Annotated in this window: 105 protein-coding genes, 5 tRNA genes, 1 pseudogene and 1 riboswitch (1 of these 112 running past the window's edge); of the genes and pseudogenes, 52 read left to right on the forward strand and 59 right to left on the reverse strand. The window is 70.9% G+C overall.

Translation table 11 applies throughout. The annotated features are described in order from the left end of the window. The first annotated feature begins 242 nt into the window (after window positions 1-242). Window positions 243-316, forward strand: a tRNA-Lys gene (locus AB0N31_RS15705). A gap of 121 nt (window positions 317-437) precedes the next feature. Here the strand turns inward: AB0N31_RS15705 and AB0N31_RS15710 are convergent. The 4 genes from AB0N31_RS15710 to AB0N31_RS15725 all read right to left on the reverse strand — a co-directional run bounded on the left by AB0N31_RS15710 (window position 438) and on the right by AB0N31_RS15725 (window position 4,315). After that, window positions 438-872, reverse strand: coding sequence for a DUF3592 domain-containing protein (locus AB0N31_RS15710; protein ID WP_366058920.1), 435 nt, complete (start codon window positions 870-872; stop codon window positions 438-440). Between the two features lie 194 nt (window positions 873-1,066). Continuing rightward, on the reverse strand, window positions 1,067-1,672 hold the full coding sequence (locus tag AB0N31_RS15715) for a lytic polysaccharide monooxygenase (protein WP_366058921.1): 606 nt from the start codon (window positions 1,670-1,672) through the stop codon (window positions 1,067-1,069). A 120-nt stretch (window positions 1,673-1,792) separates the two neighbouring features. Then, entirely contained in the window at window positions 1,793-2,902 is a 1,110-nt protein-coding gene (locus AB0N31_RS15720) for an SPFH domain-containing protein (protein ID WP_366058922.1), read from the reverse strand. Window positions 2,903-2,974: 72 nt separating this feature from the next. Continuing rightward, on the reverse strand, window positions 2,975-4,315 hold the full coding sequence (locus AB0N31_RS15725; RefSeq protein ID WP_366058924.1) for a peptidoglycan-binding protein: 1,341 nt from the start codon (window positions 4,313-4,315) through the stop codon (window positions 2,975-2,977). Window positions 4,316-4,516: 201 nt separating this feature from the next. Between AB0N31_RS15725 and AB0N31_RS15730 the strand changes: the two genes are divergently transcribed. After that, window positions 4,517-4,590 (forward strand) — tRNA-Lys (locus AB0N31_RS15730). A 57-nt stretch (window positions 4,591-4,647) separates the two neighbouring features. Here the strand turns inward: AB0N31_RS15730 and AB0N31_RS15735 are convergent. The 5 genes from AB0N31_RS15735 to AB0N31_RS15755 form a co-directional block, all read right to left on the reverse strand. Then, on the reverse strand, window positions 4,648-5,307 hold the full coding sequence (locus AB0N31_RS15735; RefSeq protein ID WP_366058925.1) for a class F sortase: 660 nt from the start codon (window positions 5,305-5,307) through the stop codon (window positions 4,648-4,650). Window positions 5,308-5,309: 2 nt separating this feature from the next. Further along, a complete protein-coding gene (locus AB0N31_RS15740; protein WP_366058926.1) occupies window positions 5,310-5,852 on the reverse strand; it encodes a hypothetical protein in 543 nt (180 codons plus the stop codon). 103 nt (window positions 5,853-5,955) lie between these two features. Continuing rightward, the gene (locus AB0N31_RS15745) at window positions 5,956-6,735 is read right to left on the reverse strand and encodes an HAD-IIA family hydrolase (RefSeq protein WP_366058927.1); all 780 of its coding nucleotides are present in this window, start codon (window positions 6,733-6,735) and stop codon (window positions 5,956-5,958) included. Between the two features lie 171 nt (window positions 6,736-6,906). Further along, entirely contained in the window at window positions 6,907-7,818 is a 912-nt protein-coding gene (locus AB0N31_RS15750) for a hypothetical protein (RefSeq protein ID WP_366058928.1), read from the reverse strand. Window positions 7,819-7,929: 111 nt separating this feature from the next. Beyond that, window positions 7,930-9,129: an ROK family transcriptional regulator gene (locus tag AB0N31_RS15755; RefSeq protein ID WP_366058929.1), complete on the reverse strand. Its 1,200-nt coding sequence runs from the start codon at window positions 9,127-9,129 to the stop codon at window positions 7,930-7,932. Window positions 9,130-9,299: 170 nt separating this feature from the next. On the opposite strand from AB0N31_RS15755, the gene AB0N31_RS15760 reads away from it, so the two are divergent. Further along, window positions 9,300-10,367, forward strand: coding sequence for a Gfo/Idh/MocA family oxidoreductase (locus tag AB0N31_RS15760; RefSeq protein ID WP_366058930.1), 1,068 nt, complete (start codon window positions 9,300-9,302; stop codon window positions 10,365-10,367). Then, complete coding sequence (locus AB0N31_RS15765; RefSeq protein ID WP_366058931.1) at window positions 10,364-10,876, forward strand: heme-degrading domain-containing protein; 513 nt, start codon at window positions 10,364-10,366, stop codon at window positions 10,874-10,876. Before AB0N31_RS15760 ends, AB0N31_RS15765 begins: the two co-directional genes overlap by 4 nt. Before the next feature lie 115 nt (window positions 10,877-10,991). On the opposite strand, the gene AB0N31_RS15770 is transcribed toward AB0N31_RS15765, so the two are convergent. From AB0N31_RS15770 to AB0N31_RS15780, 3 genes are all read right to left on the reverse strand, one after another. After that, the gene (locus AB0N31_RS15770; protein ID WP_366058932.1) at window positions 10,992-11,849 is read right to left on the reverse strand and encodes a fumarylacetoacetate hydrolase family protein; all 858 of its coding nucleotides are present in this window, start codon (window positions 11,847-11,849) and stop codon (window positions 10,992-10,994) included. A 141-nt stretch (window positions 11,850-11,990) separates the two neighbouring features. Continuing rightward, on the reverse strand, window positions 11,991-12,740 hold the full coding sequence (gene yidC / locus AB0N31_RS15775; protein WP_366058933.1) for a membrane protein insertase YidC: 750 nt from the start codon (window positions 12,738-12,740) through the stop codon (window positions 11,991-11,993). 127 nt (window positions 12,741-12,867) lie between these two features. Next, entirely contained in the window at window positions 12,868-13,182 is a 315-nt protein-coding gene (locus AB0N31_RS15780) for a DUF6412 domain-containing protein (RefSeq protein WP_366059027.1), read from the reverse strand. 353 nt (window positions 13,183-13,535) lie between these two features. Between AB0N31_RS15780 and AB0N31_RS15785 the strand changes: the two genes are divergently transcribed. From AB0N31_RS15785 to AB0N31_RS15805, 5 genes are all read left to right on the forward strand, one after another. Then, the gene (locus AB0N31_RS15785; protein WP_366058934.1) at window positions 13,536-15,011 is read left to right on the forward strand and encodes a glycoside hydrolase; all 1,476 of its coding nucleotides are present in this window, start codon (window positions 13,536-13,538) and stop codon (window positions 15,009-15,011) included. Window positions 15,012-15,136: 125 nt separating this feature from the next. Continuing rightward, window positions 15,137-16,153 carry an SEC-C domain-containing protein gene (locus AB0N31_RS15790; protein ID WP_366058935.1) on the forward strand — a complete coding sequence of 339 codons (1,017 nt, stop codon included), beginning with the start codon at window positions 15,137-15,139 and terminating at the stop codon, window positions 16,151-16,153. 150 nt (window positions 16,154-16,303) lie between these two features. Then, the gene (locus tag AB0N31_RS15795) at window positions 16,304-16,750 is read left to right on the forward strand and encodes a very short patch repair endonuclease (protein ID WP_366059028.1); all 447 of its coding nucleotides are present in this window, start codon (window positions 16,304-16,306) and stop codon (window positions 16,748-16,750) included. After that, window positions 16,743-17,765, forward strand: a complete 1,023-nt coding sequence (locus tag AB0N31_RS15800; RefSeq protein ID WP_366058936.1) for a DNA cytosine methyltransferase — start codon at window positions 16,743-16,745, stop codon at window positions 17,763-17,765. Before AB0N31_RS15795 ends, AB0N31_RS15800 begins: the two co-directional genes overlap by 8 nt. Before the next feature lie 11 nt (window positions 17,766-17,776). Next, the gene (locus AB0N31_RS15805) at window positions 17,777-19,312 is read left to right on the forward strand and encodes a DNA cytosine methyltransferase (RefSeq protein WP_366058937.1); all 1,536 of its coding nucleotides are present in this window, start codon (window positions 17,777-17,779) and stop codon (window positions 19,310-19,312) included. A 15-nt stretch (window positions 19,313-19,327) separates the two neighbouring features. Here the strand turns inward: AB0N31_RS15805 and AB0N31_RS15810 are convergent, their stop codons facing one another. From AB0N31_RS15810 to AB0N31_RS15820, 3 genes are read right to left on the reverse strand one after another with little or no spacing between them, the layout of a single operon-like run. Next, window positions 19,328-20,206, reverse strand: coding sequence for a DUF6339 family protein (locus AB0N31_RS15810; RefSeq protein ID WP_366058938.1), 879 nt, complete (start codon window positions 20,204-20,206; stop codon window positions 19,328-19,330). Beyond that, window positions 20,203-21,201, reverse strand: coding sequence for a hypothetical protein (locus AB0N31_RS15815; RefSeq protein ID WP_366058939.1), 999 nt, complete (start codon window positions 21,199-21,201; stop codon window positions 20,203-20,205). The genes AB0N31_RS15810 and AB0N31_RS15815 overlap by 4 nt, the downstream gene beginning before the upstream one ends. 3 nt (window positions 21,202-21,204) lie before the next feature. After that, window positions 21,205-23,385 (reverse strand): helix-turn-helix transcriptional regulator, encoded by a 2,181-nt coding sequence (locus tag AB0N31_RS15820; RefSeq protein WP_366058940.1) that lies wholly within the window; start codon window positions 23,383-23,385, stop codon window positions 21,205-21,207. Between the two features lie 919 nt (window positions 23,386-24,304). Here AB0N31_RS15820 and AB0N31_RS15825 point away from each other — a divergent pair. Genes AB0N31_RS15825 through AB0N31_RS15840 form a run of 4 tightly spaced genes read left to right on the forward strand, consistent with a single transcriptional unit; the run spans window position 24,305 to window position 36,073 of the window. Then, window positions 24,305-29,056, forward strand: a complete 4,752-nt coding sequence (locus AB0N31_RS15825; protein WP_366058941.1) for a DEAD/DEAH box helicase — start codon at window positions 24,305-24,307, stop codon at window positions 29,054-29,056. Beyond that, a complete protein-coding gene (locus tag AB0N31_RS15830) occupies window positions 29,053-30,957 on the forward strand; it encodes an ATP-dependent helicase (RefSeq protein ID WP_366058942.1) in 1,905 nt (634 codons plus the stop codon). The genes AB0N31_RS15825 and AB0N31_RS15830 overlap by 4 nt, the downstream gene beginning before the upstream one ends. Beyond that, window positions 30,954-34,214, forward strand: coding sequence for a helicase-related protein (locus AB0N31_RS15835; protein ID WP_366058943.1), 3,261 nt, complete (start codon window positions 30,954-30,956; stop codon window positions 34,212-34,214). The genes AB0N31_RS15830 and AB0N31_RS15835 overlap by 4 nt, the downstream gene beginning before the upstream one ends. Next, a complete protein-coding gene (locus tag AB0N31_RS15840) occupies window positions 34,211-36,073 on the forward strand; it encodes a DUF1998 domain-containing protein (RefSeq protein ID WP_366058944.1) in 1,863 nt (620 codons plus the stop codon). The genes AB0N31_RS15835 and AB0N31_RS15840 overlap by 4 nt, the downstream gene beginning before the upstream one ends. A 266-nt stretch (window positions 36,074-36,339) precedes the next feature. Here AB0N31_RS15840 and AB0N31_RS15845 read toward each other — a convergent pair whose 3' ends face one another. Continuing rightward, entirely contained in the window at window positions 36,340-37,002 is a 663-nt protein-coding gene (locus AB0N31_RS15845) for an ATP-binding protein (protein WP_366058945.1), read from the reverse strand. Between the two features lie 217 nt (window positions 37,003-37,219). On the opposite strand from AB0N31_RS15845, the gene AB0N31_RS15850 reads away from it, so the two are divergent. From AB0N31_RS15850 to AB0N31_RS15880, 7 genes are all read left to right on the forward strand, one after another. Continuing rightward, complete coding sequence (locus AB0N31_RS15850) at window positions 37,220-38,068, forward strand: helix-turn-helix transcriptional regulator (RefSeq protein WP_366058946.1); 849 nt, start codon at window positions 37,220-37,222, stop codon at window positions 38,066-38,068. Next, window positions 38,065-38,280: a DUF397 domain-containing protein gene (locus AB0N31_RS15855; protein ID WP_366058947.1), complete on the forward strand. Its 216-nt coding sequence runs from the start codon at window positions 38,065-38,067 to the stop codon at window positions 38,278-38,280. Before AB0N31_RS15850 ends, AB0N31_RS15855 begins: the two co-directional genes overlap by 4 nt. 179 nt (window positions 38,281-38,459) lie before the next feature. Then, a complete protein-coding gene (locus AB0N31_RS15860) occupies window positions 38,460-39,200 on the forward strand; it encodes a DUF6879 family protein (RefSeq protein WP_366058948.1) in 741 nt (246 codons plus the stop codon). Beyond that, entirely contained in the window at window positions 39,197-40,045 is an 849-nt protein-coding gene (locus AB0N31_RS15865) for a helix-turn-helix transcriptional regulator (protein ID WP_366058949.1), read from the forward strand. Before AB0N31_RS15860 ends, AB0N31_RS15865 begins: the two co-directional genes overlap by 4 nt. 87 nt (window positions 40,046-40,132) lie before the next feature. Next, window positions 40,133-40,579: a hypothetical protein gene (locus AB0N31_RS15870; protein ID WP_366058950.1), complete on the forward strand. Its 447-nt coding sequence runs from the start codon at window positions 40,133-40,135 to the stop codon at window positions 40,577-40,579. 245 nt (window positions 40,580-40,824) lie between these two features. Beyond that, window positions 40,825-41,265, forward strand: coding sequence for a hypothetical protein (locus AB0N31_RS15875; RefSeq protein ID WP_366058951.1), 441 nt, complete (start codon window positions 40,825-40,827; stop codon window positions 41,263-41,265). Window positions 41,266-41,345: 80 nt separating this feature from the next. After that, window positions 41,346-41,720: a hypothetical protein gene (locus AB0N31_RS15880; RefSeq protein WP_366058952.1), complete on the forward strand. Its 375-nt coding sequence runs from the start codon at window positions 41,346-41,348 to the stop codon at window positions 41,718-41,720. A 95-nt stretch (window positions 41,721-41,815) separates the two neighbouring features. On the opposite strand, the gene AB0N31_RS15885 is transcribed toward AB0N31_RS15880, so the two are convergent. Continuing rightward, on the reverse strand, window positions 41,816-42,316 hold the full coding sequence (locus AB0N31_RS15885) for a DUF2267 domain-containing protein (RefSeq protein ID WP_366058953.1): 501 nt from the start codon (window positions 42,314-42,316) through the stop codon (window positions 41,816-41,818). A 103-nt stretch (window positions 42,317-42,419) separates the two neighbouring features. Then, on the reverse strand, window positions 42,420-42,863 hold the full coding sequence (locus AB0N31_RS15890; protein WP_366058954.1) for an Hsp20/alpha crystallin family protein: 444 nt from the start codon (window positions 42,861-42,863) through the stop codon (window positions 42,420-42,422). A gap of 163 nt (window positions 42,864-43,026) precedes the next feature. Here AB0N31_RS15890 and AB0N31_RS15895 point away from each other — a divergent pair, with 163 nt between their 5' ends. Next, a complete protein-coding gene (locus AB0N31_RS15895; protein WP_366058955.1) occupies window positions 43,027-43,329 on the forward strand; it encodes a hypothetical protein in 303 nt (100 codons plus the stop codon). Between the two features lie 51 nt (window positions 43,330-43,380). On the opposite strand, the gene AB0N31_RS15900 is transcribed toward AB0N31_RS15895, so the two are convergent. Then, window positions 43,381-44,349: a helix-turn-helix domain-containing protein gene (locus AB0N31_RS15900; protein ID WP_366058956.1), complete on the reverse strand. Its 969-nt coding sequence runs from the start codon at window positions 44,347-44,349 to the stop codon at window positions 43,381-43,383. Window positions 44,350-44,522: 173 nt separating this feature from the next. Between AB0N31_RS15900 and AB0N31_RS15905 the strand changes: the two genes are divergently transcribed. Continuing rightward, on the forward strand, window positions 44,523-45,032 hold the full coding sequence (locus tag AB0N31_RS15905; RefSeq protein ID WP_366058957.1) for a hypothetical protein: 510 nt from the start codon (window positions 44,523-44,525) through the stop codon (window positions 45,030-45,032). A gap of 75 nt (window positions 45,033-45,107) precedes the next feature. Here AB0N31_RS15905 and AB0N31_RS15910 read toward each other — a convergent pair whose 3' ends face one another. After that, window positions 45,108-46,667: an MFS transporter gene (locus tag AB0N31_RS15910; RefSeq protein WP_366058958.1), complete on the reverse strand. Its 1,560-nt coding sequence runs from the start codon at window positions 46,665-46,667 to the stop codon at window positions 45,108-45,110. A gap of 53 nt (window positions 46,668-46,720) precedes the next feature. Next, window positions 46,721-48,034, reverse strand: a complete 1,314-nt coding sequence (locus AB0N31_RS15915) for a DUF445 domain-containing protein (RefSeq protein ID WP_366059029.1) — start codon at window positions 48,032-48,034, stop codon at window positions 46,721-46,723. A gap of 177 nt (window positions 48,035-48,211) precedes the next feature. Between AB0N31_RS15915 and AB0N31_RS15920 the strand changes: the two genes are divergently transcribed. Further along, window positions 48,212-49,591 (forward strand): SGNH/GDSL hydrolase family protein, encoded by a 1,380-nt coding sequence (locus AB0N31_RS15920; RefSeq protein ID WP_366058959.1) that lies wholly within the window; start codon window positions 48,212-48,214, stop codon window positions 49,589-49,591. Window positions 49,592-49,624: 33 nt separating this feature from the next. Here the strand turns inward: AB0N31_RS15920 and AB0N31_RS15925 are convergent, their stop codons facing one another. The 4 genes from AB0N31_RS15925 to AB0N31_RS15940 form a co-directional block, all read right to left on the reverse strand. Beyond that, window positions 49,625-50,317: a DUF1707 domain-containing protein gene (locus AB0N31_RS15925; RefSeq protein WP_366058960.1), complete on the reverse strand. Its 693-nt coding sequence runs from the start codon at window positions 50,315-50,317 to the stop codon at window positions 49,625-49,627. 10 nt (window positions 50,318-50,327) lie between these two features. Beyond that, a complete protein-coding gene (locus AB0N31_RS15930) occupies window positions 50,328-51,314 on the reverse strand; it encodes an ATP-binding cassette domain-containing protein (protein WP_366058961.1) in 987 nt (328 codons plus the stop codon). Window positions 51,315-51,325: 11 nt separating this feature from the next. Beyond that, window positions 51,326-52,090, reverse strand: a complete 765-nt coding sequence (locus AB0N31_RS15935) for an ABC transporter permease (protein WP_366059030.1) — start codon at window positions 52,088-52,090, stop codon at window positions 51,326-51,328. Between the two features lie 121 nt (window positions 52,091-52,211). Continuing rightward, complete coding sequence (locus AB0N31_RS15940; protein WP_366058962.1) at window positions 52,212-53,012, reverse strand: ABC-2 family transporter protein; 801 nt, start codon at window positions 53,010-53,012, stop codon at window positions 52,212-52,214. Between the two features lie 537 nt (window positions 53,013-53,549). Between AB0N31_RS15940 and AB0N31_RS15945 the strand changes: the two genes are divergently transcribed. After that, complete coding sequence (locus AB0N31_RS15945; RefSeq protein WP_366058963.1) at window positions 53,550-56,240, forward strand: transglycosylase domain-containing protein; 2,691 nt, start codon at window positions 53,550-53,552, stop codon at window positions 56,238-56,240. 493 nt (window positions 56,241-56,733) lie between these two features. On the opposite strand, the gene AB0N31_RS15950 is transcribed toward AB0N31_RS15945, so the two are convergent. The 4 genes from AB0N31_RS15950 to AB0N31_RS15965 form a co-directional block, all read right to left on the reverse strand. Continuing rightward, the gene (locus AB0N31_RS15950; RefSeq protein WP_366058964.1) at window positions 56,734-57,615 is read right to left on the reverse strand and encodes a prohibitin family protein; all 882 of its coding nucleotides are present in this window, start codon (window positions 57,613-57,615) and stop codon (window positions 56,734-56,736) included. A 328-nt stretch (window positions 57,616-57,943) separates the two neighbouring features. Then, window positions 57,944-58,264, reverse strand: coding sequence for a quaternary ammonium compound efflux SMR transporter SugE (gene sugE / locus AB0N31_RS15955; protein WP_030042545.1), 321 nt, complete (start codon window positions 58,262-58,264; stop codon window positions 57,944-57,946). Window positions 58,265-58,299: 35 nt separating this feature from the next. Next, window positions 58,300-58,374: riboswitch (guanidine-III (ykkC-III) riboswitch) on the reverse strand. A gap of 84 nt (window positions 58,375-58,458) precedes the next feature. Beyond that, the gene (locus AB0N31_RS15960) at window positions 58,459-58,815 is read right to left on the reverse strand and encodes a co-chaperone GroES (RefSeq protein WP_366058965.1); all 357 of its coding nucleotides are present in this window, start codon (window positions 58,813-58,815) and stop codon (window positions 58,459-58,461) included. A 44-nt stretch (window positions 58,816-58,859) separates the two neighbouring features. Next, the gene (locus AB0N31_RS15965; RefSeq protein ID WP_366058966.1) at window positions 58,860-59,189 is read right to left on the reverse strand and encodes a DUF3618 domain-containing protein; all 330 of its coding nucleotides are present in this window, start codon (window positions 59,187-59,189) and stop codon (window positions 58,860-58,862) included. A gap of 101 nt (window positions 59,190-59,290) precedes the next feature. Between AB0N31_RS15965 and bcp the strand changes: the two genes are divergently transcribed. The 4 genes from bcp (at window position 59,291) to AB0N31_RS15985 (ending at window position 61,470) form a co-directional block, all read left to right on the forward strand. Further along, window positions 59,291-59,758, forward strand: coding sequence for a thioredoxin-dependent thiol peroxidase (gene bcp / locus AB0N31_RS15970; RefSeq protein ID WP_366058967.1), 468 nt, complete (start codon window positions 59,291-59,293; stop codon window positions 59,756-59,758). A 141-nt stretch (window positions 59,759-59,899) separates the two neighbouring features. Next, window positions 59,900-60,523 carry an HNH endonuclease gene (locus AB0N31_RS15975; RefSeq protein ID WP_366058968.1) on the forward strand — a complete coding sequence of 208 codons (624 nt, stop codon included), beginning with the start codon at window positions 59,900-59,902 and terminating at the stop codon, window positions 60,521-60,523. After that, complete coding sequence (locus AB0N31_RS15980; protein WP_366058969.1) at window positions 60,520-61,383, forward strand: HNH endonuclease; 864 nt, start codon at window positions 60,520-60,522, stop codon at window positions 61,381-61,383. The genes AB0N31_RS15975 and AB0N31_RS15980 overlap by 4 nt, the downstream gene beginning before the upstream one ends. Window positions 61,384-61,395: 12 nt before the next feature. Next, window positions 61,396-61,470 (forward strand) — tRNA-Leu (locus AB0N31_RS15985). A gap of 55 nt (window positions 61,471-61,525) precedes the next feature. Here AB0N31_RS15985 and rdgB read toward each other — a convergent pair. The 4 genes from rdgB to AB0N31_RS16005 form a co-directional block, all read right to left on the reverse strand. Further along, window positions 61,526-62,128 (reverse strand): RdgB/HAM1 family non-canonical purine NTP pyrophosphatase, encoded by a 603-nt coding sequence (gene rdgB, locus AB0N31_RS15990; RefSeq protein WP_366058970.1) that lies wholly within the window; start codon window positions 62,126-62,128, stop codon window positions 61,526-61,528. 79 nt (window positions 62,129-62,207) lie between these two features. Next, the gene (locus AB0N31_RS15995; protein WP_366058971.1) at window positions 62,208-62,618 is read right to left on the reverse strand and encodes a hypothetical protein; all 411 of its coding nucleotides are present in this window, start codon (window positions 62,616-62,618) and stop codon (window positions 62,208-62,210) included. Window positions 62,619-62,802: 184 nt separating this feature from the next. Further along, entirely contained in the window at window positions 62,803-63,540 is a 738-nt protein-coding gene (rph, locus tag AB0N31_RS16000) for a ribonuclease PH (protein WP_366058972.1), read from the reverse strand. Between the two features lie 90 nt (window positions 63,541-63,630). Beyond that, entirely contained in the window at window positions 63,631-63,864 is a 234-nt protein-coding gene (locus AB0N31_RS16005; protein ID WP_366058973.1) for a PTS glucose/sucrose transporter subunit IIB, read from the reverse strand. Between the two features lie 215 nt (window positions 63,865-64,079). On the opposite strand from AB0N31_RS16005, the gene AB0N31_RS16010 reads away from it, so the two are divergent. From AB0N31_RS16010 to AB0N31_RS16030, 5 genes are all read left to right on the forward strand, one after another. After that, window positions 64,080-65,381 carry a PTS transporter subunit EIIC gene (locus AB0N31_RS16010; protein WP_366058974.1) on the forward strand — a complete coding sequence of 434 codons (1,302 nt, stop codon included), beginning with the start codon at window positions 64,080-64,082 and terminating at the stop codon, window positions 65,379-65,381. Window positions 65,382-65,643: 262 nt separating this feature from the next. Continuing rightward, on the forward strand, window positions 65,644-66,909 hold the full coding sequence (locus tag AB0N31_RS16015; protein WP_366058975.1) for a PTS transporter subunit EIIC: 1,266 nt from the start codon (window positions 65,644-65,646) through the stop codon (window positions 66,907-66,909). A 251-nt stretch (window positions 66,910-67,160) separates the two neighbouring features. Next, window positions 67,161-67,355, forward strand: a complete 195-nt coding sequence (locus AB0N31_RS16020) for a hypothetical protein (protein WP_366058976.1) — start codon at window positions 67,161-67,163, stop codon at window positions 67,353-67,355. A gap of 65 nt (window positions 67,356-67,420) precedes the next feature. After that, complete coding sequence (locus AB0N31_RS16025) at window positions 67,421-69,505, forward strand: ABC transporter transmembrane domain-containing protein (protein ID WP_366058977.1); 2,085 nt, start codon at window positions 67,421-67,423, stop codon at window positions 69,503-69,505. Beyond that, window positions 69,502-70,806 carry a glycosyltransferase gene (locus tag AB0N31_RS16030; RefSeq protein WP_366058978.1) on the forward strand — a complete coding sequence of 435 codons (1,305 nt, stop codon included), beginning with the start codon at window positions 69,502-69,504 and terminating at the stop codon, window positions 70,804-70,806. The genes AB0N31_RS16025 and AB0N31_RS16030 overlap by 4 nt, the downstream gene beginning before the upstream one ends. Before the next feature lie 28 nt (window positions 70,807-70,834). On the opposite strand, the gene AB0N31_RS16035 is transcribed toward AB0N31_RS16030, so the two are convergent. Next, window positions 70,835-71,587: an MBL fold metallo-hydrolase gene (locus AB0N31_RS16035; protein WP_366058979.1), complete on the reverse strand. Its 753-nt coding sequence runs from the start codon at window positions 71,585-71,587 to the stop codon at window positions 70,835-70,837. Between the two features lie 248 nt (window positions 71,588-71,835). Between AB0N31_RS16035 and AB0N31_RS16040 the strand changes: the two genes are divergently transcribed. Further along, complete coding sequence (locus AB0N31_RS16040; protein WP_366058980.1) at window positions 71,836-72,303, forward strand: type II toxin-antitoxin system PemK/MazF family toxin; 468 nt, start codon at window positions 71,836-71,838, stop codon at window positions 72,301-72,303. 19 nt (window positions 72,304-72,322) lie between these two features. Here AB0N31_RS16040 and AB0N31_RS16045 read toward each other — a convergent pair whose 3' ends face one another. The 7 genes from AB0N31_RS16045 to clpS form a co-directional block, all read right to left on the reverse strand. After that, a complete protein-coding gene (locus AB0N31_RS16045; protein ID WP_366058981.1) occupies window positions 72,323-73,273 on the reverse strand; it encodes a cysteine synthase in 951 nt (316 codons plus the stop codon). 10 nt (window positions 73,274-73,283) lie between these two features. Continuing rightward, complete coding sequence (locus AB0N31_RS16050) at window positions 73,284-73,562, reverse strand: MoaD/ThiS family protein (protein ID WP_363088522.1); 279 nt, start codon at window positions 73,560-73,562, stop codon at window positions 73,284-73,286. A gap of 90 nt (window positions 73,563-73,652) precedes the next feature. Next, on the reverse strand, window positions 73,653-73,748 hold the full coding sequence (locus tag AB0N31_RS16055; protein ID WP_319180349.1) for a putative leader peptide: 96 nt from the start codon (window positions 73,746-73,748) through the stop codon (window positions 73,653-73,655). A 79-nt stretch (window positions 73,749-73,827) separates the two neighbouring features. Next, window positions 73,828-74,250: a M67 family metallopeptidase gene (locus AB0N31_RS16060; RefSeq protein ID WP_366058982.1), complete on the reverse strand. Its 423-nt coding sequence runs from the start codon at window positions 74,248-74,250 to the stop codon at window positions 73,828-73,830. Between the two features lie 130 nt (window positions 74,251-74,380). Beyond that, on the reverse strand, window positions 74,381-75,823 hold the full coding sequence (locus AB0N31_RS16065; protein ID WP_366058983.1) for an amino acid permease: 1,443 nt from the start codon (window positions 75,821-75,823) through the stop codon (window positions 74,381-74,383). A 441-nt stretch (window positions 75,824-76,264) separates the two neighbouring features. Continuing rightward, on the reverse strand, window positions 76,265-76,876 hold the full coding sequence (locus tag AB0N31_RS16070; RefSeq protein WP_366058984.1) for a DUF2017 domain-containing protein: 612 nt from the start codon (window positions 76,874-76,876) through the stop codon (window positions 76,265-76,267). Window positions 76,877-76,887: 11 nt separating this feature from the next. Then, on the reverse strand, window positions 76,888-77,205 hold the full coding sequence (clpS, locus tag AB0N31_RS16075; protein WP_055623360.1) for an ATP-dependent Clp protease adapter ClpS: 318 nt from the start codon (window positions 77,203-77,205) through the stop codon (window positions 76,888-76,890). A 136-nt stretch (window positions 77,206-77,341) separates the two neighbouring features. On the opposite strand from clpS, the gene AB0N31_RS16080 reads away from it, so the two are divergent. Next, window positions 77,342-78,688 (forward strand): nicotinate phosphoribosyltransferase, encoded by a 1,347-nt coding sequence (locus AB0N31_RS16080; protein WP_366058985.1) that lies wholly within the window; start codon window positions 77,342-77,344, stop codon window positions 78,686-78,688. Between the two features lie 127 nt (window positions 78,689-78,815). Next, window positions 78,816-79,403, forward strand: coding sequence for a nicotinamidase (locus AB0N31_RS16085; RefSeq protein WP_366058986.1), 588 nt, complete (start codon window positions 78,816-78,818; stop codon window positions 79,401-79,403). Window positions 79,404-79,496: 93 nt separating this feature from the next. Here AB0N31_RS16085 and AB0N31_RS16090 read toward each other — a convergent pair whose 3' ends face one another. Further along, on the reverse strand, window positions 79,497-79,841 hold the full coding sequence (locus tag AB0N31_RS16090) for a hypothetical protein (protein ID WP_366058987.1): 345 nt from the start codon (window positions 79,839-79,841) through the stop codon (window positions 79,497-79,499). Between the two features lie 145 nt (window positions 79,842-79,986). After that, window positions 79,987-82,332, reverse strand: coding sequence for an immune inhibitor A domain-containing protein (locus AB0N31_RS16095; protein WP_366058988.1), 2,346 nt, complete (start codon window positions 82,330-82,332; stop codon window positions 79,987-79,989). 352 nt (window positions 82,333-82,684) lie between these two features. Between AB0N31_RS16095 and AB0N31_RS16100 the strand changes: the two genes are divergently transcribed. Beyond that, a complete protein-coding gene (locus AB0N31_RS16100) occupies window positions 82,685-82,957 on the forward strand; it encodes a hypothetical protein (protein ID WP_366058989.1) in 273 nt (90 codons plus the stop codon). A 65-nt stretch (window positions 82,958-83,022) separates the two neighbouring features. Here AB0N31_RS16100 and AB0N31_RS16105 read toward each other — a convergent pair whose 3' ends face one another. Next, entirely contained in the window at window positions 83,023-83,700 is a 678-nt protein-coding gene (locus tag AB0N31_RS16105; protein ID WP_366058990.1) for an RDD family protein, read from the reverse strand. A gap of 90 nt (window positions 83,701-83,790) precedes the next feature. Continuing rightward, window positions 83,791-85,431 (reverse strand): RDD family protein, encoded by a 1,641-nt coding sequence (locus AB0N31_RS16110; protein ID WP_366058991.1) that lies wholly within the window; start codon window positions 85,429-85,431, stop codon window positions 83,791-83,793. Window positions 85,432-85,657: 226 nt separating this feature from the next. Here AB0N31_RS16110 and AB0N31_RS16115 point away from each other — a divergent pair, with 226 nt between their 5' ends. After that, window positions 85,658-86,134: an SsgA family sporulation/cell division regulator gene (locus tag AB0N31_RS16115; RefSeq protein WP_366058992.1), complete on the forward strand. Its 477-nt coding sequence runs from the start codon at window positions 85,658-85,660 to the stop codon at window positions 86,132-86,134. 11 nt (window positions 86,135-86,145) lie between these two features. Here the strand turns inward: AB0N31_RS16115 and AB0N31_RS16120 are convergent, their stop codons facing one another. Beyond that, window positions 86,146-87,552, reverse strand: a complete 1,407-nt coding sequence (locus AB0N31_RS16120) for an FAD-linked oxidase C-terminal domain-containing protein (protein ID WP_366058993.1) — start codon at window positions 87,550-87,552, stop codon at window positions 86,146-86,148. Window positions 87,553-87,644: 92 nt separating this feature from the next. On the opposite strand from AB0N31_RS16120, the gene AB0N31_RS16125 reads away from it, so the two are divergent. Continuing rightward, window positions 87,645-89,123, forward strand: coding sequence for a tetratricopeptide repeat protein (locus AB0N31_RS16125; protein WP_366058994.1), 1,479 nt, complete (start codon window positions 87,645-87,647; stop codon window positions 89,121-89,123). Window positions 89,124-89,171: 48 nt separating this feature from the next. Here the strand turns inward: AB0N31_RS16125 and hppD are convergent, their stop codons facing one another. Continuing rightward, window positions 89,172-90,317 carry a 4-hydroxyphenylpyruvate dioxygenase gene (gene hppD / locus AB0N31_RS16130; protein WP_366058995.1) on the reverse strand — a complete coding sequence of 382 codons (1,146 nt, stop codon included), beginning with the start codon at window positions 90,315-90,317 and terminating at the stop codon, window positions 89,172-89,174. 122 nt (window positions 90,318-90,439) lie between these two features. Between hppD and AB0N31_RS16135 the strand changes: the two genes are divergently transcribed. From AB0N31_RS16135 to AB0N31_RS16180, 10 genes are all read left to right on the forward strand, one after another. Beyond that, the gene (locus AB0N31_RS16135; RefSeq protein WP_363088623.1) at window positions 90,440-90,934 is read left to right on the forward strand and encodes an Lrp/AsnC family transcriptional regulator; all 495 of its coding nucleotides are present in this window, start codon (window positions 90,440-90,442) and stop codon (window positions 90,932-90,934) included. Window positions 90,935-90,940: 6 nt separating this feature from the next. Continuing rightward, complete coding sequence (locus AB0N31_RS16140) at window positions 90,941-91,588, forward strand: ABC transporter permease (protein WP_366058996.1); 648 nt, start codon at window positions 90,941-90,943, stop codon at window positions 91,586-91,588. Continuing rightward, complete coding sequence (locus AB0N31_RS16145; protein WP_366058997.1) at window positions 91,581-92,813, forward strand: betaine/proline/choline family ABC transporter ATP-binding protein; 1,233 nt, start codon at window positions 91,581-91,583, stop codon at window positions 92,811-92,813. The genes AB0N31_RS16140 and AB0N31_RS16145 overlap by 8 nt, the downstream gene beginning before the upstream one ends. Continuing rightward, window positions 92,810-93,619: an ABC transporter permease gene (locus AB0N31_RS16150; protein WP_366058998.1), complete on the forward strand. Its 810-nt coding sequence runs from the start codon at window positions 92,810-92,812 to the stop codon at window positions 93,617-93,619. The genes AB0N31_RS16145 and AB0N31_RS16150 overlap by 4 nt, the downstream gene beginning before the upstream one ends. Before the next feature lie 71 nt (window positions 93,620-93,690). After that, window positions 93,691-94,572 (forward strand): glycine betaine ABC transporter substrate-binding protein, encoded by an 882-nt coding sequence (locus AB0N31_RS16155; RefSeq protein WP_366059031.1) that lies wholly within the window; start codon window positions 93,691-93,693, stop codon window positions 94,570-94,572. Window positions 94,573-94,995: 423 nt separating this feature from the next. Further along, window positions 94,996-96,936 (forward strand): ATP-binding protein, encoded by a 1,941-nt coding sequence (locus tag AB0N31_RS16160; protein ID WP_366058999.1) that lies wholly within the window; start codon window positions 94,996-94,998, stop codon window positions 96,934-96,936. 120 nt (window positions 96,937-97,056) lie between these two features. After that, window positions 97,057-97,476 carry a roadblock/LC7 domain-containing protein gene (locus tag AB0N31_RS16165; RefSeq protein WP_366059000.1) on the forward strand — a complete coding sequence of 140 codons (420 nt, stop codon included), beginning with the start codon at window positions 97,057-97,059 and terminating at the stop codon, window positions 97,474-97,476. Further along, a complete protein-coding gene (locus AB0N31_RS16170; protein WP_363088542.1) occupies window positions 97,473-97,829 on the forward strand; it encodes a DUF742 domain-containing protein in 357 nt (118 codons plus the stop codon). Before AB0N31_RS16165 ends, AB0N31_RS16170 begins: the two co-directional genes overlap by 4 nt. Continuing rightward, window positions 97,810-98,427 carry an ATP/GTP-binding protein gene (locus tag AB0N31_RS16175; RefSeq protein WP_366059001.1) on the forward strand — a complete coding sequence of 206 codons (618 nt, stop codon included), beginning with the start codon at window positions 97,810-97,812 and terminating at the stop codon, window positions 98,425-98,427. Before AB0N31_RS16170 ends, AB0N31_RS16175 begins: the two co-directional genes overlap by 20 nt. Continuing rightward, a complete protein-coding gene (locus tag AB0N31_RS16180; RefSeq protein WP_366059002.1) occupies window positions 98,424-99,686 on the forward strand; it encodes a cytochrome P450 in 1,263 nt (420 codons plus the stop codon). The genes AB0N31_RS16175 and AB0N31_RS16180 overlap by 4 nt, the downstream gene beginning before the upstream one ends. Before the next feature lie 60 nt (window positions 99,687-99,746). Here the strand turns inward: AB0N31_RS16180 and AB0N31_RS16185 are convergent, their stop codons facing one another. Together AB0N31_RS16185 and AB0N31_RS16190 are read right to left on the reverse strand one after the other, a co-directional pair. Further along, window positions 99,747-100,973, reverse strand: coding sequence for a cytochrome P450 (locus tag AB0N31_RS16185; RefSeq protein ID WP_366059003.1), 1,227 nt, complete (start codon window positions 100,971-100,973; stop codon window positions 99,747-99,749). A 168-nt stretch (window positions 100,974-101,141) separates the two neighbouring features. Further along, window positions 101,142-102,056, reverse strand: coding sequence for an alpha/beta hydrolase (locus tag AB0N31_RS16190; protein ID WP_366059004.1), 915 nt, complete (start codon window positions 102,054-102,056; stop codon window positions 101,142-101,144). A gap of 108 nt (window positions 102,057-102,164) precedes the next feature. On the opposite strand from AB0N31_RS16190, the gene AB0N31_RS16195 reads away from it, so the two are divergent. Next, complete coding sequence (locus AB0N31_RS16195) at window positions 102,165-102,578, forward strand: MarR family transcriptional regulator (RefSeq protein ID WP_017567935.1); 414 nt, start codon at window positions 102,165-102,167, stop codon at window positions 102,576-102,578. A 79-nt stretch (window positions 102,579-102,657) separates the two neighbouring features. Here AB0N31_RS16195 and AB0N31_RS16200 read toward each other — a convergent pair. From AB0N31_RS16200 to AB0N31_RS16230, 7 genes and pseudogenes are all read right to left on the reverse strand, one after another. After that, window positions 102,658-103,778: pseudogene (locus tag AB0N31_RS16200) on the reverse strand (IS630 family transposase). A gap of 83 nt (window positions 103,779-103,861) precedes the next feature. After that, window positions 103,862-104,653, reverse strand: coding sequence for a S16 family serine protease (locus tag AB0N31_RS16205; protein WP_366059005.1), 792 nt, complete (start codon window positions 104,651-104,653; stop codon window positions 103,862-103,864). A 132-nt stretch (window positions 104,654-104,785) separates the two neighbouring features. After that, complete coding sequence (locus tag AB0N31_RS16210; RefSeq protein WP_366059006.1) at window positions 104,786-105,430, reverse strand: helix-turn-helix domain-containing protein; 645 nt, start codon at window positions 105,428-105,430, stop codon at window positions 104,786-104,788. 341 nt (window positions 105,431-105,771) lie between these two features. Next, a complete protein-coding gene (locus AB0N31_RS16215; RefSeq protein ID WP_366059007.1) occupies window positions 105,772-107,580 on the reverse strand; it encodes a DEAD/DEAH box helicase in 1,809 nt (602 codons plus the stop codon). A gap of 117 nt (window positions 107,581-107,697) precedes the next feature. Continuing rightward, window positions 107,698-108,087, reverse strand: coding sequence for a type II toxin-antitoxin system death-on-curing family toxin (locus tag AB0N31_RS16220; protein ID WP_366059008.1), 390 nt, complete (start codon window positions 108,085-108,087; stop codon window positions 107,698-107,700). Then, window positions 108,084-108,284 carry a ribbon-helix-helix protein, CopG family gene (locus AB0N31_RS16225; RefSeq protein ID WP_135793626.1) on the reverse strand — a complete coding sequence of 67 codons (201 nt, stop codon included), beginning with the start codon at window positions 108,282-108,284 and terminating at the stop codon, window positions 108,084-108,086. Before AB0N31_RS16225 ends, AB0N31_RS16220 begins: the two co-directional genes overlap by 4 nt. 40 nt (window positions 108,285-108,324) lie before the next feature. Beyond that, window positions 108,325-109,785, reverse strand: a complete 1,461-nt coding sequence (locus tag AB0N31_RS16230; RefSeq protein ID WP_366059009.1) for an MFS transporter — start codon at window positions 109,783-109,785, stop codon at window positions 108,325-108,327. Between the two features lie 255 nt (window positions 109,786-110,040). Here AB0N31_RS16230 and AB0N31_RS16235 point away from each other — a divergent pair. Then, window positions 110,041-110,138 (forward strand) — tRNA-OTHER (locus AB0N31_RS16235). Window positions 110,139-110,158: 20 nt separating this feature from the next. Then, window positions 110,159-110,233: transfer RNA gene (locus AB0N31_RS16240), tRNA-Cys, on the forward strand. A gap of 30 nt (window positions 110,234-110,263) precedes the next feature. Here AB0N31_RS16240 and AB0N31_RS16245 read toward each other — a convergent pair. The 3 genes from AB0N31_RS16245 to AB0N31_RS16255 all read right to left on the reverse strand — a co-directional run. Continuing rightward, entirely contained in the window at window positions 110,264-110,755 is a 492-nt protein-coding gene (locus AB0N31_RS16245; protein WP_366059010.1) for a hypothetical protein, read from the reverse strand. 28 nt (window positions 110,756-110,783) lie between these two features. Beyond that, window positions 110,784-111,965 carry an SUKH-4 family immunity protein gene (locus AB0N31_RS16250; protein ID WP_366059012.1) on the reverse strand — a complete coding sequence of 394 codons (1,182 nt, stop codon included), beginning with the start codon at window positions 111,963-111,965 and terminating at the stop codon, window positions 110,784-110,786. A gap of 415 nt (window positions 111,966-112,380) precedes the next feature. Next, window positions 112,381-112,709 carry the end of a molybdopterin cofactor-binding domain-containing protein gene (locus AB0N31_RS16255; protein ID WP_366059013.1) on the reverse strand. 1,981 nt of this gene lie beyond the right edge of the window, so the window shows 329 of its 2,310 coding nt (coding positions 1,982-2,310); the start codon falls outside the window, past its right edge; it ends in the stop codon at window positions 112,381-112,383.

Genomic DNA, 112,709 nt, shown 5'->3' on the forward strand with positions numbered 1-112,709 from the left:
CGGGCCCCCCCCTCCTGTTGTTGGGCGCGCCCCCACCCCGACAACGCGGCGAGCGTGCGTGCCAGGCGTCGCCGGGCAGACGGGACTTTCGAAACACGCCCTAGACGGCCCGGCCGCCGCCGGTCGTCGGGGGTGGTCCGGGACGGCCCCCGGCGACCGGCGGCACCTGGTCCGGAGCACCCCCGCGGACCGGGTAGTATTTTCTTCGTCGCCGGCCGCCACAAGCGGAAGGCGGGAGTCATGCGCCGCTAGCTCAGTTGGTTAGAGCAGCTGACTCTTAATCAGCGGGTCCGGGGTTCGAGTCCCTGGCGGCGCACCGAAGAAGGGCCCCTCGTGGAGATGCGAGGGGCCCTTCGGCGTCCCACCGGACGCGTTCCCGGTACGTCGCCGCCCCCGGCGGCCGCCGCCCCACCCGCGATCCCCGGGGATCGCGGTGTTCAGACGTGCGAGCCGAGTTGCACCATGACGGCGACGGCGACGGCGACGAAGACGCCGAGGAACAGCAGACCGCACCCCGTGCGCGCGACGAGTGCGCCGCGGGCCGGAGGCTCGGCCGTGGCCCCCTCGGGGTCGTCGGGCGCGTACCACACCGTGGCCAGGTCGCCTTCGAGGATCGTCGCCGGAGCACCGTCCGCCTTGAAACGGATCGTCCAGCCGTCGTGCGCGGTGAACTCGAAGACGTGATGCAGGGTCGTGGACACCGCCCTGCCACCGCCCCCGCTGGTGGTCGTGTACGTCCGCAGGCAGCGCGCCTCGGCCGTGAGGCCGCTCCACGCCCGGTGGGTCCGGCGAGCCTGGGCGATCACCTTGGCCATGCCGAACAGCACCAGCGCGATGACGAGCGACGGGACGAGATACACCAAGACCGCCATGAGACCCCCCGTGGTCCTGACGCGGACGGAGCGGCCCGCGTGCAGGGAAGGTATCCCGGGGTCCGGCGCGGCCGACTCAAGGAAAGCTCAGACTTCCGGCGCGCGCGGCCGGACGCCCCGCGTGTGCCGGTCCCGGTGGCCGGGGTTCCGGCACGCGCGGTCCCGCCCGACGTGGCGGTCTACGTCCCCGGGGGTCAGAACGTGACGTCGGAGCAGGCGTAGAACGCGTTGGCCGTGTCGGCGATCGTCCAGACGGCGACGACGACGTGGTGCCCGCTCAGCCCGGACGGCAGGGTGCCGCTGTGGGAGAGGGTCTGCGGCGGGCGCTGACCGCCGTAGGGCACCGTGAGGAACGGCGTCAGGTTGAGGTCGGAGCGGGCCAGCTCGTGGTTCTGGTTCCAGCCCGGTTTGGTGACGTAGTACCGGAAGTCGGTCGTGGCGTGCATGGCGGTGAACTGCCAGCGGAAGGTGTACGACTGGCCGCCGGTCACCCGGGTGGTCGGCCAGGCCGCGCCCGACGGGGTCTTCGGGCTGTCGAGCTGGGCGAACGGGGCGTTGTTCGCCGAGCAGATCCGGCCGTCGGCCGGTCCGGCGGCCGGGAAGCCCTTGGGGCCCTCGACGCTCTGCGGCTCCCACTGGATGTTGCCGCAGTTGGCGACGGTGCCGTTCTGGCAGAGCTTCTGCCTGCTGACGGGGAGGTCGGTGTAGCCGTGGCCGCTCGCGCCCCCGGCGGTGAGCACGAAGGCTCCCGCCGTGGTGAGGCCGAGCGCGGCGGCGTACCACTTGGTCTTTTTGCGCATGCTGCCGCTCCTGGAGAACGTGGGGAGGTTCCGTGAGGCGTGCAGGTCTAGACCAAGTTCGAGATTATTGCCGATCGTTGAACATGTCCATACCAATGGGGGGACTTGTTCGACGGGTCGTCAGGGCGACTGCTCCCCCCGCCCCGAGCAGAACGCCACCGTCAGGTCCTTCACCAGCGCCTTGCGCTCGTAGTCGTCGAGTTCCACCAGCCCGCGCATGGTCAGCCGGGTCACCGTGTCCTCCACCGAGTCCACCACCGAGCCCAGCACCGACGCCCGCTGCTGGGCGTCCAGCGCGGCGATCCGGCGCCGGTTCATCGCGGCGGCCACCTCGGGGGCGTACTCGACGCGCAGCGGCTGCACCGAGTACACCTCCAGGCCGATCGCGCCCGCGTCCCGCGCGACCCGCCGGGTCAGCGCCTCCCCGGAGGCCTCGACCACCCCCCGCCCGGCAGCCGGCGTCTCCACCGGGACGCGGGCGAGCGCCGCCTCGACGCACTCGCGCAGATACGTCTCGTGGTCCTCCACGCCGAGCGTGGCCCGCGCGGTGTCCCGCACCCGCCACACCACGAGCGCCACCACCCGCAGCGCGACCCCGTTGCCGTCGGCCGCGGGCATCGCCTCGCTGCGCCAGTGCCGCAGCCGTACGTCGACCCGGCGGCGCAGCAGCAGCGGGTTCACCCACAGCAGGCCGGTGCGCCGGACCGTCCCCCGGTAGCGGCCGAACAGGCCGAGCACCCAGGCCCGCCCGGTCCTGCCTCGCGCCAGCCCGCCGAAGCCGAACAGGCCGAGGGCGCCCGCCCCCGCGTACGCCGCCCACTGCGCGGGGCCGAGGCCGGCGCCGGCCGACGCGGGCAGCGCGAGTGCCTCCACCACCACCGGCGGCAGCACACCCGCCCACCACGAGGTGGCCGCGCAGCCCGCCGCCCCGCACGCCCCGGCGGCCACCCCGACCGCGCCGGGCAGCACGCGGCCGGGCCGCTCGACGAGCGCGGGGTCGACCTGCGCGACCGGCCGCGCCTTCACCGGAACCGGCCGGCGGAACCTCGGTTGCTCCCCGGTGCCCGCCCGGCTGCCCACGACGGTGGGCCCGAGCGGCACCGGCCTCGGCTCGGGTTCGTCGCGGAACAGCAGATGGACGGGGATCTCGGTGGTCGCCTCGTTCTGGATCAGCCGGGCGGGCCGTGCCGGCCCCTCCGATTCGGGCGTCTGAGAAGTGGTCGTACTCATGCGTGCCTTCAGCCTCCGCGCCAGATACGCCATGACAGTGGATGGGACGACCGGAGCCGTCGGGCGGCCGGCCTACGAGAACAGCCGCCGCCAGGTCTCCGGTCCCGGGTAGCCGTCGGCCGCCCCGCCGCGCCAGCCCTGGGCGCGCTGGAAGGCCTCGACGCCCCGCCGGTCCGCCTCGCCCCAGCGCGGTCCGGGCCCCTGGGTGTAGTACCTGCCGAACCCTTTCTTCACCAGCTGCCTCCCCAGCTGGGTGACGTGCGCGTTGTCGGCGCCGGGCCGGAACATGCCCCGGCCGGGATAGGCGGGGACCCGCGGGGCCGGGGCGGGCGCACCCACCGCTCCGGACCCCGCGGGAGCGATGTCCCGGCCCTTGCCGGTGGTCAGCAGCGACCAGGTCAGCGGGCCGGGCAGCCCGTCGGCGGCGGCGCCGCTCCAGCCCTGGGCCTGCTGGAACGCCTGGGTGGCCCGCAGGTCGGCGTCCGACCAGCGCGGGCCGGGCCCCGAGGCGTAGAACCGCTTCGCGCCGCGCTCGACGAGGAGCCGGCCGAGCCGGGTGACGTGCTTGTTGTCGGCGCCGGGCCCGAAGGCCGCCCGCCCCGGGTACGCGGGCGGGACGGCGCCGGAGCCGGGGTTGGCCCCGTCCCCGCCGCCCTCCTTGCCCGGGACCTGCGGCACCACCGGGTCGGCGGTCAGGCCCTTGTAGCGGTAGGGGACGTACTTGCTGGAATTGGTCCAGTACGCGTAGGGGGTGGCGAGCCTGCGGGTGGTGGGGCGGGTCTGCTCGTAGACGGTGTAGTAGCCGTGCGTGTAGTCCGTCCAGCCGCCGAAGAGGACGACGTGGGAGCCGTTCGTCGGGTCGGCCGGGTTGTGGAACAGCAGCATGTCGCCCGGCTGGAGCTCTTCCTTGGTGATCCTGGTCGCGTAGGTGTGGAGGCTGCCCGTCCACTCGTTCCCCGGCAGGTTCCAGGCCATGGACACATAGCCGGAGCAGTCCTGCCGGTAGCCGTCCGACCAGTACGCGCTCATGCTGTACGGCACCTTCGCCGCGACCCATTTCTCGGCGCGGTCGATGATCTCCGTTCGGGTGGTGGCCGGCAGCCGGGCCGCACCGGCGGGCTTGCCGCCGGGCCCGTGCAGGGGCGCCTTCACCCCCTGCGGGGTCTCGGGCCCGTCGTCCGCGGGGGCCCCCGGCCGGTCGGGGGCCTGCTGCGGGGCGGCCAGGGCGGGGGCCGCTTGACCGGTTCCGAGGACCGCGGAGGCCGCGGCCGCGACGACGACGGCGCGATGGGCGGCCGGGCGGCCGCCGGTTCCGGCGGCCCGGGACGCCGCTGCGGCCCGCCTCCGGTCGACGCATCCGGGGCATTCGCAGTCGCTCGCGGGATCGAATTCCTCGAACACCGGAGCGACCATGCGATTCCCCTCACATTGCAGATGGAAATGTCCGCGACTGTGCACGTTCGCCAGTCTTCACCAACTGCCTTGCCGATGCGCATGCTGACGGTCCGAATGATGTACGCAGGGCCCCTCCCGGGGGGTGCGGGGCAGGTCCGGGGGGTCGCCCGGGCGTCCGGAGCACCCCCGGAGGTCATGTAGAGTTAACGTCGTCAGCAGGCGCCGCTAGCTCAGTTGGTTAGAGCAGCTGACTCTTAATCAGCGGGTCCGGGGTTCGAGTCCCTGGCGGCGCACAGACAGCAGAAAGCCCCTCGCGCGAGCGAGGGGCTTTCTGCTGTTCAGGACGCTGGTCAGGGCGCCGTGCCGGTCAGGTACGCCGACACGATCACGTTGGCCGTGTAGCTGCGGCTCGCCCGGTCGAAGGTGCCGCCGCAGGTGATCAGCCGCAGCTCGGCGCGGCCCGACTCACGGGTGCCGTAGGCCTGGCGGGCGTCGAAGCCGTCGCGCCGGACCACGGCGACGTCGTCGACGGTGAACTCGGCGACCTTGCCGTCGTCGCGGACCACCCGGATCGTCTCGCCGGCCGCGAGCGTGCTCAGCTTGTGGAAGACCGCGGGGCGGGTCTCGGTGTCGACGTGGCCGACCATCAGCGCGGTACCGGCGGCGCCGGGCTTCACCCCGGCCGCGTACCAGCCGACGACGCCCGCCTGGTCGTAGGGCGGTGCGGTGATCGCGCCCTGCGCGTCCAGGCCGCGGGCCACGACCGGGGCCTGCACGCCCAGCTGCGGAATGTCCACGCGCTGCGGCAGCGCGGCGGCCAGCGGCCGGGCGGCGGGCGGCAGCCCGGCGGCGGCGGGCCGGCCGACCGCGGCCACGTCACCCGTGGCGGTGGCGACGGCTCCGGGCCGCACGTCGGTCACCTCGCGGCCCCACAGCCACAGGCCGAGCAGCAGCAGCGCCCAGGCCAGGCCGATGAGGAGTCGCCCGGAGCCGTGTTCCCGTTCGGACATGGTCATTCCGTCCCACGGCGGCGGGTGCCGCGCAGCAGCACGGCGACGGCGGCGGCTCCGGCCAGGAGCAGACCGGTGACGGCGTGGGCGAGGCCGGGGCCCTCCACGCGGGAGTCGTCGGCGGCGGCCAGGGGCGCCGCGCCTCCGCCGCCCGCCTGGACCGGGGCGACCGGGGACGCGGGGGCGGCCGGCCGGGCGGTGGCCGCCACGACCTTGATCGCGCCCTTGACCTCGAAGTCGGCGCAGACGATCGTCACGCGGTAGGAACCGAGGGCGAGCGAGGTGCGGATCCGGGTCTCGCCGGACAGCGAGCCGCCCGGGCCGCCCGTGCCGACCAGGTGCGCGTCGGAGACGAACGCCTCGGACTCCGCGGTGGCCTTCTTCCCCGAGCAGCCGGTGACCTCGAGGGCGACCTCGGCGCCGGGGGCCGGGGTCGACGGGGTCACGGAGACTCCGCCTGCCGGGTTCGTGGCGTACGCCGTCGGGGTGAGGGTCGCGGCGACGACCGCGACGCCCGCACAGAGTGTGACTTTCAGTGAACCCATCGTGAACCTCCCAGTACCTGGAGGCTCCCCCTCGCGCCGGTGCCCCGCATCTCCAGCGGGGCACCGCTGCTCCGTCCGGGTCGTTTCCGCCCGGTGGCAGGTTTCAGATCCGGTCGACGAGGTCCGCGATCGAGTCGACCACCTGTGACGGGCGGTACGGGAAGCCGTCCACGTCCTCGGGCCGGGTCAGGCCGGTGAGCACCAGGAACGTCTGCATCCCGGCCTCCATGCCGGCCAGCACGTCGGTGTCCATGCGGTCGCCGATCATCGCGCTGGTCTCGGAGTGGGCGCCGATCGCGTTCAGTCCCGTGCGCATCATCAGCGGGTTGGGCTTGCCCGCGAAGTAGGGCTGCTTGCCGGTCGCCTTGGTGATCAGCGCGGCCACCGCGCCGGTCGCGGGCAGCGGACCCTCGGTGGAGGGACCGGTCTCGTCCGGGTTGGTGCAGATGAAGCGGGCGCCGTCGTTGATCAGCCGTACCGCCTTCGTCATGGCTTCGAAGGAGTAGGTGCGGGTCTCGCCGAGGACGACGTAGTCCGGCTCGTGGTCGGTGAGGATGTAGCCGATGTCGTGCAGCGCCGTGGTCAGACCGGCCTCGCCGATGACGTACGCCGAACCGTCGGGCCGCTGGTCGTCCAGGAACTGGGCGGTGGCCAGGGCCGAGGTCCAGATGTTCTCTATCGGCACCTCCAGGCCCATGCGGCGCAGCCGGGCGTGCAGGTCGCGCGGGGTGTAGATCGAGTTGTTCGTCAGCACGAGGAAGGGCCGGCCCGACTCGCGCAGCTTCTTCAGGAAGGAGTCTGCGCCGGGGATCGGGACGCCCTCGTGGATGAGCACCCCGTCCATGTCGGTGAGCCACGACTCGATGGGCTTGCGGTCTGCCATGTGGTGCGTCTCCTGGCGTGCGTACGGGCGGTGCGGGGCGCCGGAACCACGGCGTACCGACGCACCCAGCCTAGTCAGGACCGCGCGATCCGGACCCGGCCGATCACCAGGTGAACCGGGCGACGCCCCGGCGAGGCCGCAGCAGCGCCCCGGCGCCCCCTCGGCGACCCCTCAGCGGCGCTTGCGGAGCACGACGAGGGCGGCGCCCGTGGCGAGGAGGGCGGCGGTGACGGCGAGGGCACCGGCCGGGGAGGAGAGACCGGTGAGGGCCAGTTCCTGGGCCTCGTCGGCGAGGGAGGGCGGGGCGGAGGGGGAGGTGCCGGAGGTCGGGGCGGAGGTGGGGGCGGAGGTGGAGGTGGAGGTGGAGGTGGGGGTGGGGGTGGGGGCGGAAGCGGTGGAGGTCGAGCGGGGAGGGCGGTCGGGCTCGGACTCGCCCTCCTTCTCCTTCTCCGTCTCCTTCTCCGGCTCCGGCTCCGGCTCGGTCGCGGTCCCGGTCTCGATGGCGAATCGGTAGTCGTTCGACTGTCCGACCCACTCGCCGTCGTCGCCCTGGCGCTGGACGACCGCCGCGTTGGCGGTGACCTGGTTGGGCACGGCGTCCGAGGTGAGCGAGAGGCGCAGCTTCACGGTGAGGGTCCGGCCCGGGGGGACGGTGAAGCCGGGGAAGGGGGCCGGGCGCTCCGCGGGCCCGGCGGGTTCCTCCGTCGCGCCGGGGACGTCCGCGAGTGCTCCGACGAGTTCGTCCTCGTCGGTCGTCTCGAAGCGGACGGGGTGCGGGTGACCGTCGGCGTAGAACTCCAGGTGGGCCTGGGCCGGCTTCAGGGCGTGCGCGGAGTCGACGAGGACGACGACCGGGTGCACGCCGGCGCAGGTGCGGCGGGTGGTGTTGGTGAGGTCGATGAACCAGGTGCCGTAGCCGCCCCCGGCACGGTAGGAGTCGGGCCCGCCGTGGAGCCGGGTGGTGAGCGGAAAGTCCCCCGCGTCCGCCCCGGCACAACTCGGCACGGCTTCCGCGGAGGCGGGCCCGGGCAGCAGAACGGCGGCTGCGGCGAGGCAGAGGGAGACGGGCGTGCACAGTCGCATGAACACGTGAGCCTGCCGCAGGGAGGTGCCGGACGGGGGCCGCCGCACCGTACGGCCGTGCGAATGCATTCGTTCGGCGGAGGGGGCGGACAGCGGAGGGGCGGGCTCCCCTCATACGTCCGTCCGCCCGAACACCGGCCCCAGGAGCAGGTGGGCGGCGCCCTCCGCCACCCCGGCCGGGCCGCCGGAGCCGTCGGACCCGCCGGGCGCGAGTCGTACGGGTACGGCGAGGTCCGGGGAGCCCTCCCGGACGGCGCGCGCGGCGAGGACCGCCGCGACTCCGGCCACGAAGGGGTCCGGAGACGCGGTGATCGTGCGACCGCCGAGGAGGACCTGGTCGATGTCGAGCAGACCGGCGAGGTTCGCGGCGGCGGCGCCCAGCACCCGGGCCGCCTCCGCCACGTCACCCCGGCCGATGGCCGCCAGGCACAGCGCCTCGACGCAGCCGCGGTCGCCGCAGGGGCAAGGCGGTCCGTCCAGCTGGATGACCTGGTGGCCGAACTCCCCGGCGCCGGTGCGCGCCCCGCGGTGCACCCTGCCGTCGATGACCAGGCCGGCGCCGAGCCCCGTACCGAGGTGGAGGTAGGCGAAGGAACCGCGTTCGCCGGCGACGGCGAGGCCGAGGGCGGCGGCGTTGGTGTCCTTGTCGACGACCACCGGCACGCCGAGCCGCCGCGCCAGCGCGTCCCGCAGGGGGAAGCCGTCCCATTCCGGAAAGCCGGTGACGCGGTGCAGGACGCCGTGGGTGTGGTCGAGCGGACCCGGCAGGGCGACGCCGACACCGAGCAGCCTCGAGACCTGCCCCTGCTCTTGTTCCCGCTCCTGCTCCCGCTCCTGCTCTTGCTGCTGCTCTTGTTCCTGCTCCCGCCCGTGCCTCCGCCCCTGCCCCACCGTCTCGGCGACGCCCCGTTCCACCGCCCCCAGCACCGCCTCCGCCCCGGCCCCCAGGTCGAGCGGGCCCCGGCGCTCCCTGACCACGCTCCCGTCGAGGTCCGTGAGGACGATCCGCAGTTCGTCGCGGTCGAGGTGGACGCCGACCGCGTGGGCGGCCGCCGGCACCAGCCGCAGCACGGTGCGCGGCTTGCCGCCCGTGGAGGCGCGGCGGCCGGCCTCCGCCGCGAGGCCCTCCTCCCGCAGCCGGGCGGTGATCTTGCTGACGGCCTGCGGGGTGAGGCCGGTGCGCTCGGCGAGTTCGAGCCGGCTGATGCCGTCCGGTCCGGCCGTGCGCAGCAGGTCGAGCACGAGCGCGGCGTTGTGACTGCGCACGGCGAGGAGATTCGCGCCGACGGCGCCGCCCGTCGCGCCGCTCACGCCGCGGGTGCCGCTTGAGCCGCCAGTGCCACTTGGGCCGCCGGGGCCACTTGGGCCGTCGAGGCCGCCCGCCCCGCTCCTGCCGCCTGCCGTGCCGCCGTTCGTCCTGTCCACGCGCCCATTCTCCCCCGCGCTTGCACTTTGGCAACAGCGTTGCGAAAGTAGGTCGCATGACTGGTACCCCCCTCCGCGTGGGCCTGATCGGCTACGGCCTGGCCGGCTCCGTCTTCCACGCCCCGCTGATCGCCGCCACCGAGGGCCTCGTCCTCGACACGGTGGTCACCTCGAACCCCGAGCGGCGGGGGCAGGCCCGCGCCGAGTTCCCGGACGTACGCGTCGCCGGCACCCCCGACGAGCTGTTCGCCCGCTCCGGGGACCTGGACCTGATCGTCGTCGCGTCCCCGAACAGGACGCACGTGCCGCTCGCCAGGACCGCCCTCGAAGCGGACCTCGCGGTCGTCGTCGACAAGCCGGTCGCCGGTACCGCCGCCGGGGCGCGGGAGCTGGCCGGCCTGGCCGAGCGGCGCGGACTGTTCCTCTCCGTCTTCCAGAACCGCCGCTGGGACAACGACTTCCTCACCCTGCGCTCCCTCCTCGCCGAGGGCGCGCTGGGCGACGTGTGGCGCTTCGAGTCCCGGTTCGAGCGGTGGCGGCCGCAGCCGAAGGGCGGCTGGCGGGAGTCCGGCGATCCGGCGGAGATCGGAGGTCTGCTGTACGACCTCGGCAGCCATGTCGTCGACCAGGCGCTGGTCCTCTTCGGCCCGGTCACGCAGGTCTACGCCGAGGCGGTCGTCCGCCGCGCCGGCGCGGAGACCGACGACGACACGTTCCTCGCGCTCACCCACGCGAACGGCGTCCGCTCCCACCTCTACGCCTCCGCGACGACCGCCCAGCTCGGCCCGCGGTTCCGGGTGCTGGGCTCGAAGGCCGGCTACGTGAAGTACGGCCTGGACCCGCAGGAGGCGGCCCTGCGGGACGGCAGGCGGCCCGGCGCCGGCTGGGGCGAGGAGCCCGAGGAACTGTGGGGGCGCGTCGGCTCCGGCGAGTCCCCGCCGACCGGCGGCGGACGGGCCGTGCGGACCCTGCCCGGCGACTACCCGGCCTACTACGCTGCGGTGGCGAAGGCACTGACCGACGGCGGTCCCAACCCGGTGACCGCCGCGGAGGCGGCCGCCGCGCTCGACGTCCTGGAGGCGGCCCGCCGTTCGGCACGAGACGGAGTGGCGGTGTCGCTGTGACCCACGAGATCACCCCCAGGTTCACCCCGGAGATCGCTCCCACCCTGGAGGAGTTGCAGGCGCAGGAACGCCGTCTGGTGTTCCGGCGGTTCACCTTCGACGACGCCTGGGCGCTCGGCTCGCTGCTGGTGGAGCTGGCCCGCGAACGGCAGGCCCCGGTCGCCGTCGACATCCACCGCGCCGGCCAGCAGCTCTTCCACGCGGCCCTGCCCGGCTCGGCCCCCGACAACGACGCCTGGATCGCGCGCAAGCGCCGGGTGGTGGAGCGCTACGGCGCCTCGTCCTACCTGGTGGGCTCGCGCCACCGCGCGAAGGGCACGACGTTCGAGGAGTCCTCGCGCCTGGACCCCGACACGTACGCGGCCCACGGCGGCTCCTTCCCGATCACCGTCGAGGGCGTCGGGGTGGTCGGCGCGGTGACGGTCTCGGGCCTGCCGCAGCTGGAGGACCACCGGTTCGTGGTGGAAGCCCTGGAACAGTTCCTGGAGAAGGACCTGGACCTGCGCTGAGGCACGTCACGGGGCGCGGGGCGGAGCCGGGGTACGGCTCCGCCCCGCGGACGCGACCGGCCGGGGACGACCCGCACCGACCGATCACCCCGTCTCCCCCGCCCCCGGCGGAGCGTCACGCGTCCTTGAGTTCCTGCCGCTGCCGCCCCAGGCCCTCGATCTCCAGCTCGACCACGTCCCCCGCCCGCAGGTACGGCTTCGGCTCGGGCTGCCCGAAGGCGACCCCGGCCGGCGTCCCCGTGTTGATGACGTCACCGGGGTACAGCACCATGAACTGGCTGACGTAGCGGACGACTTCACCCACGGGGAAGATCTGGTCGGCGGTCGTGCCGTCCTGCTTCAGCTCGCCGTTGACCCACAGCCGCAGCCCCAGCGCCTGGGGGTCGGGCACCTCGTCGGCCGTCACGAGCCACGGGCCGAGCGGGTTGAACGTCTCGCAGTTCTTCCCCTTGTCCCACGTGCCGCCCCGGTCCATCTGGAACTCCCGCTCGGAGACGTCGTGCGCGACGGCGTACCCGGCGACGTGCGCGAGCCCCTCCGCCGCCGACTCCAGGTAGCGGGCGGTACGGCCGATGACGACCGCCAGCTCCACCTCCCAGTCGGTCCTCGTGGACCCGCGCGGCACGAGCACGGTGTCGTACGGCCCGACGACCGTGTCCGCCGCCTTGAAGAAGACGACGGGCTCGGCGGGCGCCGCGGACCCCGTCTCGCGGGCGTGGTCGTGGTAGTTCAGCCCGATGCACACGACCTTGCCGATCCGGCCGACCGGCGGGCCGACCCGCAGCCCGGCCGCGTCCAGTGCGGGCAGTTCGCCGGACTCGCCGGCGGCGCGGATCCGGCCGAGCGCGTCGGCGTCGGCGAGCAGGGCGCCGTCGATGTCGTCCACGAGGCCCGACAGGTCCCGCAGGGTCCCGTGGGCGTCGAGCAGCGCGGGACGCTCCGCGCCCGCCGTACCGACTCGCAGCAGCTTCATGATCACAGTCTCCCTCGCTCGCGGGCGCCCGCCGACGGGTGCGGCCGCCGGAGGACTGATCGATCGTCCAAGCTGCGCGTCCACTCCGCAAGACCCGGTTCACGTACTGGACCGCCACGACGGGTCCGCCCCACGGGCCCGTCACCGGTGGAGCAGCGCCCGCTCGGCCACGCTCCAGGCCGTGCTGGTGACGACGTACAGCGCGGCGGCCAGCGGTACGACGGCGACGGTGACGAGGGTGAAGAAGGACAGGAACGGCATCGCCCTGGTGACCGCGCCCAGGCCGGGCACCTGCTCCCCGCCCGCCGCCGGGTTCACGGCCGTCGCGTTCACGGCCGTCGCGCGCCGGGCGAGGCGGTAGCCGGCGGTGGCGACGGCCGCGACGACGGCGAACAGCGCCAGGTAGACCAGTCCGGCCCCGCCGAACACCCCGCCGGCGGCGAGGGCGTCGGTCCAGCGGTCGCCGAGGGGCGCGTCGAGGAGCCGGTGGGTGAGCAGGCCGTTGGTCTCGCCGCCGATCGTGGAGTGCGAGAAGACGTAGTAGAGGAGGAGGAAGGCGGGCGCCTGGAGGAGGCTGGGCAGGCAGCCGGACAGCGGGGACACCTGCTCCCGGGCGTGCAGTTCCAGCACGGCCCGCTGGAGCTTCTCCGGGTCGCGGGTGTGCTTGCCGCGCAGTTCGGCGATGCGCGGCTGGAGCGCGGCCCGCGCCTTCTGACCGCGGGCGGCGGCCCGTGACAGGGGGTGGACGAGCAGCCGTACGAACGCGGTGAACAGGACGATCGCGGCGGCGGCCGCGGAGGCGTGGAAGAGGGGTTCGAGCAGGTCGGCGAACCGCTCGACGAGGTGGACGAAGACGGAGAAGGAGACAGAGGGGACAGGGAAGACGGACATGGGTGCGGAGCCCTCCAGGGGTCTCGTCGTGCCGGGACGTGGATACGGCGGCATGACGGCCCGCGCGGGGGCACGCTGTGGTCAGCGATGTGACCCGGGTGGTGGCCCGGGTGGTGACGTGGGTGCCCTACGCGACGGCCGTCGGGAGGGCGTGTCCGGGTGCCCTGGGCCGGGGCCGTCCGGAGGCGTCGGGATCGCGCTGCGGCAGGAAGGCGGTACGGCGGTCGCGGTCGCGGACGGCCGTCCGCACCCGGGTGCGCGGCACGGCGGGAGCGCAGCGCGCGGCGACGAGCGAGCAGAGCGCGAGGGCGGCCCCCGCGGCGGCGGTCGCGGCGAGGGCGACGGTCGAGGAGAGGCTGCCCGCGTCGATCAGGGCGAGCCCGAGAACGGTGAGGAGGAGGGCGACCGCGGGCGGGCGCCGCAGGAGGGGGGTGTCGAGCATGGCGCGGATCACCGTGGCCCCTTCTGTTCACGTCGTTGTTCACGTCGCCGTCCTTGTTCGGTTATACCCGAACGGGCCGGGCCGTGGGGCGGCGCCCGGTCGGTCAACCGCCCATGAGTGCGGACCTGTTCGCCCCGTCGAACCTTCCTCCGCGGGTTTGAGAAAGGGCTGTCGGAACTCTCGACAACACCACGCGCCGCCCCCGATGCTTCGTGACGCGCGCACGCACTCACGTCCCCGCACGAGCCACGAGTGACGGACCCCGGCCGGGACGGCCGGCCCCCTGTCCTCGGTTCACGGACGCCGCCGGCGGGACGACCGGCACGTCCTCAGTCGAGTGAAGCGGAGAAGTCATGATCCGACGCAGAACCCTGCTGGCCGCCACCGGCGGCGCCCTCCTCGGCACCGGCCTGGCGGCCGGCACGGCCCGCGCCGACGCGACGATCGGCGTCAACCCGTCGACGAGCTACGGCACGTGGGAGGGCTGGGGCACCTCCCTCGCCTGGTGGGCGAACGTCTTCGGCGCCCGCGACGACTTCGCCGACATCTTCTTCACGACCAGGTCGGTGGCCTACGGCGGCCGGACGCTCCCCGGCCTCGGCATGAACATCGCCCGCTACAACCTGGGCGCGTGCAGCTGGAACAGCGTGGGCGGCGAGTCGATGGCGGTCTCCCCCAACATCCCCGCGTTCAAGCAGATCGAGGGCTTCTGGCAGGACTGGAACAACGAGGACCCCGCCTCCTCGGCGTGGAACTGGTCGGCGGACGCCAAGCAGCGGGCCATGCTGACGAAGGCGACCGCGCGGGGCGCGACCACCGAACTGTTCGCCAACTCACCCATGTGGTGGATGTGCCTGAACCACAACCCCTCGGGCGCGGCGGGCGGCGGCAACAACCTCCAGTCCTGGAACTACCGCCGGCACGCCTCCCACCTGGCCGCCGTCGCCCTGCACGCGAAGAACAACTGGGGGGTGGACTTCGCGACGGTCGACCCCTTCAACGAGCCCTCCTCGTCATGGTGGACGGCGACCGGCACCCAGGAGGGCTGTCACATGGACGCCGGCGTCCAGGCGGCCGTACTGCCCCACCTGCGCAGCGAGTTGGACAAGCGCGGCCTGACCGGCACCCGTATCTCCGCCTCGGACGAGACGAGTTACGACCTGGCCCGCGCGACGTGGAACTCCTTCGGCGCGTCCACGAAGGCCCTGGTGGACCGGGTCAACGTGCACGGCTACCAGGGCTCGGGCGGCCGCCGGGACCTCCTCCACACGGACGTGGTCACGACGTCCGGCAAGTCCCTGTGGAACTCCGAGACCGGCGACAACGACGGCACCGGCCTGTCCATGGCGAGCAACCTGCTCTACGACTTCCGCTGGCTGCACCCGACGGCCTGGGTGTACTGGCAGGTCATGGACCCGTCGACGAACTGGGCGATGATCGCGTACGACGCGGCCACCCTCCAGCCCGGCGCGGTCACCACGAAGTACTACGTGATGGCCCAGTTCAGCCGCCACATCCGCCCCGGTATGACGATCCTCGACACGGGCGTCGGCTACGCGGTGGCCGCGCTGGACAAGGCCGCACGGCGCCTGGTGATCGTCGCCGCCAACACCTCCGCGTCGGCCCAGACCCTGACCTTCGACCTCTCCCGCTTCACCACCGTGACCGGCGGCTCCGGCGGCCTGGTCCCCCGCTGGAACACGGTGACCTCGGGCGGCGGCGACCTGTACACGGCCCGCTCGGACACGTACCTGTCCGGCAAGGCGGTCAGCGTGCCGTTCGCGGCGGGCGCGGTGCAGACCCTCCAGGTGGACGGGGTGACGGTGTAGGGGGGCCGGGGAATCCCGGGGCGCCCCCTCCCCGGCGCCCCGGGCCGCAGGCAGGCCTCCCCGCCCCGGCCCCCTGGCCTGCGGCTCTCTCCTCTTCGTCACCGGTCGGCAGTACGGTGTCACCCATGCGCCCCGACACGCCTGCCGAGAACGTCGACCACACCGCCGAAGCGGCACGCCTGGAGCGGACCGCCGGCCTGTATCCCGAGGACACCGAGGCCCTGCTCGTCCAGGCCGCGGCCCACCTGGAACTGTCCGGCGACCGCCCCGCCGCGACCACCCTCTACGACCGCCTGCTGTCGTCCCCGGCCGGCCTGGACGCCCCGCACCTGGTCCGCGCCCTCAAGGCCTCGAACCTGTGGGAGTACGGCCACGAGGCCGAGGCCCGCGCGATCATCGACGGCATCCGCGCGGCCGCCCCGCGGGACCCGGCCCCCTGGGTGATCGTCGCGGAGTCCCTGGAGGCCCACGACGAGCTGGAGGCGGCGGAGGCGACGTTCACCGAGGCGGCACGGCTGCTGCTGACGGACGTACCGGAGCCGCCGTACGCCACGCACCCCCTGCTCTTCGGCCGCCACCGCGTCCGCCGGATGCTGGGCGCGGCCCACGACGACTGGGACAGCCTCGCCGACGCCGTGAACTCGTCCCCCGTCTCCCTGGACGAACTTCACGACCCGAAGCGGGTCTGGTCCCTCGGGTCCGACAACCCGCTGGAGCTGGAGGCCGAGATCTCCCGCCTCCGCGCCGAACTGGGCACCTTCCGGGAGGCCCTGTCCCGCCCCTTCCCGGTGGCGGTCCTGCACTGGCCGGCGGGCGAACTGGCGGAACTGCTGTCGGCCTACCCCACCCTCGCGACCGAGTACCCGTCCCACGAGACCCACCTCGCGGTGATAGAGGCATCCCTGCGCGAGCTGGCCGCCTCCGGCACGGCCAACCTGGGCATCGTGACGGGCACGGTCCCGTCGTACGAGGCCTTCGCGGCCTCGGAGGGCACCTCTCCGGGGGACGCCGACCTGCTGCCGCAGTACGCGACGACGCTGGCGGCGCGGGGGCGGGCGGCGGCTTGGCCGCCTCAGCGGGGGGCTTCTTGCTGGTGCGGGTCGCAGAAGGCTTATGGGGAGTGTCACGGGGCGGGAGCATAGGACTGCCGACCTGGTACTCCGGTCATGTTGGATGCGCGATTGCCGCGACCAGGGCGGAAGAAGAAGATCATCGACCGTGACGACGTGCATTCGTGAGGCATGACGACAGTGAACAGCGTGACGCCCTCCTCACCCGGCGTCTCGGCCCGCATGCGCAGACAGGCGAGCAAGGACACCAGTGCCGAGTTGGCCGTACGCCGACTGCTCCACGCGGCTGGCATGCGCTACCGCGTGGAGTATCCGGTCCCCGGTATGCCGCGAAGACGGATCGACGTGGCTTTCCCCCGGGCGAAGGTCGCGGTCCTCATCGACGGCTGCTTCTGGCACGGCTGTCCTCAGCACGCCACGCGTCCGAAGGCCAATGCGGACTGGTGGCGTACGAAGCTGGACCGGAACATGGCCCGCGACCAGGAGACCACCGAACACCTCGCCGCCCAGGGCTGGACGGTGCTGCGGTTCTGGGAACACATACCGCCCGACGAGGTGGCGGCGACGGTACGTGCTGCGGTCGACCTGGAGAAGCAGCGTCGAGGGCACCGCAAGGGGAGCACGCGACTGTCGGGCCGCGCACAGGACGCAGAGGGAGTGGATGACTGACCGGCTGGGTTTCGTGGATGTCTGCGCGGGGGCCGGCGGCCTGGCGTCGGGGCTGGAGAGCGCAGGCTTCTCGCCGGTGCTCCTGCTCGACAGCAAGCACCAGGCGTGCGAGACGCTCCTGGCCAACCGTCCGCACTGGAACGTGGTCCGCGAAGACCTGCTCGACTTCCTTCCGGACGAGCACCCGGAGGTCTTCGACGTCGACCTGCTGTCGGCCGGTCTGCCTAGGGTCAAGTCCTCGGCCGCGGTGGGACGTACGGACAGCGACCAGGAACTGAAACTTCTCACGGCCACGATCTACCTGGTCCACTCGATTCAGCCGCGGGCTCTATTGCTGGAGAACCTGCCCGCTCTCGTCGAGTCACCGGCGTACGCCGACATTCGTGACTTCATCCAGAAGGAACTCGTCCATCTCGGTTATCGGTTCTGCTGGTTCGTGCTGAACGCGGCCGACTTCGGCGTGCCACAGGAACGCAGGCAGGGCATTCTCGTGGCTCTCAAAGAGGAGTGGTTCCACGGCTTCGCCCCGCCCGAGCCGACCGTGAGGGAGCACGTGCCGGTCGGTCAGGCACTGCTCCGATCCATGGAGGCCCGCGGTTGGCGTGACGCCGAGGACTGGGCGGCCCAGGCCTCGACCGTCGCCCCCACTCTGGTCGGCGGCTCGGACAATCGCGGCGGTGCGGACCTCGGCCCGTCCGGCACCAAGCGGGCCTGGGCGCGGATGGGGGTGAACGCGGGGGCGATGGCGGACGAGGTACCTGGAGCGGACTACGAGTGGCCGCGGTCGGACGATCCGTCGCAGATGATCAAAATCACGGTGGACCAGGCGGCCCTCCTGCAGTCGTTCCCTACGGAGTGGCACATCACGGGACGGAAGACGGCTCGGTACAGGCAGATCGGTCATGCCACTCCTCCGCCGGTGGGAAAGGCGCTCGGAACCGCCATCGCGACCGCTCTGCGTTCCTCCCCGGTACGTGGGGCAGACAGTCCGTACGCACCTCGCAGCGCCGGCTAAACTTCACGCCCATGAGCCACATCGAGAAGAAAGACGCCCGACCTGTGAGTTTCCGCATCGTGGATCTGTTTGCGGGGCCCGGTGGGCTGGATGTGGCTGCGGACGTCCTGGGCCACCAGGTCACCGGCATCGAGTGGGACAAGGACGCGTGCGCCACTCGCAGCGCAGCAGGGATGGACACCTTCCACGGCGACGTGAGGGAATACTCCGCTGCGCATTTCCCCCATGCCCAGGTGCTGACCGGGGGGCCTCCCTGCCAGACCTTCACCGTGGCCGGGCACGGCGCCGGGCGCAGGGCGCTGGACGACGTGCTGGGGTACATCGAGCGCCTGCACGCCGTCGCGAAAACGGACGAAGCGGAGTGGGACAGCATCTCCGGTGTCTGGCGGGAGATCTCCGAGGAGCTGAAGGAAAAGGCCGCCGAGGCGGAGAAGATCAAGGACGAGAAGCGTGAGGTCGAGGCCCTCCGTTCCGTGGAGCGCAAGGCGATCAAGAAGAGTCTCCAGGAGCGCGGCAGTTCCCCGGAAGAGATCAAGAGCGTTCTGAAGGCGCTCAGGGCCTCGAGAGAACTCGAGCTCGAGAATGCGGACCTCGAGCATCTGATCGAGGAGTACAGCGCCCTGGGGGTGAGGCTGAACGACCTCAAGGCCAGGCTCGAAGAGTTGGGCGACGAACGGACAGGACTGGTCCTTCAACCGCTGTGGTGGGTGATCGAGCGGAGCCGACGTCCGGGGCTGAAGCCCTATGAGGCAGTCGTCCTGGAGCAGGTTCCCGCCGTGATGCCGGTGTGGGAGAAGTACGCCGAGGTGCTCACCACCCTCGGCTACCGGACGAGGACGCAGCTGATGTTCACCGAGGCGTTCGGGGTTCCGCAGACGCGCAAGCGCGCGGTGCTCATGGCCCGACTCGGCGAGACCGACATCCCTGAGGTGGCCGAGACCCACGAGCGCTACCGCCCTCTGGCCGTTGCCGCGGGATCGTCGACGACGGAGCTGGCGGACACACTCCTCTGGGACACTGCGGAGGAGAGCCCCGAGGGAACGCCGAAAGCGGCTTGGGTGTCCATGGAGGCGGCTCTCAAGAAGGCGCGGAGCCTAGCGCCCCATCTGCCGGACCGGCCGGCCTTCACCGTCGTCTCGAACTACGGGACCGGCGGCGACCCCGGTGCGCGCGGCAAGCGCGACCACGACGTCCCGTCCGCGACGATCACGGGGAAAGTGTCGCGCAACCGTCTGGTCCACAAGGGCACGGACACCGACCTCCCCGAGTTCGACCGTTTCACCTTCGCCGAGGCGGGCGTGCTCCAGACGTTCCCCGTCGCGTATCCCTGGAGCGGCAAGGACCAGCCGCAGCAGATCGGCAACGCCGTACCTCCGCGGCTCGCCCTGCACGTACTGCTGCATGTCCTCGCACCGGAGCTGAGCGGCGAGGAGGCCCGTGCCAGGTTGGAACAGGCCGTCGCGGATCTGGAGGCATGGCAACCCGGCGAGCCGGTGAAGGTGCGCGAGCACGGGCAGTGGGAGGGCCACCCGCTCACCGGCAGGTGACCCTTCCCGTCCCGATCAGGTCTGAGGCACGCGTCCCCTGACCGGGGCCGTCTCGAAGAGGTCCGTGAAGTACTCGGTGAGCGCGGCCACCGACTCCTCCGGGACGGTCTCCTCGTCAGGTCCGGCGGGCAGGTCGTGCCGGGGCACCGGGGGCGCGGACTCGGCCTCCGCGATCCACTGGCGGAGCGCCTCGGGGTCGCGCGGCTCGTCCGGGGCGAGCGCGTCGTAGACCAGGGTGGCGCCGGCAGCTTTGATGGCCATGATGAGCCCGTTGATCTCACGACCGGTGCCGGCGACGCCTCGCTCCATGACTCGGACCAGAGCCTGCGCGGTGGGGCGATGGTCGACGAGCTCCACGCGCAGCGCGTAGTGGATCAGGTCCTGGTTAGTGCAAGCCGTGACCACCGACGTGTAGTCGGCTCCGTTGCGGAACATCTCCGCTGCCCACCACAGACGTGAAAAGCACTGCCGGTCCGGGGACCCCTTGAACCGGGCGGGATTGATGCGGACATCGGACCGCCCCGGTGCGGCCGTGGGAGCATGCCGCCACGCCACGTAGTCCGGGGCGACGGCGAGCGCGAGATGGTTCCAGATCCTCCTGTCGGCGGCTTCCCGCCGGGTGAGTCGGAGAGCGGCGTGCAGCCGGGGGGCCAACCAGCCGTCAGCGTCCGTTCGATTGTCCCTGAACTGGTGCAGGGCATCGTCGATGAGCTCGCGGAGAGGTTCCACGAGCCAGCGGGCGTCGTCCTCCGGTAGGGGTTCGACGACCTTGGCAAGGTCTACGCCTCCGTGCCCCTGTACCCCTTTGAGGAGGTCTTCGGTGAGGAAGGGGTCAGCAGCCGTCGCGGAGAGCAGGCCGAGCCGCTCGGGAAGGTGATAAGGCTGCTCGATCACTGAGTGTTCTCCCGATTGTTCTGCTGGAGTGCGCGCAGGACACCGGCGAGCGCCTGGCGCGCACCGGCGCGGCGCACTGCGGCGTAGTGGACACGGGTCTGGAGCTCCACCCATCCCGTGTCACCGGTCCGGCGACGATGGACCCGGCGGAGCGCCTCCTCGGCGCTCAGCCCCGGCTCCACATCGGGGAGCATCTCCCGCAGCACCTCCCCCCTCCAGTCGACGGGGAAGACGGGCGAGCCGTCGGGCTCGATCTCCAGGTCACCGACCGCGCTGTGGAACACCGCCGTCCACACGTCGGTGGCCATCTGGGACACCAACAGTTCGTGGACCTTGTTCTCCATCCCCCCGGCCTCGCCGCCGAGAAGATCGGCGAATCCCTCCACATCGGTGTTGACCATCACCAGGGGGAGGCGGCCCGAGGTGTCGACGACCCAGGGGGCATCCGCGTAGGGACGCAGCCATTCCCGCGCGCTCTTGGAGAAGCTCGCCTGTTTGACGTCGAGGCGTAGGCCGCCGAGCGGCTCCTCGGCGGTGACATCGACTGTCCAGTTGGCATCGGTCTCGGCAATCGTCCTGCCCCGCACACCATCGACCGTGGCCACGGCGAGGACAGTCAGCTCGGCACGTCCCACGTGGTCGTCGCGGAGAACCTCGATCTCGCCGGACCACTCTTTGCTGTCCGGCGTCTCCTGACGTAGGTCGACAGTTGTGCGCACGTTGGTGTCGCCGTCGGTGAGCACCGCCAGAACCCGCAGGTCGCTCCACGGTGCGTCGGAAGCCACGGCACCGGGAGGAAGGGTGGCGGACAGACCGATTCTTCCCGACAACCAGTCCTCGTGCTGCGCCACCCCCAGGGCGACGGTCCGCTGCGGGATGGAGAACGCCGAGGTGTCCAGATGGTCACGAGTACCGTCGAGCAGCTTCAGGGAGGCCGAAGTCACCCTCAGGGCGACGGGGCGGTTGAGTCGCTTGTACGGATAGAAGAACTTCATGCCTCACTCCCCTGAACCGGCACGGAGTTCCAGTGCAAGTCGCGTGAGTTCGGTACGGACCGGGTGACTGGTGGGATCGGTCGAACCCCGGAAAACGGCTCGGCGGGCGTGCGGAGTGAAGCGCAGCACGCCGTCCTCGACCTCACAGCCCTCCACCGCGACGAGTTCGGCCCAGTCGAGCCTGGGGCCACTGCCCGTCCGGACGTCGACCAGCACCACCGGTGTCATGGCGGGCAACTCGTCGGCGCCGCGTGGAAGTTTCACCTCGGCGGTGATCCGCCACTCCCGATTCTCGCCGATCTCGGCGTTCAGTTCGTCCAGAACCGGCAGGGCCGGCCCGGAGGCACGCTTGGGCGTCGCGCTCTTGCGCGGGACGGTGAGTTTCTTGCGCAGCTTGGCACTCTCCTGCGCCCCGGGACGCTTAGTCCTGACGACCAGTTCCTTCACCGCGGCATTGACCTCGGTGGTCAACCTGGCGATGCGGTGGTGCGCGCTGTGCGACCAACGGAGGGTCAGTTCCTCGGTCTGCCCCCAACGGTCGTGCTCGGGCGGTTCGGCGGCACGCAGGAACTCCTCGGCCTCCTCGGCGAAGGGTGCCGACTCCCCTGCCGCGTGCCCCACCAGGAGAACCGCCTGGAAGGAGTTGACGCCCAGCGGCAACCCGGAGACGCCGGACTTCTTGATGGTCATCCGGTTGCCGCGCAGGGAGTGGACCTGGTTCGGCACGCCGTCCTTGTCCTCCGCCTCGGTGACCAGAAGCACTCCCGGGTGGGTGCCGAGCGTGCCACGGCGACCTCCCGACAGGGGCAGTCGGAGCGGAACCGTGCGGAGCGCCACCTGACCGGCCGCGGTGAGCCGGTCCACGGTCGCCCCCTCGTAGAAGGCACGCAGCGCCCGGGTGCGCGAGGGCTGCTTGTCGGTGGGGTCGACCTTTTCCTCCTCTATGACAATGTCGTCGTTGCGCATCGTGCAGACCGAGGTCTCCAACAGCGGGAGTCTGCTGCCGCCTCCGGTCATGGCCGCCCAGAAGTCCCGGCTCAACGCGTCGACCAGGCGTCGGTGCATGGCACGGATGTCGCGGGTCCCGTCGTCGTCGCTACCGTTCTCGTCCTCGTCGTCGGTCGAGTCCGGCTTGCCCTGTTCGAGGCTCGCCACGTCATGGGCGCCGACGATCAGGAAGGAAGTGCCCGGCTCGTCGCTCTCGCGGGTGAGGCGGAGACGCTTGACCGTCTCCTCGTCCGCCCACCAGGAACGGACCACTTCCGCACCGGGCGTCTCGGGATCGGGACGGCCCAACCACGCCGGACCCGCGTACTGGTTGCCGTCGACGGAACGCCACGGAAGCTCCAGTCGTCCGATGACACGGCGCTCGGTGCGGCCCTCGTGCGGAACGGAGAGCGTCGAGTTGATCAGCACCATGCCGAGTGCGCTGGTCGCCCAGAGCGTCGCCTTGCCGAGACCGTAGGAACCGCCCGCACCGCGGCCCGACTTGAGGCTCTCCAACTGCCGGCGGACGACGGCCGCGAACTTGCCGTCGCCGTAGTCGTCACCGGTGAGGCCGGAAGCGTTGTAGTCGTCGATACGGAGGAGGACGAGGCGACCTTTTTCGAACATGTCGCGCACACCGGCGTCGACGACTCGCCCGACCTTCTGATCGGCGGCGGATTCGGAGACCGCCGAGTAGTGGGGTTGGAGTTCGTCCCAGAGGATGGCGGAACGGAAAGCCTCCAGCTTCTCGCCGGTGAGTTCGTGGATGGTGTACCGCACGCGGACCGGACGGCCGTTCTCCACGATTCGCTCGTCGAGGCTGTTCTGGCAGGTCTCGCGCGCGAGCACCTGGACGTCCGCGTCGAAGGCGAAGGCCGCGGCGTTCCCACCGTCACGTCCACCGTCCTGGTAGCCGGGCCGGTGGTACCAGGTGACGGGGAGGCCGGCCTGGGTGTCGGCGGTCCGGGTGTGCACTGTGCCCAGGTCCGTGCCGAGCGCCTTGGCGATCTCTCCCATGACGGTCGGGCGCGGGACCGAGCGCTTGGTGATCCACGCGGAGACCGCGGCCCGGGTCAGCCCCAGTTCCTCCGCCAGTTCCGCCTGCGTCTTGCCCGTGAGCGCGAGCTGGCGGGACAACCAGGGCCCGAACTCCTCACCGGTCTCCACACGACCACCCACCCCTCTGTTGCTTCGCATGAACGCGAGCAGGCTAATTTGACACGCCCGCAAACGTCAACTGGCAATTGACGATGCCGAGGTGGCACCTTTCGGAATTCAAGAGTGACCAATAAGTAAATAAATGTCCCAGTTGCGCACCTCGCGAGCGTCTCGAACCTTTCGCGACGCGACCGGAAGCGGCGCGCGCCCGCGTCGCGCCTCACGCATTTACGGAAGTCGATATTCCGCTTGTGCAGCTTCCCGAATCGGGGTGGCGAGGTCGGACAAGATCGCCCTACAGTCATATTGTCGGAACAGCCGTCCCGCCTGGAACAGCCTCACCAAGGCCAACCACGCGGCCACGGGTGAGCCATACCCTCGTCCAATTCCCTTCGATGAAATCCGTCGAGGAGGGGATCCAATTGGATCCGGGAATGGGGTGGCGCGATCAGGCGGAATCCCCCTACAGTTCTGAACCCAGAACACCAGAAAAGTCGTCCCGCCTGAAACAGCCATATCGGAGAATGTCGATACGGCCACGGGACCCACCCCGAGAATCTCCCTCACCGAGACATCCTGGTGCGGGGCCAACCAAGAACGGCGGAGGCGTCGTACTCATGCAAGAACCCACGGGGGACGTGGAGTCCTGTCACCACAATCATTATTCCGCCCCCTTTTCACAGAGGGAGTTACACTCTGTCCATCTTGAGTGGGCGATGGCACCCAGCGGCACGGAAGAGAAGCACATCCTCGACGAAGCCGGAATGACGGTCGAAGAGCTCGGCGAACACTTCGAGATCGATCGTTCCGGAATCGTCGACGCCGGTTGACGTCCGACCAGTCGCGCTCCCCCGTGACCTGAAAGACCCCGCAAGGGGCCCTCGCATGCCCGATCCCCTGTGCGGGCCCGCCCCCAGACGTGTTCCTCTCCCACCTCGTCCTCAGGAGTTCAGCAGCAGTGTCGTCCACCGCTTCCCCGGTCATCCACACCGTCCTCGAACAGTCCGCTCGTGTATTGCAGACCTACGAGGTCGATCCCGGCCTCATTCCGGAACACGCCAACAGCGAGCGGCGGATCACCAAAGGTGGATACGGAGACCGCCAGCTCTTCGAACTCGTGCAGAACGCCGCGGACGAGATCGCCGCCGAGCCGGGGGGATCCGTCCAAGTGGTCCTCACCGACACACACCTCTACTGTGCCAACGAGGGCACCCCGGTGACCCCCGAAGGCGCGGAGACCATTCTCCGCATGAGCATGTCGCGCAAGCGCGGTGGGCAGATCGGCCGTTTCGGTGTGGGCGTGAAATCCGTTCTGGTGGTCACCGACGCTCCGCAGTTCTTCAGCAGCTCCGGTTCCTTCGGTTTCGACCGTGAGTGGGCGTACGAGAAGATCCGCTCGGTGCCGGGCGTACGGGAACACCTGGGCGCACAGTTCGAGGCACCGGTGCTGCGCATGGCACGTGCCCTCGACGTGAACGCCGAGCGCGCTCAGGACCCGGTCCTCGACGAGCTGCTGGGTTGGGCCACGACCGTCGTCCGCCTGCCGCTGCTCCCCGGCGCCGCCGGCAAGCTGGCGTTGGACATGCACGGTGGACGGACGATCGCCGGTGCGGCCCGTGAGGAGTTCCCGCTCGGCTTCCAGCTGCTCTCCCCGCACGTGGCCAAGGTCGTCCTCGAAGATCGCCGGCCTCGCCCGGCCGTCCGACGCGAGCTGACGACCCGGCGTTCCGGGAACCTGCACACCGTGGTGGAGGAGCGGACGGGGAAGCCGACGGTCAGCGCACACTGGCGGGTCTTCTCCACCACCCACGAGCCGGGCCCTGCGGCCCGGTCCGACGCCGGCGAACTGCACGACCGGCTCACGCTGGATCTCGCCTGGGCGGTGCCCGCGCTGGAGAAGGACGAGAAGACCGGGCTGCACATCAGTCCGCAGTCGCGGGGGCGGGGGCGCTTCTGGTCCTTCTTCCCCACCAAGTACGAGATGTCCCTGAGCGGCATCCTCAACGGTGCCTGGAAGACCAACGAGGACCGTCAGAACCTGCTCGACTCCTCTGCGTTCAACGAGGAGATGGTCAGGGTCTCGGCGGCCCTGGTCGTCGACTCCCTGCCCGGCCTGGCCCCCGCCGAGGACCCCGCCGCGTACCTACCGCTGCTGCCCGGCCGTGTGAAGGAGGCGATCAGTTGGGCCGACGAGTTCCTGACCCGGGAGATCTGGGAACGGGCGGCGGTCCGTCCGTCGCTGCCCGACCAGGAGGGCGTGCTGCGCGTCCCCACCGAACTGCGCGTCCCTCCACGTCTCGACAAGGATCGGAACGCCCGCTGGTTGCGGATGTGGCACGAGTCGCCCGGCCGGCCCTCGAACTGGTTGCACCCGAACGCCGAGGCGGACGTCCTGCGTTCGGGCAAGGTCGAGCACATTCTCGGTGCGGCCGGACACAAGCGGGCCGATGTCCGCGCGTGGCTGGAGGCGCTGGTCGAGCGCGGTACCGCCGAGTCGTCCGCGACGGCGATCCGCATCCTCGCCGAGATGGTCAAGTCCGGTTCGCCGTACGCCGAGGAGGCCCGCAGGGCGAAGATCGTGCTCACCGAGGAGCATGGCCTCGTCCCTCCTGTCGCCGGACAGGTGTATCGCCGCGCCGACCAGGACGGACTACGCGAGTCCCTGGTGTATGTGGTCGGCGAGATCGCGCGGGACCCTGAACTCGCCACCGCGCTCAACCTCCTCGGCATCCGTGAGGCCGACGTCGAGGGTCGGTTCATCAGCGTGCTCGACCAGGGCTTCGAGAACTACGGAAGCGCCGAATGGGAGCGCTTCTGGGACCTGTTCCGCCAGGCCGGTGAACGACGACTGACCCACACCGTGCTCAAGCACGTGCCGAACGCCCGCGATACCCTCCGCGTGCGGACGGCGGACGGGAAGTTCCGCCCGGCGCGCGACTGCATGCTGCCCGGTGCGGTGGTCGACGCGAAACGCGACCCGAGCATCGCCGTCGACACGGGATTCCACTCCGACGATCTCGCCTTCTTCCGTGAGATCGGCTTGCGTGAGCGTCCGTCGAGTTCGGTACGTCCAGAGGGCGAGGACTGGTTCGAGGAGTACCGGGAAGCCGTCCACGCTTCCTATCTGCGGAGCCTGGACCAGCGGGCTCCCCGCCCGGCCCTCAACCGGATGAAGGTGGAGGGTTCCGCGATCGGTGGTCCCCTGCACCTCTTCCGGTCACTCTCGAAGGAGTCCCGCGCTGCCTTCCTGAAGGCGCTGCCGGACGACTCGGTGGTGGACAACTGGACGCGTCAGATCGGTGCGCAGTCGAGCACCCGGCAGGCCGTGATGTCACCGATCCGCTGGATGCTCAGGAAGTACGGAGCCGTCTCCACCTCCCAGGGGATCAAGTCGCTGGGCGAAGCGGTCGGGCCCCAGCTCGCCGCCTACCGCGACGTGCTGCCAGTCGCCGACATCTCTCCCGAGAAGGCCCGCAAGCTGCGCCTTCCCACCACGGTCGACGACGTTCCCGCCGAACGCTGGGAGAACCTCCTCTCGGAGGTGACGCGGAGCGAGGACGACCTCTTCGTCGGCAACACCTACGTGATGCTCACCCGATTCGGCGCGGAGTTCCCCGAGGGCTCGCTGACCCGCTGCCGGATCGGCGAAGTCTGGGACACCCGTCCCGACGAGGAAATCACCGTCGCCGTCGGCCCGGCCGAGTACCGAACATTGCGCGCGGAACAGCTTCCCGCCCTGCTCGTGACGTCCCCCGAGGACGCCGAGTTGATGATCGAGAAGTGGGGCATGAAGCGCTATGCCGATGCCATCACCCGGGAGACCCGCGAGGTTCCGGACGGTGACCCGGTCCCGCTCGTGGAGCTGTACCCCGGCCTGCGCCAGCGTCTGAACAGCGGCAATCGCAACAGCCTGGTGCAGCGGTGCAAGGAGCTCGAAGAGGTGACCCGGACGCCGAACGCCGCCAGGGCCCGCCCGTTGGACGCGGTGCGCCAAGGCGCCACGGTCAAGGTCCGCGTCCCCTTGGAACCCGAGCCGATGCTCCGCCTGATCGACCGCGAGCTGAGGCTCGGACTGGGTACGTCGGGCTGCCGACTGGTGCTGGAGAACCAGGAGCGGATGGCGCGGGACAGCAAGACCAAGGCGGCGTTGAAGGCCATACGCGACGCGGACGACGTCGTCACCAAGATCGAGCTGCTGATCGGTGCGGAGGCACTGCGTTCCGGTCTCCCCGAAGGGTTGATGGAGGCCGAGCTGGAGGCGACCGGTGGTGCGGAACCGTCAGGGCACCGGGTGGCGCAGATGGCTTTCAACGCGCGCGGCGACAGGGTGCTCCACCATCACGCCCGGGACATCCAGGCCAGGTTCCCCAACGCACCTCTGGGTTATGGAGGTTCCTCGGCCGCTGTCACCTTCGTGTCGAGCCTCGGGCTGCCGATGGCCTTCGCCGGATCCCGGACGCCGTCGCCTCCCGCCTCCGAGACGGTCGACGGCCCGCGGGACTTCCCTCGGCTCCATGACTATCAGGAAGACCTGGTCCGCAACATCACCACGCTGCTCGACCGGCTGGCTCCGCAGCGGGCCATGCTGTCCCTGCCCACCGGCGCCGGTAAGACGCGCGTCACCGCGGAGGCCGCGATCCGCTGGGTGAAGCGGGTGGGCGATCTGCAAGGGCCGTTGCTGTGGATCGCGCAGACCGAGGAACTGTGCGAACAGGCCGTGCAGAGCTGGAAGTTCGTATGGAGCAAGGTGGGAGCCGAGCGCCCCCTCGCCATCAGTCGACTGTGGGGCGGCAACGAGGTCGGGAACGTCGAGGGGCACCCGCATCTGGTCGTCGCCACAGACGCCAAACTGGAACGGTGCCTGGACGCCGACCAGTACGAATGGCTCCGGGAGGCAGCACTGGTGATCGTGGACGAGGCCCACACCGCGATCTCTCCTCGGTACACCGCCATCCTGGGGAAGCTGGGTCTCACCCAGTACGAAACCCGACGTCATCTGCTCGGCCTGACGGCCACTCCGTTCCGCAACACCAACGAGGAGGAGACCCGTCGTCTGGTCAACCGTTTCGGCGGCAGGCGCCTCGACGAGGGGGTCTTCCCCTCCGGCGACCCGTACGGCGACCTTCAGAAGTGGGAGATGCTCGCGCAGGTGGAGCACCGCGTTCTGGAAGGCGGAAGCATCGAGCTGACCCGGGACGAGAAGGAGCAGGCCGAGCGTATGGCCACGCTCTCGCGTTCCGCCGAACAGCGGCTCGCGGAGGACCACGCACGGAGTCGCCGCATCGTCGACGAGGTCGCCGGCCTTCCGAAGGACTGGCCGACCCTGCTCTTCGCGACCTCCGTGGATCACGCCAATTACCTGGCCGCCCTGTTCAACGACCGGGGAGTCACCGCCGCCGCCGTGGACTCGACCACCAGCGCCCAGGACCGACGCCGGCGCATCGAAGACTTCCGCGACGGCCGCATCCGCGTCCTCACCAACTACGGCGTCCTGACCCAGGGTTTCGACGCGCCCGCCACCCGTGTCGTGGTCGTGGCCCGTCCGGTCTACAGCACCAACGTCTACCAGCAGATGATCGGTCGAGGCCTGCGCGGACCGAAGAACGGTGGCAAGCCCACCTGCCTGATCCTCAACGTCAGCGACAACATCGAGAACTTCGACACCCGGCTCGCCTTCACCCAGTTCGAGCACCTCTGGAGCCACAAGTGACCGACGTCTACCTGGACAGCCCTCCGCTCACCGACGAGCAGCGGGCCGTGGTGAAGCAGCCCTGGGACGCGCGGGTCCTGGTCACCGCCGGAGCCGGGGCGGGGAAGACGCACACCCTGGTGCGGAGACTCGACGCGTTGTGCGATCACGAGAACCAGGAGGAGGCGTTGGAGGCCTCGGAGATCCTGGTGCTCACCTTCTCCCGGGCAGCCGCCCGCGAACTGCGCGAGCGCATCGCCCGACACGGGGAACGGGCCCGCCGGGTGCGCGCCCAGACCTTCGACGCCTGGGCCTACGGCGTGCTCAGCCGGGCTCACCCGGACGGTGGCTGGAGGGGGGCCGGCTTCGACGAGCGGATCACCGCCGCCGCCCACGCGGTCGAGAAGGGCGCGCTGGAGATCGGTGACGCCGCCCCACCCGCCCATGTCGTGATCGACGAGGTGCAGGACCTGCTGGGCGCGCGCCGCGAGCTGGTGGAGACACTGCTCGACCGGTACCAGGACAGCTGCGGCTTCACCGTCGTCGGGGACGCCGCGCAGTCCGTCTACGGCTTCCAGATCGCGGACCCCCGCGAACGCGCTGACGAGATCAACCGGTTCTTCGACTGGCTGCGCTGCTCGTACCCCGACGATCTGGTGGAGCTGCGGCTGACCGGGAACTTCCGCGCCACCACGCCGGAGGCCCGGGTGGCCCTGGCCCACGGACCGCGCCTCCAGCAGCTCACCGACCCGGAAGAAGCGGGCACGCTCTACGAGGAGCTTCGCGAACTGCTCCTGGACCCGGTGAACGCCATGGGCGACCTCGACGACGAGTTCACCCTGGTCGGTCTGCGGGATTCCACCGACACCTGCGCGATCCTCACCCGCGACAACCGGGAGGCCCTCGTGGTCTCCGAGTTGCTGCACGCCCACGATGTGGAGCACCGGTTGCGGCGTCCGCTCGAAGAGCGTCCGGTGCCTCACTGGGTCGCCGAGTTGCTGCGCCGCACGGAGGCGACCGGCCTCACCGAGGACCGGTTCCGCTCGCTGCTCATGGAGATCCCCCTGCCGTTCCAGCCGGATGTGTCCGTCCTGTGGACCACGCTGCGTCGGGTCGCTCGTGGACCCGGACGGAACGTGATCGATCTGGACCGGCTGCGTCGTGCGATCGCCGACGGTCGGTTCCCCGACGAGGCGGCCGACCCGGAGACCGCCCGGATCGTCGTCTCGACCGTGCACCGGGCCAAGGGCCTGGAGTTCGACCGGGTGATCGTGCTCACTCCGCCGACCGTCGCGGAACTGCGCAAGCGGCACGGGGACGAGCTGGATCTCCCCGCCGAGGCGCGCGCCCTCTACGTGGCCATGACGCGCGCCCGCCACGACCTGTACTACATGGCACCCCCTGAACTGCCGCAGTTCAGGCGGGCGGGAAAGCGGAGCGACGGCCGGCGCTACATCGGTGGCTGGCGGTCCTACGACCGGTTCGGCATCGTCGCCGAGGCGGGCGACGTGTGCCGGAACGACCCGCCCTGCCACGACGGCGACGCCGTGGCCACGCAGACCCACCTCCTGGAATGGGTCGGCCCAGGGCAGCCGGTGGTACTGCGCAAGCGCCACGACCTGCCGATGGGCGAGTCGCAGAGCCCGCCGTACGCCCTGACGCACGACGGGCGGGAGATCGGCGAGGCGTCGCAGTGGTTCCGTGAGGGGCTGTACCAGGTGCAGAAGGTGAACAGGACGTGGGACCCCTGGTGGCCCGACGAGATCCACGGCCTGCGGATCGACACTCTGGAGACCGTGACGGGCAGCACCGCTGCCGGGAGCAACGCCGGACTGGGTGATCGGGGCGTGTGGATCGTCCCCAGGATCACCGGTATCGGGAAGTTCCGGCGGGCCGACAACGACGAGGAGCAGGGCGCATGACGCACGTGGCAGGAAGTCACTCCGAGCACTACCGGGTCCGGGACGAGGAACTCCTGGTGGGTCTCCGCCGCGAACTCCTCGGTCCCGCCGAGAACGCCGAGCCGGAGGACCGGGACGAGGTGCTCACCCAGGACGCGCCGATCGATCGTTATCTGACCGGCGTGCTGTACCCGCGGGCGGCGGACGAGGGGGCAGAGGAACGGAAGAAGGAGGAGGCCAACGAGCAGGACGGCCTGGACACCGCGCCACTGCTGACCCGTGACAACGTCGAGGAGTCCGGCACCGAGCAGGAACTCGGTCGGGCGGGGGATCGCCGTCCGTCCTCGATGGGACTGACCTTCGCCGTGGACCCGGCCATAAGCGACACGATCGTGGTCTCGGCACGCGCCGCCGTGTACAAGCCCACCGACGCGGACGGCAACCCGGTCGAGCCTCGCCGCGCCGAGGCTCGCACCGTCTCCGACCAGCAGGAACACTGGCGGCGCGTGGAACTCGACCTGCCGGACCGCCCGATCGATGTCACGACGCCCGACGGTGACAAGCGAGAGAGCCTGTACGACGGGGTCGGACTGCGTGCCACCGTCCGACGGCCCGACCCGACCACCGGCACGGTCACGATCACGGTGACGCTGGTCAACGAGCACAGGGTCGGCAAGTGGGACCTCCAGGACGCCTTTTCCCTGTTCCAGTGCGGTTTGACAGTACGGGCCGCCGACAGCTCCACCGCGTTCGTCGAGCGCCCCGCCCCGTCGTCCGCCCACGACCCGGAGATCGCCACCAGCCGGCTGTTGCACCGCCACGCACCGACCTTCGCCGTCGGGCACGGCTGCTCCGCGGAATGGGACTGGACCCCGCCGCCGATCGGCGTGACCGACACCGTCCCGGCAGCCGTCGCCGAGGTCCGCAGCCAGTTCGTGCCGTCCGTGGAGGTACTGCTCACCGATTCGAACCCGGAGATGGACAGCCCGGCGCTTTCCATGCTCGCACTGGCGGAGAATCCCGACACCGAAGTCCTGGCCGCTCTGGAGGAACTCGCCACGGGTTACGAGGAGTGGATCGACCGCAAGGCCGCCGAGGCCGAGGCGCTCAAAGGCGGCAACCACGAGAAGGCCGCTCGCGAGCAGGTGAGGGCCTGCCGTGAGGCGCTCGGCCGGATCCGTGAGGGCACAGAACTGCTGCGGACCAAGCCCGATCTGATGAAGGCGTTCCGACTGGCGAACCGTGCCATGGCCGACCAGCGTGCCCGCAGTGCCTGGGTGAGGAGCGGACGTGTCGGCGCTCCCGACGCGGCCGCCGGCCGCTGGCGCCCCTTCCAGATCGCGTTCGTGCTGCTCTGCCTGGCCGGCATCGACGACCCCGAGCACGACGACCGCGAGATCTCCGACCTGCTGTGGTTCCCGACCGGTGGTGGCAAGACGGAGGCCTATCTCGGTCTGATCGCCCTCACGTCGTTCCTGCGTCGCCTCCGTAAGGGTGCGGACGGTGGCGGTGTGACCGTCCTCATGCGCTACACGCTCCGACTGCTCACCCTTCAGCAGTTCGAGCGAGCGGCGATCCTGCTCTGCGCCATGGAGCACATGCGACGCCACACGCCCGAGCTGGGCCACGAGGAGTTCTCCGTCGGCATGTGGGTGGGTCGCTCGGCGACTCCCAACACGCTGGCCAAGGCCGACGAGAAGCTGGACGAGCTGCGCAAGAACCTCGACAAGCGTCTCGCCAAGGAGAACCCCGTCCAGTTGCACGCCTGCCCCTGGTGCGGGACCCGCCTCGACGCGCGCAACTACGACGCGGACGAGGAGGTCAAGCGGATGTACGTCCGCTGCCCCGGCCCGGGATGCGACTTCGCCGACGGCCTGCCCGTCCACCTGATCGACGAGGCGGTGTACGACACCCGACCGACGCTGGTGATCGCCACCGTCGACAAGTTCGCCTCGATGCCGTGGCGCCCGGCGACCTCGGCCCTCTTCAACCTCGACGACCCGAACGACCGCACCCCGCCCCCGGAGCTGATCGTCCAGGACGAACTCCACCTGATCTCCGGTCCGCTGGGAACCCTCACCGGCCTCTACGAGACCGCCGTGGACGCTCTCGCCGGCCGGCCCAAGGTGATCGCCTCCACGGCGACCATCCGTCGCGCCGCCGATCAGGGCCTCCACCTCTTCGCCCGTGAGGTACGTCAGTTCCCTCCCGCTGGCCTGGACGCCCGCGACTCGTGTTTCGCCGTGCAGACACCCCGCGAGGAGAAGGCGAGCCGCCGCTACGTCGGTCTCCTGGCTCCCGGCACCAGCCAGTCCACCCTGCTGATCCGCACGTACGCCACCCTGCTGCACCGGGCCAAGCACGCGGACACCAAAGAAGAGGTGCGCGACGCGTACTGGAGTCTCGTCGGCTACTTCAACAGCCTTCGTCTGCTTTCCGCGGCCGAACTCCAAGTGCACGACGACGTGGTGGCCTACCTGGAGCTGCTCGCCGAGCGCGAGGGGGTGGCGGTCCGTTCGGTCGCCAACTACTCGGAGCTGACGAGCCGTGTCGATGCCAGCGAGATCCCGACCCGTCTCAAGGGCATCGAGAAGAGGCTGCCCGACGCGGGCGAGGACACGGTGGACGTGCTCCTGGCCACCAACATGATCGCGGTGGGCGTGGACGTGGACCGCCTCGGCCTCATGGCCGTGATGGGCCAACCGCAGACGACGGCCGAGTACATCCAGGCCACCAGCCGAGTCGGCCGCATGCACCCCGGCCTGGTCGCGGTCATGCTCAATTCGGCTCGCTCCCGCGACCGTTCCCACTACGAGAGCTTCCAGCACTTTCACTCGGCCCTCTACCGCGAGGTCGAGTCCACGTCCGTCACACCGTTCTCCGCCCGCGCCCGTGAAAGGGGCCTGCACGCGGTGGTCGTGGCCCTCGCCCGCATCCTGATCCCGGACGCCCGCCCGAACGAGAGCGCTGGCCGGGTCGAGTCGTACGAGGACATCCTCAGGACCAAGGTCAAGGACATCCTCCTGCGTCGTGTCCGCGCGGTCAGCCCGGCGGAGGAGAGCGCTGTGGCCGACGCCTTCGACGAGTTCGTCGGCTGGTGGTGCGACGAGGCCGACATCCATCCCGGTCTGCTCTTCGAACCACGCCGAGGCAATCGTGCTCCTTCGCTCCTGAAGTCGTACGACGACGAGTCGGAGGACGCCGAGGCGTGGTCCACGCTGTGGAGCCTGCGCGACGTCGACGCCGAGTCCGCCCTGTTCATGGAGGGAAACCGATGACCCCGCACCCCGCCCGTCAACGTCGCACGGCCAAGGGCGGAGCCCCCGCCCACAACCTGCCCCGCCGAGGTGCGGTCCGCCGTGCCCAGGCCATCACCACCTACGGTGTCGGGTCGCTCATCGCCGTCGACAACGAGTCCTTCATCGTCTCGGGCCTGGACCACGCCGAGGAGAGCTGGAGGACCGACGAGGCACCACGCATTCATGAACGGCGTCTGGCCCGCCTGCTCGGTGTCAGCTACTTCCGCCTGCCGCCCGCGTCCGACGACGACAGCAAGGACGGCATGCGGGTACGACGCTTCCCTCTGGTGCACTCCTGCCCGGAGTGCACCGAACTCCAGCGTCACCGTGACTTCACTCCGCCGGAGGGGCAGAGCGTCTGCGGCACGTGCGAGGTCGACCTCGTCCCCTCCCGCTTCGTCGTCGCGTGCGCAGCCGGACACCTCGACGAGTTCCCTTACTGGCACTGGGTCCACCGCTCGACCGAGCGTGGAGCCACGGCTGCAGGTCGCTGCGGCGGGAAGCTCCGGCTGCGATCGTCCGGGCGTACGTCCTCGCTCCGCTCGATCCTCGTCTCCTGCACCTGTGAGCAGGCTCCCGAGGTATCGATGGAGGGCTCCTTCCGGAGGAACGCACTGAAGGATCTCGGGCTCAAGTGTCAGGGCACCCGGCCGTGGCTCGGCACGTCCGCTCCCGCCGTGGAATGCGGACGCCCGCTGCGCACGCTTCAGCGTGGTTCCTCCGCCGTCTGGCAGCCGGTGCTGAAGTCTGCGCTCTCCATCCCCCCGTGGAGCGACGGCCACGCGGATCCGCTCGCCGAGCACTGGGACGCGCTGCGCGAGTACGACAACCGCGAGCACGTCGGGATCTACCTCAAGGGCGTCTTCAAGGGGCAGTGTCCCCTGTCTCTCGACGAGGTGATGGCACTGCTCGACGCGGAGCGCGAGGAGGATCCCGATGGTGAGGCACTCCCCACCTTCGACCACCGCTACCGCGCCCTTCGCAACAAGGAGTACGAACGCCTGCGTTCGGGCAACGACGAGAGCGAACACTCTCGGGATGAGCAGTTCATCTGTGAGACCCCGCTGGGTGACCAGAGCGTGCTCGCTCCACTCGGCATCACCGGCCCGATGCTGGTCAAAAAGCTCCGGGAGGTGCGCGCCCTGAAGGCGTTCACCCGGCTGGCCGATCCCGATTCGGCGATCGAATCGAAAGAGATGCCTCTCTCCGACTCGACTCTGAGCTGGCTCCCGGCCATGGAAGTACGCGGTGAAGGGGTCTTCGTCCGCCTGGACGAGGAGCGACTCGAAACCTGGGAGAAGGCCACGGCGGTGGCGGCCCGGACGGAGCGGATGCGCACCGCGCACCAGCGGGTGCTCGACCAGCGGGCAGGTGACGGAAGCCAAGCCGTCCCCTCCCCCGTCACCCCCCGCATGGTGCTGCTGCACACTCTGGCGCACATCCTCATCAACGAGTGGAGCCTGGAGGCGGGCTATCCGGCCGCGTCCCTGCGGGAGCGCCTCTATGCCGCCGACGACATGGCCGGGGTACTGATCTACACGGCGACGAGCGATTCCGCGGGCAGCCTCGGCGGTCTCGTCGCACAGGGTGAACCGAAGATCCTGGACCGCACGGTGCGTTCGGCCGTTCGTCGTGCCGAGTGGTGTTCCTCCGATCCGCTCTGCATGGAGACCGGGGTGTCCGGCGCCGGCGGGGCGAATCTCGCCGCCTGCCACGCCTGCGTGATGCTCCCCGAGACGAGCTGCGAGCACAACAACATCCTGCTCGACCGCGCCTTGCTCGTCGGCACCCCGGAGGAGCCTCACCTGGGGTTCTTCGCGGACATGGTCACCGGTTGACGTTCGGGCCGGTCTGCGGCCCTGCGACACCCTGGCGGGGGGCGGGACCGGCACTGAGCTGATGCTCCGTGTCGGTCCCGACCTCCTGTGGTCCTTCAAGCAACTCTCCTCGATCCATGATGGCCCGCCGCGCGGATGCAGTGTGCGAGCAGTGGCCTGTCGCCCTGATGCCTGGCCACCCCTCCCAGGGCAGGGGTGTCGGGTGGCCTGCACGATGCACTTCTGCTCGCCGCGGATGCTGACGGAGGTCCGTCAGGGTCGCCGCGTCAGACGGTCGCCTCTCGGAACGTCTCGTCGCCGGCTGCGCCCATTTCGGTGTCGTAGCGGGTCCGGGCCCGGTCCAGGGCGCTCTCCACGTCGCAGCCGTGGGCGCGGAGCCAGTGGAGGAGGTCCGTGACGAGCGAGATCACCGACTCCTCGGCCACGGTCCTGCCCAGTCTCCCCGTCCCGGGCAGGCAGGGTGGTCCTTCGTCCGCGCACAGCTCCAACAGTGCCTCGGCCCGCCGCACGCCGGGGTCCTCCACGTGACCGTCCGGTGAGGTGAGTCCCGTCGCCAGTTCGCACCACGTGACCTTGCGGTCGGGGCCGAGTTCGACGCCCCACCGTGCGGCCACCGCGTCGACGAGCGCCATGCCTCGGCCTCCCTCGGAATCGGCTCTCGCGTCGAGCAGGGTGGGCAGAGCGCGGGTGTCGGGGTCCTGTACCTCGATGCGCAGATGCGCGCCGTTCATCGAGACCGCGAGGACGGCCGGGGTTCCGGGGCCCACGTGCGTGATGACGTTGGACACCAGCTCACTGACGCAGAGTTGAGCCTCGTCGACGACTCCGTGCAGACCCCAGATGCCGAGGTGGGCCCGCATGGCCCGGCGCAGGCCGGCCACCTCCGCCGGTTCGGCCGTGAAGGCAAGGTCCCACGGCTTGCGCCTCATGCACGCTTCCTGGCCCACGAAAACCCCTCTCGTCCTGACGACGCCCCACGAGCCACGCAGGGTCACGAGGCATCACTTTGAGTTGTCGCCTCGCGACCAGAGTGAGGGTTGCGAATCCCTTCGTGCAATGTGCACGGCGGGATTCCCACTTCCGAGTGATTGGCAAGCACACCTCTGGGCGCGAGACTGAACACCCGCTACACGGAACGGGGTTCACATGGCCGGATCACCCACGGCACGTCGGCGCCGCCTGTCGATCGAGCTGAAGAAGCTCCGCGAACAGAGCGCGCTGACCTGTGCCCAAGTCGGCCAGGCCCTGGACTGGAGCGGTTCCAAGGTCAACCGCATGGAGACGGGCAGCGGGCGGGTCCAGCCCTCGGACATCGACGCCCTGTGCCGCTTCTACGGCACCGGGGACGAAATGCGGGAGTTCCTCAAGTCGCTCGCCCGGCAGGCCAAGGTGCGGGGCTGGTGGCAGGTGCACGGTTCCGGCGTTCCGGAGTGGTTCAACATCTACATCGGCCTGGAGCAGGAGGCTTCCACCTTCCGGCAGTACCAGTGCGAGCTGGTGCCCGGTCTCATGCAGACCCACGCCTACGCCTCCGAACTCCACCGGACCGGCGCGCACATGTCCGACGAGGACATCGACCGGGCCGTACGCGTGCGCATGGAACGGCAGGCCATGCTCAGGGGGTTGGAGGCGCCCGAAGCGTGGTTCGTCGTGAACGAGGGCGCACTGCGCAACGTCATCGGTGACCGCGCGCTCATGCGGGAGCAGATGGAACGCCTCCTGGACGCCGTCCGCCTGCCGACCGTGACCTTGCAGGTCCTCCCCTTCGACTCGGGCACGTATCCCGCCACGGGGTCGTTCACCATGCTGGGCTTTCCGGCCCCTGAAGACCCGGACATCGTCTACCGGGACGGCATCACCGACGCGGTCTACCTGGAGGGCGAGCATCATGTCCGTGAGTACACCCGGGCGTTCGACGGCCTGCGGGCCGCGGCCCTGAGCCCGCAGCGTTCGACCCGGTTGATCGAGTCGATTTCGAAGGAGTTCGCAAGGTGAGCACTGCCCTTCCCGGCGGCGACGACGACCGTCCGACGTGGTTCACGTCCTCCTACAGCAACGGGGCGGGGGGCGAGTGCGTCGAGTGCGCGCTGAGCGGAGGCGGAGCGCTCGTGCGGGACTCGAAGGGGGCGGGGGAACTCGTCGTCACCGTCGGGAGCACGGCCTGGCGCTCGTTCGTACGTGCCGTGCGGGAGGGCACGCAGGGCTGAGGGCGCGGAGGGCCGGGGATTCCGGCGCGCTGCGAGCGAGGTCCGCGCGGCGATCTCCGCTCCCACTTGCGCGCAATCCCCCTCGCCCACACCACGTGCGCAATCCGCCGCAATCGCCGAGCGCCGCAGGGCCCGGGGAGAACATCCTGGGCCTCCGACAAGCACACGTGGAGGACGGCATGACGCTCAGGCTCATCGGTACGACCAGCGACGACGGTGACTGCCCCACCCTGTACGGCATCGAGGGCACCGACGAGATCCTCGTACAGGGTGAGCGTGAGACCGACCCCGGGCACCTGGCGCAGTTGCGTGACGTGAAGGAGACCGAGACCTTCGTCCGCGTCCCGCGCAGCCTGCTGACGCGGTTCTCGCCACGGAGCGATGCTCCCGAACTCCAGCCATTCTCGTCGATCGCGGACCTGTTCCACAGCTTCAGGCACACCGCTTGGCGCCTGGAGACCCGTCGGGGGTACGCCTCCGACCGCAACAGCCCCAAGTGGGCCCGGTTCCTCGCGGGCGAGGACATCGCCCGCGACCCGGACAACGCCTGGCGTGAGAACGTCCGGGCTCAGACGGCTCTCGGAAAGCGGTTCGAACGCGTGCGACTCGTCGACGAACCGCTCACCCAAGGGCAGGAGTTCCTCCTCGCGAGTGCCCCCAGCAACGTCGGCGCGGGCGAGGACATTCGTATCCTGAGCCGTAACCGCGCTCAGGAACTGCGTCTGCCGAACCACGATTTCTGGCTCTTCGACTCCAGGATTCTCGTCCGCTTCGCGTTCGACGGCGAGGACACGACGCTGGGTGTGTACGTCACCGAGGACCCTGCCGAGGTCCTCGCCGCATGCCAAGCGCGGGATGCTGCCTGGCACCATGCGGTGCGTGCCGAGGAGTTCGCCGGGCGGGTACGTTCCACCGTGTGAGCACGGACTACCAGACCGCCAGAGAAGCCCTCGGCGCGCGGTTGCGTGAACTACGCGCCGAGGCCGGTCTGGACGGCAAAACCATCGCTTCCCGGCTCGGCTGTCAGCCTTCGAAGGTCTCCCGTCTCCAGAACGGCAGACAAACCCCGTCCGCAGCCGACTTGACCGCATGGGCGCACGCTTGCGGGCAACCAGACGTAGAGGCTGAGCTTCAAGGGCTGCGTGCCGGACTGGAGTCGAGGCAGCGGCATCGCTCGTGGCGTCGTCAGTTGGCCGGCGGGCATCGTGGCCGCCAGGAGATCGCGGTCCGGCAGACCGAGGCCACGAGGGCGATCCGCGGCCTGGAGGTGTCACGCGTTCCAGGGTTGTTCCAGACTCCGGAGTACGCCCGCGCCATTTTCGACGCCAACGCCGAGTTCCGGGGCATCACCCCGACCACCGAGGCCGCCGTCGAGGCCCGGATGCGCCGCCAAGAGGCCTTGTACGACCCCGCGAAGACGTTCCGGTTTCTCGTGTGCGAGGCCGCCTTGTATCACCGTTCCTGCCCCGCCGATGTCATGGCCGAGCAATTGGATCGGCTGTACAACCTGGTGGGCCGACACCGGATCGAACTCGGCATTCTTCCCTTCGGCGCACAACTCCGCCGGACGGCACCACACGCTTTCTGGATCTACGACCGCAGATTGGTCATCGTCGAGACGATCAGTGAGGAGTTGTGGCTCACCGGCGAGGACGACCTCCAACTGTACGAACGGGCGTGGGACTGGCTTGCGGAGTCGGCCGAGTTCGGGGCACCGGCACGCCGCCTGATCGGCCGGGCACGAGCGTCTTTGGATCTCTCGTAGGCAATCTCCGGTAAGCGCCGGACACGGATCCGCAATCGCGCGCAATCGGCGGGCAGACGTGCAAACGCGCTGGCTAACGTCCAGGTCATGGCCACGAAGCCCACTGCCACGGCAGTCACTCGGAGCGCCGAGGTCGGAGCACCTCAGCAGACTCACAGCGCCGACGCGCTCGACATGCCATCACTCGGCGAGTGTCTCGTGCGGTCGGCGGTCGGTCTGCGCAACCGCACCGCCGTGAAAGCTCTCGTCGAAGAGGAGCAGCTCCTCGCACGGGACAACGTTCGTACGGCGCTCGTGGCGAAGCAGAACGGTGTCATGATCTGCCGGTGGGAGGGGATGGCCGGACGTCTCTACACCCTCGGGCTGAGCGAAAGCGAACGTGCTTTCCTCGGGCTCGTGTTGTCCATTGTCGGCCTGAGGCACAGTTACCTCTCCACCGTGGAGTGCCTCGACGAGCGCCGCTTGCAGATCGTGCTCCGGGCGATCACGCGTCTGGCCGGTGAGGGCCGGAGCAAAATCTCCATGACCTCTTGAGCTGTCTTGGGCAGCGTTCGCCAAACGTACGCACAGTCGTACGAGATTTCGCGCTGAACGCGGTGCCGCCTTTCGGCACGGCTCGCAGTGCGGCGTAAGCCCCTCTCCTCGCCAAGTCACATGCACAGAAGTCCAGGAGAGGACTCCCGAACGATTCTTCAACTGTGAGGTGAATCAGTGCTGCCCGAAAACCAGCCACACATCGATGAGCCCTGCGGCACCGCCCACATCAAGGAGGCCACCCCATGACCGTCACCGCCGTAGCCGCCGAGACGCGCACCGGCCGCTCCCTCGTCAGCGACGCCGAGTTCGAGACGCTCGCCGCCTTCTGTGCCGACGAGTACGGCATGGAGCGCTGTGTCGCCGATCGGGTCGTCGACCAGGCGCTCGCCCTGGTCTTCGTCATGGGCACCAGCGGTGAGGGCGCAAGCATGGCTCCCTCGCAACAGGTGGATCCCGGGTGGCACACGCTCATCCTGCACACCGACTGGTACGCCGAGTGGTGCCGACGCAGCTTCGGGTACTTCCTGCACCACCAGCCGAACTCCAAGGTCCGCACCCGCGGCCTGATGGTCGACGTGGTGGGCAGGTTGCGCGCCGCGGGCTTCGAGGTCGACGAACGGCTGTGGGGTACGGCCGCCGAGTGCAACGCGCCCGCGTGCTGCGGTGACGGTCCCTGCTGCTGACGTTTCGCCGCCCACCGCATGACGGGCCGGCCTCCATCAGGTCGGCCCGTACACCCGCCTTCCCAGAACGGACTGACCACGTGTCCCTGACCGAGCTGGCCGCAACCAGCCGCGTGACGGTCTTCCCCCTCGACGCCCTCACCGTCGCCTACACGACCCGGTCCGGCGACAAGCGTGGTCTCGGCGACATCGGGCTGGTCACGATCGTCGACGAACACAGCGACGGCGACGAACTGTGGCGGCTCGCCCGGGATCTGGGCGGTCGCACCCAGGAAAAAGACCAGGCTCGGTGGATTCTGACCCAGGCGAGCCGCGCCAGAACGGTCCGGGCGTACGTGGACCTGCCCGGCGTGCGGTGGACGGCCCACATCCGTCGGCGCTTCGTCCTGGACGCGCTCTTCGCGAACCACGAGGTCCTGATGACCGGCCGGATGGTCCTGTCTGGTTGCAGGTGAGCCGGGAGCACTGTTCCCCGTCCTCTCCGTCGCCGCCGACGAATGTGCCGTACGTCGGCGGCGGCAGCCCCGACAACAGGCGGCAGGCAACACGGTCAGACCGTACGCGACACCAGTTCCACCCGGCCGAACAGCAACGCGTAGCCCGGCGGGAGTTGGGCGAGGAGTCGGTCGGTCAGGGTGTCGCCGATCCGGGGCGGCAGGGCTCCGAGGACCGAGCCGGCGTGCCAGCGGGCCGTGGCGGGGGTGGCTCCCTCGATGCGGGTCGCCACGGCGTCGACGAACTCGCGCGCCGAGCGAGGGCGGAGCGCCGGGATCCGGGACGCGATCGTCCCGGCTGCCTCCCTCGGGAGTGCGCGGGCCAGGGCCACCCGCTCGTCGCCGGTCAGCTGGCCGCCCAGCTCGGAGAGGACCGTGCGGGTGACGCGTTCGGCCTCGGTGGTGGTCGGGTATTGGCCCGACTCCCGCACCGCCGCGATCAGTTCGTTCCAGGCTCTCCGGTCGTCGTCTCCTGCCGCTGTCGCGCGTACGGACCGCTGCGGGGCCGGGATCAGCGTTCTCGGCGGCTGCGCGGTGGTCGTCGCGGTCGTCGTCATCGTTCGGGCTCCTCCTGGTCCGGGCCGGGGTGGTGCGGCGAGGGGCGGGCGTGGCCCGTGGCTCCGGGAGCGGCCCCGGGGCCACGGGACGTGGAGCGGGACGTCAGCCGCTGATCTGCTTGCGGCCGCCGTCGCCGCCGGAGATCTGGATGCGGCGCGGCTTGGCCTGCTCGGCCACGGGGATGCGCAGGGTCAGGACGCCGGCCTCGTACGAGGCGTCGATCCGTTCCGTGTCCAGGGTGTCGCCGAGGAAGAGCTGGCGGGTGAAGGTGCCCGTCGGGCGCTCGGCGACGATCAGCTCCGCGCCCTCGGGGGCGGGGGTGCGGCGCTCGGCGCGGACGCTGAGGACGTTGCGTTCGACGTCCAGCTCGATCGTCTCGGGGTCGATGCCGGGGAGGTCGAAGTGGACGAGGAAGTCGTCCCCCGAACGGTAGGCGTCCATCGGCATGGCGGCGGGGCGGTTACCGGTCCCCGTGGCGGCGTTGGTACCAAAGACCTGCTGCGCGAGCCGGTCGAATTCGCGGAAGGGGTCGGTACGCATGAGCATCACAGTCCACTCCTCTCGTCAGACCTGTCGGTGCGATGCCCTACGACTTCTTATATAGCCCGGAGGAGGAAACTTGACAACCTTCGACTCAGGTCGGGGCCCGCTCGTCGTTCGCGCATTAGCCTCTGGGGGACTTCGGGGGACTCGATTCGTGGAGGCAGTGATGGCGAAGGTTCCCAGTTCGGTGATCGCCGCGGGCGGGCTCGTCGGCGGGTACGGCGTGGCCCGGTGGACGAAGAAGCGGCCGCTCGGCGGGGCCGTGCTCGCCGTGGCGGGGGCCGCGGCGGCGCAGCAGTGGCGGCAGCGGGCGGGCGGCAAGGCCGCGGGCGCGCTGGGCGTGGCGTACGTCGCCGCGTTCGCCGGGTCGCATCCGCTGGCCAAGAAGGTGGGCGCCTGGCCGTCGGTGTTCGGGGTCGCGGGCGCCGTCGCGCTGGCCTCCTGGGCGGTCGCGGACCGTCGGGGCTGACCCCACCGGCTCCGGACCCCTGCCCCGCAGGCTCCCTGACCCTCAGGACCCCTACCCCGCCTGCGCCGCCGCCCCCGACCGGAACGCCCGCCGGTACCCCTGCGGGCTCGTCCCCACCACTTTGCGGAAGCGTTCCCGGAAGGCCGTCGGGGAGCCGAAGCCCGTCTGTGCCGCGATCCGTTCGACCGGGTGCGCGGTCGTCTCCAGCAGGTACTGGGCCCGCCGCACCCGCGCCCGGTGCAGCCACTGCAGGGGTGTCGTGCCGGCCTGTTCGCGGAAGCGGCGGTTGAGGGTGCGGGTGCTCATGCCCGCCCGGTCCGCGATCTCGTCCAGGGTGAGGTCGCGGGCGCAGTGCTCCTCCATCCAGCGCAGGACGGGCTCCAGGGTGGCCCCGGACGGGGCGGGCGGCAGGTCGTGGACGATGAACTGGGCCTGGCCGCCCTCGCGTTCGAGGGGCATGACCGACATGCGGGCGGCCTGCGCGGCGACGGCCGAACCGTGGTCCCCGCGGATCATGTGCAGGCACATGTCGAGGGCCGCGGCGGCGCCCGCCGATGTCAGGAACTGGCCGTTGTCGACGTAGAGGACGTGCGCGTCGACCGTGATCTCCGGGTGGCGCTCGGCCAGGTCGCGGGCGGCGATCCAGTGGGTCGTCGCGCGCAGGCCGTCCAGCAGGCCGGTCGCGGCGAACAGGAACGCGCCGACGCAGATCGACGCGATGCGGGTGCCGTTCGCCGCCGCCGCGCGCAGCGCCTCCGCGACGCCGTCCGGCAGCGGGTCCCGCGGTTCGCGCACGCCGGGCAGGATGATCGTGTCCGCCTCCGCGAGGGCCTCCAGGCCGTACGGCGCCCGCACCGTGAACGCCCCCGCGCTCACCTCGCCCGACGGGTACGGCGAGCAGACCCGCACCCGGTACGCCTCCCGGCCGTCGGGCAGCCGGGCCCAGCCGAAGGCGTCGATCGGGGCGGACAGGTCGAAGGGGATGACCCCGTCCAGGGCCAGGATGGCGACGGTGTGCATGGCGAGAGCGTAGGCGTACGACGGGATGCCGCCAAGCCGGTTCTGCCGGGAGCGGCAAGACCCCCTCGGCCGCCTCTCCCCTATTACCGGCCGTGAACGGCCTGGCGAGAATCCGTCGCCCCCTGGCAGTCCCGCCACTTCTGCGGGGCCGGCCGGACGCCTACCGTCGGCCCGTGACCAAGTTCCTCCTCGCCGTCCACGTCATCGCCGCGATCGTCGCGATCGGTCCCGTCACCGTCGCCGCGAGCATGTTCCCGCCCGCCGCGCGCCGGGCCCTGGCCGCCCCGGACGACGTCCGGGCGGACGGGACCGTACGGCTGCTGCACCGGATCTGCCAGGTGTACGCGGCCGTCGGGATCGCCGTCCCCGTCTTCGGGTTCTTCACGGCGAGCGCGATGGGAGTGCTCGGCGACGCCTGGCTGATCGTGTCGATCGCGCTGACCGTCGTGGCCGCGATCGTGCTCGTGGTGCTCGTGCTGCCCGGTCAGGAGGTCCTCGTGGAGGGCGTCCCCGACGCCGACGCCGACGCCCGCACCGGCACCGGTTCCGGCCAGGGCTCCGTGGGCACCATGACCCGTGAGGCGACCGTGCGGCTCGCCATGTTCACCGGGATCTTCAACCTGCTGTGGGCGACGGTCACCGTCCTGATGATCGTCCGGCCGGGGTCGACGACGGGGGCGTAGACGGGACGACGCCTCCGCCCCCGCCCCCGGCGGACCGGGAGCGGGGACGGAGGCGGGAGCGGTCGGTGGCCGCCGTCAGGCCGTGGCCGTCGTCGGCCCCTGCGGCGGCTGCGGCCCCTTCGGGCCCTCGGACTTCCCCGCCGTGGCGGCCGCCCCGGCCCCCACCTTCGTACGGGCCGTCGTCGTCGCCGTCAGCGGCTTGGCGATGTCCTCCAGGGAGCGCCCCTCGGCCCGCACCGCGAGGAACGCGGCGACCAGGCCCGCCGCGCACATCAGGGCCGCGCCGATCTGGAAGGCGAGGACCGTGTCGCCGACCTTGCCCGTGCCGGTGAGGTCGGCGAACAGCAGGGGGCCGCTGATGCCGCCCGCCGCGGTGCCGAGGGCGTAGAAGAAGGCGATGGACATGGCGCGGGTCTCCATCGGGAAGATCTCGGAGACCGTGAGGTAGGCGCTGGAGGCGCCCGCGGAGGCGAAGAACAGCACCGCGCACCAGCAGGCCGTCATGGTGGTCGCGCTCAGCGCGCCGCGGTCGAACAGCCAGGCCGTGCCGAACAGCAGCAGGCCGGAGAGCAGGTACGTCGACGAGATCATGATCCGGCGGCCGACCGTGTCGAACAGCTTGCCCAGCAGCAGCGGGCCGAAGAAGTTGCCGAGGGCGATCACGGCGAAGTAGTAGCCGGTGTGACCGGTCGGCACGTCGAAGAACGTGGTCAGGATCGCGCCGAAGCCGAAGGTGATGGCGTTGTAGAGGAAGGCCTGCCCGATGAAGAGGGAGAAGCCGAGGATCGCGCGTCGGCGGTAGTCGGAGAAGACCGTGCGGGCGATCTCGAGGAAGGAGACGCTGCGGCGCTGGTGGATGGTGAGTTCGCCCTCGGCCGCCGGCAGCGAACCGCCCCGCTCGGCCTCGATCCGCCGCTCGATGGAGGAGACGATCTCCTCCGCCTCATGGTCCCGGCCGTGGATCAGCAGCCACCGCGGACTCTCCGGGACGTGGCGCCGTACGAGGAGGATGACCAGGGCGAGGACGGCGCCGAGCGCGAACGTCAGCCGCCAGCCCACGTTCGCCGCGAACAGGTCCGTGTTCAGCGCGACGATCGACAGCAGGGAACCGCCGACCGCGCCCAGCCAGAAGCTGCCGTTGATCATCAGGTCGACGCGGCCCCGGTACTTCGCCGGGATCAGCTCGTCGATCGCGGAGTTGATCGCCGCGTACTCGCCGCCGATGCCGAAGCCGGTGAGGAAGCGGAAGAGCAGGAACCACCAGGTGTCGAAGGAGACCGCGGTCAGCGCGGTCGCCGCCAGGTAGACCGCCAGGGTGATCATGAAGAGTTTTTTGCGCCCCCAGCGGTCCGTCAGGCGCCCCCAGATGAGCGCGCCGAGACAGGCGCCCGCCACGTACAGGGCGGCGGCGATGCCGGTGACCTGCCCGGAGGTGATGGGCAGGCCGCTGCCGGGCTCCGACAGCCGCCCGGCGATGTTGCCGACGACCGTGACTTCGAGGCCGTCGAGGATCCATACCGTGCCGAGACCGATCACGATCGTCCAGTGCCAGCGCGACCAGGGGAGGCGGTCCAGGCGGGCGGGGATGTTCGTCGTGATGGTGCGGCCGGGCTCGGCCTGTGCGGCTGTGGTCATGGGCTCCCTCCTCGTCCAGCGGAACCACCACCGGATGCCCCGAGGACGTGCCGCTACGCCCCCAGCGCCCGCGCCACCGTGTAGATCAGCAGGCCCGCCAGCGAGCCGACCACCGTGCCGTTGATGCGGATGAACTGCAGGTCACGGCCGATGTTGGCCTCGATCTTGCGGGTGGTGTGCTCGGCGTCCCAGCCGGCCACGGTGTCGGTGATCAGCAGGGTGATCTCCTTGCGGTACGTCGACACCACGTGCACCGCCGCGCTCTCCACCCAGGTGTCGACCTTGCCCTGCACCTTCTGTTCGGTCGCCATCCGCGACCCCAACGACAGCAGCGCGGCCCGCACCCGCAGCCGCAGCTCGCTGCGCTCGTCCTCGGCCGCGGAGACGATCATTGCGCGTACGGCCGTCCAGACGGACGCGATGAGGTCCTGGACCTCGTCGCGGCCCAGCACCTCGTTCTTGAGCCGCTCCACCTTCGCGCGGGTGTCGGTGTCGGACTGGAGGTCGGCGGCGAAGTCGCGCAGGAAACGGTCCAGGGCGCCGCGGGCCGGGTGGGACGGCATGTCCCGCATCTCCACGCAGAAGCGCAGCAGCTCCTTGTAGACCCGCTCGCCGATCCGCTTGTCGACGAACCGGGGCGTCCAGCCGGGCGCGCCGCCCTGCACCGCGTCCATCACCGAGTCGGAGTGCAGCACCAGCCAGTCGTGCGCCCGCCCCACCACCAGGTCGACGGCCCGCCGGTGACCGCCGTCGGCGACGACCTTCTCCAGCATCTTGCCCATGCCCGGCGCGATCTCCTGGGCGTTCGCCCGGCGCGTGATCGCCTCCCCGACCACCGCCTGCACGTCAGAGTCCCGCAGCACGGCCAGCGCGCCCCGCAGCGCCGTCGCCAGCTCCGCCGTCACCCGCTCCGCGTGCTCCGGCTGCGCCAGCCAGGCCCCCAGCCGGCTGCCGATGCCGACCGCGCGCAGCCGCTGCCGCACGACGTCGCCGGACAGGAAGTTCTCGCCGACGAACTCGCCGAGGGAGACGCCCAGCTGGTCCTTCTTCGTGGGGATGATCGCCGTGTGCGGGATGGGCAGGCCCAGCGGATGCCGGAACAGCGCGGTGACGGCGAACCAGTCGGCGAGCGCGCCCACCATGCCCGCCTCGGCCGCCGCCGCCACGTACCCCGCCCAGGGACCGGCGCCCCGGTGGGAGGCCCACTCGGCGAGGACGTACACCACCGCCACGAACACCAGCAGCCCGGCCGCGGTGAGCTTCATGCGCCGCACACCGCGCTGCCGCTCCTCGTCGGCGGCGCTGAAGACGTTCATGGCGCGCGCCGCGGGCGTCGCCGCCCTGTCTTTCGTTGCCCTGCGTTCCATCCGCTCCACCCGTTCCCGGTCCCCCGTGACCCGCACGCCACCATTGTCCCCACCTGTCCGACTCCTGGAACGAAACAGGAGTTCCCGGCGTCTGTCAGGTGGGGGAGTTCAACGGTGATCTCCTGAATGTTCCGTCGGAGCCTCGCCGCTCCCTCGTCCGAGGAGACACACGCCCGCATGACCAGGCATGACGGCGGGGGTCCCGGGGTGCCCCGTGCCCGCCACCACGCCCACCAGCACGCCCTCCTGTCCGCGGTCCTCGCCGTGATCGTGGGCCTCTCGGCCGCCATATACGCCGGGGTCGACGCCGGGGACGGCGGGCGCCGCCGCGACGACGTCCTCGCCGCCTCCCGCACCGGCCACCGCTCCGCCGCGGCCGCCTCCACCGGCGTGTGGGTCGGCAGCTGGGCCGCCGCCCCGGTCGGCGGCGAACCGCTCACCGGGACCGACGGCACGGCGGGACGCACGGTGCGCAACGTCGTCCACACCAGCGTCGCAGGGACGAGTGCCCGCGTCACGCTGTCCAATCTCCACGGCACCGGCCCGCTGACCGTGAGCGCCGCCACCCTCGCCGTCGCGGCGGACGACGACAGCGCGGCCGCCGACCCCGCCACCCTGCGCCGCCTCACCTTCGGCGGCCGCCCGGCGATCACGATCCCGGCGGGCGGACAGGCCGTCAGCGACGCCGCCCCGCTCGCCGTCCCCGGCGACACCGACGTCCTGATCAGCCTCCACACCCCGTACTCCGCGGGCCCGGTCACCTTCCACCACCGGGCCCGGCAGACGAGTTACGTCGCCGACGGCGAGCACACCGGCGACGTGACCGGAGCCCCGTACACCGGGCGGATCACCTCCTGGCGCTACGTCACCGCGCTGGACGTCCTCAGCGACGAGGCCGACGGCACCGTCGTCGCCTTCGGCGACTCCATCACCGACGGCGTCACCTCCACCCCCGGCGCCGACCGCCGCTGGCCCGACGTCCTCTCCGACCGGCTCCGCGCCTCCCGCGCCGACGGCGGGTACGCACCGCGCTACGGCGTCGTCAACGCCGGCATCAGCGGCAACCGCGTCCTCACCGACGGGCAGGGCCGGCCGGCCGCCAACCCCAGCGGCCTGAACCGCTTCGACCGCGACGTCCTCGGCCGGCCGAACGTCCGGGCCGTCGTCATCGACCTCGGCGTCAACGACATCCTCCGCTCCCGCACCACCGCCGACCCCGACGCCGTCCTCGACGGCCTGCGCACCCTGGTCCGCCGCGCCCACGCCCACGGCGTCAAGGCCGTCGGCACCACCCTGCTCCCCTTCCGCGGCCACCGCGGCTACACCGACGCCCGCGAGGACGTACGGCGGGAGATCAACGCGGCGATCCGGTCCGGCTCGGTCTACGACACGGTCGTGGACGTCGACCGGGCGATGCACGACCCGTACGACCCCCGGCGACTGCGCTCGGAGTACGACTCCGGCGACCACCTCCACCCCAGCGACCGGGGATACCGGAAGATGGCCGAACTGATCGAGTGGGAGCAGCTCAGGGGGGCGGGACAGGCGCAGTTGTAGCCCGCCCGGAGCCGCCCGGGCGGCCCGCCGGCCTCAGTGCCCCAGGTGGCGCCGCCGGTCCCCGTCCCGGCCCCGGGACAGCTCCCGCTCCGCGCGGTCCCGCCTGCGCTTGCGTTCGACGCCGACCCCGCCCCAGAAGGCGAACCCGGTGATCACCACCCGCGGAGCGCCCGGCGCGGCCGGCACCCCCTGCTCCCGGTGGTCGAAGCCGCCCATGACACCGATCCCCCGCACCACGACCTCGACACCGGGCGGCACCACGACGTTCACCCCGCCCATGACGGCGACGCAGTTGATCACGACCTCCCCGGCCGCGAAGTCCGCCTCGCGCAGATCGAGCTCACCACCGCCCCAGAAGGCGAAGGCCGTGAACCGGCGGGGCACCGTCCAGCGCCCCTTGCGCTGGAAGCCGGACATGACGGCCACGGCCCACGCGGACGACCCCTCACCGCCGACGATCCGCCCGGCCCACGCCCCGTCCTCGTCCCCCCGCCCCTCGGACTTGTACAGCGACACGGCGGGCGACGCGGCGGCCCCCGCCGCCGGCAGGTCGCGCGTGAGCGGCGTCAGCTCGCCGTAGGTCCGCGCCCGGTACGCCGCGTCCAGCCGCTCCTCGAACTCCGCCATGTCGAGCCGGCCCTCGGCGAGGGCGTCCCGCAGGACCTCGGCGACACGCTCACGGTCGGCGTCGGAGGCGCGGAGGTCCGGGACTGCGTCGTCGGTCATGCACAGCAGCCTACGAGTTCCCCGCGCCCGGCACCACGGTCTCCCGGCCCGCGTACATACGGCCGATCACCGCCTCGATGTCGGGCTCGCGCACCGACAGGTCCACCAGCGGGTACTCCGCCGCGATCCGCGCCACCAGCGGGGCCGCCGACCCCGACGCCGGGAAGGCCAGCCACTGGCGCGGCCCCTCCACCCGCACGACCCGCGCCGCGGGACCCGCGTCGATGGGCGGGAGTTCCCGCTCCAGGTCCACGACCAGGGTCCGTTCGCTCTCCCCCGCCTCGTGCAGCCCCGCGAGCGGCCCGTCGTAGACCATGCGCCCGTGGTCGATGACCATCACGCGGGAGCAGAGCCGCTCGATGTCCTGGAGGTCGTGGGTGGTGAGCAGGACCGTCGTGCCGCGCCCGGTGTTCAACTCGCCCAGGAACTCCCGCACCCTCGTCTTGGACACGACGTCGAGTCCGATCGTCGGCTCGTCGAGGTAGAGGACCTCGGGGTCGTGCAGCAGCGCCGCCGCGATGTCGCCGCGCATCCGCTGACCGAGCGACAGCTGCCGCACCGGCACCTCCAACAACGCCTCCAGATCGAGGAGTTCGACGAGCCGGTCGAGGTTCTCCCGGTAACGGGCGTCCGGGATGCGGTACATGCGGTGCGCGAGCCGGTAGGAGTCGATCAGCGGGAGGTCCCACCACAGCGACGTCCGCTGCCCGAACACCACCCCGATGCGGTGCGCGAGCCGGGTCCGCTCCCGGGCCGGGTCGATGCCCGCCACCCGCAGCCGGCCGCCGCTCGGCGTGAGGATGCCCGTCAGCATCTTGATCGTCGTCGACTTCCCGGCACCGTTCGGCCCGATGTACCCGACGATCTCACCGCGCGCCACGGTGAACGACAGCCCGTCCACCGCCCGCACCCGCCGCCGCTCCCGCCGCAGGAAACCGGTGCGCCTGCGCACGTCGAAGACCTTCTCCACACCGTCGAGCTCGATGAACGCGTCCACCGCGACCCCCGCTAACTTCCCGTGCTCCGATACGACCTCAGCCCCGCCCGCCAGGCCAGCCCCGCCGCCGCGCAGCAGGCCGCCGCCACCAGCGGCGGAGCGTACGCAGCCCACCCCGGCAGGCCCAGCGGGTACGGCCGCCCCAGCACGTGCGCCGCCGGCACCCAGTTCACGAAGGCCAGCGGGAACACGAACGTCACCGCGCGCACCAACTCCCGCCCGAACACGGTCGGCGGATACTGCAGCAGCGTCTGACCGCCGTACGTGAACGCGTTCTGCACCTCCGCCGCGTCCTGCGCCACGAACTGGAACGCCGCCCCCGCCACCAGCACCGCGCCGAAGATCGCCGCACCGCTGACCAGCGTCACCGGCACCAGCAGCACCCTGGCCGCCGTCCAGTCGACGTCCGTCGCCGCCAGCGCGTACCCCAGCACCAGCACCCCCTGCGTGATCCGGGAGACCCGGCGCAGCGCGAACCGGTCCGCCGCCACCTGCGCCAGCACCGGCGCCGGACGCACCAGCAGCGTGTCGAGCGTGCCGTCCCGCACCCGCGAGCCCAGCCGGCCCGCCGAGCCGATCACCAGGTCCGCGATCCCGAAGGAGGTCGCGGACAGGCCGTACAGGAAGGCCACCTCCGGCAGCGAGTAGCCGCCCAGCACGTCGATCCGCGAGAACATCAGCAAGATCGCGACAAAGTCCAGCCCCGTCACCAGCAGCCCGCTCACCAGCGTCATCGCGAACGACAGCGGGTAGGCCGTCGTCGAACGGATCCACATCCCCGCGATCAGCCGGTACGCCCGCAGCCCCTCCCGCGCCCGCCCGGCCTCGCCTGTCCACCCGGCCTCCCGCGCCGGCCACGCCTCGTCCGCCGGTCGGGTCTCGCCCGCCGGTCGCGTCTCACCCACCCTGCACCACCACCCGCCGCGTCGCCGCCGCCTGCACCACCCGCCCCAGCGCCAGCAGCACCACCGCCCAGCCCGCCTGGAAGACGTACGTCCCCCACGCCCCGGCCTCCCCCATCAGCAGGTCCGCCGGCATCTGGAGCATCGCCGACCACGGCAGCGCCCGCACGATCTGCCCCAGCGGCTCCGGGAACGCGTTCAGCGGCAGCGCCATGCCCGTGCAGAACATCCCCGTCACCACCAGCATCTGGAGCGCCCCCGTGCCGTCCAGCAACCAGAAACCGCTCAACGCCACCAGGAACCGGATGCCGAAACTCACCACCATCGCCAGCAGCAGGGCCACCAGGAACCGCAGCCACGACAGGGGGTCGCCGGGCAGCGCCGTCGGGAAGACCAGCGCCCCGAACACGAACGGCACCACCCCCCGGCCCAGCAACTGGAACAGCGAGCGCCCCAGGTCGGCCGCCAGCCACCACATCTGGAGATCGGCCGGGCGGTACAGGTCGATCGCCACCGCGCCCGTGCGGATGCGCTCCGTCAACTCCGCCTCGAAACCGCCGCCCTGCATCGCGAGCGCCGCGAACAGCGCCTGCCCCAGCCACACGTACGTCACCGCCTGCGCCTGGTCGTAGCCGCCCAACTGCGGCCGCTCGTCCCACAACGCCAGATATGTGTAGACGAGGATCAGGCCGAAAACCGTGTTGGTGAACACCCCCGCCGCCGTCGCCGCACGATAGGTCGCGTACCTTCTGAAACCCCCCGCCGCCACGGCCGCGTACAAGCGCACCGAACCCACGGCACCCGCCCTCCTCACCCACGGCGACCCCGCGCCCGTCCCGCCACGGCGGCGAAGCGCAGAAGCCTAGTGGGCGGGCTTCCTCGCGCGCCACGCGTTTTCCGGGCACCCCTCCGGCACGTGCGGCACGAGGCGCGTGTGGCACAACACGCGCCGATTGCCGGGAACGGAACGCAGGGTGCGAGAGTCTTCAACAGGGGGCGCAGAACGCGTACGACACGTACGGCCACGTACGAGGCGAATCAGGAGTCCGAGCAACACATGAGCGACGAGCCGCAGCCGAAGCAGCCGACCGAGGACCGGGCGACCGGCACACCCGAGGCGGCCGGCACACCCGAGGCTGCCGGTCCACCGGGGGCGGCACGGAAAACAGGGTCCGCACGGGAACCCCGGGCGGCGCGGGAAACCGAGGCCGCACGCGAAACCGGGGGCGCACGGGACACCGAGGCCGCGCAGGGACCCCGGGCGGCACGAGAAACCGGGTCCGCGCGAGAACCCCGGGCGGCACAGGAGACCGAGGCCGCGCGGGGACCCGAGGTGACACGTGAACTGCGGGCCGTACGAGGCCCCGGGGCGGCACGCGACTCCCAGGCGGCCCGCACCCCCGGGGCGGCACGCGACTCCCAGGCGGCCCGCACCCCCGGGGCGGCACGCGACTCCCAGGCGGCCCGCACCCCCGAAGCGGCCGGTGCCCCCGAGGCCGCCGGTGTCCCCGAGGCACGCCGCACCACCGGCGCGGCCCACCAGCCCAAGGCGGCGCACACCCCCGAACAGGCCCGCGTCCCCCGACCGGCCCGCGTGTCCGAAGCGGTCGGTTCACCCGCGGCGGCCCGCACCCCCGAAGCGCCCGGCGCGCCCCAGGCGGCGAGCGCCGCCGACGCCGTCGAACCCAAGCGCCCGAAGCGGCCCAAGCGCACCGGCTGGCGCCGCCTCTTCCCCACCTGGCGCATGGTCCTCGGCACCTTCGTCCTCGCCGCGCTCGTCCTCGTGGGCCTGTTCTTCCTCGGCTACTCCATGGTGAAGATCCCGCCCGCCAACGCCCTCGCCACCAAACAGAGCAACGTCTACCTCTACGCCGACGGCACCGAGATCGCCCGCGACGGCACCGTCAACCGCGAGACCGTCGACCTCTCCCAGATCTCCGAGGCCGCCCAGCACGCCGTCCTGGCCGCCGAGGACCGCGATTTCTACACCGAGTCCGCCATCGACCCCAAGGCGATGCTCCGGGCCGGCTGGAACACCGCCCTCGGCAAGGGCAAGCAGTCCGGCTCCACGATCACCCAGCAGTACGTGAAGAACTACTACCTCGCCCAGGAGCAGACCGTCACCCGCAAGGTGAAGGAGTTCTTCATCTCCATCAAGCTGGACCGCGAGACCTCCAAGGACAACATCCTCGAGGGCTACCTCAACACCAGCTACTTCGGCCGCAACGCCTACGGCATGCAGGCCGCCGCCAAGGCCTACTACGGCGTCGACGCGGCCAAGCTCACCGCCGCCCAGGGCGCCTACCTCGCCGCCCTGGTCAACGCGCCCAGCGAGTACGACGTCATCGCCCACCCCGAGAACCGCAAGGCCGCCGAGGCCCGCTGGAACTACGTGCTCGACGGCATGGTCACCAAGGGCTGGCTCAGCGAGGCCGACCGCGCCGGACTGGCCTTCCCCAGCCCCAAGGAGACCTCCGGCGCCGACAACGGCATGTCCGGCCAGCGCGGCTACCTCGTCACCGCCATCAAGGACTACCTGCGCACCAACAAGATCGCCACCGCCGACGAGCTCGAGGCCGGCGGCTACCGCATCACCACCACCCTGGACAAGAAGAAGCAGAACGCCTTCGTCAAAGCCGTCGACGACCAGCTGATGGACAAGCTCGACCCGAAGAACCGCAAGGCCGACACCTACGTCCGCGCCGGCGGTGCCGCGGTCGAACCCAAGACCGGCAACGTCCTCGCCCTCTACGGCGGCGTCGACTACGTCAAGCAGTACACCAACAACGCCACCCGCCGGGACTTCCAGGTCGGCTCCACCTTCAAGCCCTTCGTCCTCACCGCGGCCGTCGAGAACGACTCCGAGACCCAGGACCGCCGCCGCATCACCCCCAGCACCGTCTACGACGGCACCAACAAGCGCCCCGTACAGGGCTGGAGCGGCGAGACCTACGCACCCGAGAACGAGGACTACGTCAACTACGGCAACATCGACGTCCGTACCGCCACCGACAAGTCCGTGAACTCCGTGTACGCGCAGATGGCCGTCGACGTCGGCCCCGAGAAGGTCAAGCAGACCGCCGTCGAACTCGGCCTGCCCAGCGACACCCCCGACCTCAACCCCTACCCGTCGATCGCCCTCGGCACGGCCACCGCCAGCGTCCTGGACATGGCCGAGGCCTACGCCACCCTCGCCAACCACGGCCGGCACGGCACCTACACCCTCATCGACAAGATCACCAGGAACGGCGTCGACGTCCTCGACCTCCCCGAGCGCAAGACCTCCCAGGTCATCAGCCGCGAAGCCGCCGACACCACCACCTCGGTGCTCCGCAGCGTCGTCCAGAACGGCACCGCCACCGCGGCCCTCGCCGCCGGCCGCCCCGCCGCCGGCAAGACCGGCACCGCCGAGAAGGACACCGCCGCCTGGTTCGCCGGCTACACCCCCGACCTCGCCACCGTCGTCGCCGTCATGGGCCAGGACCCCGTCACCGCCGCCCACAAGCCGCTCTACGGCGCGATGGGACTGCCCCGCATCAACGGCGGCGGCGCGCCCACCCAGATCTGGGCCCAGTTCACCAGGAACGCCCTCAAGGGCACCCCCGCCAAGGACTTCACCCTCCGGCTCCAGGCGGGCTCCGAGGAAACCGCCTACCCCTCCTCCGAGCCCTCCGCGGGCGAGCCGAGCGCGAGCAACGAGGTGAACGGCTCCACCGGCGGCCAGAACACCCAGACCCCCGGAACGAGCCAGGGCCGGACCGACGGCGGCACCACCGGCGGCACCACCGGCGGCACGACGACCGGCGGCACCCCCACCACGGGCGGCACCACCACCGGCGGCGGCACCACCGGGGACACCTCCACCGGCGGCACCCCCACCACGGGCGGCACCACCGACGGCAGCACCGGCGGAGACACCTCCACCGGCGCGACCACCGACGGAAGCACTTCGGACGGCGGCTCCACCGGCACCCTGGGCGGCGCCTTCCCCCAGCTCACGAACCGCCGGCCGATCGAGGAGTGACCGCCCGGGGCCTGCCGGACAGGACAGGTCCCGGGTGTATTGATCACGAGCGTTGTCGACACCTGGCGTTCGGGTCGCTCACAGGCGAAGACCTCCGGTGTGGTGGAGCCGTCCAGGACCGCACCGGAGGTCTTCGTGTCCCGCCGTCATACCCGGCTGACCGTTCACAACGGACGGCTGCTGGTCGAGTGGAACCTGTGGCGGCGGGCGCGTCGGCCTTCGGCTCGCCCAGGCTCGTCTCCGCTGTCCCGCGCGGTCCGTCCCGCCCCGTCATCCCTCTTCGCCGGACCTGTTCCCGCCCGGCGGCGGCTTCCTCGAGAGCCTCCATGACGTCCTTGCCGACGATCACCTCGGCAGCGTCGCGGTGAGGGGGCCCTGCGGCGGAGTCGTACTCGCCGGACGACGGCACGCAGGGCTCCGCTGGTTCGTGACGGGTACGGGCGGCGTCCCGCCCGGCCGCCCTCCCCGCTCCCGGCGTCGCCTGCCGACGCCCTCAGTCGCCGCTGTTGTCGACGATGACGGGCGTGCCGCCCGAGTCTGTACCGCACGGCACCGCGTACACGGGGTTGGCCTTCGCAGCTTCCTTGTACGCCTCCAGGCACTGGTTGTACAGAACCTTGTCGCTCAGCGATTTCTCGATGATCTTGTTGGCGGCGGCGGTGCCCTCCGCCTCGATCCTCTTGCGCTCCGCCTCCGCCGTGGCCGTCCGCGTCGCCTCGGTGGCCCGCTCGGTGGCCTGCTCCTGCTGGATCTTCTTGTCGATCTGCTCCTGCAGCTTCTTCGACGGCCTCACGTTGCGCAGGTTGACGGTGGTGACGTCGATCCCGCGTGGTGCCAGGCGCTTCTTGACGAGGTCGGCGATCTCCGCGCCGATCTGCTCGCGTGCGGAGGCGTAACCCTCCTCGCTGGTGTGCTTCGCGAAGACGTTGCGGATGATCTCTCGGCTGTCCGGCAGCACCAGACGCTCCTCGACGGTTTCCTCGCTGCCCGCCAGCCGGTAGAGCTCGACCGCCTTGGCCGGCACCACGGCCCACTTGATCGTGACGTCCGCGTACAGCACACCGCCCTGTGAGGAGCGAACCTCGACCACGTCCTTGTCGTTGAGGTTGAGATCCACCGGACGAGTGGAGAAGGCCATGACGTCGGTGAACGGTGACTTGAAGTGGACACCCGAGGTCAGCGGCTTACCGACCTTGCCGAAGGTCACCGGTACGCCGACCTCGTAGGCACTCACGACGTTCACACAGGCGAAGGCGCCTGCCAGCACACCCGCCAAGGCGCTGAGCGCCGCTCCGAGTTTCCAGCCCGGGGTGGCGCGGCCACGGCCGACGACAAAGAGCACCACAGCGGCTATGAGCAGCAGGATGGACAGCACGAACACAAGCATTCCCCTCCAGAACGTCCGCGCCCCCGGCGCGGCCCCGGCGCATGGTAGCGGCCACATGTGTCGGGGCGGTGGCGTGTCGGCTGAACACCGGGCGCCGGGCCAACGCTCCGGCGGGCCCACACGCCACGACACTGTTCTCCACAAGGAGCGGAACACCGTCGAGCACCTGATCGACGAGCTGAAAGCCCGGCAGGGCATCACGACTCGATACGACAGGACACCCGAAGGCCGCCTCGGAGGCCTCCACCTCCGCGCCTTCTGACCTGGATCAACGACTCACCGAAGACAACCGGTTGATCACGACATCACACAGGGCCTAGTGTCCTGAGGTCGCCTTCAGCCCCACCACGGCGACCAGCAGCAGACACACGAAGAAGATCCGGGCGGCGGTCGCCGGCTCCCCCAGCACCACCATGCCGAACACCGCCGCCCCCGCCGCCCCGATCCCCACCCACACGCCGTACGCGGTCCCGATCGGCAGCGAGCGGGCGGCGTACGACAGCAGCAGCATGCTGGCGACGATCCCCGCACCGGTGAAAAGGCTCGGCACCAGCCGCGTGAACCCGTCGGTGTACTTCATCCCGACCGACCAGCCCACCTCCAGCAGACCGGCGACGACCAGCAGGACCCAGGCCATGACAGCACCTCCGAGGAACGAGCACGCAACACGACGGTGCGTCGTCTTTGCCTTCGACCATCCCGGTACGGCGCGTCTCGTCGGGCTTTCTCCACACCAGCAAAGCACACGGAAACACAGGGAAAAGGGCTGGTGACCATGGTCACCAGCCCTTTTCGGCCTCCGTCTCGGAGGTTTCAGAGGTGTCCGAGGTGTCAGAGATACAGGCCCGTCGAGTCCTCCGACCCCTCGAACCGGTCCGCGGCCACCGCGTGCAGATCGCGCTCGCGCATCAGCACGTACGCGACGCCCTGCACCTCCACCTCGGCCCGGTCCTCCGGGTCGTACAGCACCCGGTCACCCGGCTCCACGGTCCGCACGTTCTGGCCCACCGCCACGACCTCCGCCCACGCCAGCCGACGGCCCACGGCCGCCGTCGCCGGGATCAGGATCCCGCCACCGGAACGCCGCTCGCCCTCACTGGTGTCCTGACGCACCAGGACCCGGTCGTGCAGCATCCGGATGGGAAGCTTGTCGTCGTGGCTGCTGTGCTCGCTTCTGTTACCGCTCACGCCGACGAACCTACCTGCCCCCGCCCGACGGCGACGCCTCCGGGTCAGCCCTTGCGACGCCGCGTACCGAACGCGAGCAGCCCCACGACGCCGACCACCACGAGGGCCAACGGCACCACCCGCTCCAGGCGCGGCGCGCCCTCCTCGTCCACGAACTGCGCCCGCACCTCGCTCACCACCCGGTTGACCTGCACATAGGCCCTCCCGAGCGTGTGATCGACATTGGCCGCGACCTTCGCCTTGGCATCGCCGACGATCGTCTTCGGGTGCACCCGCACCCCGATCTCGTCGAGCGTCTCAGCCAGCGTGTCTCGGCGGCGCCTGATGTCCGCCTCGATCTGCGCCGGGGTTCTGGTGTCCGACGTGTCCGCCACGGTGGGGCCTCCGAAGTGAGCCGACGTTTCCTACGTGTTCTGGACAGTCTGTCAGTTCCCCGCGCGCCCGCACTGCCAGGACCCCCCGTTACCCTGGCCCGATGAGCGAGCGACTCCAGCCCGGGGACGTGGCCCCCGCCTTCACCCTCCCCGACGCCGACGGCAACGAGGTGTCCCTGTCGGACCACAGGGGCCGCAAGGTCATCGTCTACTTCTACCCGGCCGCCCTGACCCCCGGCTGCACGAAGCAGGCCTGCGACTTCACCGACAACCTCGACCTCCTCGCCGGCGCCGGGTACGACGTCATCGGCATCTCCCCCGACACCCCCGAGAAGCTCGGCAAGTTCCGCGAGAAGGAATCCCTCGGGGTCACCCTCCTGGCCGACCCCGACAAGAAGACCCTCGACGCCTACGGCGCCTTCGGCGAGAAGAAGAACTACGGCAAGACGTACCTGGGCGTCATCCGCTCGACGATCGTGGTCGACGAGGACGGCAAGGTCGAGCACGCCTTCTACAACGTCCGGGCGACCGGCCACGTAGCCAAGATCATCAAGGACCTGGGCATCTGAGGTCCCCCTCCCCGGCCCCCTGGCGGCCCGCACCGAACCCCGGCGCGGGCCGCCTCCCGTTTCCGGCCGTGACTGTCCGATAAACGGTTCGTCACTCCGTACGAGACCACGAACGGGTGGTCGGGGACGGAGGGGGTTTCGGTGGGCGTGAAGTACACCCGTGAGTTGCTCCAAGAGGCCGCTCGTGCGACAGCGAACTGGGACGACGCCGTGCGGTGGTGTGGAGGGACGCCGACAGCGGGCAGCAGACGCTATCTGCGACAGAAGATGGCGGACGCAGACATCGACGTCTCCCACTTCCCCACCCGATGGGCGCGCCACAGTGAAGCGCTGCTGCGAGAGGCAGTGGCCGCGTCCCGCAGCATCAAGGAAGTGGTCCGCCGCCTGGGCATCAGCCCGGTGGGCGGCAACCACGCCCACATCAGCCGCCGCATCACGAGGCTCGGCATCGACACGTCCCACTTCACCGTGCGACGAGGAGCGCCGAAGGGCTCGCGGGGCAATCCACTCGTCCTCGGGTCACCGGACGACGGCAGGATCCCCGGCAGCCGACTTCGGCAACAACTCCTGCGAAGCAGTACCGCGGAAGTCTGCACGATGTGTGGCACAGGCCCCGAATGGAACAACAAGCCCCTTCGGCTGGAGGTCGACCACATCAACGGCGATTGGTGGGACAACCGGCCGGAGAATCTGCGACTTCTCTGCCCCAACTGCCATGCGGTGACGGACACCTACCGCGGGCGCAAGCAGAGGAGGACCGCATGAGCAGGCCGGAGTTCACGTACGTCGTGCTGACCTGCGCTGCCGCCAGGGCCACGAGCACCACCGACCTGATGCGCGAGCTGGGCATCCCCATGGGCAGCGGCCCGCGCCGCTATCTGAACCAGCGCCTTCGGCACTACGGCATCGACACCTCCCATTTCCGGAAGGAATCCCTGCCGCAGCGTGAGCGGCGAAGCTACCCGGAGAGTCTCCTTCGAGAAGCGGCCGCCCGTTCGTACAGCATCAAGGAGATGCTGGAGTACATGGGCTTTCCTCCGCGCGACAGTCCGTACGGCCACATCAGGAAGCAGTTGGACAAGTTCGGGATCGACACCTCGCACTTCACCGGAGGTCGCAGGTACGGCCCCGGCGTCCCTCGCCGCGACGAACTGGCGCCCGCGGTCGAGGCGGCGACGAGTCTGGCCGGCGTTCTGGTAGCCCTCGGCAGGAGAGACAACAGCGCGGCCCGGGCGCTCGTGAAGCGCGGCATCGAGTTCCACGGCTTGTCGACCGCGCACTTCACAGGTCAGGGCCACTTCCGTGGCACTCGTTCCCCGAACCGGAAATCTGCGGCCGAGATCTTGGTGCTTCTTCCTCCAGGAAGCTCGCGCACCAAGACACTGCTGCTCAGGCGGGCCCTCGACGATCTCGCGGTACCGCATGTCTGCGATGCATGCGGACTCGGAGAAACATGGCAGGACCGCAAGCTCGTGCTGGAGATCGATCACGTCAACGGCGACCGACTGGACAACAGGCGGGAAAACCTGAGGTATCTGTGCCCTTCCTGCCACAGTCAGACGAACAGCTTCTCGAACCGCCGCCGGGAGGGCGCCACTTCCCCGGTACCGAGGCAGGCACAGTAGAGTAAGCGGCCTGGGCCCGTACCCCAGCTGGCCAGAGGGCGCCGGTTTAGGTCCGGTGTGTCGTGGGTTCGAGTCCCACCGGGCCCACAGGTAGATCCAGCCCCGCACCTTCGATTCAAAGGTGCGGGGTCTTTGCGTTATCTCAGCCCAGCAGCTCCCGCACCACCGGTACCAGCTCCCGGAACGCCTCCCCCCGGTGGCTGATCGCGTTCTTCTCCTCCGCCGTCAGTTCCGCGCAGGTGCGGGTCTCACCGTCCGGCTGGAGGATCGGGTCGTAGCCGAAGCCGTTCGTGCCGGCCGGGGTGTGGCGGAGGACGCCCCTGAGCCGGCCTTCGACCACGCGTTCCGTGCCGTCGGGGAGGGCGAGGGCCGCCGCGCAGGCGAAGTGGGCGCCCCGGTGTTCGTCGGCGATGTCGGAGAGCTGGGCGAGGAGCAGGTCGAGGTTGGCCTTGTCGTCGCCGTGGGTGCCGGCCCAGCGGGCCGAGAAGATGCCGGGGGCGCCGCCCAGGACGTCGACGCAGAGGCCGGAGTCGTCGGCGATCGCGGGGTGGCCGGTGGCCCGGGCGAGGGCGTGGGCCTTGAGGAGGGCGTTCTCGGCGAAGGTGACGCCGGTTTCCCTGACGTCGGGGACGTCGAGGTAGGCGTCCGCGCCGACGAGGTCGTGGGGCAGTCCTGCGTCGGCGAGGATCGACCTGAGTTCGGTGATCTTTCCGGCGTTGCGGGTGGCGAGGATCAGGCGGGTCATGTGCCCAGTATCCCGACCGTCCGGTGTCCCGACCGTCCGGTGTCCCGACCGTCCGGTGTCCCGACTCGCGCGCGGGGTCCTACGGGGTGCAGACCTTGGTCAGTTCGCCCGCCGCGTCGGTGACGGGGCTGAGGTCGGGGGTGTTGTCGCCGTTCTCGAGGGCGGTGCGGACGTTGGTGACGGCCTCGCGGAGGTCGTCGACCGCCTTGTCGACGTCGGCGTCGTCGGTCTTGTCACCTATTTTGTCGAGGTTGTTCTCGATGGAGGTGAGGGACTCCTGGGTCTGCGTCGGGTCGTCGGCGGCGCTCTCCACGGCCTGCTGGAGGTCGGTGACGCTGTCGGCGATGGAGTCGGCGGTCTGGACGCAGTCGAGCGCCTTGTTCACGGCGTCGCAGCCGGTGGTCGTGAGTCCGAGGGTGAGCGCGACGGCCGCGGTGGCGGCGGCGACGGTGACGCGGCGGTGTCGGTGACGGCCGGCGGACTGGGACATGACTGTGTTCCTCCCCTTGTGCAGGCCCCGGGAGGCCCCCGTTGTGTACGGCCGTGGCGCGGGCCGTGCGGCGGCCGTCGTCCGGGCCGCCGTGGGTACGGCCGTGCGCGGGCCGTCGTACTGCGCAAGACGCAGGGGCGGACGGCGGGGTTGCCCGCGCGTCCGGCCCTGTTTGGCGTGCTCTTTACTTTTGCAGGACGGTATCAAGTGCCGTGCGCTGCGCGGTGGTCAATTCCGTGCAGCCCAGAACGGCCAGGTCCAGAAGGGAGTTGAGTTCGTCGCGGGCGAAGGGCTCGGCCTCGGCGGTGCCCTGGACCTCGACGAAGCGGCCGTCGCCGGTGCAGACGACGTTCATGTCGGTCTCGGCGCGGACGTCTTCCTCGTAGCAGAGGTCGAGGAGGGGGACGCCGCCGACGATGCCGACGGAGACGGCGGAGACGGTGCCGGTGAGGGGCCGGCGGCCGGCCTTGATCAGTTTGCGGCCCTGGGCCCAGCTGACGGCGTCGGCGAGGGCGACGTAGGCGCCGGTGATGGCCGCGGTGCGGGTGCCGCCGTCGGCCTGGAGGACGTCGCAGTCGAGGACGATGGTGTTCTCGCCGAGTGCCTTGTAGTCGATGACGGCGCGCAGGGACCGGCCGATGAGGCGGGAGATCTCGTGGGTGCGGCCGCCGATCCTGCCGCGGACGGATTCGCGGTCGCCGCGGGTGTTGGTGGCGCGGGGGAGCATGGAGTACTCCGCGGTGACCCAGCCTTCGCCGCTGCCCTTGCGCCAGCGGGGGACGCCTTCGGTGACGGAGGCGGTGCAGAAGACCTTGGTGTCGCCGAAGGAGACGAGGACGGAGCCTTCGGCGTGCTTGCTCCAGCCGCGTTCGATGGTGACGGGGCGGAGTTGTTCGGGGGTGCGGCCGTCGATGCGAGACATGGCGTCGAGCCTAGCGGCAGGTGCGGAAGGGGCCCCTGCCGCGGGTGCGGAGGGGCCCCTTCGAGTGAGCGGTGGGACTCGCACCACGACTCACATCATGTCTTCGATCTCCCCTGCGATGGGGTCGGCGTCGGTGCCGATGACGACCTGGACGGCGGTGCCCATCTTGACGACGCCGTGGGCGCCGGCGGCCTTCAGGGCGGCTTCGTCGACCTTGCTCGCGTCGATGACCTCGGTGCGCAGGCGGGTGATGCAGCCTTCGACTTCTTCGATGTTGTCGATGCCGCCGAGCCCGGCGACGATCTTCTCAGCCTTGCTGGCCATGTCCTTCTCCCTGAAGTCCCTGAAGCCGTTGGAGTGCCTGGGTTGCCCGGGTTGCCTGGTCGACGTGGTGCGATCCGGTCGGGACCGCCTTGTCGCAGTAACCCACAGTTGGCCCATCTTTGCGAGCGATTGCGCCGGATGTGTCGAAGGATGACGCCACAGCCACGAAATCGTCCGTAGCTGGTCTACACCACCTGACAGGCGGTCGCCAAACCATGAGTGCCGAGAGCGCCGACACCACGGTCGGTCCCGGGCGGGCCCGCTGGAACAACCTGTTCCAGGCGTTGCAGAAGATGGGGCGCAGTCTTCAGCTGCCGATCGCGGTGCTGCCGGCCGCGGGCATCCTCAACAGGCTGGGCCAGCCCGACGTGTTCGGGGCCGACGGGCTGGGCTGGACGGACGTCTCGAAGGTGATGGCGGGCGCTGGCGGTGCCCTGCTCGACGGCCAGCTGGGTCTGCCGCTGCTGTTCTGCGTCGGTGTGGCCATCGGGATGGCGAAGAAGTCCGACGGCTCGACGGCGTTGGCGGCGGTGGCGGGTTTCCTCGTCTACTACAACGTGCTGCGGCAGTTCCCGGAGGGCTGCGGCGAGGGGTTGGAGGCCGTGCCGGGCATCGGCTGCCAGGGGACGGAGGACGGCACGGTGGTGGCGTTCACGTACCAGAATCCGGGTGTCTTCGGCGGCATCGTGATCGGTCTGCTGGCGGCCTACTTCTGGCAGCGTTTCCACCGTACGAAGCTGGTGGACTGGCTGGGGTTCTTCAACGGGCGCCGCCTCGTCCCGATCATCATGTCCTTCGTGGCGATCGCCTTCGCGGCGTTGTGCCTGTGGATCTGGCCGCCGATCGGTGACGCGCTGGAGAGCTTCAGCGACTGGCTGGACGGCCTGGACGCCTGGGGCGCGGGCATCTTCGGGGTGGCGAACCGGGCGTTGCTGGTGATCGGTCTGCACCAGTTCCTGAACGTGCCCATCTGGTTCCAGTTCGGCTCGTACACCAAGCCGGACGGGACGACGGTGCACGGTGACATCAACATGTTCCTGGCGGGCGACCCGGACGCGGGGCAGTTCACCTCGGGTTTCTTCCCGATCATGATGTTCGCGCTGCCGGCGGCGGCCCTGGCGATCACGCACTGCGCGCGGCCGGGCCGTCGCAAGGAGGTCGGGGGCCTGATGCTGTCGGTGGCGCTGACGTCGTTCGTGACGGGCATCACGGAGCCCATCGAGTACTCGTTCCTGTTCGTGGCGCCGGTGCTGTACGCGATCCACGCGGTGCTGACGGGCGTGTCGATGGCGGTGACGTGGGGGCTGGGGGTGCACGACGGTTTCAGTTTCTCGGCGGGCTTCATCGACTACGTCATCAACTGGGGTCTGGCGACGCGGCCGTGGGCGATCATTCCGATCGGCCTGTGCTTCGCCCTCGTCTACTACGCGGTCTTCCGCTTCGCGATCACCCGGTTCGATCTGAAGACGCCGGGGCGGGAGCCGGAGGAGGAGCGGGAGGACATCACCAAGGCCTGAGAAGGGCCTTGCGGGGTGTGGCGTCAGGGCTCTCGGACCACCGGTCCGGGGGCCTTCGTCATGCCCGGCGGGGCTGCCTCGACGGGCACCGTGCGTAGCGCTCCGGTTGCATTTCTGGCGGGTTCCTTATCTCGCCTTCATCGTGCTACAACAGGTCTACACCACCAAGTGGTTTAGACCAGAGACGCTGCCGTCCCTTCCTTTTTCCCCGGGCGGCGCCTTGCCCTCCCCGGCCCCCGGCCGGGGGTCCCAGGAGGAAATTGTGACCACGGCCAGCGCCGCTCCCGCGGCCGAGAAGAAGAAGGGCGCCGGTGTGATGGCTGTGCTCCAGCGCATCGGGCGCAGCCTGATGCTGCCGGTGGCCGTCCTGCCCGCCGCCGCCCTCCTGGTGCGCCTGGGAAACGCCGACATGCTCGGGCGCCCGTCGTTCCCGACCTTCCTCACGAAGATCGCGGGGTTCATGGCGGCGGGCGGCAACGCGATCCTCGACAACATGGCACTGCTGTTCGCCGTGGGCATCGCGATCGGCTTCGCGAAGAAATCGGACGGCTCCACGGCGCTCGCCGCGGTCGTCGGCTATCTGGTCTTCAAGAACGTGCTCGCCACGTTCACCGACAAGAACCTGCCGAAGGTGGCACAGGCCGTCGACGGCAAGGTCGTCATGGTGGATGCGCCGGTCGACGCCAAGGTGCTCGGCGGTGTGGTGATGGGCCTCGTGGTGGCACTCCTCTACCAGCGGTTCTACCGCACCAAGCTGCCGGACTGGGCGGGCTTCTTCGGCGGCCGCCGGCTGGTGCCGATCCTGTCGGCCTTCGCGGGCCTGTTCATCGGCATCGTCTTCGGCTACATCTGGCCCGTCCTGGGCACCGGTCTGCACAACTTCGGTGAGTGGCTGGTCGGTTCGGGCGCCGTGGGCGCCGGCGTCTTCGGTGTCGCCAACCGCGCGCTGATCCCGATCGGCATGCACCACCTGCTGAACTCCTTCCCGTGGCTGCAGGCAGGCGACTACCACGGCAAGAGCGGCGACATCGCGCGCTTCCTGGCCGGCGACCCGACCGCGGGCCAGTTCATGACGGGATTCTTCCCGATCATGATGTTCGGTCTCCCGGCGGCCTGCCTGGCCATCGTGCACTGCGCCCGTCCGGAGCGCCGCAAGGTGGTCGGGGGCATGATGTTCTCGATCGCGCTGACGTCGTTCGTCACGGGCGTGACCGAGCCGATCGAGTTCACGTTCATGTTCATCGCGCCGGTCCTGTACGCCATCCACGCGGTGCTCACCGGTGTCTCGCTCGCACTGACCTGGGCGCTGGGCATGAAAGACGGCTTCGGCTTCTCGGCCGGCGCGGTCGACTTCTTCCTGAACCTGGGCATCGCGACGAACCCCTGGGGCCTGATGCTGGTGGGCCTGTGCTTCGCGGTGGTCTACTACGCGGTCTTCCGCTTCGCCATCGTCAAGTTCAACCTTCCCACTCCGGGCCGGGAGTCCGACGAGGAACTGGCGGAGATCCAGCGGGCGGAGGCCAAGTAGGACTTCCTTCCCGGACAGTTCGCCACTCTCGCGGCGGAATTTCCCCGAACCGATGGACGGTTCGGGGAAATTCGCATTCCCGGAATCATGTTTCTTCGAAAAGACGCCTTGTACGGTAGACGGAATTCCACCCCCACAGGCTCCAGTGAGCATGCTCACGCGCCGACCCGCCTTGATCATCTCCGCGGGCTCGCCTACGGTCTGGACTTGGCCGACATCGGCCACGACCAACAACAAAGTGGGGAATTCACATGAGCCTTCAAGCTCTTCGCGACCTGCAGTTCACGGAACTGACCGACGACGAGGCGGCCGCCGCCTCCGGTGAGGGCAAGAAGCCGAGCCGCGCCCAGTGCGAGTGGATTTTCGCGCAGATCGGAAATCCGCTGTCGTGCAGCTACGGGGATTACTACAAGCTCTGGAAGTCGATGGGCTGCGACAAGCTGTAGTGGTGATCCGCGCCCGCCCCGTCCAGGGGGCGGGCGCGCTCGTTTCCTGGGTGGGAGAGCTTTCGGTGAAGTGGCAGAGGTACCACACGCATCAGTCGGGGGAGACCGACTGCGGTCCGGCGTGCGTGCGCACGGTGCTGATGCGGCACGGGGTGCTGGTCGACTCCGCGATCCTGCGCGAGTCCATCGGGCTGGGCGAGCACGGATCGAATCTGCTCCGGCTCCGTGAGGTCCTGCAGGAGTACGGCGTCGACGGCGAGCTCCTCCGTCTGGACACCGAGCAGTTGGGGCAGGCGGTGCGGCTGGCGGGGCCGGCGATCGTCCTGCTGGAGGAGGACGGCTACCGGCATTTCGTGGTCGTCCACGAGGTCACCGGCTCCGGTGATTTCGTGGTCGGCGACCCGCTGCTGCGACGCCCGATACGTATCGCTCCCGGACTGCTGGCCGACGCCTTCCACGGCGAGGTCCTGGTGACCGACCGCCCGGCCGCGCGGCTGGCCCTCGGCACTCGCGTCAGGGGGTCCCGCTCGACGAGCCTGCTGCGCCGGACGGTGCGCGAGCAGCGGGGCCGCCTGGCCCTGATCCTGGCGGCGACCGTCGTCGTGGCGGGCGTGGCCCTGCTGAACAGCCTGTTCGTACAACTGGCCGTCGACCGGGTGATGAGCGACGGGTCGCGGCATGAACTGACGGTCATGGCGCTGGGGTTCATCGGCGTCGCAATGGTGGCCGTGGGAATCCAATATCTGCGCGGCCGGTTGATCGTCGCCCTCAGCCAATCGCTGCAAAGGCAGTTGTCCGAACGCTATCTGCGTAAACTCCTGCGCCTGCCGGCCGCTTACTTCAAGAGCCGCAGGGCGGGCGACCTGGTGAGCCGGCTCGACGATGTCCAGGAAATCCAGTCCTTGATCACCGCAGCCACCGTACGGGCGGCGATCGACATATGCGTGGTTCTTTCCGTCGGCGGTTATCTTCTCGCGACGGGGCCGATGCTCTTCCTCTTCCTCGTTCCGCCCGCCGCGGTCAATGTGCTCAGCTCGGTCCTGCTCCATCCGCACATCAGAAGCGCCGCCGAGGAAGCACTCCAGCGTGACGCCACGCTGAAGTCCGAGACCTTCAACGTCCTGAAGGGGCACAGCGAACTGATCGGTTACGGCAGAGCGGAGTTCGCCTTCGGCCGGATGTCCCGGGCGTTGGAGCGCAGAATCTCCTCGGAAACTCGCCTGGGCCGCCTGGAGAACCTCAATTCCGTGATCAAGACGGCCAGTCAGACCGTTTTCACCGTGGTGGTCGCGTGGGCCGGGCTGGCGCAGATGCTGTCCGGCTCGCTCACCGTGGGGCAGGTCTTCGGCTTCCTCACGATGTCCGGCTACTTCCTCGGCGCCATGGACTCCGTCGCCTCCCTCCAGGTCACCGCCCAGCGCACCTCGGCGGCCCTGGGCCGGTACCGGGACGTGGTCGTGTCCCGGGACGACGCACGGCACGGGCTGGAGCCGACGGCGGCCGAGACGCCCCTCGAACCGGCCGACATCACTGTCCGGTCCCTGCGCTTCCGTCATCCCGGTGCCCGGCGCGACACGCTCACCGGCCTCGACCTGGACATCCCGTACGGCACGACCATGCTGCTGCGCGGCGCCAACGGCTCGGGCAAGAGCACACTCCTCGCCCTCCTGTCGGGCGCGCACGGCGACTACCGGGGAAGCGTCCGTGTCGGCGGGGCCGAGATCAGCCGGATTCCCGCGTCCGAGCTGCCGAGCCGTCTCCTGTACGTACCGGAGAATCCCGTCCTGCTGACCGCGTCCCTGAGGGAGAACCTGACACTCGGTGTCCCGCACAGTACGGCCGACATCCTCGCCGCCTGTCGTACGGCCTGCTTCCTCGACGTACTCGAAAGCCTCCCGCAGGGCCTCGACGAGCCGATCCGTGAATCGGGGGCCGGCCTGTCCCGCGGCCAGGTCCAGCGGCTCTCCGCGGCCCGGGCCCTGTTGCACGCCCCCGAGGTGTTCCTGTTCGACGAGACGTTCAGCGGCGTCGACCGCGACACCTTCGCCCGCATCTGGGAACAGCTCCGCACCGTCAAGGGAACCAAGATCATGGTCTCGCACGGCCATGTCCAGGATGTCGCCTTCGACCTGGAGGTCGATCTGTCGTGAAGTTCGCCGAGTTGCTGGACCTGGTCCACAAGCCCGGCGCCACCGTCGGCTCCCCGCTCGCCGCCGACCTGGCGCTGATCACCGCCGTCTCGCAGGACCTCATGGCGGCCGAACTCCCCTCCTGCGACCTCGCCGGACTGGAGGCGGACTACGCGGCCCACCGTCCCCGCCCGGTGACGGCCGTCGTCCTCACCCGTGACGAGGAGGACGGCATCGCGCGTTGTCTGAGCGCACTCGATCAGGACGCGGACCACTGCCTCCTGATCGACTCCGAATCCGGTGACGCCACCGTGGACCGGGCGCTGCGGGCCCGAGGGGACGTGCGGGTCCTTTCCGCGCCGTGGGCCGACGACTTCTCGCACCACCGCAACCTCGCCTTCGGGCAGATCACGGACGGCTGGCTCTGGCACGTGGACGCGGACGAGGTCCTCGCGCCCGCGCACGCCGGCAGGGTCAGACGTGCCCTGTCCGCGCTGGACTGTCTGCTCCCGTCGTCGGACTTCGTCGTCTCCCCCACCATCGTCGACGTCGACGGCCCGGCCTACACCAACACCCAGCGCATCCTGCGCGCCGACGGCCCCTTCCGCTTCCGCGGACGCGTCCACGAGCACCCTTACGACGACCGCGGCAACACCCCGGCCCGCGTCCAGATCGATGCCCGCCTCGACCACTTCGGGTACCTGCCGGACGTGATCGACAAGCGGGGGAAACGGGATCTCTACGGCAGGCTGAACCGGCTGTCCCGAGCTGCGGAACCGGACAGTCCGAAGTGGGTCTACTACGAGATCCGGGACGCCCTCGACTACCGGACGGCGTCCCGGCAGGACTTGATGGCCGCGTTCACGGAGCTGGCGGCGGCCACCCCGGACGCCGTGCCCGCCGGGGTGCCCGACCACCGCTCCGAGCGGATCGTCGATGCCTGGATCCTGCTGTGCGAGCTGGCCGTCCGGTTCGGCGGCGCCGACCAGATCCGGACGTACACCGCACTGCTCACCCGGGCGGGCCTCACGGTGGAGGCCACGTACTACCGCACCGTCCTGGAGTCGAGCCGCCTCCTCGGCCGCCTCTCCTCCCTCGTCGACACGATCTCCTCGGCGGAGACGCACGAGGAGCCTGCCAACCGCCATCTCATGGCCAGGCTGTTCGAACTCCAGTCGACGCTCGCCCTCGCCAGCGGCCGGTACGAGGCAGTGCTGCCCGCCTACCGAAAGGCGGTCGCACGGAATGCCGGGGACAGCGCCGCAACGGACTTCGAGATGCTCCGGCAGCTCCTGTCCGACCTGCGCACCGGTCCCGCATGACGGACCTCGCGCAAGTCGGGCGAGGACGTCAGATCTCGTACGTCGCTCTCGGCGCCGCCACTTCCACCGGCCCGTCGAACGCCGCGCGGGCGTCCGCGAGGTTGGCCTGCGGGTCGGTCCACGGGGGGATGTGGGTGAGGACGAGGCGGCGGGCGCCTGCCCGGGCCGCCGTCTCCCCCGCCTCGCGGCCGTTGAGGTGCAGGTCGGGGATGTCTTCCTTGCCGTACGTGAACGCGGCCTCGCACAGGAACAGGTCGCTGTCGCGGGCGAGTTCGTCGAGGGCCGGACTGACTCCGGTGTCGCCGGAGTAGGTGAGCGTCCGCCCGCCGTGCTCGATGCGGATGCCGTACGCCTCCACCGGGTGGGCCACGCGTTCCGTGTGGACCGTGAACGGGCCGATGTCGAAGGTGGAGGGCTTGACGGTGTGGAAGTCGAAGACCTCGCTCATGGAGGAGGCCGAGGGGGTGTCGGCGTAGGCCGTGGTGAGGCGGTGTTCGGTGCCCTCGGGGCCGTAGACCGGGATCGGGGCGCAGCGGCCCCCGTCGTGGCGGTAGTAGCGGGCCACGAAGTACGCGCACATGTCGATGCAGTGGTCGGCGTGCAGATGGCTCAGGAAGATCGCGTCGAGGTCGTAGAGACCGCAGTGGCGCTGCAGCTCGCCCAGGGCGCCGTTGCCCATGTCGAGAAGCAGCCGGAAGCCGTCGGCCTCGACGAGGTAGCTCGAGCAGGCCGATTCCGCGGACGGGAACGACCCCGAGCAGCCGACGACGGTGAGCTTCATAGAGCAGAAACCTCCGCTGGCGGGGACCGGGAAGTACCGGGGAAGGTCGGAAGACGGACGGTCGTGAGAACGGGGCGACAGGGGTCGTGCGGTCCGTCGAGCGTAAGGCGCAAAACCTCCGGTCGCTCCTCCACCAGGGGCTGTTGTGGGGGAACTCACCTGTGCTGTCACCGGTTCGGCTGGACCCGGAGCGCAGGGGCGTGCGGAAGGGCGCGCACCGGGGAACGCGCCCCGGTACGGTCGTGCGTATGGACACGTCCTGGTGGCTGGCTCTCGTGGCGGTGGTGCTGCTCGCACTGGTCGCCACGCTCGTCGACGGCTGGGGGCGCGGCCGGCGTCCGGCGGGTCGCAGGTCGCGGCCGCCGGGACGGCCGGAGCGGGAGCGGGCGCGCGGGCGGGGTGCCGGGCGGCCGCGGCCGGCGGAGATCTGGTGGGCGAACGTGCCGTTCGAGGACGGGCCGGGCGCCAAGGACCGGCCGTGCCTGGTGCTGACGGTGCGGGGGAACCGGGTGACCGTCGCGAAGATCACCAGCAGGCGCCACGAGGAGCGGGCCGGGGTGATCCCGTTGCCGCCGGGCTCGGTCGGGGACGCGCGGGGCCGGGCGAGTTTCCTGGAGACGGACGAGCTGCGCCAGGTGCCGCTGGGCGACTTCCGGCGTCGGGTGGGTGTGGTGGACCCGGCCCTGTGGGACCAGGTCCGTCACCTGACGACGTAGCGATCGGCGGGCGGGGCGCTCACGCCCAGAGCTGGCCCTGGAGCGTCTCGATGGCCTCTTCGGTGGTGGCGGCCGTGTAGACGCCGGTGGAGAGGTACTTCCAGCCGCCGTCGGCGACGACGAAGACGATGTCGGCGCTCTCGCCCGCGTTGAGGGCCTTCCTGCCGACGCCGATCGCGGCGTGCAGGGCGGCGCCCGTGGAGACGCCCGCGAAGATGCCCTCCTGCTGGAGCAGCTCGCGGGTGCGGGTGACGGCGTCGGCGGAGCCGACGGAGAAGCGGGTGGTGAGGACGGAGGCGTCGTACAGCTCGGGGACGAAGCCCTCGTCGAGGTTGCGCAGGCCGTAGACCAGGTCGTCGTAGCGCGGCTCGGCGGCGACGATCCTGACGTCGGGCTTGTGTTCGCGCAGGTAGCGGCCGACGCCCATGAGGGTGCCGGTGGTGCCGAGTCCGGCGACGAAGTGGGTGACGGAGGGGAGGTCGGCGAGGATCTCCGGGCCGGTCGTGGCGTAGTGGGCGCCGGCGTTGTCCGCGTTGCCGTACTGGTAGAGCATCACCCAGTCGGGGTGCTCGGCGGACAGTTCCTTGGCGACGCGTACGGCGGTGTTGGAGCCGCCCGCGGCCGGGGACGGGATGATCTCGGCGCCCCACATGCCCAGCAGGTCGCGGCGCTCCTGCGAGGTGTTCTCCGGCATCACGCACACCATGCGGTAGCCCTTGAGCTTGGCGGCCATGGCGAGGGAGATGCCGGTGTTGCCGGAGGTCGGCTCCAGGATGGTGCAGCCGGGGGTGAGCCGGCCGTCCTTCTCCGCCTGCTCGATCATGTGCAGGGCGGGGCGGTCCTTGACGGAGCCGGTGGGGTTGCGGTCCTCCAGCTTGGCCCAGATGCGGACGTCGGCGGACGGCGAGAGCCGCGGCAGGCGCACCAGAGGCGTGTTGCCCACCGCGGCGAGGGGGGAGTCGTAGCGCATCGGGATCGACTCAGGCCATGCCGCCGGCCACGGCCGGCAGGATCGTCACGGTGTCGCCGTCGGTCAGCTTGGTGTCGATGCCGTCGACGAAGCGGACGTCCTCGTCGTTCAGGTACACGTTGACGAAGCGGCGCAGCTGGCCGTTGTCCACGATGCGGGCCTGGATGCCCGTGTGCCGGGCCTCGAGGTCGGCGAACAGGTCGGCGAGGGTCTCACCGCTGCCCTCCACCGCCTTCTGACCGTCGGTGTACTGGCGGAGGATGGTGGGGATGCGGACCTCGATGGCCATGACTCAGGGCTCCTGTCGGAAGGTGTGGGCAGCGCGGGACAAACGTGCGAGGGCGCCGCGGCGCACGGCCGTACGGCGGCAGGGCCGGCGTCAACAGATGGCGCTGGCGAGCCTGCACAGGTCGACGTGCAGCCGCGCCACGAGCAGTGCGCCCGGCGTCTTCTCGCTCACGTCATGGGAAACCATGGGCTCATCGTATCGATTCCCGGTCCGGCCCCTGGAGTGTGATCCCACATGATGGATGGTCTCCGACCGGATGCCGGGATCAGTACGCCTCGACGACCCTGACCTCCTCCTCCGTGACCTGGCCGTCCACGATCCGGTAGGAGCGGAACTGGAAGGGGCCGGCCTCGTCGGTGTCGGCGGTGGAGACGAGGACGTAGTGGGCGCCGGGCTCGTTGGCGTAGGAGATGTCGGTGCGGGAGGGGTAGGCCTCGGTGGCCGTGTGGGAGTGGTAGATGACCACCGGCTCCTCGTCGCGGTCGTCCATCTCGCGGTAGAGCTTGAGCAGGTCCTGCGAGTCGAACTCGTAGAAGGTGGGCGAGCGGGCCGCGTTGAGCATGGGGATGAACCGCTCGGGGCGGCCCGAGCCGGCGGGGCCCGCGACCACGCCGCACGCCTCGTCGGGGTGGTCCTCGCGCGCGTGGGCGACGATCTGGTCGAACAGGGCCTGGGTGAGGGTCAGCATGGTCGCCAGGATAAGCAGAGGGGCCGCGCCGTACCGAAGGGCGGTACGGCGCGGCCCGCATGCCGGACGTCCTGAGCGGCAGCCGCAGGGGGCGCCACGAGTGCCCCCTGCGGCCGGACGTCCTCGGAGGTCAGCCCACCTTGTCGAATTCACCGAGTTCCGGCCGGCGGCCCTGGGTGATCTGCGGGCTGCGGGACTTCAGCACGGCCCAGCCGACGCCGAGGGCGGCGGCCCAGCCGGCCATCACGTAGAGGCAGACGCGGGAGTCGGCGTCGTAGGCGATGAGGCCGGTGACGAAGAGGAGGAAGGCGATGGCGACGTAGCTGCACTTCGCGCCGCCGGGCGCCGGGAAGGGCGAGGCGGGCAGGCGGCCCGCGTCGACCGCGCGGCGGTAGAGGACGTGGCTGATCAGGATCATCAGCCAGGTCCAGATGCCGGCCGCGGTGGCGACGGAGGTGACGTAGCCGAAGGCTTTCTCGGGGACGACGTAGTTGAGGACGACGCCGATGCCCATGAAGGCGACGGAGACGGCGATGCCGAGGGCGGGCGTCTTGGTCGCGGACAGCTTGCGGAAGGCGGCGGGGGCCTCGCCGCTGTCGGCGAGGTTGCGCAGCATGCGGCCGGTGGAGTACATGCCGGAGTTGCAGGAGGACAGGGCGGCGGTGAGCACGACGAAGTTGACGATGGCGGCGCCGGCCGGGATGCCGATCTTGGCGAAGGCGGCGACGAAGGGGCTCACGCCGGGCGCGAACTCGGTCCACTTGACGACGCAGAGGATGACGGTGAGGGCGCCGACGTAGAAGAGCGCGATGCGCCACGGAAGCGTGTTGATGGCCTTGGGGAGGGTCTTCTCCGGGTCCTCGGACTCGCCCGCGGTGACGCCGACCAGCTCGACGGCGAGGTAGGCGAACATGACGCCCTGGAGGGTCATGAGGGAGGAGCCGACGCCCTTGGGGAAGAAGCCGTCGAAGGCCCACAGGTTGGAGACGGCGGCGGTGTCGCCGGCCGAGCTGAAGCCGAAGGTGAGGACGCCGAGGCCGATGACGATCATGCCGATGAGCGCGGTGACCTTGACCATCGAGAACCAGAACTCCAGCTCACCGAAGAGCTTCACGGAGATCAGGTTGACCCCGAAGAGGATCACCAGGAAGACCAGGGCCGTCACCCACTGGGGGATGGACGGGAACCAGTAGTTGACGTAGATCGCGGCGGCCGTCAGTTCGGCCATGCCGGTCACCACCCACATCAGCCAGTACGTCCAGCCGGTGAAGTAGCCGAAGAAGGGGCCGAGGAACTCGCGGGAGTACTCCGCGAAGGACCCGGAGACCGGGCGGTAGAGGAGCAGTTCGCCGAGCGCCCGCATGATGAAGAAGATGATCACGCCCGCGAGGGCGTACATGAGGATGAGGCTGGGACCGGCCTTGGCGATGTTCGCCCCGGCTCCCAGGAAGAGGCCGACGCCGATCGCGCCGCCGATCGCGATCATCTGGACCTGGCGGCTGCCGAGTCCGCGCTCGTAGCCCTCCTCCGGACCCTCTGGGGTTTTCTCCGTGTCGACCTGAGCGGAGGTCATGTGTGGTGCGCCTTTCTCCATACCGGACCGGGCCTTCGTCGACCGCGGACCGGTTCTCGATCCCCCCGGACTGATGGAGCGTTGTGCCTGGCCGGCGATCCGCCGGCTCGGTGGCGCACCCGGCGGACATACGGGTGGTGTCCGTCGGGCGGTCGTGAAGATTTATCACGCCCGTCATCCTGATCGCCCGGGCGGCGTGTGGCGCACCCCACAAGAAGAAGCGGCCAAACTGGACACAAAAGGGGCACAGTCGACCGCACCGGTGACGTGATCGTTATCCGGATTTGAGCGTCCTCTGAGCGAACACGCAACCGTCACACATCAGGTCGTAACGGTTCGTTCCGCGGCGCGCGGGGCGCGTTCTCCGCTCCTCGACCCGCGGGGCGCGCCCTCCGGCTCTCGGGTACGCACCCCGGGGGATCCGGCGGACCTCGGCGGATCTCAGCCCATGAGGGTGTTCACGAGCGTCTCCTGGAGGCCGCCGAGCCACAGGTACGCCATCACCATCGGCTTGCGCGGGTCCTCGTCCGGCAGCCGGTACAGGAGGTCGGTGTCGTCCTCGGCGGTGATGTCCAGCCGGGAGCCGATCGCCAGACGGAGGTCGTTGAGCGCGCCGAGCCACTGCCGGGACTCCTCGGGCGACAGTTCGAGGACCGCCACGCCGTCGTCCTCGGCGTCCAGCGTGTCCAGCGCGTCCAGGGAGCGCACGACCGCGAGCGCGTTCTCGCGCTTGCCCGCCCTGAGGTCGTTCTCGGTGAAGCGGCGGAACTCGGCGGAGCGGGAACGCCGTTCCTCCTCCTCCCGCGGCCCGGGGGCGGCCTCGGGGTCGACGTAGGCGTCGGGGAAGAGGCGCTGGAGGACGGGGTCGGAGGGCGGTTCGCTCGGGCCCTCGGCGAACAGTTCCGCGAGCGGGTCGGCGGAGGCGTCCTCGGCGGGGCCGGGGCCGATCAGCTCCAGGAGCTGGACGGCCAGCGACCGGATGATGGAGATCTCGACGTCGTCGAGGGCGACGGCCGCGCCGCCGCCGGGCATCGGTTCGAAGTGTCCTGGCATCGGTGAGGTGACTACTTCCGGTCCTGCTGGAGGGTGGCCCACAGTCCGTAACCGTGCATCGCCTGCACGTCGCGTTCCATCTCCTCGCGGCTTCCGCTGGAGACGACCGCCCGGCCCTTGTGGTGGACGTCGAGCATGAGCTTGGTGGCCTTGTCCTTGGAGTAGCCGAAGTACGTCTGGAAGACGTACGTCACGTAGCTCATGAGGTTGACCGGGTCGTTGTGGACGATCGTGACCCAGGGGACGTCCGGCTCCGGCACGGCGAAGACCTCCTCCGCCGACTCGGTGCGTTCGATCTCAAGGGGAGCGGGTGACGTCACAGTGCCCATGCTGCCATGCACCCCGGAAATCGTCACACCGACGAAAAGGGAGTACGATCCCCTGCCATGCGACGCGCTCCGGGGGGACGCCCCCGGACCCCCGGCCTGGCCGGGGCATCCGGAGAGTACGGACTAGGTGAGGCAAGTGGACGTAGCGGATCTCGGGCTGCCGGTGGATGTTCCCTCGACGGCGCTCTTCACGGACCAGTACGAGCTGACGATGCTGCAGGCCGCGCTGAGGGCGGGCACCGCCGAGCGGCGCAGCGTCTTCGAGGTCTTCACCCGGCGCCTGCCCGAGGGCCGGCGCTACGGCGTGGTGGCCGGCACCGGACGCGTCCTGGACGCCGTCGAGAACTTCCGCTTCGACGCGGGCGTCCTCGGCTTCCTGCGCGAGCGGAAGATCGTCGACGAGGCCACCCTGGAATGGCTGGCCTCCTACCGCTTCTCGGGCGACGTCTGGGGCTACCCGGAGGGCGAGGTGTACTTCCCCGGCTCGCCCGTCATGCGGGTCGAGGGCTCCTTCGCCGAGTGCGTGCTGCTGGAGACCGTGATCCTGTCCATCCTCAACCACGACTCCGCGATCGCGGCCGCCGCCTCCCGGATGTCCTCGGCGGCCGGGGGACGCCCGCTGATCGAGATGGGCGCCCGCCGCACCCACGAGCTGGCGGCGGTGGCCGCGTCCCGCGCCGCGTACGTCGGCGGCTTCGCCACCACCTCCGACCTGGCGGCCGGTTTCCGCTACGGCATCCCCACGGTGGGCACCAGCGCGCACGCCTTCACCCTCCTGCACGACACCGAGCGCGACGCCTTCCGCGCCCAGGTGGAGTCGCTGGGCCGCGGCACCACCCTCCTCGTGGACACCTACGACGTCACCGAGGCCGTCCGGGCGGCCGTGGAGGTCGCCGGGCCCGAGCTGGGCGCGGTGCGCATCGACTCCGGCGACCTGCTGCTCGTCGCGCACCGGGTGCGCCAGCAGCTGGACGAGCTGGGCGCGACCGGCACGAAGATCATCGTGACCTCGGACCTCGACGAGTACGCCATCGCCTCCCTGGCCGCGGCGCCCGTGGACGCGTACGGCGTCGGGACGCAACTGGTGACCGGGTCCGGGCACCCGACCTGCTCGATGGTCTACAAACTGGTCGCCCGCGCCGAGTCCGCCGACCCGAAGGCCCCCCTGGTGCCGGTGGCGAAGAAGTCGTCCGGCGGCAAGACGTCGATCGGCGGCCGCAAGTGGGCCGCGCGCCGCCCGGACGCGGACGGCGTCGCCGAGGCCGAGGTCGTCGGCACCGGCCAGGTCCCCGCCGAGCTGGTCGACCACCAGCTGCAGGTCGAGCTGGTCAAGGGCGGCGAGGTCGTCGCCCGCGAGCCCCTGGACGTGGTCCGCGACCGGCACGCGGCCGCCCGCGCCGGGCTGCCGCTGTCCGCTGCACAGCTCTCGCGCGGGGAACCCGTCCTGGCGACGGAGTACGTCCAGGGCCGCTCGGGTAGCTAGAGCCCATGTCCGTGGGAAGGGGCGGGCCGCACCCCTCCCCTACCACCGCCGAAGTCTCTAGGCTCGATTACTTCACCCTCTCCCGGGCTCGAGAGAGTCGGGGGACCCCCATCGAAGGACACCCACCATGCGCCGCGCCTTGATCGTCGTAGACGTGCAGAACGACTTCTGCGAGGGGGGCAGCCTCGCGGTGTCCGGCGGTGCCGACGTCGCCGCCGCCATCACCGAACTGATCGGGCAGGCCCCCGCCGGATACCGCCACGTGGTGGCCACCCGCGACCACCACATCGCCCCCGGCGGCCACTTCGCCGACAACCCCGACTACGTGCGCTCCTGGCCCGCGCACTGCGTCGCGGGCACCGAGGGCGTCGGCTTCCACCCGAACTTCGCCCCGGCGGTCGCCTCCGGCGCCGTCGACGCGGTCTTCGACAAGGGCGCCTACGCCGCCGCGTACAGCGGGTTCGAGGGCGCCGACGAGAACGGCGTCAAGCTGGGCGACTGGCTGCGCGACCGCGGGATCGACGAGGTGGACGTGGTCGGCATCGCCACCGACCACTGCGTTCGGGCCACGGCGCTGGACGCGGCCCGGGAGGGCTTCCGCACCCAGGTCCTGCTCGACCTGACCGCCGGGGTCGCCCCGGAGACCACCGAGCGGGCGCTCGAGGAGCTGCGCGGGGCGGGCGTGGAGCTGTCGGGCAAGCCGGTCGTGCAGTGATCCCGGCCGCTTCCGGGCGGCCCCCGGGGTCTTGCGGCCGGGCCGGGCCCGGCCGGTGAGCGGCGGGGGCCGGCCGGGCCCGGCCCGGAGGCGTTACGTCCCGGTGGCCGCCGGGCGGCGCAGCAGCGCGCGGATCGGGCGCCACGGTTCCGGGACGCCGAGCAGCGTGGTGACAGCGTTGTCGGGGGCGGTACGCCATATCAGGCCGTCGGGGTGGTGCAGGACCGCGGTGATCTCGTCCGGGCTGGGCGGGGCCGCGTTGCCCCGCAGGTAGACGGCGCGCAGACCCAGGTTGCGGAGCCTGGTCAGGGCTCGGGCGCGGTTCTGGGCGAGGACGAGGACACGGACGGCGGCGGCACCGTCGGCGGCGGGGCTGGGCAGGTTCAGCGCCACCACCACCGAGCCGTTCGGTAGCTTGCAGAAACCTCCTGCGGCCATGCGGTCACACCCCCGTGCGTGTCGATGTCGAGGCGGTCGTCCTCGGGACTGTCAATAAGAAGGGCACAGGAGGCACCTAAACACGATCGGCGGCAACCCGCCAGAGGGTTGCCGCCGATACGCTTCTGACCTGGTAGAACGTCGACTACTTGGTCGACGGACCCACCTTCACGGTGACCGTCGAGCCGCCCAGGGGCTCACTGACGATCTTGATCGAGGTGTTGGTGTCAGTGATCTTGACGCCGGCCAGCGGGTTCGACGCGTCGTAGTAGGTCGACCTGCCGTCGTCGAAGACCGGGACGCCCGGACGGGCCTTGATCTTCGTGGCGACGTCGGCCTTGTGCAGCGTGATCGCGTCGGTCGGGTACCAGCTGAAGGTGGAGTCGAAGGCCTGGACGCGGTTGCGCATCAGGGTGCCGTCGGACCACTTCAGCGGGGTCGGGTGCGAGTCGATCGGGAGGATCAGGCCCTCACCCGGGTGCTGGCTGGTGTTGTCGTCGGCCTGGGAGGTGTCCCACTTCCAGATCAACAGGCCGTTCTGGTACGGGTAGTGCTCCACCCAGTCCGGACGGGTCGTCGAGAAGCCGTAGTTGTACGGGCCGACCTTGAGGACCTTGTCGTACGAGACGTACTGACGGTTCTCGGCGATGTAGTACTGCGCGTAGTCGTCCGTGATGGCCGCGCCGATGCGGGTGAAGCCGTTGGCCGTCCACGCGGCGTCCGCGCTCTCCGCGTCGTCGGAGAACAGGGCGGCGCCGTCCGCGGTCACCGTGATCTCGTCGGCCGCGAAGCCCTTCTGGGCCACGCCGCCGTCGGTGGCGTAGCGGAAGCGGACGTCGATCTTCTGGCCCGCGTAGGCGTCCAGGGAGTACGTCAGCTTCTGGTAGGCGTCGACCGTGCCGGTGAGGGCGGGCTTGCCGCTGCCGTCCCGCGGGACGGCCGAGCCGTCGGCCAGCTTGCCGTCGATCGGCGTCCAGTCGGAGCCGTCCGTGGACACCTCGGTGTAGAGGTAGTCGTAGTCGGTCTCGATGTCCCACCAGCCGTCCAGCGACAGCGCCGCCGTCGACCTGCCGGTCAGGTCGACCGAGCGGGTCAGGGTGTTGCGCAGGTCGTCACCGCTGCCGCTCCACCACTGCGTGGCGCCCTGGGCCGGCGCGACGACCTCGGTGGTGACCGTCTTCTCCGGCAGGGAGACGATGAGGGCCTGCGGGTTCTTGGTGTTGTACTCCGCGACGCCCAGCGTGTGCCGGGACTTCACGCCCGCCTTGGCGACCTCGTAGTCCAGCCAGCCGAGCTGGAGCTTGTCCCAGGCGTTCATGTCGCCGGGCAGGTCACCGATGGAGTCCTTGCCGGTGCCGAGCCAGGAACCGGAGGACATCAGCGTCCAGAAGCCGGTGGAGTTCTCGCCGCCCGCCGTGTCGTACTCGTCGGGCAGGCCGAGGTCGTGGCCGTACTCGTGGGCGAAGACGCCCAGGCCGCCGTTCTCCGGCTGGATGGTGTAGTCGCCGACCCAGATGCCGGTGTCGCCGATCTGGGTGCCGCCGAGCTTGTTGGTGTCCGGGCCGGTGGAGCCGGCGTCGGTGCCGAAGGCGTACCAGCGGTGGGCCCAGATGGCGTCCTCGCCCTGGGCGCCGCCGCCCGCGGACTCGTCCTCGCCGGCGTGCACGATCTGGAAGTGGTCGATGTAGCCGTCGGACTCGTTGAAGTCGCCGTCGCCGTCGTAGTCGTAGCGGTCCCACTGGTCGTACTCGGCCAGCTCGGCCTTGATCTCGGCGGCGGTGTCACCGGCGGCCTCGCGCTCGGCGACCCAGGCGTTGACGCCGTCCTGCACGGCGTACCAGGCGCCGGTGGAGGCGTCGTTGGAGCCGTAACGGGCCTCGTTGTAGGGGACCTTGACCCAGTCGGTGACCTCGCCGTCGACCGAGTAGCGGCCCGAGGACTGCTTCTCGTAGTACTTCTTCAGCGACTCGGTGCCCTTGGCGGTGCCGAAGTACAGGTCCTGGAAGTGCTTCTGGTCGTAGTCCGCCTGCCAGGCGGTGCTGTTGTCCTTGGTGCGGTCCGGCTGCGCGATCTGGTTGTGCAGCGGGCCGGGGGTGCCGCCGTAGCGGCTGTCTATCCGGTCGCCGAACTCGACGAGGATCGTGAAGATCTTGTCGGTCTTCTCGCGGCCGAGTTCGACGTACTTGCTCTCGCCCTTGCGGCTGTCGAGCTGGACGACCTGGGAGCCGTCCCGGTTCTTGACCGTGGCTTCGCCGGAGATGACCTGCTCGAGGGCTTCCTCGCGCTGGGCCTCCTGCGTCTTGCTGAGCGGCCCGTCGAAGTCGTGCTCACGGGTCTTGGCCGGCTGCGGGTCGTGCCGGTCCACCGCCGGGGTGTCGGCCGGCGCGTTGTCGGCGGCCTGTGCCACGGCGAACGTCGAGAACGTCGCCGAGGCCGCCGCGAGGGCGACGACCGTGGCGGCCGTCCTGAACGTCCAGGATCTGCTGGTCACTTGATTGCCTCCCCTAACGCGTGCCGGACGCGCGGAAGGGGGATCCATGTCAAGGGAAGTCCGCGCGCGGTTATACGCGTGTAGTCAAGTGACGCCATTTGACTACTGCTTCACCGGAAAAGACAGACCTTGACTTGAACAGGTCAACGCATTATTGGAAGCTCGCGTTCGCATTGCGGACACGTGACGATCATGTGACGGGCGCGCGGTCCCGTCCGGCAGGTGGACGCCATGACTCCGTGCGCCCCCCGTGCACCGGCACCGTGTGTCGGCTCACGCTTACCGCTCGTTCCCGTCGGGCATGCAGCCGAATAGAGTCGAGACCGCCCCCGCTTCCGAGGACACGATTGCCATGCCTCGTCCGACCGTCGCACAGCTCACGTACGGTTCCTGCACCGTCATCCTCTCGACGCTCGCCATGCTGCTGCTGTCACAGGCGAGTTCGGGCTCGCTCGTCGTGGTCGTCGCCGTCACCTCGCTCGCCCTCGGCGTACTCGTCGCCATGACGCTCCCGACGCCGGGCCACCGGGCCACCGTCACCGTGGCGCGCTCCACCGTGGACGAGCCCGTACCCGCCTCGGTCGCCGCGGCACCCGAGCCGGTCCGGGAGCCGTCGACACGTTGAACGGCACGGCGGGAAGGGCCCCGCACCCATGAGGAACGGGGCCTTCCCGCCGTACTGACGCGCCGTCAGCCGGTGCTGACCACCACCGTCTTGGCGGCCTTGTCGTGCAGACCCTGCTTGTAGGGCTTGTCGAAGAAGCTCCAGCCCCCGCAGATCGCCGTCCACAGGCAGGCGCAGCAGAACGCGAACGGCACCCACAGCACGAGGGCGCGCACCAGCGAGGTCTGCACGGAGGGCGTGGAGCCGTTGTCGAGATCGGCCACGCGCAGGCCCAGCCACTTCTTGCCCAGAGTGCGGCCGGACCTGGCGGTCATGAAGGTGTCGTAGGCGATGTACAGCACGGCGGCCACGACGGACTGGGCGAGGGACTTGCCGACCTGGACGTCGCCCGCGTCGTACTCGTTGACCCCGAAGCCCCACGTCAGCAGCCACACGACGACCGCCACCAGAATCATGTCGATGATCCGGGCCAGCGTGCGTCTGCCGCTGTCGGCGAGCGGGGGCATCCCGGAGAGCGGGTCCGCGGGGTAACCGCCGTAGGGGTCACCGCCGTAGGGCCCGCCGCCGCCGAACGGCGGCTGCCGCCCACCCCCGTACGGCGGCGGCTGCCCGCCCGCACCGCCGGACGGGCTGTCGTACGGCGAACCCTGCGGGCCCTGCCCCGGCCCGTGCGGCGGCTGTTTCCTGAACGGATCGTCCTCCGGCGGCTCGCCGCCGGAGCCGGGGGGCGGTTCGGTCGTCATGGCCCGAGTCGAACGCGAACCGCCCGCCGCCGCATCCGGCGAGCGGCCGTCCGGGGGTACGGCATCCGTGGACCGGTTCCGGCCGGGGCGCTACCCCGCCACGAACGTGTGCGCCGCCTTGTCGTGCCAGCACTGGCGCCACGGCCTGTCGAACAGGCCCCACACGATGCCGACGATCCCGACGGCGAGGAGGCCCGGGACGCTGTAGACGAGCCAGCGGCGCAGGGCGCGGCCGAACGACGGGGGCTGGTGGCCCTCGATGTCCCGCACCTCCAGGCCGAACAGCTTCTTGCCCAGGGTCCGGCCCCACCTGGCGGTCGGCAGCGCCTCGTACACGACGCCGAAGCAGAGCAGGACGGCCAGGACCACGCCGAGGTACGCCGACGTGGTGCCGTCCAGCAGCCAGACCGTGACGGTCTCGCCGGTGAGTTCGGCCGCGTCGATCTTGTCGTTGACGTGCTCGACCGCCTTCAGGCCGAGCGGGACCGCCGCCGCGCCGGTGACGGCCGCGAGGACGAGCGTGTCGACGAGCCGCGCGCCCAGCCTCCTGCCGAGCCCGGCGGGACGCGCCGCCGCCTGCCGGCGGGCGGCGGCCTGGAACACGTCGTCCACCGGCGGCTTCCACGGCGTCACGGGCTGATCGTCCCCGGCGCCCGCGAGCCGGTGCACCTGCTGCGCCCAGGACTGCTGTCCGCCTCCGGGCCCCGCGGCCATGGGCGCGGCGCCGCCGCCCGGCCCGGCCGCCCGGCCCCCGTCGGCCTGCTCGGGGAAGCCGGGGGCGCCCGGGGCGCCGGCCGGGTGCGGAGCGCCGGGGACAGGCGGCGCGGAGACGCCGGGGGTGGCCCTCTGGGGGCCGGGGAAGGGCTGGGCGTCTTGTGCGGGCACGGCCTGGGGGGCGGGCACGGCCTGCGGGGCGGGAGTTGCAGGGGCCACGGGGGCGGCCTGCGCGGCGGGAACGCTCTGCGCGGGCACGGCCTGAGCCGCCGCGGCACGGTCGGCGGCGGCCTTGCCCGCGCCGAATCCGGGCTTGCCGGGCGCGTCGGACGCACCGGCCACACCCGAACCCGCCACGGCGAAACCGGCACCGGCATCGCCCGGCCCCCCGGAGCCCGGCGGGCCGAAGACCCCGGCACCGGCCCCCGCACCGGGCTCACCGGTGGCACCGGCGGAGCCGCTCGCGCCGCCCACGCCCACGGGACCCTGGGGGCCGGCGCCCGCCTGGTCCGGGGTGCGCGGGGACGGCGTGCGGAAGGTCATCGTGCCCTCGTCCGTGGCCGCGGGGCCCACGGTCGGGCGGCGGGACATGAAGGTGGCGTCCGGCGCGGCGTCGGGCGGTGTCGTGCGGGGGTCCGGGGTCCGGGCGCTGCCCCAGGAGACACGGCGGTCCTGGTCGCCGCCGAAGCCGGACTGGTGGGAGCGGTCGGCGCCCCACGCGGAGGCCGGTTCGGGCCGGCTGCCGTACTGCTGCGGGTCCTCGTCGAAGAAGTGCGGGCCCGTCTCCTCGACGGAGGCCGGGGCCGAAGCCGATGCCGGGGCGGGGGACGAAGCCGGGGCCGGGGCCGGAGACGCTCCCGGAGCGGCGAGCGGTTCGCCGCCGGACGGCGCCGGCCGGCTGGTGCCGGGCACCCAGGAGGCGCCGTTCCAGTACCGGACGTAGCCGGGGATGGACGGGTCCGGGTAGTACCCCTCGCGGGGGCTGTCGTCGCCTGGTGCCGGGGTTGGGGCGCTCATGTCCGTCGTCCCGTATCTGCTCGGGGGTGGGATGGGGGCCTCCACATCTATCAGACGGGCGCAACTCCCATCGCCGGTCCGGCCGGACCCACTCCTTTCCGGGCAACGGTGTGCACGCGACGCACACGTTCGGACCGTTCGCGAAAAAGTTCCCCGAACCCGCGTAACGATCGAATCCGAAGTCGCTCTCCCCCGCGTACGCATCAGTAGCGAGAGGAGAACGGACATGCACCACACCGTGGTGGAACGGGAGCTGGAACTGCGGCTGGTCCTGTCGCCGGAGCGCAGTGTCGCGGTCCCGGCGCGGCTCGGCTACCGCAGCGACGACCCCTTCGCCGTCCACGTCAGCTTCCACATCGACTCGGAGTGCCCCGTCCACTGGACGTTCGCCCGCGAACTCCTCGTGGAGGGCGTGTTCCGGCCGTGCGGGTACGGGGACGTGCGGGTGTGGCCGACGAAGGCGGACGGGCGCGGCGTCGTCCTGATGGCGCTCAGTTCACCCGACGGCGACGCCCTGCTCGAGGCGCCCGCGGCCCAGGTGTCGGCCTGGCTGGAGCGGACGCTGCGGGCGGTGCCGCCGGGGACCGAGGGCGGGCGGCTCGGCGTCGACGAGGCGCTGGCCGAGCTGCTCGCCCCCCTTCCGGCGGACGACCTGCGGCCGTGCGACCCGTGGCCGTCGGACGAGTCGGAGGACGGTGAATGACGGCGCGCGGCTCAGAACAGCTTGCCGGGGTTGAGGATGCCCAGCGGGTCGAAGACCTGCTTGATCCGCCGCTGCATCTCCACTCCGACGGGGCCCAGTTCGCGCGCCAGCCACTCCTTCTTCAGCACGCCCACGCCGTGCTCGCCGGTGATGGTGCCGCCCAGTTCCAGGCCGAGCGCCATGATCTCGTCGAAGGACTCGCGGGCGCGCCGTGCCTCGTCGGGGTCGGCCGCGTCGAAGCAGACGGTGGGGTGGGTGTTGCCGTCGCCCGCGTGGGCGCAGACCCCGATGGTGAGGCGGTGCTTCCCGGCGATGCGCTCGACGCCTTCGAGCATGTCGCCGAGGCGGGAGCGGGGCACGCACACGTCGTCGATCATCGTCGTGCCCTTGACCGCCTCGAGGGCCACCAGCGCGGACCGCCGGGCCTGGAGGAGGAGCTCGGACTCGGCGGCGTCCTCGGCGGGGACGACCTGGGTGGCGCCGGCGGCCTCGCACAGCGCGCCGACGGCGGCGAGGTCGGCGGCCGGGTCCGGGGTGTCGAAGGCGGCGAGGAGGAGCGCCTCGGTGGTCTCCGGCAGGCCCATGCGGGTCAGCTCGTTGACCGCCCTGACCGTCGTACGGTCCATCAGTTCGAGGAGGGAGGGGACGTGGCCGTCGGCCATGATGCGGCAGACGGCGTCGCAGGCGGCGCCGGCGGAAGCGAACTCGGCGGCCAGGACCAGCTGCCGCGGCGGCTGCGGCTTCAGCGCCAGGGTGGCGCGGACGACGACGCCGAGGGAACCCTCGGAGCCGACGAACAGGCGGGTGAGGTCGTACCCGGCGACGCCCTTCGCGGTGCGGCGGCCGGTGGACATCAGCCGTCCGTCGGCGAGGACGACGTCCAGGCCGAGGACGTACTCGGCGGTGACGCCGTACTTCACGCAGCACAGACCGCCGGAGGCGGTGCCGATGTTGCCGCCGATCGTGCACGTCTCCCAGCTGGAGGGGTCCGGCGGGTAGTACAGGCCGTGTTCGCCCACCGCGCGGGAGAGCACGGCGTTGACGACCCCCGGTTCGACGACGGCGACCCGGTCGACGGGGTTGATCTCCAGGATGCGGTCCATCTTCGTCAGGGAGAGGACCAGGCAGCCGTCGGAGGCGTTGGCGGCGCCCGACAGACCGGTGCGGGCGCCCTGCGGGACGACCGGGACGCGCAGCTCGGTGGCGGTGCGCAGGACGTGCTGGACCTGTTCGACCGTGCGCGGCAGCACGACGGCGGCCGGGGTGCCGGCCGGGCAGAAGCTCGCCATGTCGTGGGCGTAGGCGGCCGTGACGTCGGGGTCGGTGAGGACCGCCTCGGCGGGCAGGCCGTCGAGCAGTCGGTCGAGGAGGTTGCCGGTCACCTCGTCGCGAGGGGCTTCGATGCGGCTCATGATCACAGCGTCGCACCCGCCGCCATCGGTGTGAACCCCGTCTGCGGCACCCGGCCGATACCGGCACGCGGTCGTCGCCCTGGCGCACAGTGAGCGCCATGGAGAGCGCTACCGAGACCGCCGACGCCGCTGCCCAAGACCCCGCCGCCGCCGGCGCCGCAGCCCCCGGGACGCGGTCCGGGGCGGGGAGGGCCCGCTCCCGGCTGCGCCGGCGGGTGCTGACCGGCTCGGCGGCCGGCGGCCTCGTGCTGGGCGGGGTCCTGCTGTGCCTGCCCGGCGAGGAGACGGGCCGGCCGGCGCCGGGGCCCGCTCCGGGAGCGCGGGCGCAGGCGGCGGTCCGGACCGGGGCGGCGGCCGCGCTGCCCGATCTGGCGGTGCTGATCGGCGAGCGCGAGGCGCGGGTGCGCGCCCGTCCGCAGGACGCCCGCTCCTGGGCGGTCCTCGGCGCGGCCTACGTCGAGCACGGCCGGCGCACCGCCGACGCGGCCGCCCTCTACCCCAAGGCCGAACGGGCGCTGCGGACCTCCCTGTCGGTGCGTCCCGCGGGGAACACCGAGGCCCTGGTCGGGCTGGCCGCCCTGGCCAACGCCCGTCGGGACTTCCCGGCCGCGCGGTCCTGGGGCGAGGCCGCGCGCAAGAGGGCTCCGAAGCGCTGGACGGTGTATCCGCAGCTGATCGACGCCTACACCGGGCTCGGCGACCACAGGAAGGCGAGAGCCGCGCTGGACCGGCTGCTGGAACTGCGCTCGGGACCGGCGGCGCTGGGGCGGGCGGCGGCCGTCTACCGCGACGAGGGCCGGCGCGAGGACGCGGCGGCCGCGCTGTCGGACGCGGCGGCCGGGGCGACTGCTCCCGCCGAGCGGGCGGCCTGGCTGGAGCGGGCCGGGCAGCTCGCCTTCGAGCGCGGTGACCGGGAGCCGGCGCTGCGGTACTTCCAGGAGGCGGTGCGGCTCGACCCCGACCAGCGGGCCGCGCAGGCCGGACGGGGGCGGGCGCTGGCGGCGCTGGGCCGGACCTCGGAGGCGCTGGCCGCGTACCAGGCGGCCCTGGCCGGGCAGCCGCTGCCGCAGTACGCGCTGGAGCTGGGCGAGCTGTACGAGTCGCTGGGGATGCCCCGGGCGGCGCGCGTGCGGTACGACCTGCTGCGCGAGCGGGTCCGGCGGGAGGCGGCGGGCGGGGTGGACGGGGCGCTGGTGCTGGGCCGGTTCGAGGCCGACCACGGCGATCCGGCGGCGGCCGTGCGGCGGCTGCTCGCACAGTGGCGGCGCCAGCCGGGGATCGAGGTCGCCGACGCGCTGGGCTGGGCCCTGCACCGGGCCGGGCGGCACGAGGAGGGGCTGCGGTACGCCGTGATCGCCACCGACCGGGCGCACGAGGGCACGGTGCGCAGCGCGTCGTACCTCTGGCACCGGGGCATGATCGAGAGGCAGTTGCGGCGGGAGGGGGCGGCGCGGCGGCATCTGGAGGAGGCGCTGCGGATCAACCCGTACTTCTCCCCGCTGCACGCGCGGACGGCCCGCACGGCGCTGGTGGCGCTGGGCGAGCCGTCGGTGGCGCGGGTGCCGGACCTCTCGTGACCGGCCACCGGTGGTGACCGGCCACCGGTATCCGGTGGGCGGCGGCTGCTAGAGGTTGCCGCGCTTGGCCTGCTCGCGTTCGATCGCCTCGAAGAGGGCCTTGAAGTTGCCCTTGCCGAAGCCCATCGAGCCGTGGCGCTCGATGATCTCGAAGAAGACGGTCGGCTTGTCCTGGACCGGCTTGGTGAAGATCTGGAGCAGGTAGCCGTCCTCGTCGCGGTCGGCGAGGATCTTCAGCTCGCGCAGGGTCTCGACGGGGACGCGGGTGTCGCCGACCCACTCGCCGAGGGTGTCGTAGTACGAGTCGGGGGTGTCGAGGAACTGGACGCCGGCGGCGCGCATGGTGCGGACCGTCTGGACGATGTCGCCCGTGTTGAGCGCGATGTGCTGGACGCCCGCGCCGCCGTAGAACTCCAGGTACTCGTCGATCTGCGACTTCTTCTTCGCGATCGCGGGCTCGTTGATCGGGAACTTGACCTTGAGCGTGCCGTCGGCGACGACCTTCGACATGAGGGCGCTGTACTCGGTGGCGATGTCGTCGCCCACGAACTCCTTCATGTTGGTGAAGCCCATGACGTTGTTGTAGAACTCCACCCACTCGTTCATCCGGCCGAGTTCGACGTTGCCGACGCAGTGGTCGATCGCCTGGAAGGTGCGGTGGGCGGGCGGCTCGACGATCGGGTCCGCGGCCACGTAGCCGGGCAGGTAGGGGCCGTCGTAGCCGCCGCGCTCGACGAGGGTGTGGCGGGTCTCGCCGTAGGTGGCGATCGCGGCCAGCACCACGGTGCCGTGCTCGTCCTTCAGCTCGTACGGTTCGGCGACCGAGCGGGCGCCGTGTTCGAGGGCGTAGGCGTAGGCGGCGCGGGCGTCCGGGACCTCGATGGCGAGGTCGACGACGCCGTCGCCGTGCTCGGCCACGTGCCGGTCGAGGAAGTGGCCCCAGGCGGTGGCGGGCTTGATCACCGAGGTCAGGACGAAGCGGGCGGAGCCGTTCTCCAGGACGTAGGAGGCGGTCTCGCGGCTGCCGTTCTCCGGTCCGGAGTAGGCGACCAGCTGCATGCCGAAGGCGGTGGAGTAGTAGTGCGCGGCCTGCTTGGCGTTGCCCACGGCGAAGACGACCGCGTCCATTCCCTTCACCGGGAAGGGGTCGGCCTGCCGGGCGGTGTCGGGGGTGTGGTGTGTGGTCTGCGTCATGGCCGAAGCGTCGCGCCACCCTGCAAGGTGCGCAATAGTTCGTCACACCACTGGTCAGTCTGCCCAGTGGTACGGCGGTCGTGGCGGCTTTTCTGTACAGGGTGACCATCTCGGAGGCGGGCGTGGCGATCGATCATCTGGACGGGCGGATCATCGTGCTGCTGGCGCGGGAGCCGCGGATCGGTGTGCTGGAGATGTCACGGCGGCTGGGTGTCGCCCGGGGGACGGCACAGGCGCGGCTGGACCGGCTTCAGTCGAACGGAGTCATCCGCGGATTCGGCCCCGAGGTGGACCCGGCGGCACTCGGCTACCCGGTCACCGCGTTCGCCACACTGCAGATCCGGCAGGGGCAAGGCGCCGACGTACGGGCCCACTTGGCGTCCGTGCCGGAGGTGCTGGAACTGCACACCACCACCGGCACCGGGGACATGCTGTGCCGTCTGGTGGCCCGCTCCAACGCCGATCTCCAACGGGTCATCGACCGGGTCGTCGGCTTTGATGGCATTGTCCGGGCCTCCACCGCGATCGTGATGGAGAACCCCGTGCCCCTGCGGATCATCCCGCTGGTGGAGCAGGCCGCGGACGATCGGGAAGGACCGGGCCGGACGACGGGGTGAGGGCGTGTGAGCTTCTGGGAGTACCTGGGCAACCGACACCAGCAGCTGCTCACCGACGCCTACCAGCACGCCAGCGTCGTCTTCCAGTGCATGGTCCTGGCCACCCTGATCGGCGTACTGCTCGGGGTCGCCACCTACCGCAGCGACTGGGCCGGCAACCTCGCCACCACGGCCACCTCCACCATCCTCACCGTCCCGTCCCTGGCCATGATCGGTCTGCTGATCCCGGTGGTGGGCCTGGGCGTGCCGCCGACGGTGATCGCGCTGACGCTGTACGGGCTGCTGCCGATCGTGCGGAACTCCGTCGTGGGGCTGCGGGGCGTCGACCCGTCCCTGGTGGACGCGGCCAGGGGCATCGGGATGTCCGGCGTGATGCGGCTGGCACGGGTCGAGCTGCCGCTGGCGTGGCCGCCGATCCTGACCGGCATCCGGGTCTCCACCCAGATGCTGATGGGCATCGCCGCCATCGCCGCCTACGCATCCGGGCCCGGCCTCGGCAACGAGATCTTCCGCGGCCTGGCCTCCCTGGGCAGCAAGAACGCGCTCAACCAGGTCCTCGCGGGCACGCTCGGCATCATCGTGCTGGCCCTGCTGTTCGACGCCGCCTACGTCGTCGTCGGCCGGCTGACGATTCCGAGGGGGATCCGTGTCTGAGTCCCACGGCGCCGCGATCGAGCTGGAGAACCTCACCAAGCGCTACCCGGGCGGTGCGGCTCCCGCCGTGGACAACGTGAACATGGAGATCAAGGCGGGCGAGATCGTCATCTTCGTCGGGCCGTCCGGCTGCGGGAAGTCGACAACCCTGAAGATGATCAACCGGCTGATCGAGCCGAGCGGCGGCCGGATCCGCATCGGCGGCGAGGACGTCACCGACATCGATCCGGTGAAGCTGCGCCGCAAGGTCGGTTACGCCATCCAGGCGTCCGGGCTGTTCCCGCACATGACGGTCGCGCAGAACATCGCGCTGGTGCCGGGGATGATCGGCTGGCCGAAGGGGCGGATCAGGGACCGGGTGGAGGAGATGCTCGACCTGGTCGGTCTGGACCCCGGGGAGTTCCGCCACCGGTATCCGCGCCAGCTGTCCGGTGGTCAGCAGCAGCGGGTCGGCGTGGCACGGGCGCTGGCGGCCGATCCGCCGGTGCTGCTGATGGACGAGCCGTTCGGCGCCGTGGACCCCATCACCCGCGACCACCTCCAGGACGAGCTGATCCGGCTCCAGCACGAGCTGCACAAGACGATCGTGTTCGTCACCCACGACTTCGACGAGGCGATCAAGCTGGGCGACCGGATCGCGGTGCTGCGCGAGCGCTCGCACATCGCCCAGTTCGACACCCCGGAGGCGATCCTCACCAACCCGGCGGACGACTTCGTGTCCGGGTTCGTGGGCGCCGGCGCGGCGCTGAAGCGGCTCAACCTCACGCGCGTACGGGACGTGGAGATCACCGGGTGTCCGACGGTGACCGTCGACGACCCGCTGCAGACCGTCTTCAACCGGATCCGCTCCAGCGGGACGAACGAGATCCTGTTGCTGGACAAGCGCGGCCGGCCCTACAAGTGGCTGCGGCGCGGCGACCTGATGCGGGCCAAGGGCTCGCTGGCCCGCGCCGGCACGCTGGTGACCGACACGGTGACGCGGGACGCGACGCTGCGGGACGCCCTGGAGGCGGTCCTCACCGACAACACCGGGCGGGTCGCGGTGACCGGGCGGCGCGGCGAGTACACCGGGGTCGTCGACATGGAGACGCTGATGAACTCGGTGCACGAACTGCTGGAGGCCGACCGGCTGGAGGCGCTGGAGGCCCAGCACGAACTGGAGGAGGCCCGAGCCGCGCAGACGCACGCGGAGCAGGAGGGCCCCGGCGGGGAGGCGACGACGTGAGCACCTCCGAGCTGGACGACCGGCCGGCCCGGGAGGAGCCCCCGGCTCCGCCGCCCGCTCCCCCGCGCCGCCGCATCGGCTGGCCGAAGCTGACCCTCGTGCCCGCGTTCGTGGTCGCGATGCTGCTCGCCACCTGGCTGTGGTTCGCGCAGGCGGACCTGGACACCGTCTCCGAGAACGCGCTGGCCGGCCGGCAGGTGTCCAAGGCGCTGTGGCAGCACATCGAGCTGACGGTGATCTCGACCTTCTTCGTCCTGATCATCGCGATCCCGCTGGGCATCGCGCTGACCCGGCCGGCCTTCCGCAAGGCCACCCCGGTCGCGATGGCCTTCGCCAACATGGGCCAGGCCACCCCCGCGATCGGCCTGCTCGCCCTGCTGGTGATCTGGCTGGGCATCGGCCGCCGGGCGGCCCTGATCGGGATCATCGCCTACGCCGTCCTGCCGGTGCTCTCCAACACCATCGCCGGCCTGAAGGCGAACGACCCGACGCTGCTGGAGGCCGCCCGCGGCATCGGCATGTCCCCGCTCGGGGTGCTCACCCGTGTGGAACTGCCGCTGGCGGTGCCGCTCATCCTCGCCGGTGTCCGTACGGCGCTCGTCCTGAACGTCGGCACGGCCACCCTGGCGACCTTCGGCGGGGGCGGCGGACTGGGCGTGCTGATCACCGCCGGCATCACCAACCAGCGCATGCCGGTGCTGGTGCTGGGCTCCGTCCTGACCGTGGCGCTGGCCCTGCTCGTCGACTGGCTGGCCTCACTGGCCGAGGTGCTGCTGCGGCCGCGCGGTCTGGAGGTGGGGCAGTGAGAGGGACGCCGTGCGTCCTCGCGGTGCTGCTGGTGCTGGCCTCCGGCTGCGGGCTGACCAGCGGCTCCCCCATGGTCGACGACGTCTCCCCCGGCTCGATCGGCAAGGGGGAGCCGCTCAAGGGCGCCGATCTCACCGTGACGTCGAAGTCGTTCACCGAGAGCCTCGTCCTCGGCGCGATGCTGGGCATCGCCTTCGAGGCGGCGGGCGCGGACGTCCTGGACCGCACCGGCATCCAGGGGTCCATCGGCGGCCGCGAGGCGATCCGCAAGGGCGACGCCGACGCCATGTACGAGTACACGGGCACCGCCTGGATCACGTACCAGGGCAACAGCCGGCCCATCACCGACCCGCAGCGGCAGTGGGAGGCGGTGCGGGACGCCGACGTGCGCAACGGGGTGACCTGGCTGCCGCAGTCCCGGCTCAACAACACCTATGCGCTGGCGATGAACCAGGCCAACCACAAGAAGTACGGCACGAAGACGCTGTCGGAGGTGGCCGCGCTGTCCCGGTCCGACCCGAAGGCCGTCACGCTGTGCGTGGAGGGCGAGTTCGCCAACCGCGCGGACGGGCTGCCGGGCATGCAGAAGGCGTACGGCATGGACGTGCCGGCGGGCCGGATCACGCAGATGGACACCGGGATCATCTACACGCAGACGGCGAAGGGGAGTTGCACCTACGGGGAGGTGTTCACCACCGACGGCCGCATCAAGTCCATGAACCTGGTGGTGATGGCCGACGACAGGAAGTTCTTCCCCAACTACAACGCGGCGCCAGTGATCAACACCGAAACCTTCGAGAAGTGGCCGGCCATCGCCGAGGTCGTCGACCCGGTGACCGCCAGGCTGGACAACGCGGTGGCGCAGGAACTGAACGCGAAGGTGGACGTGGACGGGGAGGACCCGCATCAGGTCGCGCTGGACTGGATGAAGGCGGAGGGATTCGTGAAGTAGGGGGCGCCTTCCGTTCCTGTGGCGGATTCCGTGGGGAACCTGTGATCGCCCTGCACGATTTTCGACTCATATCGCGCGGAGAACTTTCAGAATTGACCGGAAACCGACGCTCCGCCCGGCCCGTCACACCCTCCGGGCAAGGGAGTCAAGGCACTTGACGCCCGCGACCGCCCGTCGTGCGGGAAGGACATCGGGAGAAAAACACCATCTCGCGGCTACCACGGTGCCCGTTTCCAGCAGCGGCTTTGCGACGAAATCGGCTCACCGGCAGGCTGGGCGAGCGGTGAGATCAACACCCCCTGCGCAATGACTAGCATGAGCCGGTACCCGGATCGGAAAATCACATCTTTCTCGCCTCCGGGCCTGCGGCCGTCGTGTCGGTCGATCCGTTCTTCCTGCTCTCGAGGACCGAGGAACCGCGGAATGCCTCTGCCTGCACCACCCCGTCAGCGTCGGTCAGCTGAACTCCCCCCCACCTCGTCGGCCGTACCCGTGACGGTGCTGCTGCTGAGTGCCGCAGCCGCGGGTACGGCCGTCGCGACGGCCCCCGCCACGGCCCGCACCTGGACGGTGGTCACGGCTGTGGCCGCCTGGTGCTGCGTGGCGGCCACCGTCCTCGTCTGCGGCCTGCTGCTCCGGCGGGCCCGCCGGGCCACCGCCGCGACGGACGCCGAAGTCGCCCGGCTGACCGCGCTGTCGGCGCAGCAGTCGGCCGAGTCGGCGCACCTGGTGAACGTCACCGTGCCCGCCCTCGTGAGCCGGCTCCGCGACGGCGCGCGGGCGAAGGAGGCCCTGGACCAGGTGACGCTGCCCTCCGACGCACAACTGCGCCGCACCGTGGAGGCCTTCAGCTCCGCGGTGGAGCAGGTCGTGCAGTACGCGGCGGCCACGGACACCGAACGGCTGCGCGCCCGCGAGGAACTGGCGCAGGTCACCGAAGAGGTGGCGCAGGTGACGCGGACGGTCCTGCCCGACATGGTCGGGCAGCTGCAGGAGGGCAACTCGGCCGACACCGTGCTGGCCGGGTGGGAGTGGCCGCCCTCCTCCCTGTTGCGGGCACCCGTCGAGGCGTTCGTGCGGGAACTCGCCCGCAGCGAGCGGCGGGCCGCCGCCGCACAGGCCGCCTCCGCGAAGGCCCTGAGCCGGGTCCAGGCCAAGACCGTGAGCATGCTCGCCGATCTGCGCGAGATGCAGGAGCGGCACGGCGAGGAGATCTTCGGCGACCTGCTGAAACTGGATCACAGCACCTCCCAGCTGGGCCTCATGACCGACCGGCTGGCCCTCCTCATGGGCGGCCGGTCCAGCCGCGCCTGGAACAAGCCGATCGTGATGGAGAGCATCCTGCGCGGCGCGGCCGGCCGGATCGCGGCGTACCAGCGCGTACGGCTGCACTGTTCCACGAACGCCGCGATCTCCGGTTTCGCCGCGGAAGGCGTGATGCACCTGATCGCCGAACTCATGGACAACGCCGCCAACTTCTCGCCGCCCATCGACGAGGTCCACGTGTACGTCGACGAGCACAGTGCCGGGCTCGTCGTCACGATCGAGGACAGCGGCCTGAAGATGGCGGACGCGGCGATGCGGCACGCCGAGGAGGCCGTGGCGGGGCACATGACCGACCTCGCCTCACTGCCCGGCACCCGGCTCGGCCTGGCCGTGGTCGGCGGGCTGGCCGTCAAGTACGGCATCAGTGTCAACTACCGGCCCTCGTCCCGCGGCGGCACCGGCGTCGTCGTCCTGCTGCCCCGGCAGCTGCTCGCCCAGCGGCGGGACGCCGCACCGCAGGAGACGGCACACCGGCCTGCCGTGGCGACGCCCGCGCCGGGGTCCACGCGGGCCACGACGGGCACCGCACAGCCGACGACGGGCGGAGCGTCCATGCCGGGTGAAGAGTCCGTGCCGGGCGGAGTGTCCGTGCCGGGCGGGGTTTCGGGGACGGGCGGAGTGCCCGCTCCCGCCGTGCGACCGGCTGCCGCCGCCCCTCCCGCGGCCTCGGCACCGGCTCCGGCCCCGGCTGCAGCTCCGGCTGCAGCTCCGGCTGCAGCTCCGGCTGCAGCTCCGGCTGCAGCTCCGGCTTCGTCGGAGGTCCGCGGTCGTGACGCGTCCCGCCGTCCGGCGGCGGCCACGCCGAACGGCCTGCCCGTCCGCGCCCCCGGCCGCACGATGGCCGAAGCCGAGCAGGAACGGCAGCAGCGCAGGACGGCGGCCGACTCCCCCGCGCCGGGCGGCACACCGGGGCAGACCCCTCCCGGCGCGCGCGACGCGGGCACCCGCTTCGGGGCCTTCCACAGCGGGCGCACCTCCGCCGGCGAAGCCGGCCCGTCCGGGACCGGCACCGCACCCGAGCCGCCGGCCGCCCGGTAACCCCACGTCCTTCCCCTCCGGCGCCGGAGCCACGGCGCCCCCTTCCCCGCTTCAGCTCGTGAGATTGGAGGAACGGGCCGGTGACCTGGGCTTTTGGGCCCTACCGTCCCCACACCTACCATGCAGACCACCGACAACAGCCTCACCTGGCTTCTGCAGGGCCTTCTGGAGCGCGTTCCCGGCGCCCGGCACGCCCTGGTCCTGTCCCGGGACGGCCTGAAGCTGTGCTGGACCGAACACCTGGCGCTCGACCAGGCCGACCAGCTGGCAGCCATCTGCTCGGGCATGCAGGCCCTCGCCCAGGGCGCGTCCGTCGAGTTCGGCGACGGGAGCGGTGGTGTCCGCCACTCCATGACCGAGTTCCACGGCGGTCAGCTCTTCATCGTGCAGGCGGGCGACGGCGCGCATCTGGCGCTCCTCTGCGCGGAGAGCGCCGACCCCGGAGTGGTGGGTCACCAGATGACCGAGCTGGTCGAGCAGATCGGTGAGCACCTGCGGGCCGAGCCCCGCGGGGGCGCGCAGGGGAGCGCATCGTCGTGACGCGTCGGCCCGTGGACACCGGCGACCCCGACCGCCTCTACACGATCACGGGCGGGCGCAGCCGTGCGGACGACGCATTCGACCTGGTCACCCTGATCGTCAGTGAGAGCGCACCCACCGCCGGGATGCAGTCGGAGCACGCACGGATCCTGGATCTGTGCCGGCATCCGACGGCCCTCGTCGAGGTCGCCGCGGAGATGAAGCTGCCGATCACGGTGGTGCGCATCCTCCTCGGCGACCTGCTCGCCATGGGCCGCATCACCGCCCGCCACCCACCCGCGCCGCGGTCCCTCGCCGCGCTCCCCGACTCCGCTCTACTCATGGAAGTGCTGCATGGGCTCCGCAACCTCTGACCTGCCCTCCCTGCGTACGCCCCTGTCCGATGCCGCCGAGACCGGTCTGAAGATCGTCGTCGTGGGCGGCTTCGGGGTCGGCAAGACGACCCTGGTCCGCTCGGTCAGCGAGATCCGTCCGCTCAACACCGAGGAGGTGATGACGCAGGCGGGGGTCGGTGTCGACGAGACCCGGCAGGTGGCCGCGAAGACCACCACGACGGTCGCCTTCGACTTCGGCCGGATCAGCCTCAACAAGCGCATGGTGCTGTACCTGTTCGGCGCACCGGGCCAGGAACGTTTCTGGTTCCTGTGGGACCGGCTCTTCTCCGGCACCCTCGGCGCGGTCGTCCTGGTCGACACGCGCCGGATGGACGAGTCCTGGTACGCGATCGACCGGCTGGAACACCACAGGACGCCGTTCGTGGTGGCCGTCAACCGGTTCGACGACGAACCCGACCGGTACTCCCTCGACGAGATCCGCCAGGCGCTCTCCCTGCCCGCGCACGTGCCGCTCGTCGACTGCGACGCGCGGGTCCGGTCGTCGGGCAAAGACGTACTGATCACCCTCGTGGACCACCTCTACGAACTGGCCATGGCCCAGGAGATGACACCGTGACCGACACCGGATCCCGTCCCCCGCACGCGCCCGGCGCCGGGTGCCCCGCGCACGCGGGCGCCGTGCGGCTGGGCGGTCTGGAGTACCAGCAGACACCGGCGCAGCTGTACCGGACCCTGCGCCGGGAGCACGGCGCGGTGGCGCCCGTGCTGCTCGACGGGGACATCCCCGCCTGGCTGGTCCTCGGTTACGCCGAGGTCAGCTACGTGACCGGTCACGACGAACTGTTCGCCCGCGACTCGCGGCGCTGGAACCAGTGGGAGAACATCCCCGCGGACTGGCCGCTGCTGCCGTTCGTCGGGTACCAGCCCTCGGTGCTGTTCACCGAGGGCGAGGAGCACCGGCGGCGGGCCGGGGTCATCACCGAGGCACTGGAGGGCGTCGACCAGTTCCAGCTGTCGCGCGACTGCCGGCAGCTCGCCGACCGGCTCATCGCGTCCTTCGCCGGCAGCGGCCAGGCCGAGCTGATGAGCATGTACGCGCACGCGCTGCCGATGCGCGCCGCGGTCCAGATGTGCGGGATGCCGCACACGGGTGAGGCCACCCAGCAGCTCGTCGAGGACCTGCGGATCTCCCTCGACGCCGCGGAGGGCGACGACCCGGTGGCCGCGTACACGCGCGTGGGTGAGCGGATCCAGCAACTGGTCAAGGAGAAGCGCGAGCGTCCGGGGCCGGACGTCACCTCGCGCATGCTGCAGCATCCGGCCGGACTGACCGACGAGGAGGTCGTGCAGGACCTGATCTCCGTCATCGCCGCGGCGCAGCAGCCGACCGCCAACTGGATCTGCAACACGCTGCGGCTGCTGCTCACCGACGAGCGGTTCGCCGTCAGCGTGTCGGGGGGCAGGCTCAGCGTGGGCGAGGCGCTCAACGAGGTCCTCTGGCTCGACACCCCGACACAGAACTTCATCGGCCGCTGGGCCGTGCGCGACACCCAGCTCGGCGGCCGGCTGATCCGGGCGGGCGACTGCCTGGTGCTGGGACTCGCCGCGGCCAACACCGACCCGCAGATCTGGCCCGAGTCGCACGTCGGGGCGGAGAGTTCCGCGCACCTGTCGTTCAGCAGCGGGGAGCACCGGTGCCCCTACCCGGCTCCGCTGCTGGCCGACGTCATCGCCCGCACCGCGGTGGAGACCCTGCTGGAACGCCTGCCCGACCTGGTCCTCACGGTGGAGCCGGAGCAGCTCACCTGGCGCCCGTCCATCTGGATGCGCGGTCTCCACACGTTGCCGGTGGAGTTCACCCCGGTGGTGCGGTAGCGGGCCGGGCCGGGGCGCAGGTCCCTGCCGCCCCGGCCCGCGCGCGGCCCGGGCCCGGGGTCAGTCGGCGACGGGGGTGAAACGCACGGGCAGCGTCTGCGGTCCCCGCGTGAAGACGCCCTGTTCCACGAGTTCGGCGCCGTCGGCGAGGCGGAGGTCCGGCATGGCGTCGAGGAGCTGGCCGACACCGATCTCGACCTCGGCCTTCGCGAGCAGGGCACCGACGCAGAAGTGGCGGCCGAGCGCGAAGGAGAGGTGGTCGGCTGCGGCCGAGAAGGCGGTGGTGGTGGTCAGGTCGTCGCGGAAGATGTCGAACCGGTCCGGGTCCCGGTAGCGGTTCTCGTCCCGGTTGGCGGCGCCGATCAGGCAGGTGACCGTGGCGCCGGCCGGTACGACACCGCAGCTGAGCGTGACCTCGGTGGCCGACTGCCGCATGATCATGTGCACCGGAGGCGTGTAGCGCAGCGTCTCGGCGAAGGCGCGGGCGATGAGGCCGCGGTCCTCCCGGACGGCCGCCAACTGCTCGGGGTGCTGCAGCAGGTTGGCGAAGATGCCCGCGATCGCCTTGTCGGTGGTCTCGCCGCCCGCGGCGAGCAGCAGGCTGCAGAAGGCCTTGATGTCCTCGTCGCTCATCCGCACGCCGTCGACCTCGGCGGCGCACAGCGTCGACAGCAGGTCGTCGCCGAGGTTGTCGCGGCGCTCCCGGATGATCGGCACCATGTACTCGGCGAACTCCACCCGGGTCCGCTCCCCCGCCGCCGCCACCTCCGGGTCGCCCGAGAGGTTGCCGAGGAAGGCGATGACCGACGTGTACCAGCGGTGGAACCGGGCGTGGTCGGCCTTGTCCAGGCCCAGCATGTCCGCGATCACGTTGACGGGGAAGCGGGTCGCGTAGTCGGCCACCAGGTCGGCGGAGCCGGTGGACCGGAAGGCGTCGATCAGCTCACGGGAGTTGCGTTCGATCACCGGCAGGAACTTCTCCTGCAGGTCGCTGCCGCGGAAGGCGGGGGCGACGAGGGCCCGCCGCACCGCGTGCTCCCGTCCGCTGAGCTGGAGGATCGTCCTGCCGTGCACGGGCTCGATCTGCCAGGTGTAGTTGTCGGTGGTGAACTCGCCGCTCTTGTCCTTGAAGACGCGCTCCACGTCCTCGTAACGGGAGATGACGTAGCTCTGCGTGGGTTCGTGCCAGAAGAGGGGGGCGCTCTCACGCATCACGCGATAGGCCCGGTAGGGATCCGCGGCGAACTCGGGCGAGAGGATGTCGGGGACCTGCTGAGCGGTGGACATGGATCTCCCTGGGACCGGTAACAGGCTTACCGCACAAGGTTATTGATCATCCGACGGCCGGGACAGCCCGTCCCGGCCAGCTGTTCAACGATGGACGATCCTTGGCCGAAAAGCGTCCCCGTCCGGAAGCTAGTGCTGTGACCGCATAGGTTCGCCGGTTCGGATGCCTTACAGGTTGTTCGCATAGAAGCTGGTGAGTCGTTCGACGGCAGCGTTGACGTATTCGGGTTCGTCGTACATCTCGTAGTGGCCGGCGCCGTCGATCACCATGAGGTCGACGGGTTTGGGGGCCAGCTTCCACAGCTGCATGCCGGTGTCGTAGGAGCCGGTGTTGCCGATGCGTCCGGCGAGGATGACCTGGAGTGGCTGGGTCATGAGCCGATCGGCCAGGTGGAACGCGTCGTAGCCCAGCAGGAGGGAGTCGCTGCGCAAGAGGCGCCGGTTCGTGGAGTGTTCGTTACCGCCGCGCTCGGTGCGGTAGTAGGTGACGGCCTGAGTGGTGTCGATGTCGGTCAGGCCCGCTGTTGTGGCGTTCTCCAGGGTGTCGGGCAGCCAGTTCACGCGGGTCGTCTCGCCGGAGCGGGCCTCTTCGGTCCGTGCGTCCGCGAGGGCGTCGAGTGCTGGGGCCGGACCGTCGGGGGTGAAGCTGCGGAACGCGGCGCCGATGTTGACGGGGACGACCGTGCCGACCGCCTTGATGCGGTGGTCCGTGCGAGCGGTGTGCACGGCGTAGCCGCCACCGGCGCAGATGCCGAGGACGCCGATGCGCTGCGGGTCGATGCCGGGGGTCGTGGTGAGCACGTCGATGGCGTAGGAGATGTCCTCACCTCGGCGGTAGGGGTCTTCGAGGTCGCGGGGCTCGCCCTCGCTCTGACCCTGATGGGCGGGGTCGAGGACGAGCGCCGCGATGCCGCGGGCGGCGAGACGGGAGGCGTAATTGGCGCCGATCTGCTCCTTCACGCTGCTGCCCGGGGTGGAGAGCACCACGGCGCGCAGCGGTGCGCTGCTGTCGGCGTTGTCGGGCAGGTGGAGGTCCGCGGCGAGGTTGATGGGACCGCGCGGGATCGTGAGGTGCTGAAGCATGCCTGGCTTCCTTCGTGAGATTGTTGTTCCATGGGAGTCCAGTACAAGACAATGTATTGTACGACCTGAAACTAATACGAAACTGTACCGCATGGATGGAGGGGTCACATGTCAGTCGACGGGGCGCAGCTGTGGACGCTGAACCAGCGGCTGCTGGGCGTTGTGATGGATGCCTGCACGGGGGAGCTGGCCGAGCTCGGGTTGGAGACGAAGGAGTTTTTCGTCCTGGCCGAGGTGGAGGCATCGCCGTACCCGGCCGAGATCGCGACGGCACTGCTGCTCCCCAAAGCGAGCGTGACGGTCTACGTCCGCAACCTCGTCGCCAAGGGGTTCATCCGGCGCGAGATCGACGACGCGGACCTGCGGCGTCACCGGCTCGTACTAACCGCTGAGGGCACAGAGGCACGGGATCGTGCACTTGCAGCCCTCGCGGCGGAGTACGACCGCAGGCTGGCGAGGATCACTCCGCGGGACCGCACCGAGCTGCAGCGCATCCTTCAGGAGATGCTCTCGCCCGCATGAGTCCATGGTCACGAGCGGTTCGCCTGCCCGGTGAACCCCTGCTCGCCAGTGCTGTGACCGCGTAGATTCGTCGGATCGTTCAGGCTGCGGTGGCGAGGGGGCGTCTGCCCCAGCGGATCCCTTTCTCGCCGCGGATGCGGGCGCGCTCCTTGCGTTCGGCGGCCAGCACATCGCGGTGGCGGGCGTTGGCGTTGCGCCAGCGGAGGTAGGCGTGCAGGGCCCGTGTCTGCACAGTGTGGTTGGGGTAGTGCGAGTTCGCGATGGTGAACTGGCGAAGCGGTCCGAAGTGCGCCTCGATGGGGTTGGCCCACGAGGCGTAGGTCGGGGTGAAGCACAACCCGACCTTGTTCTTCTTCGCCCAGCGGCGGATGTCGCTGCCCTTGTGGGCGGACAGGTTGTCCAGGATCACGTAGATCGGGGCCCGTCCGGGCGGGCGGTCCGGATCGACTTCAGCGCAGCCAGGGTGTTCGCGGCACCCTTCCTGCCGCGGTTGACGCCCCAGAGGGTGTCGTCGCCGATCGAGTAGCAACCGTGGAAGTACCGCACCCCGTGGGTGCGGTGGTAAGTCGCGGGATGCCGCTCGGGCCGGCCTTGCTCGGCCCAGCACGACCCGGCGGTGGGCCGGATGCCCAGGGGCCCGAACTCGTCGAACGCAAATACACGATCCGGGAATCGCTCCAGCACCTCCTCGATGCGGTCCAGCTTGGCGTCGCGCTCGGGGTCAGGCGACTCCTTCCACGTCTTGGTCCGCTGGAAGGTGACGCCGCGGCGGGCGAGCAGGCACCGTAACGCCTCGCGGCCGATCCGGATGACACGGCCGTGCACTCTCCGCAGGTAGGCGGCGAGCTTGCGGATGGACCAGCGGGTGAAGGGCTGGCCGAGCTTGCTCGGGCGGGTGGTGGCCGTCTGGATGACGAAGTCCTCGTCGTCAGGACTGAGCAGGCGGGGACGGCCTCCCGCCCACCGAGGGTCCAAGCAGGCCAGGCCGATCCCATTGAACCGGTGGATCACGTCGCGGACGGTGTCCTCGTCGGCCTGCACCAGCTTCGCGATCACCGGCACCCGGTTCCCGCCGGCCGAGGCCAGCAGCATCATCGCGCGCCGGTAGCGCACCGAACTGGTGCTGCCCCGGCGCACGATCTGCTGCAGCTTCTGCCCCTCCTGGTCGGTCAACCTGCGCACATGGACAAGCTCAGCCACTACACCCCCAGCAGTCAGAGCGGACGTCACCGTGCATCCAACCGCCCGGACGACCGCCCCGGCGAACCTTCCCGGTCAGAGCACTAGCAGCTCGGCACCGAGCCCTGGTCCTTCTCCAGCTTGACGAGGGAGTCGACGGCGCCCTCGAGGGTGGTCACCGGGATCAGGCGCAGCCCCGCGGGCAGCTCGGACTTGGCGTCGGAGCACTCCGCCCTGGGCACCAGGAAGACGGTCGCGCCGTCCCGGCGGGCGGCCTGCGTCTTCAGCGCCACTCCGCCGACCGCGCCGACCTTGCCGTCCGCGTCGATGGTCCCGGTGCCGGCGATCGTACGGCCGCCCGTGAGATCGCCGCCGCTGCCGTCGCCGTCGAGCCGGTCGACGATCCCCAGGGAGAACAGCAGGCCCGCGCTGGGGCCGCCGACGTCGGCGAGCCTCAGCGTGACCTCGATGCCGTCGTCGGTGCGGTCGAGGTACCTCAGCGCGGCCTGGGTCGCGGTGTCCTGGGACTTCTCCATCTGCTCGGTGTTGTACCGCTCGATCTCCTTCGTGCTGTCCCCCGCGGGGTAGACCGAGTCGCGCGGCATCACGGCCTGGTCGGTGCGGAACCAGCCGTCGATCACCTCGCCCAGGGTGACGTGCGCGTCGGGGCCGGTCGCCTCGATGGTCGTCATCCGCAGTTGCCCGGTCGTGTCGCGGGTGGGCGCGCCGGAGATCGTGATGACGGGGGTGCCCTTGTTGTCGCCGAGGACGTTCGCCGTCATCCCCGGCTGCGCCACCGAGAACGGCAGCGGCGCGAACCCCACGGTGGCGAGCAGCGCCACGAGCGGAAGGGCGCAGACGGCGAGGGCCTGGGGACGTGTGAGGCGTGAGAGCACGCGCCCAATCTAACGCGCGCCCCGGCCCCGGCCACGCGCCGGTGCCCGGCCCGGCGGTCGGCGATCAGGCGGGCGGCGACGAGGGGGCCGGCGACCAGCGGGGCGGCGGTCCGGGAGCCGGCGATCCGGGGGTCAGCGCAACGCCTCCGCCACCTCTCGGGCCGCTTCCATCACCCGCCGGCCGACCCGCTCCGGTACCGCGTCGGCCAGCATCACGACCCCTACGCTGCCCTCCACGCCCGTCACGCCCAGCAGCGGCGCCGCCGCCCCGCTCGCGCCGGCCTCCAGCTCGCCGTGGGTCAGGGTGTACCCCGGCTCCCCGGAAGCCGTCCGCTGCCGGGCGGACAGGATCGCCTTGCCCGCCGCGCCGCGCTCCAGCGGATGCCGGAAGCCGGCCCGGTAGGCCACGTGGTAGTCGGTCCACGTCGGCTCGACCACGGCGACGGCCAACGCCTCCGTCCCGTCGACGAGCGTCAGGTGCGCGGTGGCCCCGATGTCCTCGGCCAGCGACCGCAGGGCGGGCAGCGCGGCTTCCCGCACCAGCGGGTGCACCTGCCGGCCCAGCCTCAGCACCCCGAGCCCGACCCGGGCTCGTCCGCCCAGGTCACGTCGTACGAGGGCGTGCTGCTCCAGGGTGGCGAGCAGCCGGTACACGACGGTCCGATTCACGCCCAGTTTGTGGGAAAGCTCGGTGACGGTCAGCCCGTGGTCCGTGTCGGCCAGCAGCTTGAGGACCCGTAGTCCCCTGTCGAGCGTCTGAGAGGTCTCCGCGGTCACGACGCCCACTCCTTAGTGGTGAGGTCGGCGGCCTCCACAGCGGCGGATGCGTCGCCGAGTCCCGTCAGCGACGCGCGTCAGAGGCCGCCGATCGGCAGAGGGGTCCGGCGTGTCCGGACCCGGTCGCTTCACGGCTGCGCTCCGCGGCGGCGCTGCCACGGGGCGTGTGCGTAGCGGGACAGTAGCGAAGCAGGTTCGCTCAGCGGAAGGCTCCGTCCAGAATCCGGGCAGTGACCGGTGGGGACTACCTGTGTTTGTCCCCATACGTACGGTGCGCGATCCGGCGTCGAGCGCCCCGGGCGTGCGGTGGACGCCCGGGGCGTCCCTTCCGCCCGCGGGCGTCACTTCATGCGGGTGGCCCACTCCTGCACCTTGGCGATGCGCTGCCGCAGCTGCCCCGCCGTCGCCTCCGCGCTCGGCGGCCCGCCGCACACCCGCCGCAGCTCGGTGTGGATGACCCCGTGCGGCTTGCCGCTCTGGTGGACGTACGCGCCGACCATCGTGTTGAGCTGCTTGCGCAGCTCCATCAGCTCCTTGTGGGAGACCACCGGCCGCCGCTCGGCCGGCAGCTCCAGCAGGTCGGCCTCGGTGTCCGGCTTCCTGCGGCTGTGCGCGATCTGCTTGGCCTGCCGCTTCTGCAGGAGCAGTTGCACCTGCTCGGGCTCCAGGAGCCCGGGGATGCCGAGGTAGTCCTGCTCCTCCTCGCTCCCGGGGTGGGCCTGCATGCCGAACTCGGCGCCGTTGTACATGACCCGGTCGAAGACGGCGTCGGACTCCAGCGCCTCGAAGGGCAGCATGTCCTGCTCGCCGGTGTCCTCGTCCTGCTCCCGGTTCGCCTCGTCCATCTCCTTCTCGGACTCGGCGTACGGATCCTCCTCGTCCCCGTCCTTCTTCGGCTTGTCGAGGACGTGGTCGCGCTCGCGCTCCATCTCGTTGGCGAAGCCGAGGAGGTCGGGCACGGTGGGCAGGAACACGGAGGCGGTCTCGCCGCGCCGCCGCGACCGTACGAAACGGCCGACGGCCTGGGCGAAGAACAGCGGCGTGGAGATGGTGGTGGCGTACACGCCGACCGCGAGGCGCGGCACGTCGACGCCTTCCGACACCATCCGCACCGCGACCATCCACCGGTCGGTGCTGTGGCTGAACTCGTCGATCCGGTCGGACGCGCCGGCGTCGTCGGACAGGACGAGGGTCGCCTTCGATCCGGTGATCTCCCGGATCAGCTTGGCGTAGGCGCGGGCCGATTCCTGGTCGGAGGCGATGACCAGCGCGCCCGCGTCCGGTATGGCCTTGCGGACCTCGGTGAGCCGCTGGTCGGCGGCGCGCAGCACGCTCGGCATCCACTCGCCGCGCGGGTCGAGCGCCGTACGCCAGGCCTGGCTGATCGCGTCCTTCGTCATCGGCTCGCCGAGCCGTGCGGCGATCTCGTCGCCGGCCTTCGTGCGCCAGCGCATGTTGCCGCTGTAGGAGAGGAAGATGACGGGCCGCACGACGTTGTCCGCGAGGGCGGAGCCGTAGCCGTACGTGTAGTCGGCGGACGAGCGCCGGATGCCGTCGTTGCCCTCCTCGTACGTCACGAAGGGGATCGGGTTGGTGTCGGAGCGGAACGGCGTACCGGTGAGCGCGAGCCGCCGCGTGGCCGGCTCGAACGCCTCCAGGCAGGCCTCGCCCCAGGACTTGGAGTCACCGGCGTGGTGGATCTCGTCGAGGATGACGAGGGTCTTGCGCTGCTCGGCGCGGTTGCGGTGCAGCATCGGCCGTACGCCGACGCCCGCGTACGTCACGGCGACGCCGTGGTAGTCCTTGCTGAGCGGCCCGGCGCTGTACTCGGGGTCCAGCCGGATGCCTATCCGCGCGGCCGCCTCCGCCCACTGCTTCTTCAGGTGCTCGGTGGGTGCCACCACGGTCACCTGCTGCACGACGTGGTGGTGCAGCAGCCAGGAGGCGAGGGTCAGCGCGAAGGTCGTCTTGCCGGCGCCGGGGGTGGCGACGGCGAGGAAGTCGCGCGGCTGCTCCTGGAGGTACTTCGCCATCGCCCCCTGCTGCCAGGCACGCAGCTTGCCGGCGGTACCCCAGGGGGCCCGGCCGGGGAAGGCGGGGGAGAGGTGGTGCGAGTGGGAAGCGGTGCTGGAGCTGGCGGTGGTAGTCACGGTCTCCGTCGTGGGGCTCGGGCGGCTCGGCTACGTAGGACAACCGGGCCACCCTACCGGCGGGCCGACATGGCCGACGCGCGGACGACGCCGGGTCGGCCTTCGGTGGGACTGACGTCACACAGGTGGTTCGGACAGCTCCCGCAGCGCCTCGGAGATGGCCTCGACCTCGTCCGCGGCACCAGTGGCCACCGCGATCACCAGACGCTCGGCGGCGTCGATGTCCGGCCACAGCCGCACACCGTTCATCGCCAGGAAGACGACACAGGAGGTCCACGCCGTCCGTTTGCTCCCGTCGACGAAGGGGCGGTTGATCGCCAGCGACTGCAGGAGGGCCGCGGCCTTGCCGAACAGGTCCGGGTACGCCTCCTGCCCGAACATGGCGGCAGCCGGGCGGTGCACGGCCGATTCCAGCAGCCCCGCATCACGGACGACGACGTCCTGGTCGTCGACCGCGAGGCCGGCGATGGCCAGGACGTCCTCGGCCGTCAGGCAGACAGGGATCACTTGAGCCGCTCCAGCAGTTCGGCCCACTTGGCGGTCTGCTCCTTGGCCGCCCTGCGCACGAGCGCTTCATGAGCCGTCCGCGCCAGGTAGTCGTCCACGGCCCGGAGCAGTATCGCGTGCATGCTGACCCCCTCCTCCTCGGCGCGCAGCTTCAGGGCTTCCGTCTGGTCGTCACGGAGACGCAGGTTCATGGCCATACCAAAATGGCACCTCTTCGTGGGGTCGAATTGGTACCACTCAAGAAGGGGTGCGCAGCCTCGTCGTCACCCACGCCCCCGCCAGGGCCACCGCCGCCATCGGCAGGAAGACGGCGGCGAAGGCGACCGGACGGGAGGCGCCGGAGGCCTCGCCGGCCGCGTGCGACACGGTTCCGCCGCCGAGCGCCGCGAAGGCGGCACCGCCCGCGGACAGCAGCAGCACGTTGGACAGGCCGTCGGAGATCTGGAGGGCGGCCGAGTTGGCGCCGGCCTCCTCGGGGGCGGACAACTGGAGCAGGAGCACGCTGGTCGAGGAGATCACCAGGCCCATCCCGAAGCAGCCGAAGCCCCAGGCGACGGCCACCGTCCAGGCGGGCACCGCGTCGATCAGGACGCTCGGCGCGACGGCGATGGCGGCGGCCACGAGCACCATCCCGCCGGTCGTCAGCCGGTCCCGGTACGGCTCCACGCGCGGCCGGGACTGCACCCAGGAGCCCAGCGCCCAGGTCGCCCCGCCGGCCGCGAGGGAGAACCCCGCGAGGGTCGGGCTGAGGCCGCGCTGGGTGACCAGCATCAGCGGCACGAAGGACTCGGCGGCGATGAACGACCCGGCGGCCACCCCGCGCAGCAGCACCACCGAGGGCAGGCCGCGGGCCGCCCGCCAGGTGCCGTGCGGGAGCAGTCCGAGGACGGCCGGCACCAGCAGGGCGACGCCCGCGACGGCGGGCAGGAGGGAGAGCGGGCGCAGGTCCTGGGCGGCGTACTGGAGCAGGCCCGCGCCGAGGGAGATGCCGAGGGCGAGGCGGATGCGGCGCCGGTCGGAGGAGGCGTCCGCGGCACCGTCGACCGGGCCCGCGGCCCGTCGCCGTATCTGCGGCAGCGCGAGGGCCAGCGGCAGGAGGACCAGCGCGGGGATGCCGAGGAACACCCACCGCCAGCCGAGGTGCTCGGTCACCGCGCCGGACGCCAGCGGACCCACGACCGACGGCACGACCCAGCTCGCCGCGAACGCCGCCATGATCGCGGGCCGCAGCCGCTCCGGGTAGGCCCGCCCCACGACGACGTACAGGGCGACGATCACCAGCCCGCCGCCGAACCCCTGCACGGCCCGCCCGAGGATGAACAGCCACATGGCCCCGGCGGTCCCCGACAGCAGAAGGCCCGCGGCGAAGGCGGCGATCCCGCAGGTCAGCGCACCGAGCGGGCCTCGCCGGTCGGACCACTGACCGGCCAGCACCATGCCGAACAGGCTGGTCGTGAAGTATCCCGAGAAGGCGAAGGCGTACAGGGACAGTCCGTCCAGCTCCCGCGCGGCCACCGGCATGGCCGTCCCCACGGCGGTCGCCTCGAAGGCGATCAGCAGCACGACGGACACGATCCCGATGCTCAGGGCCCGGTGGTCCCGCCCGAGCACGGTCTCCTCCGACCGACGCGAGCCGGACTTCCCGGGTATGTCTGCTGTGTCCGCGACACCGGTGTCGCGAGGTTCATGGACGGCCATGACGGCCAGAGTAAGGCCCACAACCGACAATGACCCCTGTCGGGAGGCGGGACCGGCCCTCATCCATTGGTCCTACGCCACTCCCGACCGCCGCCGGATCACCCCGTTCGCGAACGGCACGGGACCCCCGTTCGTGAACGGCACATGGCAGTCGCATTGCAGCCCACGCGACTCCCTTGAACCGCCCGGTTTCCGGGGCCTACGGTCATGACCAAGCGGTTCGAAGGGGGGCACTCCCCGGAGAACCCGCCGAACGGCCGGGTGCCCGAGTGGTTCAGGGGCTCGCCTGCGCTGCACTCCTCAGCGAGCTCCGCTCGCGGGGAGTCACGTGGGTCCGAATCCCACCACGGCCGTGAGGAAAGAGTGGTGACACGGCCGTGTGCCCGAGTGGTTCAGGGGCTCGCCTGCAAAGCGAGTTACGTGGGTTCGAATCCCGCCACGGCCTCCAACACCGTTTCTCGCCGGGGGCGTTCCCGGTCTACGGTTCCCGCCCCGTCCTCTCCTCCGGCCACGACGTGCCGAGATCCTTGCGCATCGCCGCCTGGGCCGATTCCGTGGCCGTCAGGTAGTCGCGCACGTGGGTCCGGAACTCCGGGGCGTCCGGGGCGGTGCCCGTCGCCACCAGGTCGCGCAGGGCGCGGACCTTCCAGAAGGCCTCGTTGACCGGGGCCATGACGTCCCACGGGGCGATCAGGGCAAGTTCGTAGCGCAGCGGGTACAGGTTGCTGGAGGTGAACACCTCGTGGGCGGCGGTGCGGCTCTCCGCCGGGGGAAGGGTCCCGCGGGCGGTCTCGTGCAGGCGGGTGTAGGCGTCGGACAGTGCCGCCATGAACGCCGCGTACGCCTGTCGGCGGGTGTCCTGGTGGAGGGCCTCGCGGTCGCGGCGCCAGCGGAGACGGTCGGCGAGCAGGGTCGATCCGATGCCGATCGCCGCGCCGGTCAGGGTGTTCACGGGGGCCAGCCAGTCCATGCGGGGGACCTTACGGCGCGGACCGGGGCTATGCGTAGAGTCCGCCGCCCGCCTCGTCCTCGAACATGCCCGGCCAGTAGCGCCAGCCGTCGTCGGTGGGCGTCCTCGGGGTCGGGTCGCAGGCGACCGGGTCGAGGGCGGCCAGGGTGCGGGTCATGGTGGCGGCCAACTGGTCGTAGGCCTCGCTCAGTTCGTGTTCGGCGTCGAGGGTGTGCTCCCGGTGGACGAGCCAGAGGGTGAAAGCCAGGGTCGAGATGTCGGCGTTCAGCGGGCGGAGTCTGGACTCCGTCTCGCTCCAGGCCAGTACCGCGCCGGTGGTGCCGTCGAGGACGAGGCTGGTGTCCTCCACGAGGTGGCCGAGGCGGATCAGCCGGTCGGCCCCCTCGGGGAGTTCGGTGTGCGGCTCGTCGACCCGGTGCTCGGCAAGGGTGGGCAGCGGGACGTCCAGGTCGAGGAAGAACCAGACGCACTCCTCGGGCAGCCCCGTCTCCCGCAGGAAGCGGCGGGTCGGCTCGTGGGAGAGGGCGGCCGGGAAGTCGACCTCCTCGAAGCGGACGATCGCGCCGGTGTCGAACTCCTCGTCCAGGAGGCGGGGCGGCAGGTCCAGGGCGAGCCCGGAGCGGGTGCCGGGGCCCGCGACCAGCGCCAGGGGACGGATCACGGCGGCCAGCCGCCAGAACGGGGGCACCTCGCCGTCCGCACCCGACTCGTACAGCGCGAGGAGCTGTCCGGAGGCCTCGGCCACCGCGTCGGGCCCGAAACGCCCGGCGTAAGCAGCGAACTGGCCTCTGAGCGCCGCGAGTTCGTCGGCGGCCGTGGCGAACCGCACGAGCTTCTCCAGGGAGGGCGCGAGCGGTCGGCGGTCCATCAGGTCGGGACGGTCGTGGAGGAAATACGTCGTCGTGATCTCGCCGGTCGCGCCGTCGAGGAGCACGGACTCGGTCTCGGGGCCCGCCGGGCCGAGGAGTCCGCCGATGACCAGCTGGCCGCGCAGGTCCTCGGGGAGCAGGTGGTCGGGGTCGGCTGTGGAGTCGGCGACCGGGCGCAGGCCGTCCGCGCGCAGCGCCTCGAACGTCACCAGCGCGCCGACGTCGGGCAGTCCGGGGCCGGTCAGCCAGCGGCGGCTCGGCGCGTGGGTGACGTACGGATCCAGCTCGGCCTCGGAGAGGGTGATCACCGGCGTGCCGGTGGTGGTGCTGGTCGTGCTCATCGGTCCCCCGTGCGTGAAGTTCGCCGTCCCACTGCTCCGCACCCTACGCGGCACCACTGACAACGGCCCTCGACAGGAAGGACGTCGGGCCACGCGCGCGTTCCCTCCCCGCGAGGATCGCATCGGCCCTCTCCCCCACGGACGACTCCGCGGTGTCCGGCCGGAGTCCGGTGCGTGACGTGCGCGTGCGGAGCGGTCCGGTGAACGCCGTCGTCGGACGGACGCCGAGCGTCGCGTCCCGCCCGACGGGCGCCAGGCGTCAGGCGCCAGGCGCCAGACATCGGTCCCGCGCGCGCGTCCATGTCCGCGGCGGCCCGCGCCGACAACCGGTGCCGGAACCGCAGCCGCAGCCGCAGCCGCCCCGTCGGCACCGGGGGCGTACTCCCGCACCCCGTCACGCGGGGGGCGGTGGTGCTCACTGGCTCGTGACGACGGCCGCCTGCGGCCTTATCGGCAGCCGGTTCACCGGACGGCCGGTCGCGGCCCGCACGGCGGAGGCGATCGCCGCCGGGGAGGTCACGACCGGGACCGCGCTGGCCGCCTTCGCGCCGAACGGCGCGACCACGTCCCGCTCCTCGACCAGTTTGACGATCCGGATGTCCGGCGCGTCCAGGGCCGTGGGCAGGGCGTAGCCGGTGAGGTCGGGGTGGCGGATCAGGCCGCGCGGGGTGCGCAGGTTCTCGGTGAGGGCGATGCCGACGCCCTGGGTGACGCCGGCCTCGATCCGGGCGGCGAGCTGTGCCG

The organism is Streptomyces sp. NPDC051051, assembly GCF_040682975.1.
GTDB lineage: Bacteria > Actinomycetota > Actinomycetes > Streptomycetales > Streptomycetaceae > Streptomyces.

Bases quoted from the DNA above. Each gene is read 5' to 3' on its own strand.
- AB0N31_RS16005 (WP_366058973.1), bottom strand. From the start codon at position 63,864: ATGGCCAGCAAGGCTGAGAAGATCGTCGCCGGGCTCGGCGGCATCGAC.
- AB0N31_RS16105 (WP_366058990.1), bottom strand. From the start codon at position 83,700: ATGACGACCGAACCGCCCCCCGGCTCCGGCGGCGAGCCGCCGGAGGAC.
- yidC (WP_366058933.1), bottom strand. From the start codon at position 12,740: ATGTCCGTCTTCCCTGTCCCCTCTGTCTCCTTCTCCGTCTTCGTCCAC.
- AB0N31_RS16100 (WP_366058989.1), top strand. From the start codon at position 82,685: ATGCCTCGTCCGACCGTCGCACAGCTCACGTACGGTTCCTGCACCGTC.
- AB0N31_RS16045 (WP_366058981.1), bottom strand. From the start codon at position 73,273: ATGCGCTACGACTCCCCCCTCGCCGCGGTGGGCAACACGCCTCTGGTG.
- AB0N31_RS16090 (WP_366058987.1), bottom strand. From the start codon at position 79,841: ATGGCCGCAGGAGGTTTCTGCAAGCTACCGAACGGCTCGGTGGTGGTG.
- sugE (WP_030042545.1), bottom strand. From the start codon at position 58,264: ATGGCCTGGGTCCTGCTGGTCGTCGCCGGTCTGCTGGAGGTGGGCTGG.
- AB0N31_RS16010 (WP_366058974.1), top strand. From the start codon at position 64,080: ATGAGTGCCGAGAGCGCCGACACCACGGTCGGTCCCGGGCGGGCCCGC.
- AB0N31_RS15925 (WP_366058960.1), bottom strand. From the start codon at position 50,317: ATGACCGACGACGCAGTCCCGGACCTCCGCGCCTCCGACGCCGACCGT.
- AB0N31_RS16085 (WP_366058986.1), top strand. From the start codon at position 78,816: ATGCGCCGCGCCTTGATCGTCGTAGACGTGCAGAACGACTTCTGCGAG.
- AB0N31_RS16225 (WP_135793626.1), bottom strand. From the start codon at position 108,284: ATGGCCATGAACCTGCGTCTCCGTGACGACCAGACGGAAGCCCTGAAG.
- AB0N31_RS15720 (WP_366058922.1), bottom strand. From the start codon at position 2,902: ATGAGTACGACCACTTCTCAGACGCCCGAATCGGAGGGGCCGGCACGG.
- AB0N31_RS16160 (WP_366058999.1), top strand. From the start codon at position 94,996: ATGCCTCTGCCTGCACCACCCCGTCAGCGTCGGTCAGCTGAACTCCCC.
- hppD (WP_366058995.1), bottom strand. From the start codon at position 90,317: ATGACGCAGACCACACACCACACCCCCGACACCGCCCGGCAGGCCGAC.
- AB0N31_RS16050 (WP_363088522.1), bottom strand. From the start codon at position 73,562: ATGGCCATCGAGGTCCGCATCCCCACCATCCTCCGCCAGTACACCGAC.
- AB0N31_RS16060 (WP_366058982.1), bottom strand. From the start codon at position 74,250: ATGCTGACCCTCACCCAGGCCCTGTTCGACCAGATCGTCGCCCACGCG.
- AB0N31_RS15780 (WP_366059027.1), bottom strand. From the start codon at position 13,182: ATGCTCGACACCCCCCTCCTGCGGCGCCCGCCCGCGGTCGCCCTCCTC.
- AB0N31_RS15800 (WP_366058936.1), top strand. From the start codon at position 16,743: ATGACTGACCGGCTGGGTTTCGTGGATGTCTGCGCGGGGGCCGGCGGC.
- AB0N31_RS15740 (WP_366058926.1), bottom strand. From the start codon at position 5,852: ATGGGTTCACTGAAAGTCACACTCTGTGCGGGCGTCGCGGTCGTCGCC.
- AB0N31_RS15735 (WP_366058925.1), bottom strand. From the start codon at position 5,307: ATGTCCGAACGGGAACACGGCTCCGGGCGACTCCTCATCGGCCTGGCC.
- AB0N31_RS15935 (WP_366059030.1), bottom strand. From the start codon at position 52,090: ATGTGGATCCGTTCGACGACGGCCTACCCGCTGTCGTTCGCGATGACG.
- AB0N31_RS16035 (WP_366058979.1), bottom strand. From the start codon at position 71,587: ATGAAGCTCACCGTCGTCGGCTGCTCGGGGTCGTTCCCGTCCGCGGAA.
- AB0N31_RS15840 (WP_366058944.1), top strand. From the start codon at position 34,211: ATGACCCCGCACCCCGCCCGTCAACGTCGCACGGCCAAGGGCGGAGCC.
- rph (WP_366058972.1), bottom strand. From the start codon at position 63,540: ATGTCTCGCATCGACGGCCGCACCCCCGAACAACTCCGCCCCGTCACC.
- AB0N31_RS15805 (WP_366058937.1), top strand. From the start codon at position 17,777: ATGAGCCACATCGAGAAGAAAGACGCCCGACCTGTGAGTTTCCGCATC.
- AB0N31_RS16020 (WP_366058976.1), top strand. From the start codon at position 67,161: ATGAGCCTTCAAGCTCTTCGCGACCTGCAGTTCACGGAACTGACCGAC.
- AB0N31_RS16155 (WP_366059031.1), top strand. From the start codon at position 93,691: ATGGTCGACGACGTCTCCCCCGGCTCGATCGGCAAGGGGGAGCCGCTC.
- AB0N31_RS15910 (WP_366058958.1), bottom strand. From the start codon at position 46,667: ATGACCACAGCCGCACAGGCCGAGCCCGGCCGCACCATCACGACGAAC.
- AB0N31_RS15835 (WP_366058943.1), top strand. From the start codon at position 30,954: ATGACGCACGTGGCAGGAAGTCACTCCGAGCACTACCGGGTCCGGGAC.
- AB0N31_RS15995 (WP_366058971.1), bottom strand. From the start codon at position 62,618: ATGTCCCAGTCCGCCGGCCGTCACCGACACCGCCGCGTCACCGTCGCC.
- AB0N31_RS15890 (WP_366058954.1), bottom strand. From the start codon at position 42,863: ATGCTCATGCGTACCGACCCCTTCCGCGAATTCGACCGGCTCGCGCAG.
- AB0N31_RS16250 (WP_366059012.1), bottom strand. From the start codon at position 111,965: ATGAGCACGACCAGCACCACCACCGGCACGCCGGTGATCACCCTCTCC.
- AB0N31_RS15795 (WP_366059028.1), top strand. From the start codon at position 16,304: ATGCGCAGACAGGCGAGCAAGGACACCAGTGCCGAGTTGGCCGTACGC.
- AB0N31_RS15885 (WP_366058953.1), bottom strand. From the start codon at position 42,316: ATGACGACGACCGCGACGACCACCGCGCAGCCGCCGAGAACGCTGATC.
- AB0N31_RS15725 (WP_366058924.1), bottom strand. From the start codon at position 4,315: ATGGTCGCTCCGGTGTTCGAGGAATTCGATCCCGCGAGCGACTGCGAA.
- AB0N31_RS15710 (WP_366058920.1), bottom strand. From the start codon at position 872: ATGGCGGTCTTGGTGTATCTCGTCCCGTCGCTCGTCATCGCGCTGGTG.
- bcp (WP_366058967.1), top strand. From the start codon at position 59,291: ATGAGCGAGCGACTCCAGCCCGGGGACGTGGCCCCCGCCTTCACCCTC.
- AB0N31_RS16125 (WP_366058994.1), top strand. From the start codon at position 87,645: ATGGAGAGCGCTACCGAGACCGCCGACGCCGCTGCCCAAGACCCCGCC.
- AB0N31_RS15980 (WP_366058969.1), top strand. From the start codon at position 60,520: ATGAGCAGGCCGGAGTTCACGTACGTCGTGCTGACCTGCGCTGCCGCC.
- AB0N31_RS15850 (WP_366058946.1), top strand. From the start codon at position 37,220: ATGGCCGGATCACCCACGGCACGTCGGCGCCGCCTGTCGATCGAGCTG.
- AB0N31_RS15815 (WP_366058939.1), bottom strand. From the start codon at position 21,201: ATGAAGTTCTTCTATCCGTACAAGCGACTCAACCGCCCCGTCGCCCTG.
- AB0N31_RS16055 (WP_319180349.1), bottom strand. From the start codon at position 73,748: ATGGTTTCCCATGACGTGAGCGAGAAGACGCCGGGCGCACTGCTCGTG.
- AB0N31_RS15860 (WP_366058948.1), top strand. From the start codon at position 38,460: ATGACGCTCAGGCTCATCGGTACGACCAGCGACGACGGTGACTGCCCC.
- AB0N31_RS16175 (WP_366059001.1), top strand. From the start codon at position 97,810: ATGGGCTCCGCAACCTCTGACCTGCCCTCCCTGCGTACGCCCCTGTCC.
- AB0N31_RS15915 (WP_366059029.1), bottom strand. From the start codon at position 48,034: ATGGAACGCAGGGCAACGAAAGACAGGGCGGCGACGCCCGCGGCGCGC.
- AB0N31_RS16165 (WP_366059000.1), top strand. From the start codon at position 97,057: ATGCAGACCACCGACAACAGCCTCACCTGGCTTCTGCAGGGCCTTCTG.
- AB0N31_RS15785 (WP_366058934.1), top strand. From the start codon at position 13,536: ATGATCCGACGCAGAACCCTGCTGGCCGCCACCGGCGGCGCCCTCCTC.
- AB0N31_RS16065 (WP_366058983.1), bottom strand. From the start codon at position 75,823: ATGACCTCCGCTCAGGTCGACACGGAGAAAACCCCAGAGGGTCCGGAG.
- AB0N31_RS15870 (WP_366058950.1), top strand. From the start codon at position 40,133: ATGGCCACGAAGCCCACTGCCACGGCAGTCACTCGGAGCGCCGAGGTC.
- AB0N31_RS15760 (WP_366058930.1), top strand. From the start codon at position 9,300: ATGACTGGTACCCCCCTCCGCGTGGGCCTGATCGGCTACGGCCTGGCC.
- rdgB (WP_366058970.1), bottom strand. From the start codon at position 62,128: ATGACCCGCCTGATCCTCGCCACCCGCAACGCCGGAAAGATCACCGAA.
- AB0N31_RS15875 (WP_366058951.1), top strand. From the start codon at position 40,825: ATGACCGTCACCGCCGTAGCCGCCGAGACGCGCACCGGCCGCTCCCTC.
- AB0N31_RS15920 (WP_366058959.1), top strand. From the start codon at position 48,212: ATGACCAGGCATGACGGCGGGGGTCCCGGGGTGCCCCGTGCCCGCCAC.
- AB0N31_RS16115 (WP_366058992.1), top strand. From the start codon at position 85,658: ATGCACCACACCGTGGTGGAACGGGAGCTGGAACTGCGGCTGGTCCTG.
- AB0N31_RS16185 (WP_366059003.1), bottom strand. From the start codon at position 100,973: ATGTCCACCGCTCAGCAGGTCCCCGACATCCTCTCGCCCGAGTTCGCC.
- AB0N31_RS15715 (WP_366058921.1), bottom strand. From the start codon at position 1,672: ATGCGCAAAAAGACCAAGTGGTACGCCGCCGCGCTCGGCCTCACCACG.
- clpS (WP_055623360.1), bottom strand. From the start codon at position 77,205: ATGGGCACTGTGACGTCACCCGCTCCCCTTGAGATCGAACGCACCGAG.
- AB0N31_RS15820 (WP_366058940.1), bottom strand. From the start codon at position 23,385: ATGCGAAGCAACAGAGGGGTGGGTGGTCGTGTGGAGACCGGTGAGGAG.
- AB0N31_RS16070 (WP_366058984.1), bottom strand. From the start codon at position 76,876: ATGCCAGGACACTTCGAACCGATGCCCGGCGGCGGCGCGGCCGTCGCC.
- AB0N31_RS16190 (WP_366059004.1), bottom strand. From the start codon at position 102,056: ATGCTTCAGCACCTCACGATCCCGCGCGGTCCCATCAACCTCGCCGCG.
- AB0N31_RS15790 (WP_366058935.1), top strand. From the start codon at position 15,137: ATGCGCCCCGACACGCCTGCCGAGAACGTCGACCACACCGCCGAAGCG.
- AB0N31_RS15750 (WP_366058928.1), bottom strand. From the start codon at position 7,818: ATGCGACTGTGCACGCCCGTCTCCCTCTGCCTCGCCGCAGCCGCCGTT.
- AB0N31_RS16230 (WP_366059009.1), bottom strand. From the start codon at position 109,785: ATGGCCGTCCATGAACCTCGCGACACCGGTGTCGCGGACACAGCAGAC.
- AB0N31_RS15745 (WP_366058927.1), bottom strand. From the start codon at position 6,735: ATGGCAGACCGCAAGCCCATCGAGTCGTGGCTCACCGACATGGACGGG.
- AB0N31_RS15895 (WP_366058955.1), top strand. From the start codon at position 43,027: ATGGCGAAGGTTCCCAGTTCGGTGATCGCCGCGGGCGGGCTCGTCGGC.
- AB0N31_RS15770 (WP_366058932.1), bottom strand. From the start codon at position 11,849: ATGAAGCTGCTGCGAGTCGGTACGGCGGGCGCGGAGCGTCCCGCGCTG.
- AB0N31_RS16040 (WP_366058980.1), top strand. From the start codon at position 71,836: ATGGACACGTCCTGGTGGCTGGCTCTCGTGGCGGTGGTGCTGCTCGCA.
- AB0N31_RS16110 (WP_366058991.1), bottom strand. From the start codon at position 85,431: ATGAGCGCCCCAACCCCGGCACCAGGCGACGACAGCCCCCGCGAGGGG.
- AB0N31_RS15900 (WP_366058956.1), bottom strand. From the start codon at position 44,349: ATGCACACCGTCGCCATCCTGGCCCTGGACGGGGTCATCCCCTTCGAC.
- AB0N31_RS16195 (WP_017567935.1), top strand. From the start codon at position 102,165: ATGTCAGTCGACGGGGCGCAGCTGTGGACGCTGAACCAGCGGCTGCTG.
- AB0N31_RS15845 (WP_366058945.1), bottom strand. From the start codon at position 37,002: ATGAGGCGCAAGCCGTGGGACCTTGCCTTCACGGCCGAACCGGCGGAG.
- AB0N31_RS16245 (WP_366059010.1), bottom strand. From the start codon at position 110,755: ATGGACTGGCTGGCCCCCGTGAACACCCTGACCGGCGCGGCGATCGGC.